This window comes from Nocardia concava NBRC 100430 (assembly GCF_000308815.1).
In the GTDB taxonomy this organism is placed as follows: Bacteria; Actinomycetota; Actinomycetes; order Mycobacteriales; family Mycobacteriaceae; genus Nocardia; species Nocardia concava.
In genome coordinates this window covers 1-112,747 of the sequence record NZ_BAFX01000139.1, presented here as the reverse complement: position 1 = coordinate 112,747, position 112,747 = coordinate 1, and the positions used below count along the sequence as shown (strand labels likewise).

At 68.1% G+C, this 112,747-nt stretch carries 111 protein-coding genes and 2 pseudogenes (1 of these 113 cut by a window edge); 58 read left to right on the top strand and 55 right to left on the bottom strand.

The window, feature by feature from the left end:
• The 8 genes from ON43_RS32875 to ON43_RS32840 form a co-directional block, all read left to right on the top strand.
• On the top strand, positions 1-859 hold the 3' end of the coding sequence (locus ON43_RS32875) for an ABC transporter permease (protein ID WP_040813725.1). Its footprint begins 977 nt before the window's first position; the window shows 859 of its 1,836 coding nt (coding positions 978-1,836); the start codon falls outside the window, past its left edge; it ends in the stop codon at positions 857-859.
• Positions 840-1,718: an ABC transporter ATP-binding protein gene (locus ON43_RS32870; protein WP_040813724.1), complete on the top strand. Its 879-nt coding sequence runs from the start codon at positions 840-842 to the stop codon at positions 1,716-1,718. The genes ON43_RS32875 and ON43_RS32870 overlap by 20 nt, the downstream gene beginning before the upstream one ends.
• Positions 1,711-2,466, top strand: a complete 756-nt coding sequence (locus tag ON43_RS32865; RefSeq protein WP_040813794.1) for an ABC transporter ATP-binding protein — start codon at positions 1,711-1,713, stop codon at positions 2,464-2,466. The genes ON43_RS32870 and ON43_RS32865 overlap by 8 nt, the downstream gene beginning before the upstream one ends.
• Positions 2,463-3,479 (top strand): putative FMN-dependent luciferase-like monooxygenase, encoded by a 1,017-nt coding sequence (locus ON43_RS32860; RefSeq protein ID WP_040813723.1) that lies wholly within the window; start codon positions 2,463-2,465, stop codon positions 3,477-3,479. The genes ON43_RS32865 and ON43_RS32860 overlap by 4 nt, the downstream gene beginning before the upstream one ends.
• Positions 3,476-3,943, top strand: coding sequence for a hypothetical protein (locus ON43_RS45140; RefSeq protein ID WP_051179552.1), 468 nt, complete (start codon positions 3,476-3,478; stop codon positions 3,941-3,943). Before ON43_RS32860 ends, ON43_RS45140 begins: the two co-directional genes overlap by 4 nt.
• Positions 3,936-4,544 carry a peroxidase-related enzyme gene (locus ON43_RS32850; RefSeq protein ID WP_051179551.1) on the top strand — a complete coding sequence of 203 codons (609 nt, stop codon included), beginning with the start codon at positions 3,936-3,938 and terminating at the stop codon, positions 4,542-4,544. Before ON43_RS45140 ends, ON43_RS32850 begins: the two co-directional genes overlap by 8 nt.
• A gap of 663 nt (positions 4,545-5,207) precedes the next feature.
• A complete protein-coding gene (locus tag ON43_RS32845) occupies positions 5,208-5,840 on the top strand; it encodes a TetR/AcrR family transcriptional regulator (protein WP_235949243.1) in 633 nt (210 codons plus the stop codon).
• Between the two features lie 94 nt (positions 5,841-5,934).
• Positions 5,935-6,783: an alpha/beta hydrolase family protein gene (locus tag ON43_RS32840; RefSeq protein ID WP_040813720.1), complete on the top strand. Its 849-nt coding sequence runs from the start codon at positions 5,935-5,937 to the stop codon at positions 6,781-6,783.
• Between the two features lie 6 nt (positions 6,784-6,789).
• On the opposite strand, the gene aspA is transcribed toward ON43_RS32840, so the two are convergent.
• Complete coding sequence (gene aspA, locus ON43_RS32835) at positions 6,790-8,217, bottom strand: aspartate ammonia-lyase (RefSeq protein WP_040813790.1); 1,428 nt, start codon at positions 8,215-8,217, stop codon at positions 6,790-6,792.
• 99 nt (positions 8,218-8,316) lie between these two features.
• Positions 8,317-8,592: pseudogene (locus ON43_RS46920) on the bottom strand (cyclic nucleotide-binding domain-containing protein); the annotation flags it as partial.
• Positions 8,593-8,810: 218 nt separating this feature from the next.
• Between ON43_RS46920 and ON43_RS32830 the strand changes: the two are divergent.
• On the top strand, positions 8,811-10,139 hold the full coding sequence (locus ON43_RS32830) for an anaerobic C4-dicarboxylate transporter family protein (RefSeq protein WP_040813719.1): 1,329 nt from the start codon (positions 8,811-8,813) through the stop codon (positions 10,137-10,139).
• A gap of 12 nt (positions 10,140-10,151) precedes the next feature.
• On the opposite strand, the gene ON43_RS32825 is transcribed toward ON43_RS32830, so the two are convergent.
• The 3 genes from ON43_RS32825 to ON43_RS32815 form a co-directional block, all read right to left on the bottom strand.
• Positions 10,152-12,203 carry a prolyl oligopeptidase family serine peptidase gene (locus ON43_RS32825; RefSeq protein WP_051179550.1) on the bottom strand — a complete coding sequence of 684 codons (2,052 nt, stop codon included), beginning with the start codon at positions 12,201-12,203 and terminating at the stop codon, positions 10,152-10,154.
• A gap of 72 nt (positions 12,204-12,275) precedes the next feature.
• On the bottom strand, positions 12,276-13,289 hold the full coding sequence (locus ON43_RS32820; protein ID WP_040813717.1) for an NADP-dependent oxidoreductase: 1,014 nt from the start codon (positions 13,287-13,289) through the stop codon (positions 12,276-12,278).
• Positions 13,290-13,345: 56 nt separating this feature from the next.
• A complete protein-coding gene (locus tag ON43_RS32815) occupies positions 13,346-14,401 on the bottom strand; it encodes an AraC family transcriptional regulator ligand-binding domain-containing protein (protein WP_063712675.1) in 1,056 nt (351 codons plus the stop codon).
• 78 nt (positions 14,402-14,479) lie between these two features.
• Between ON43_RS32815 and ON43_RS32810 the strand changes: the two genes are divergently transcribed.
• Together ON43_RS32810 and lpdA are read left to right on the top strand one after the other, a co-directional pair.
• Complete coding sequence (locus tag ON43_RS32810; protein WP_174416512.1) at positions 14,480-15,502, top strand: dipeptidase; 1,023 nt, start codon at positions 14,480-14,482, stop codon at positions 15,500-15,502.
• A gap of 70 nt (positions 15,503-15,572) precedes the next feature.
• Positions 15,573-16,976 carry a dihydrolipoyl dehydrogenase gene (gene lpdA / locus ON43_RS32805; RefSeq protein WP_040813716.1) on the top strand — a complete coding sequence of 468 codons (1,404 nt, stop codon included), beginning with the start codon at positions 15,573-15,575 and terminating at the stop codon, positions 16,974-16,976.
• Positions 16,977-17,106: 130 nt separating this feature from the next.
• Here the strand turns inward: lpdA and ON43_RS32800 are convergent, their stop codons facing one another.
• Positions 17,107-17,586, bottom strand: a complete 480-nt coding sequence (locus tag ON43_RS32800; protein WP_040813715.1) for a nucleoside deaminase — start codon at positions 17,584-17,586, stop codon at positions 17,107-17,109.
• Positions 17,587-17,607: 21 nt separating this feature from the next.
• On the bottom strand, positions 17,608-18,006 hold the full coding sequence (locus ON43_RS32795) for a winged helix-turn-helix transcriptional regulator (RefSeq protein ID WP_040813714.1): 399 nt from the start codon (positions 18,004-18,006) through the stop codon (positions 17,608-17,610).
• A 110-nt stretch (positions 18,007-18,116) separates the two neighbouring features.
• Here ON43_RS32795 and ON43_RS32790 point away from each other — a divergent pair, with 110 nt between their 5' ends.
• The gene (locus tag ON43_RS32790) at positions 18,117-18,968 is read left to right on the top strand and encodes an SDR family oxidoreductase (RefSeq protein ID WP_040813784.1); all 852 of its coding nucleotides are present in this window, start codon (positions 18,117-18,119) and stop codon (positions 18,966-18,968) included.
• 141 nt (positions 18,969-19,109) lie between these two features.
• On the opposite strand, the gene ON43_RS32785 is transcribed toward ON43_RS32790, so the two are convergent.
• The 5 genes from ON43_RS32785 to ON43_RS32765 all read right to left on the bottom strand — a co-directional run bounded on the left by ON43_RS32785 (position 19,110) and on the right by ON43_RS32765 (position 22,687).
• Complete coding sequence (locus tag ON43_RS32785; protein WP_245568846.1) at positions 19,110-19,613, bottom strand: aggregation-promoting factor C-terminal-like domain-containing protein; 504 nt, start codon at positions 19,611-19,613, stop codon at positions 19,110-19,112.
• Positions 19,614-19,787: 174 nt separating this feature from the next.
• Positions 19,788-21,050 carry an RNA polymerase sigma factor gene (locus tag ON43_RS32780; protein WP_040813780.1) on the bottom strand — a complete coding sequence of 421 codons (1,263 nt, stop codon included), beginning with the start codon at positions 21,048-21,050 and terminating at the stop codon, positions 19,788-19,790.
• A 205-nt stretch (positions 21,051-21,255) separates the two neighbouring features.
• On the bottom strand, positions 21,256-21,609 hold the full coding sequence (locus tag ON43_RS32775; protein ID WP_040813713.1) for a YciI family protein: 354 nt from the start codon (positions 21,607-21,609) through the stop codon (positions 21,256-21,258).
• Positions 21,610-21,624: 15 nt separating this feature from the next.
• A complete protein-coding gene (locus tag ON43_RS32770; RefSeq protein ID WP_040813712.1) occupies positions 21,625-22,200 on the bottom strand; it encodes a dihydrofolate reductase family protein in 576 nt (191 codons plus the stop codon).
• A gap of 109 nt (positions 22,201-22,309) precedes the next feature.
• Positions 22,310-22,687: a VOC family protein gene (locus ON43_RS32765; protein WP_040813711.1), complete on the bottom strand. Its 378-nt coding sequence runs from the start codon at positions 22,685-22,687 to the stop codon at positions 22,310-22,312.
• A gap of 123 nt (positions 22,688-22,810) precedes the next feature.
• Between ON43_RS32765 and ON43_RS32760 the strand changes: the two genes are divergently transcribed.
• On the top strand, positions 22,811-23,590 hold the full coding sequence (locus ON43_RS32760) for a TetR/AcrR family transcriptional regulator (protein ID WP_040813710.1): 780 nt from the start codon (positions 22,811-22,813) through the stop codon (positions 23,588-23,590).
• A 102-nt stretch (positions 23,591-23,692) separates the two neighbouring features.
• Positions 23,693-24,358, top strand: a complete 666-nt coding sequence (locus tag ON43_RS32755; protein ID WP_063712674.1) for a GNAT family N-acetyltransferase — start codon at positions 23,693-23,695, stop codon at positions 24,356-24,358.
• Between the two features lie 75 nt (positions 24,359-24,433).
• Here the strand turns inward: ON43_RS32755 and ON43_RS32750 are convergent, their stop codons facing one another.
• The 8 genes from ON43_RS32750 to ON43_RS32715 form a co-directional block, all read right to left on the bottom strand.
• Positions 24,434-24,964: a carboxymuconolactone decarboxylase family protein gene (locus tag ON43_RS32750; RefSeq protein ID WP_040813776.1), complete on the bottom strand. Its 531-nt coding sequence runs from the start codon at positions 24,962-24,964 to the stop codon at positions 24,434-24,436.
• A gap of 64 nt (positions 24,965-25,028) precedes the next feature.
• Positions 25,029-25,850, bottom strand: coding sequence for a GntR family transcriptional regulator (locus tag ON43_RS32745; RefSeq protein ID WP_040813709.1), 822 nt, complete (start codon positions 25,848-25,850; stop codon positions 25,029-25,031).
• A gap of 10 nt (positions 25,851-25,860) precedes the next feature.
• Complete coding sequence (gene urtE, locus ON43_RS32740) at positions 25,861-26,553, bottom strand: urea ABC transporter ATP-binding subunit UrtE (protein ID WP_040813708.1); 693 nt, start codon at positions 26,551-26,553, stop codon at positions 25,861-25,863.
• Complete coding sequence (gene urtD / locus ON43_RS32735) at positions 26,537-27,328, bottom strand: urea ABC transporter ATP-binding protein UrtD (protein ID WP_157514268.1); 792 nt, start codon at positions 27,326-27,328, stop codon at positions 26,537-26,539. The genes urtE and urtD overlap by 17 nt, the downstream gene beginning before the upstream one ends.
• Positions 27,328-28,500: an urea ABC transporter permease subunit UrtC gene (gene urtC / locus ON43_RS32730; RefSeq protein ID WP_051179549.1), complete on the bottom strand. Its 1,173-nt coding sequence runs from the start codon at positions 28,498-28,500 to the stop codon at positions 27,328-27,330. The genes urtD and urtC overlap by 1 nt, the downstream gene beginning before the upstream one ends.
• A complete protein-coding gene (urtB, locus tag ON43_RS32725) occupies positions 28,497-29,381 on the bottom strand; it encodes an urea ABC transporter permease subunit UrtB (RefSeq protein ID WP_040813707.1) in 885 nt (294 codons plus the stop codon). The genes urtC and urtB overlap by 4 nt, the downstream gene beginning before the upstream one ends.
• Before the next feature lie 112 nt (positions 29,382-29,493).
• Positions 29,494-30,729 carry an urea ABC transporter substrate-binding protein gene (urtA, locus tag ON43_RS32720; RefSeq protein ID WP_040813706.1) on the bottom strand — a complete coding sequence of 412 codons (1,236 nt, stop codon included), beginning with the start codon at positions 30,727-30,729 and terminating at the stop codon, positions 29,494-29,496.
• 331 nt (positions 30,730-31,060) lie between these two features.
• A complete protein-coding gene (locus ON43_RS32715) occupies positions 31,061-31,684 on the bottom strand; it encodes a DUF8020 domain-containing protein (RefSeq protein WP_040813705.1) in 624 nt (207 codons plus the stop codon).
• A 147-nt stretch (positions 31,685-31,831) separates the two neighbouring features.
• Between ON43_RS32715 and ON43_RS42915 the strand changes: the two genes are divergently transcribed.
• Positions 31,832-33,373 (top strand): serine/threonine-protein kinase, encoded by a 1,542-nt coding sequence (locus ON43_RS42915; protein WP_245568845.1) that lies wholly within the window; start codon positions 31,832-31,834, stop codon positions 33,371-33,373.
• Positions 33,374-33,383: 10 nt separating this feature from the next.
• Here the strand turns inward: ON43_RS42915 and ramB are convergent, their stop codons facing one another.
• Positions 33,384-34,793, bottom strand: a complete 1,410-nt coding sequence (ramB, locus tag ON43_RS32705) for an acetate metabolism transcriptional regulator RamB (RefSeq protein ID WP_040813704.1) — start codon at positions 34,791-34,793, stop codon at positions 33,384-33,386.
• A gap of 105 nt (positions 34,794-34,898) precedes the next feature.
• On the opposite strand from ramB, the gene ON43_RS32700 reads away from it, so the two are divergent.
• Positions 34,899-36,416, top strand: a complete 1,518-nt coding sequence (locus tag ON43_RS32700; protein ID WP_040813702.1) for an ATP-dependent DNA ligase — start codon at positions 34,899-34,901, stop codon at positions 36,414-36,416.
• Positions 36,417-36,692: 276 nt separating this feature from the next.
• On the opposite strand, the gene ON43_RS32695 is transcribed toward ON43_RS32700, so the two are convergent.
• A complete protein-coding gene (locus ON43_RS32695) occupies positions 36,693-37,133 on the bottom strand; it encodes a DUF4254 domain-containing protein (RefSeq protein WP_083913887.1) in 441 nt (146 codons plus the stop codon).
• Between the two features lie 117 nt (positions 37,134-37,250).
• Here ON43_RS32695 and ON43_RS32690 point away from each other — a divergent pair, with 117 nt between their 5' ends.
• The 6 genes from ON43_RS32690 to ON43_RS32665 all read left to right on the top strand — a co-directional run bounded on the left by ON43_RS32690 (position 37,251) and on the right by ON43_RS32665 (position 42,409).
• Positions 37,251-38,195, top strand: a complete 945-nt coding sequence (locus tag ON43_RS32690; protein ID WP_040813700.1) for a hexose kinase — start codon at positions 37,251-37,253, stop codon at positions 38,193-38,195.
• Positions 38,196-38,333: 138 nt separating this feature from the next.
• Positions 38,334-38,744, top strand: a complete 411-nt coding sequence (locus ON43_RS32685) for a hypothetical protein (protein ID WP_157514267.1) — start codon at positions 38,334-38,336, stop codon at positions 38,742-38,744.
• A 99-nt stretch (positions 38,745-38,843) separates the two neighbouring features.
• Complete coding sequence (locus ON43_RS32680; protein WP_040813698.1) at positions 38,844-39,647, top strand: ABC transporter ATP-binding protein; 804 nt, start codon at positions 38,844-38,846, stop codon at positions 39,645-39,647.
• On the top strand, positions 39,644-40,405 hold the full coding sequence (locus tag ON43_RS32675; RefSeq protein ID WP_040813697.1) for an ABC transporter permease: 762 nt from the start codon (positions 39,644-39,646) through the stop codon (positions 40,403-40,405). Before ON43_RS32680 ends, ON43_RS32675 begins: the two co-directional genes overlap by 4 nt.
• Positions 40,406-40,422: 17 nt before the next feature.
• Positions 40,423-41,229, top strand: coding sequence for an ABC transporter permease (locus ON43_RS32670; RefSeq protein ID WP_245568844.1), 807 nt, complete (start codon positions 40,423-40,425; stop codon positions 41,227-41,229).
• A 79-nt stretch (positions 41,230-41,308) separates the two neighbouring features.
• Positions 41,309-42,409, top strand: coding sequence for an ABC transporter substrate-binding protein (locus ON43_RS32665; RefSeq protein ID WP_040813695.1), 1,101 nt, complete (start codon positions 41,309-41,311; stop codon positions 42,407-42,409).
• Here ON43_RS32665 and ON43_RS32660 read toward each other — a convergent pair.
• Positions 42,406-43,431, bottom strand: coding sequence for an XdhC family protein (locus tag ON43_RS32660; protein WP_040813769.1), 1,026 nt, complete (start codon positions 43,429-43,431; stop codon positions 42,406-42,408). The genes ON43_RS32665 and ON43_RS32660 overlap by 4 nt on opposite strands.
• Before the next feature lie 342 nt (positions 43,432-43,773).
• Positions 43,774-46,467 (bottom strand): tetratricopeptide repeat protein, encoded by a 2,694-nt coding sequence (locus ON43_RS32655; protein ID WP_040813694.1) that lies wholly within the window; start codon positions 46,465-46,467, stop codon positions 43,774-43,776.
• Between the two features lie 186 nt (positions 46,468-46,653).
• Between ON43_RS32655 and ON43_RS32650 the strand changes: the two genes are divergently transcribed.
• Positions 46,654-47,016: a hypothetical protein gene (locus ON43_RS32650; protein WP_040813693.1), complete on the top strand. Its 363-nt coding sequence runs from the start codon at positions 46,654-46,656 to the stop codon at positions 47,014-47,016.
• A 16-nt stretch (positions 47,017-47,032) separates the two neighbouring features.
• On the opposite strand, the gene ON43_RS32645 is transcribed toward ON43_RS32650, so the two are convergent.
• Positions 47,033-49,909, bottom strand: a complete 2,877-nt coding sequence (locus ON43_RS32645; RefSeq protein ID WP_157514266.1) for a tetratricopeptide repeat protein — start codon at positions 49,907-49,909, stop codon at positions 47,033-47,035.
• A gap of 180 nt (positions 49,910-50,089) precedes the next feature.
• On the opposite strand from ON43_RS32645, the gene ON43_RS32640 reads away from it, so the two are divergent.
• Positions 50,090-50,317 carry a hypothetical protein gene (locus ON43_RS32640; RefSeq protein WP_040813691.1) on the top strand — a complete coding sequence of 76 codons (228 nt, stop codon included), beginning with the start codon at positions 50,090-50,092 and terminating at the stop codon, positions 50,315-50,317.
• Positions 50,318-50,451: 134 nt separating this feature from the next.
• Here the strand turns inward: ON43_RS32640 and ON43_RS32635 are convergent, their stop codons facing one another.
• Complete coding sequence (locus ON43_RS32635) at positions 50,452-50,931, bottom strand: hypothetical protein (protein WP_040813690.1); 480 nt, start codon at positions 50,929-50,931, stop codon at positions 50,452-50,454.
• 515 nt (positions 50,932-51,446) lie between these two features.
• Here ON43_RS32635 and aceA point away from each other — a divergent pair.
• The 3 genes from aceA (at position 51,447) to metE (ending at position 56,422) form a co-directional block, all read left to right on the top strand.
• On the top strand, positions 51,447-52,736 hold the full coding sequence (gene aceA / locus ON43_RS32630; protein ID WP_040813689.1) for an isocitrate lyase: 1,290 nt from the start codon (positions 51,447-51,449) through the stop codon (positions 52,734-52,736).
• Between the two features lie 300 nt (positions 52,737-53,036).
• Positions 53,037-53,909: a 3-hydroxybutyryl-CoA dehydrogenase gene (locus tag ON43_RS32625; RefSeq protein ID WP_040813688.1), complete on the top strand. Its 873-nt coding sequence runs from the start codon at positions 53,037-53,039 to the stop codon at positions 53,907-53,909.
• 197 nt (positions 53,910-54,106) lie between these two features.
• Positions 54,107-56,422, top strand: coding sequence for a 5-methyltetrahydropteroyltriglutamate--homocysteine S-methyltransferase (metE, locus tag ON43_RS32620; RefSeq protein ID WP_040813687.1), 2,316 nt, complete (start codon positions 54,107-54,109; stop codon positions 56,420-56,422).
• Here the strand turns inward: metE and ON43_RS32615 are convergent, their stop codons facing one another.
• Positions 56,423-57,154: an NIPSNAP family protein gene (locus ON43_RS32615; protein WP_040813686.1), complete on the bottom strand. Its 732-nt coding sequence runs from the start codon at positions 57,152-57,154 to the stop codon at positions 56,423-56,425.
• Between the two features lie 136 nt (positions 57,155-57,290).
• On the opposite strand from ON43_RS32615, the gene ON43_RS46915 reads away from it, so the two are divergent.
• From ON43_RS46915 to ON43_RS32600, 4 genes are all read left to right on the top strand, one after another.
• Positions 57,291-57,413 (top strand): hypothetical protein, encoded by a 123-nt coding sequence (locus ON43_RS46915; protein WP_281033382.1) that lies wholly within the window; start codon positions 57,291-57,293, stop codon positions 57,411-57,413.
• A gap of 69 nt (positions 57,414-57,482) precedes the next feature.
• A complete protein-coding gene (locus ON43_RS32610) occupies positions 57,483-58,187 on the top strand; it encodes a helix-turn-helix transcriptional regulator (protein ID WP_040813685.1) in 705 nt (234 codons plus the stop codon).
• Positions 58,188-58,297: 110 nt separating this feature from the next.
• Positions 58,298-58,681, top strand: a complete 384-nt coding sequence (locus ON43_RS32605) for a VOC family protein (protein ID WP_040813684.1) — start codon at positions 58,298-58,300, stop codon at positions 58,679-58,681.
• Between the two features lie 51 nt (positions 58,682-58,732).
• Complete coding sequence (locus ON43_RS32600; RefSeq protein WP_083913882.1) at positions 58,733-58,945, top strand: antitoxin; 213 nt, start codon at positions 58,733-58,735, stop codon at positions 58,943-58,945.
• A 102-nt stretch (positions 58,946-59,047) separates the two neighbouring features.
• On the opposite strand, the gene ON43_RS32595 is transcribed toward ON43_RS32600, so the two are convergent.
• The gene (locus ON43_RS32595; RefSeq protein WP_040813683.1) at positions 59,048-59,296 is read right to left on the bottom strand and encodes a hypothetical protein; all 249 of its coding nucleotides are present in this window, start codon (positions 59,294-59,296) and stop codon (positions 59,048-59,050) included.
• 167 nt (positions 59,297-59,463) lie between these two features.
• Positions 59,464-60,516 (bottom strand): NAD(P)-dependent alcohol dehydrogenase, encoded by a 1,053-nt coding sequence (locus ON43_RS32590; RefSeq protein WP_040813682.1) that lies wholly within the window; start codon positions 60,514-60,516, stop codon positions 59,464-59,466.
• Positions 60,517-60,623: 107 nt separating this feature from the next.
• On the opposite strand from ON43_RS32590, the gene ON43_RS32585 reads away from it, so the two are divergent.
• Together ON43_RS32585 and ON43_RS46910 are read left to right on the top strand one after the other, a co-directional pair.
• The gene (locus tag ON43_RS32585; protein ID WP_040813681.1) at positions 60,624-61,361 is read left to right on the top strand and encodes a ZIP family metal transporter; all 738 of its coding nucleotides are present in this window, start codon (positions 60,624-60,626) and stop codon (positions 61,359-61,361) included.
• Between the two features lie 25 nt (positions 61,362-61,386).
• Complete coding sequence (locus tag ON43_RS46910; protein ID WP_040813680.1) at positions 61,387-62,481, top strand: S1C family serine protease; 1,095 nt, start codon at positions 61,387-61,389, stop codon at positions 62,479-62,481.
• Between the two features lie 16 nt (positions 62,482-62,497).
• On the opposite strand, the gene ON43_RS32575 is transcribed toward ON43_RS46910, so the two are convergent.
• The 5 genes from ON43_RS32575 to ON43_RS32555 all read right to left on the bottom strand — a co-directional run bounded on the left by ON43_RS32575 (position 62,498) and on the right by ON43_RS32555 (position 66,435).
• Positions 62,498-63,064, bottom strand: a complete 567-nt coding sequence (locus ON43_RS32575) for a vitamin K epoxide reductase family protein (RefSeq protein ID WP_040813679.1) — start codon at positions 63,062-63,064, stop codon at positions 62,498-62,500.
• Positions 63,064-63,867 carry a DsbA family protein gene (locus ON43_RS32570; RefSeq protein WP_245568843.1) on the bottom strand — a complete coding sequence of 268 codons (804 nt, stop codon included), beginning with the start codon at positions 63,865-63,867 and terminating at the stop codon, positions 63,064-63,066. Before ON43_RS32570 ends, ON43_RS32575 begins: the two co-directional genes overlap by 1 nt.
• Before the next feature lie 149 nt (positions 63,868-64,016).
• Entirely contained in the window at positions 64,017-64,868 is an 852-nt protein-coding gene (locus tag ON43_RS32565) for a polyphosphate kinase 2 family protein (RefSeq protein WP_040813678.1), read from the bottom strand.
• 49 nt (positions 64,869-64,917) lie between these two features.
• Positions 64,918-65,646, bottom strand: coding sequence for an ESX secretion-associated protein EspG (locus tag ON43_RS32560; RefSeq protein WP_040813677.1), 729 nt, complete (start codon positions 65,644-65,646; stop codon positions 64,918-64,920).
• 153 nt (positions 65,647-65,799) lie between these two features.
• A complete protein-coding gene (locus tag ON43_RS32555; protein ID WP_040813676.1) occupies positions 65,800-66,435 on the bottom strand; it encodes a TetR family transcriptional regulator in 636 nt (211 codons plus the stop codon).
• A 104-nt stretch (positions 66,436-66,539) separates the two neighbouring features.
• Between ON43_RS32555 and ON43_RS32550 the strand changes: the two genes are divergently transcribed.
• Positions 66,540-67,496, top strand: coding sequence for a hypothetical protein (locus ON43_RS32550; RefSeq protein ID WP_040813675.1), 957 nt, complete (start codon positions 66,540-66,542; stop codon positions 67,494-67,496).
• A 3-nt stretch (positions 67,497-67,499) separates the two neighbouring features.
• On the opposite strand, the gene ON43_RS32545 is transcribed toward ON43_RS32550, so the two are convergent.
• From ON43_RS32545 to ON43_RS32535, 3 genes are all read right to left on the bottom strand, one after another.
• On the bottom strand, positions 67,500-68,741 hold the full coding sequence (locus ON43_RS32545; RefSeq protein ID WP_040813674.1) for a saccharopine dehydrogenase family protein: 1,242 nt from the start codon (positions 68,739-68,741) through the stop codon (positions 67,500-67,502).
• A 22-nt stretch (positions 68,742-68,763) separates the two neighbouring features.
• Positions 68,764-70,197, bottom strand: coding sequence for an ABC1 kinase family protein (locus tag ON43_RS32540; protein ID WP_051179546.1), 1,434 nt, complete (start codon positions 70,195-70,197; stop codon positions 68,764-68,766).
• 110 nt (positions 70,198-70,307) lie between these two features.
• The gene (locus ON43_RS32535) at positions 70,308-71,009 is read right to left on the bottom strand and encodes a TetR/AcrR family transcriptional regulator (protein WP_040813762.1); all 702 of its coding nucleotides are present in this window, start codon (positions 71,007-71,009) and stop codon (positions 70,308-70,310) included.
• Positions 71,010-71,171: 162 nt separating this feature from the next.
• On the opposite strand from ON43_RS32535, the gene ON43_RS32530 reads away from it, so the two are divergent.
• From ON43_RS32530 to ON43_RS32505, 6 genes are all read left to right on the top strand, one after another.
• Entirely contained in the window at positions 71,172-72,521 is a 1,350-nt protein-coding gene (locus ON43_RS32530) for a DUF445 domain-containing protein (RefSeq protein WP_083913886.1), read from the top strand.
• Positions 72,522-72,644: 123 nt separating this feature from the next.
• Positions 72,645-73,178 carry a helix-turn-helix domain-containing protein gene (locus ON43_RS32525; protein ID WP_051179545.1) on the top strand — a complete coding sequence of 178 codons (534 nt, stop codon included), beginning with the start codon at positions 72,645-72,647 and terminating at the stop codon, positions 73,176-73,178.
• Positions 73,175-73,879, top strand: a complete 705-nt coding sequence (locus tag ON43_RS32520) for a hypothetical protein (RefSeq protein ID WP_040813673.1) — start codon at positions 73,175-73,177, stop codon at positions 73,877-73,879. The genes ON43_RS32525 and ON43_RS32520 overlap by 4 nt, the downstream gene beginning before the upstream one ends.
• A gap of 140 nt (positions 73,880-74,019) precedes the next feature.
• Complete coding sequence (locus tag ON43_RS32515) at positions 74,020-74,316, top strand: DUF2516 family protein (protein WP_040813756.1); 297 nt, start codon at positions 74,020-74,022, stop codon at positions 74,314-74,316.
• Positions 74,317-74,506: 190 nt separating this feature from the next.
• Positions 74,507-75,529 (top strand): alpha/beta fold hydrolase, encoded by a 1,023-nt coding sequence (locus ON43_RS32510; protein WP_040813672.1) that lies wholly within the window; start codon positions 74,507-74,509, stop codon positions 75,527-75,529.
• Between the two features lie 147 nt (positions 75,530-75,676).
• Positions 75,677-76,675, top strand: coding sequence for an alpha/beta fold hydrolase (locus ON43_RS32505; RefSeq protein ID WP_040813754.1), 999 nt, complete (start codon positions 75,677-75,679; stop codon positions 76,673-76,675).
• Positions 76,676-76,677: 2 nt separating this feature from the next.
• On the opposite strand, the gene purU is transcribed toward ON43_RS32505, so the two are convergent.
• Together purU and ON43_RS32495 are read right to left on the bottom strand one after the other, a co-directional pair.
• Positions 76,678-77,553: a formyltetrahydrofolate deformylase gene (gene purU, locus ON43_RS32500; RefSeq protein ID WP_040813671.1), complete on the bottom strand. Its 876-nt coding sequence runs from the start codon at positions 77,551-77,553 to the stop codon at positions 76,678-76,680.
• Positions 77,554-77,613: 60 nt separating this feature from the next.
• Positions 77,614-78,162, bottom strand: a complete 549-nt coding sequence (locus ON43_RS32495; RefSeq protein WP_040813670.1) for a GNAT family N-acetyltransferase — start codon at positions 78,160-78,162, stop codon at positions 77,614-77,616.
• Positions 78,163-78,234: 72 nt separating this feature from the next.
• Between ON43_RS32495 and deoC the strand changes: the two genes are divergently transcribed.
• The gene (gene deoC, locus ON43_RS32490; protein WP_373283513.1) at positions 78,235-78,894 is read left to right on the top strand and encodes a deoxyribose-phosphate aldolase; all 660 of its coding nucleotides are present in this window, start codon (positions 78,235-78,237) and stop codon (positions 78,892-78,894) included.
• On the opposite strand, the gene ON43_RS47080 is transcribed toward deoC, so the two are convergent.
• Positions 78,891-79,979, bottom strand: a complete 1,089-nt coding sequence (locus ON43_RS47080; protein WP_086008075.1) for an LmeA family phospholipid-binding protein — start codon at positions 79,977-79,979, stop codon at positions 78,891-78,893. The genes deoC and ON43_RS47080 overlap by 4 nt on opposite strands.
• A gap of 112 nt (positions 79,980-80,091) precedes the next feature.
• On the opposite strand from ON43_RS47080, the gene ON43_RS32480 reads away from it, so the two are divergent.
• On the top strand, positions 80,092-80,709 hold the full coding sequence (locus ON43_RS32480) for a hypothetical protein (protein WP_040813669.1): 618 nt from the start codon (positions 80,092-80,094) through the stop codon (positions 80,707-80,709).
• 61 nt (positions 80,710-80,770) lie between these two features.
• On the top strand, positions 80,771-82,285 hold the full coding sequence (locus tag ON43_RS32475; protein ID WP_051179544.1) for a hypothetical protein: 1,515 nt from the start codon (positions 80,771-80,773) through the stop codon (positions 82,283-82,285).
• Positions 82,286-82,448: 163 nt separating this feature from the next.
• Here the strand turns inward: ON43_RS32475 and ON43_RS32470 are convergent, their stop codons facing one another.
• The 3 genes from ON43_RS32470 to ON43_RS32460 all read right to left on the bottom strand — a co-directional run bounded on the left by ON43_RS32470 (position 82,449) and on the right by ON43_RS32460 (position 84,251).
• The gene (locus ON43_RS32470) at positions 82,449-83,147 is read right to left on the bottom strand and encodes a hypothetical protein (RefSeq protein ID WP_040813668.1); all 699 of its coding nucleotides are present in this window, start codon (positions 83,145-83,147) and stop codon (positions 82,449-82,451) included.
• Between the two features lie 71 nt (positions 83,148-83,218).
• Positions 83,219-83,734: a DUF2505 domain-containing protein gene (locus tag ON43_RS32465; protein WP_040813667.1), complete on the bottom strand. Its 516-nt coding sequence runs from the start codon at positions 83,732-83,734 to the stop codon at positions 83,219-83,221.
• Positions 83,735-83,765: 31 nt separating this feature from the next.
• Positions 83,766-84,251 carry a DUF2505 domain-containing protein gene (locus tag ON43_RS32460; RefSeq protein WP_040813666.1) on the bottom strand — a complete coding sequence of 162 codons (486 nt, stop codon included), beginning with the start codon at positions 84,249-84,251 and terminating at the stop codon, positions 83,766-83,768.
• 44 nt (positions 84,252-84,295) lie between these two features.
• Between ON43_RS32460 and ON43_RS32455 the strand changes: the two genes are divergently transcribed.
• From ON43_RS32455 to ON43_RS32445, 3 genes are all read left to right on the top strand, one after another.
• Complete coding sequence (locus ON43_RS32455; protein ID WP_051179556.1) at positions 84,296-85,387, top strand: UDP-N-acetylmuramate dehydrogenase; 1,092 nt, start codon at positions 84,296-84,298, stop codon at positions 85,385-85,387.
• Between the two features lie 97 nt (positions 85,388-85,484).
• On the top strand, positions 85,485-86,693 hold the full coding sequence (locus ON43_RS32450; protein ID WP_040813665.1) for a L,D-transpeptidase: 1,209 nt from the start codon (positions 85,485-85,487) through the stop codon (positions 86,691-86,693).
• A 549-nt stretch (positions 86,694-87,242) separates the two neighbouring features.
• Positions 87,243-88,844, top strand: coding sequence for a TROVE domain-containing protein (locus ON43_RS32445; RefSeq protein WP_040813664.1), 1,602 nt, complete (start codon positions 87,243-87,245; stop codon positions 88,842-88,844).
• A 7-nt stretch (positions 88,845-88,851) separates the two neighbouring features.
• Here the strand turns inward: ON43_RS32445 and thrS are convergent, their stop codons facing one another.
• On the bottom strand, positions 88,852-90,090 hold the full coding sequence (thrS, locus tag ON43_RS32440) for a threonine--tRNA ligase (RefSeq protein WP_040813663.1): 1,239 nt from the start codon (positions 90,088-90,090) through the stop codon (positions 88,852-88,854).
• Positions 90,091-90,292: 202 nt separating this feature from the next.
• Here thrS and ON43_RS32435 point away from each other — a divergent pair, with 202 nt between their 5' ends.
• On the top strand, positions 90,293-91,639 hold the full coding sequence (locus ON43_RS32435; RefSeq protein WP_157514265.1) for a phthiocerol/phthiodiolone dimycocerosyl transferase family protein: 1,347 nt from the start codon (positions 90,293-90,295) through the stop codon (positions 91,637-91,639).
• On the opposite strand, the gene ON43_RS32430 is transcribed toward ON43_RS32435, so the two are convergent.
• The 5 genes from ON43_RS32430 to ON43_RS32410 form a co-directional block, all read right to left on the bottom strand.
• Positions 91,607-93,178, bottom strand: coding sequence for a class I adenylate-forming enzyme family protein (locus ON43_RS32430; protein WP_245568842.1), 1,572 nt, complete (start codon positions 93,176-93,178; stop codon positions 91,607-91,609). The genes ON43_RS32435 and ON43_RS32430 overlap by 33 nt on opposite strands.
• Entirely contained in the window at positions 93,175-93,927 is a 753-nt protein-coding gene (locus ON43_RS32425) for a glycosyltransferase family A protein (RefSeq protein WP_040813661.1), read from the bottom strand. Before ON43_RS32425 ends, ON43_RS32430 begins: the two co-directional genes overlap by 4 nt.
• Positions 93,928-93,956: 29 nt before the next feature.
• Positions 93,957-94,838, bottom strand: a complete 882-nt coding sequence (locus tag ON43_RS32420) for a hypothetical protein (RefSeq protein ID WP_051179543.1) — start codon at positions 94,836-94,838, stop codon at positions 93,957-93,959.
• 6 nt (positions 94,839-94,844) lie between these two features.
• Entirely contained in the window at positions 94,845-95,879 is a 1,035-nt protein-coding gene (locus ON43_RS32415) for a 3-oxoacyl-ACP synthase III family protein (RefSeq protein ID WP_040813660.1), read from the bottom strand.
• A 132-nt stretch (positions 95,880-96,011) separates the two neighbouring features.
• Positions 96,012-96,746 carry an SDR family NAD(P)-dependent oxidoreductase gene (locus ON43_RS32410; RefSeq protein WP_040813659.1) on the bottom strand — a complete coding sequence of 245 codons (735 nt, stop codon included), beginning with the start codon at positions 96,744-96,746 and terminating at the stop codon, positions 96,012-96,014.
• A gap of 58 nt (positions 96,747-96,804) precedes the next feature.
• On the opposite strand from ON43_RS32410, the gene ON43_RS32405 reads away from it, so the two are divergent.
• From ON43_RS32405 to ON43_RS32380, 6 genes are all read left to right on the top strand, one after another.
• On the top strand, positions 96,805-97,629 hold the full coding sequence (locus tag ON43_RS32405; protein ID WP_040813658.1) for an alpha/beta fold hydrolase: 825 nt from the start codon (positions 96,805-96,807) through the stop codon (positions 97,627-97,629).
• A 101-nt stretch (positions 97,630-97,730) separates the two neighbouring features.
• The gene (gene mshA / locus ON43_RS32400) at positions 97,731-99,098 is read left to right on the top strand and encodes a D-inositol-3-phosphate glycosyltransferase (RefSeq protein WP_040813740.1); all 1,368 of its coding nucleotides are present in this window, start codon (positions 97,731-97,733) and stop codon (positions 99,096-99,098) included.
• Positions 99,095-99,664: a type III secretion system chaperone family protein gene (locus ON43_RS32395; RefSeq protein WP_083913878.1), complete on the top strand. Its 570-nt coding sequence runs from the start codon at positions 99,095-99,097 to the stop codon at positions 99,662-99,664. Before mshA ends, ON43_RS32395 begins: the two co-directional genes overlap by 4 nt.
• Before the next feature lie 52 nt (positions 99,665-99,716).
• On the top strand, positions 99,717-100,604 hold the full coding sequence (locus tag ON43_RS32390; protein ID WP_040813657.1) for an ROK family protein: 888 nt from the start codon (positions 99,717-99,719) through the stop codon (positions 100,602-100,604).
• A 54-nt stretch (positions 100,605-100,658) separates the two neighbouring features.
• Entirely contained in the window at positions 100,659-101,396 is a 738-nt protein-coding gene (locus ON43_RS32385; protein WP_040813656.1) for a phosphoglyceromutase, read from the top strand.
• A 230-nt stretch (positions 101,397-101,626) separates the two neighbouring features.
• Positions 101,627-103,675: a CocE/NonD family hydrolase gene (locus ON43_RS32380; protein ID WP_040813655.1), complete on the top strand. Its 2,049-nt coding sequence runs from the start codon at positions 101,627-101,629 to the stop codon at positions 103,673-103,675.
• A 91-nt stretch (positions 103,676-103,766) separates the two neighbouring features.
• On the opposite strand, the gene ON43_RS32375 is transcribed toward ON43_RS32380, so the two are convergent.
• Together ON43_RS32375 and ON43_RS32370 are read right to left on the bottom strand one after the other, a co-directional pair.
• A complete protein-coding gene (locus ON43_RS32375; protein WP_040813654.1) occupies positions 103,767-104,333 on the bottom strand; it encodes a TetR/AcrR family transcriptional regulator in 567 nt (188 codons plus the stop codon).
• A gap of 44 nt (positions 104,334-104,377) precedes the next feature.
• A complete protein-coding gene (locus tag ON43_RS32370) occupies positions 104,378-105,025 on the bottom strand; it encodes an NADPH-dependent F420 reductase (RefSeq protein ID WP_040813653.1) in 648 nt (215 codons plus the stop codon).
• Positions 105,026-105,114: 89 nt separating this feature from the next.
• On the opposite strand from ON43_RS32370, the gene ON43_RS32365 reads away from it, so the two are divergent.
• The 3 genes from ON43_RS32365 to ON43_RS32355 all read left to right on the top strand — a co-directional run bounded on the left by ON43_RS32365 (position 105,115) and on the right by ON43_RS32355 (position 107,603).
• Positions 105,115-105,501 carry a winged helix-turn-helix transcriptional regulator gene (locus ON43_RS32365; protein ID WP_051179542.1) on the top strand — a complete coding sequence of 129 codons (387 nt, stop codon included), beginning with the start codon at positions 105,115-105,117 and terminating at the stop codon, positions 105,499-105,501.
• 165 nt (positions 105,502-105,666) lie between these two features.
• Positions 105,667-106,917, top strand: a complete 1,251-nt coding sequence (locus ON43_RS32360; protein ID WP_040813652.1) for a sensor histidine kinase — start codon at positions 105,667-105,669, stop codon at positions 106,915-106,917.
• Positions 106,914-107,603, top strand: a complete 690-nt coding sequence (locus tag ON43_RS32355) for a winged helix-turn-helix domain-containing protein (RefSeq protein WP_040813651.1) — start codon at positions 106,914-106,916, stop codon at positions 107,601-107,603. Before ON43_RS32360 ends, ON43_RS32355 begins: the two co-directional genes overlap by 4 nt.
• A gap of 107 nt (positions 107,604-107,710) precedes the next feature.
• Here the strand turns inward: ON43_RS32355 and ON43_RS32350 are convergent, their stop codons facing one another.
• From ON43_RS32350 to ON43_RS32335, 4 genes are all read right to left on the bottom strand, one after another.
• A complete protein-coding gene (locus ON43_RS32350) occupies positions 107,711-108,061 on the bottom strand; it encodes a hypothetical protein (RefSeq protein ID WP_040813650.1) in 351 nt (116 codons plus the stop codon).
• Positions 108,062-108,237: 176 nt separating this feature from the next.
• Positions 108,238-108,822 (bottom strand): hypothetical protein, encoded by a 585-nt coding sequence (locus tag ON43_RS32345; protein ID WP_040813649.1) that lies wholly within the window; start codon positions 108,820-108,822, stop codon positions 108,238-108,240.
• 51 nt (positions 108,823-108,873) lie between these two features.
• Complete coding sequence (locus tag ON43_RS46905) at positions 108,874-109,548, bottom strand: hypothetical protein (RefSeq protein ID WP_040813648.1); 675 nt, start codon at positions 109,546-109,548, stop codon at positions 108,874-108,876.
• A gap of 106 nt (positions 109,549-109,654) precedes the next feature.
• Positions 109,655-110,566, bottom strand: coding sequence for a DUF3109 family protein (locus ON43_RS32335; protein WP_051179541.1), 912 nt, complete (start codon positions 110,564-110,566; stop codon positions 109,655-109,657).
• A gap of 65 nt (positions 110,567-110,631) precedes the next feature.
• Between ON43_RS32335 and ON43_RS32330 the strand changes: the two genes are divergently transcribed.
• Positions 110,632-111,624: a Ppx/GppA family phosphatase gene (locus tag ON43_RS32330; RefSeq protein WP_051179540.1), complete on the top strand. Its 993-nt coding sequence runs from the start codon at positions 110,632-110,634 to the stop codon at positions 111,622-111,624.
• Positions 111,621-112,747: pseudogene (locus ON43_RS32325) on the top strand (hypothetical protein); the annotation flags it as partial. The gene ON43_RS32330 and the pseudogene ON43_RS32325, both read left to right, overlap by 4 nt.

Below are 112,747 nucleotides of genomic sequence, written 5' to 3'. Positions count from 1 at the left end.
TGATTACAGCCTCTCGGTCGGCACCCAGATCCTGGCCTACGCGATCATCGCGGTGTCCATGACGCTGGTGGCCGGTTCGGCGGGGCAGCTGGCGATCGGGCAGGCGGGGCCGATCGCGACCGGCGCGTACACCTCCGCGGTGCTGACGGTGTCGCACGGCTGGGCGTTCTTGTCCGCCATCGTGGTCGCGGGTCTCGTCGCGGCCGTCGTTTCCTCGGTGCTGGCCGCGCCGCTGTGGCGGCTGGGCGGGCACTACGTGGCCATCGCGACACTGGGCATCGGCATCGTGACGGTGGCGATCATTCGCAACTGGGAACCGGTGACCCGGGGCAGCTACGGCATCTTCGGCATTCCCGCACCCAAGCTCTTCGGCTACGAATTCACCACGCACGCACAGATATTCCGGCTGGAGCTGGCGGTGCTGGCGATTGTGCTGGCGGTGATCGTCGGGGTGCAGCAGTCCCGGCTCGGGACGGCCATCCGCGCCATCGGCGCCGACGAGGTGGCCGCGCGTTCGGCCGGTGTGCCGGTGCGTGACTACAAGGCGCTGGCCTTCGCGCTGGCCGCCTTCTTCTCCGGCATCGGCGGCGCGCTGCTGGCGCATCAGTACTCCTACATCGATCCGACCGTGTTCAACCTGCCCATGTCGCTGCTGGTGGTGACGATCCTGGTGCTGGGCGGCACCGCCTCGCCCTACGGCGCGGTGCTGGGCGCGGTGGTGCTGATCGGGGTGCCGGAGGCGCTGCGACTCGCGCCCTCGTGGCGAATCGTGTTGTACGGCTTGGTCTTGCTGGCCGTGGTGCGGTTCCGGCCGCAGGGAATCTTGGTGAGGAGAGAGCGTGTCTCGGTCGACGCCTGATGCGGAAGCGGTACTGACGGTGACCGGACTGCGGCGCGCCTTCGGCGGTGTCAAGGCCGTCGACGGGGTCGAATTCTCGATCGCGCCGGGCGAATTCGTCTCGATCATCGGTCCCAACGGGTCGGGGAAATCGACGACGGTCAATCTGATCTCCGGGGTATTGAAGCCCGATGCCGGATCGGTACTGGTGCACGGCAAGCGAATTCGGCCCGGCAGTCCGGAGTCGGCCGCCGCGGCGGGCATCGCACGGACCTTCCAGAACGGACGGGTCTTCGGCAATATGACCGTCCGCGAGAACGTGGATGTCGGTCTGCAGACGACGCTGCGCGCCACCCGGCCGCTGCGGGCGCTGGCGAATATCCCGGTGCTGCGCTGGGTTTCGCTGCTCGCCGAGCTCGCGGTCGCACTGGTGCCGACACCTGCCGCGCGGGCCGAGCGCCGGGATTCCGCGGCCCGGATCGATGCGCAGGTGGCCCGTTTCTCCGAACGCCTCGGTCCGCGCGTCGACCACCCGGCCTACACGCTGTCCTACGCCAACCGCCGCCGCACCGAGATCGCGCGGGCCCTGGCCCTCGAACCCGATCTGCTGCTGCTCGACGAGCCCGCCGCGGGCATGAACCAGACCGAGACCGCCGAAATCGGCAGGCAGCTGGCCGAATTGAAGGCGCAGGGCCAGACCGTGCTGCTGGTCGAACACAAGATGGACCTGGTCCACGACCTCTCGGACCGGGTGCTCGTCCTCGACGAGGGCCGCATCATCGCCGAGGGCACGCCCGACGAGGTGCTCGCCGACCCGCGCGTGATCGAGGCCTACCTGGGTACCAGCCGCGTGCACGGAAAGGTTGCCGTGGATGTCTGACGGCTTCGACGAGAACGCCACGCCCATCCTCGAATTCGAGGATGTGGTGGTGCACTACGGCCCGTCCCGGGCCTTGGACGAGGTGTCGCTGCAGGTGCGCCCCGGCGAGATCGTCTCCCTGCTCGGCGGCAATGCCTCCGGCAAGTCGACCACCATGAAAACCGCACTGGGCCTGCTGAAACCGACCTCGGGCACGGTCCGGATCGACGGCGTCGACGTGAGCGCCACCCCGCCCGCGACCCGCATTCGGGCCGGCCTGGCCTCGGTGCCCGAGGCCCGCCGCGTCTTCCCGGCCATGACCGTGGAGGAGAACCTCTTCGTCGGCGGCTATATCCGCCGGGAGCGCCGCGCGGTATTGGCCGCCCGCGCCGCCGAACTCTTTGAGCACTTCCCGCGCCTGGCCGAGCGCCGCACCCAGCGGGCGGGCACGCTGTCCGGCGGCGAGCAGCAGATGCTGGCCTTCGCCCGCGCGCTCATGAGCAAACCTCGCCTGATCTGCATGGACGAGCCCACCATGGGATTGTCGCCGCTGTTCGTGGATCGGGTGCTGGACGAGATCGCCCGGCTCAATCGGGAGCTGGGCCTGGCCATCCTGATCGTGGAACAGCAGGCGGAGCTGGCACTGAGCATCGCGCACACCGCCAATGTGCTGCGCACCGGGCGCATCGTGCTGCACGGCCCGGCCGCGGAGCTCATCGGCGACCCGGCCGTGCGCGACGCCTACCTCGGAAAGGTGACCACCGTATGACCCCGCAGCGTCTCGGCTTCTTCACCCGCCTGGTCCGCACCGATCCCGCCGAGACCGCGGCCACGGTGTACCGCGAGGCGCTCGAACAGATCGACCTGGCCGAACGTCTCGGCTACCAGACCGCCTGGGTGGCACAGCATCACCTGGATCCGGCCGAGGGCGGACTGCCGTCGCCGTTCGTGTTCCTCGCCCACGCGGCCGCCCGGTTTTCGCGGATTCGCTTCGGGACCGCCATCGTGACACTGGCGCTGGAGGATCCGATCCGGGTCGCCGAGGACGCGGCCGTGCTGGACGAGCTGTCGGGCGGGCGGCTGGAACTGGGCTTCGGCGCGGGCGGATCACGGCACGCCTTCGAGCTTTTCGAACTGGGCGACGCCGACCGGCAGCGGGTCTACGCCGACAAACTCGCGAAAGTCACCGGGGCACTGGGCGGGGAGCCGCTGGTCGGTGACCGGAGCCTGAACCCGCCCGCCCCTGGACTACGGGATCGGTTGTGGCAGGCCACGTTCTCCGCCGGGGGAGCGGAGCGGGCCGGGCGAGCCGGGGACGGACTGCTGCTGTCCAAGGCTCAGCCGCGCGATCCGGCCGCGCCCGGGGCCACCCTGTGGGAGATCCAGCAGCCGCTGGTGGACGCGTACCTCGACGCGCTGCCCTCCGGTACGGCACCCCGAATCGGCGCTTCTCGAGGCGTTTTCGTGGCCGACGACCACGACGAGGCCGTCGAGCTGGCCGAGCGCGGAGCGGCGCGGTTCCTGGATCAGCTGGGCCGCAACGGCGGTCCCGAAGGGACGAACACCGTCGCCGAGGTGCTGCGCGACCTCTACTTCGGCACGCCGGACGAGGTGGCCGAGCAGCTGGCCGCCGACTCGGCGCTGCGGCACGCCACCGACTTCATCGTGCAGGCGCATCCGGTCGATCCGGGGCACGCCGCCGTATCGCGTTCCATCGAACTCATCGCCACCAAGGTTGCGCCGCAACTGGGTTGGCGATCCGACGAAAGGAATCAGCTGTGACAACGGACGTCATCGACGCCGTGCTCGGGGAGCGCGCGGAATCGGTGCGCGCACTGCGGGCGGCGCGCCCGGCGGTGATCGAGCACACGCAGGGGGTGTACTCGGCGCTGCTGGACGGTGACGCGAGCGCGAACATCGGCCGGGAACGCCTCGTCGCGGCGGCCGTGGCGGTGGCCGAGCTGGCGGGCGCGCCCGAGCTGGCGGCGCACTACGCATCGCTGGGAACCGTTCCGGCCGAGGGTGATCCGGTGCTGGCCGCGATCCTGCGGCATGCCGCGCGGGTGACCACCTCACCCGCCGCCGTGACCCGGGCGGATATCGACGCGCTGGCCGCGGCCGGTCTGGACGAGCGCGACATCGTGACGGTGGCGCAGCTCATCGGATTCGTGCACTTCCAGGTCCGGCTACTGGCCGGGCTCGAATTGATCGGAACCGACCTCGAGGGGAGTGCGGAGCATGAGTGAAGTGCGCAGCGTCGAAACGTCGCGACGGCCAAAGGGATTCACCCAGGAGCAGCTGGACTGGGTGCCGTGGGTGGAGCCCATCGCGCTGGCCGACGCCGACGACGAGCAGCGGCCCCTGCTGGAGGGCGATCGGGGAATCGGCCCGTATTTCCGGCTACTCGCGCGCAACGCCGCGGTGCTGGCCCACCGCAGCGCCAATGACAAAGAGATCTTCTATGGCCGGGAGGGTCTGGCCCGGGCCGAGCGCGAACTCGCGGCGACCGTTACCTCCCGGCACAACGGCTGCGAATACTGCGCCTCCGTTCATTCTCGTTTCACTTCGGCGCTGTCCAAGCGGCCCGCGGATGTCCAGCGGTTGCTGGACGAGGGCAATGACGTCCGGATCGACGAAACCTGGGACGCGGTCATCGATTTCGTGGACGCACTGGCCGCGAATCCGCCCCGCGCGCACGCCGGTCATCTGAAGCGCCTGCGGGAGCTGGGATTCGGCGATAACGAGCTGCACGATCTGGTGTTGTCCACCGCCTCGTTCTCGTGGGCCAACCGCCTCATGCTCACCCTCGGTGAACCGGAGGTTCCGGTGGTCATCAGCGAGATCTAGGGCTCTCTGGAAAAAATTCTAGAAAGTTCATAGGAAATCTTCCCAGGGTGGGGACCGGCTCGGTATCGTCCCGATGGCAAACAGTCAGTGACGGCACTGGCAATCTGTCGGATCGGAGCACCACCATGACGAACTTCCTTTCGGATGTTCTTGTCCAGACCATCCTGAAGCTGCTGCAGACCGGTTCGTCGAGTCTTTCTGCCAAGTAGCGCGACGAGCGCCATCTTTCGGCTACTGCGCGGAAGCCGAATCGATGACGAAGGGCCTGATCTTTGACGAGGGGATCGGGCCCTTTTTCGCGCCCGCGGTCGGTCGCTGCTCCCGGTTGTCGGGACTCGTGCTTGCCACCCGCCGGAGCGACACGCCAAATTTATACTAAAAATCTCCTCGAAAAGTATTCCGTCCAGTTCCACTGCTCTGTATCGTGTTGAACGGCAAACGATCAGTGACTTTCGGGTCAATGCGACATCGGGCCGCGAGTCTCCCCCCGGACGCGCGTCCCGAACCCGGGACGGTTCCCCTGCCTATACCCACCGTCCCGGGTGCGCCGCACTGCCCGAAGTCACTGAGCCAACTTTCGGCTAACGCGCGGTAAGTCGAAGGTGCAAACGAAGGGCCCGATCCATGACGAGGGGATCGGGCCCTTCGGTATTGTCTGGCGCAATGTCACAGGAAACGAACGCGGGAAGAATGTACGCCGGGCAGCCCGTAGAAGACCGGCAGCGGCAGCGTCGTGCGCGTTTTCTGGAGTCCGGGCTCACGGTGTTCGCGCGCGACGGATATGCCAATAGTTCCGTCGGGGCCATCTGTAAGGACGCCGGCCTCTCCTCTAGGCAGTTCTACGAGGAGTTCACCGGACGCGAATCGCTGTTGCTCGAGCTCTACGAGCAGATCGATCGCGAATCCCGGGAAGCCGTGGCGGCCACCATCGCCGAGCACTCCGACGCCAGCGCCATCGACATCATCGACGCCGCGGTCCGCGCCTACATCGAGTCCATCGGGCGCGATCCGCGCAAGGCCAGAGTCGCGCTCGTCGAAGTCGTCGGCGCGGGACCCAAGGTGGAGAAGTTCCGCCTGGAGCTGCGGCGCGCCTGGGGCGCGCTGCTGGCCAGTGCCGCCGAGGATGCCGCGCTGCACGGTGAAATCCCGCCCGGCGACTACGAAATGCGCGTGCTCGCCATCATCGGCGCGGTGAACTACGTGGTGGACGCCTGGAGCGGTTCGGAACCGCGCCAGCCGCTCGACGACGTCATCCGCGTCCTGCGGCGCGTCATCATGGGCGCGGTCAGCGCCTGACGCCGCAACCCGGTTCGAACCTCCCCCATCCGACTCCCTTTCGCGCCCGTCCGCCTCGCGGACGGGCGCGAATTTTGCGGGTAGCGTGCCGATCATGGAGACGGTTCCGATTCAGATGCCCGACGGGACCACGGTGCCGGTGCGGATGATTCCGGCGAAAGGTCCACACCGGCATCCGATTACGGCTGACACGCCGAGACCGGTGATCGTTATCGTTCCGGGACTGGGAGTTCCGGGGGAGTTCTATTCACTGTTCGGGAAGCCGTTGGCGGACCGGGGTTTCGACGTGGCGCTGCTGGAGATCCGCGGAAACGGGGACAGTAAGCCCAAACCCGGTGCGGCGAGCCAATTCGGCTACCACGAACTGGTGGCCGTGGACTTCCCTGCCATGTTCGAGGCGGTCCGCGAACGCTTTCCGGACAGCACGCCGTATCTGCTGGGGCACAGCATGGGTGGGCAGCTCGGGGTCATGTACGCCGCCCGGATCCGCGGACGGCTGGGCGGGCTCATCCTGGTCGCGTCCGGGACGCCCCATCATCGCGGATATTCGGGCCTGGCCGCGCTCGGCAGCGCGGCGCTCTCGCTGACCGCTCCGCTGGCCGGGTTCTGGCCCGGCGACACGGTCACCGCGGGCGGGTTCGGGCGGCAGTCGAAGGTGCTCATCGCCGACTGGGCGCGACTGGCCCGCACCGGCAGATTCCAGCCCGCCGGAGCCGATATCGACTACGAGGAGCGCATCGCGCGGCTGAAACTGCCGGTGCTGTCGATCACCCTGCGGGGCGATGAGCTGACCCCGCAGCGCTCGGCGCGGCAATTGCTCGCCAAGCTGCCGAATGCCGACATCACCACCTGGCACAACCCGGACTCGCTCGGGCACAACGGCTGGATCAGCGATCCCGAATCCACCCTCGACTATCTCGAAAAGTGGCTCCGGGACCGCTGATTCGGGTCAGATCAGCCGGGAGCGGGGTGCGGTCATCTTCTCCGGGCTCAGCAGTTCGTCGAGCTCGTCCTTGGTCATGGCGCCACGTTCCAGCACCAGGTCGTAGACGCTGCCGCCGGTCTTCAACGCCTCCTTGGCGATCGAGGCCGACTGTTCGTAACCCAGCTTCGGCACCAGCGCGGTGACCAGGCCGATGCTGTGGTTGACCAGTTCCCGGCAGTGCTCCCGGTTGGCGGTGATGCCGACGACGCAGCGGCTGGTCAGGGTGATGGCCGCATTGCGCAGCATCATGGTGCCCATGAGCAGGTCGTAGGCCATGATCGGCTCGGCCATGTTGAGCTCGAGCTGGCTGGCCTCGGCGGCCATGGTGACCGTCATGTCGTAGCCGATGAGCTGGAAACAGACCTGCGACACCACTTCCGGGATGACCGGGTTCACCTTGCCCGGCATGATCGACGAACCCGGTTGCATGGGCGGCAGATTGATCTCGCCCAGACCCGCGCGCGGGCCCGAGGACAGCAGCCGCAGATCGTTGCAGATCTTCGACAGCTGCACCGCGGCGCGCTTGAGCGTGGCGGAGATGGCGACGAAATCGCCGGAGTCCTGGGTGGCCTCGACCAGGTTCTCCGCCTGGACGATCGGCAGCCCGGTGACCTGCGCCAGCTTGGCGGTGACCAGTTCGGCGTAGCCGGGCGGGCTGGTGATGCCGGTGCCGATGGCGGTCGCGCCCATGTTCATCGCCAGCAGATCCTGCGAGATGCGCAGCAGGTGCGCGATGGCCTCACCGATCATGACCGCGTACGCGCCGAACTCCTGGCCCAGCGTCATCGGCACCGCGTCCTGCAGCTGGGTGCGGCCCATCTTGATGACGTCGCTGAACTCGGCGGCCTTGGCCTGCAACGCGGTTCGCAGTTCGCCCAGTGCCGCGACGGCGTTCTGCAACGAGAGGTAGACGCCCAGCTTCACCGAGGTGGGGTAGACGTCGTTGGTGGACTGCGAACAGTTCACGTCGTCGTTGGGGTGCAGATACTGGTATTCGCCCTTGTGGTGGCCCATGAGCTCGAGGCCGCGGTTGGCGATGACCTCGTTGGCGTTCATATTGGTCGAGGTGCCCGCGCCGCCCTGCACCATGTCGACGATGAAGTCCTCGCGCAGCTTGCCGTCCAGGATCTCGTCGCAGGCCGCGACGATGGCGTCGCGCTTGGCGTCGGTGATCGATCCGAGCTCGGCATTGGCAAGCGCGGCAGCCTTTTTCACGTAGGCCAGGGCGTGCACCAGATCGCCGAACTTGCGCAGTTTGATGCCCGAGATCGGGAAGTTCTCGACCGCGCGGAGGGTCTGCACGCCGTAGTAGGCCTCCGACGGGAGCTCGCGCTCGCCGAGCGAGTCGTGCTCGGTACGGATGCCGCCCAGCGGGCGGGAGGCGGCCTGCATGGCCGACAGCTGCTCGGACACGCTGCGCAGGCGCTGGCTGATGAGCTGGGCCACCCGGCCCACCATGCGGTAGTAGCGCTCGGGGTCCTCGGCGGCGATCCGGCGCATGGTGTCGCGGGAGACGGTGAGCACCACCGCGCCCGGCTTGGTGCGAGCGGTGGCCGCGTGCGGGCCGTCGTCGAGCAGTCCGACCTCGCCCAGCAGGCTGCCGGGGCCGTAGTGGCCCAGCACGGTTTCGTGTCCGGTCAGTCCGACGAAGACCTCGACCTCGCCCTCGATGACGATGCCCAGCCAGTCGCGCGGCGTGGCCTCGTGGAAGAGCACCGCGCCGGGCGGGAATTCGCGGCGTTCCGCCTGTTTGGCGAGGGCGCGCACATCGTCCGGGTCGAGGCCGGTGGCGGTGGCGGTGGTCTTGATCAGCTCGTCCAGTTGACCCACATCGACTCCTCGTCCGGAAGGGAGGTGCTCGTGTCACGACATCAACACTGGCAAACAAACCGCAATCTTTCCGCGTCGTGCGGATATCTTTCAAGAGCGACTCGGTAACAGCATGCCCAGGCACCACCACCTACTAGCCGAACAGGCGGTCGACGATGGTCAAGATGCTGCTCGAACTGGCGGTCATGTTGGGCATCATCATGATCGGATCCCGGGTCGGAGGCATCGGACTCGGTGTGTGGGGTGGTATCGGCGTCTTCGCGCTGGCGACCATCTTCGGGGTCGAGCCGACCGTGCCGCCGGTGGACGTGCTGCTCATCATCCTGTCCGTGGTGGTGGCCGCGGCGACCATGGAGGCGGCGGGCGGCGTCGATTACATGGTCCGAATCGCCGAGCGGATAATTCGCAGCAACCCCAAGCGGATCACCTTCGTGGCACCCCTGGTGACCTACGCGTTCACCGTCGGAGCCGGCACCGGGCACCTGCTGTACCCGCTGCTGCCGGTCATCCACGAGGTGGCGCGCGAGGGCGGAATCCGGCCGGAGCGGCCCATTTCCATCGCCACCATCGCCAATCAGATCGCCATCGTGGCCAGCCCGGTCTCGGCCTCGACCGCCGCGTCGGTGGTCATCTTCGGGCCCGACGGGTGGTCCATCGTGAAGATCCTGGCCATCACCGTGCCGTCCACCCTCATCGGGTCCATGGTCGGTGCGCTGTCGGTGCTCCGGCTCGGCAAGGACCTCGACGACGATCCGGAATATCAGCGCCGGCTGGCGGCGGGGGAGATCCCGCCCATCGATCCGAGCCACGCCGACCGGCCGCCGTTGCCGCCGCGCGCCTCCTGGTCGGCGGGCATCTTCCTGCTCGGCGTGATCGCCATCGTCATCTCCGGCGCGTTCCCGAGCCTGCGGCCCAGCGTGCACGGCGCGGACGGCAAGGTCGACGCGCTGGCCATGCCGTACGCCATCGAGGTGCTCATGCTCGCCACGGCGGCGGTGATCATGGTGCTGTGCAAGGTCGACGCCGCCCGGGTGCCCGGCATGCCGGTCGCCAAGGCCGGTCTGGTGGCGCTGGTCGGCGTATTCGGATTGGCCTGGCTCGGTGACTCTTTCGTCGAGGCCAACAAGACCCTCATCGTCGACAAGCTCGGCGGCATCGCCAAGGACCACACCTGGACCTTCGCGATCATCGTGACCGTGGTCGCGGCGCTCATCCTGAGTCAGGCCGCGACCACCAAAACCATGATGCCGCTGGGTATGGCGCTCGGTATCCCGTCGGCCCAGCTGGTGGCCATGCTGCCCGCGGTCGCGGCGCTGTTCATCCTGCCGGTCTACCCGACCAGCATCGCGGCGGTGAACTTCGACCTGAGCGGGACGACCCACTTCGGCAAGTACGTGCTCAACCACTCGTTCATGCGTCCCGGTCTGGTCACCCTGGTCGCCTCCATCGCCATCGGCTACGGCCTGGCGGCGATCATCGGCTGAGCGGTCGAGGCGTCACTCCTTCATGAGTTGCCGGGCGAAGAACTCGTAGACCAGCGCGGACTGGAAGGCCGACTGCTTGTTGTCGGCCGCACCGCCGTGGCCGCCCTCGATGTTCTCGTAGTACCAGACGTCGTGGCCCTCGGATTCCAAGCGCGCGGCCATCTTTCGCGCATGGCCCGGGTGCACGCGGTCGTCGCGGGTCGAGGTGGTGAGCAGGATCGGCGGGTATTGCCGGTCGGCGCTGGTGTTCTGGTACGGCGAGTACTTGGAGATGTACTCCCACTCCTCCGGCTTGTCCGGGTCGCCGTACTCGGCGATCCAGGACGCGCCCGCCAGCAGCAGGTGATAGCGCTTCATGTCCAGCAGCGGCACCTGGCACACGATGGCCCCGAACAATTCCGGATACCGGGTCAGCATGACGCCCATGAGCAGGCCGCCATTGCTGCCGCCGACCGCGCCGAGCTGCTCGTGGGTGGTGATGCCGCGGGCCACCAGGTCGCGGGCCACGGCCGCGAAATCCTCATAGGCCTTGTGCCGGTTGGCCTTCAGCACCTGGGTGTGCCATTCCGGGCCGTACTCGCCGCCGCCGCGGATATTGGTCATGACGTAGGTGCCGCCGCGCTCCAGCCAGCCCATGCCCACCCCGCCGAAATAGCCCGGCGTGCGCGAGACCTCGAAGCCGCCGTAGCCGGACATGACGGTCGGGCCGGGGGAGCCCTTGCGATCACGGTGGCGGATCACGAAATACGGGATTCGCGTGCCGTCGTCGGAGGTGGCGAAGAACTGTTCGGTCTCGATGCCGTCGGCGTCGAAGAACTCCTGCTCCTGCTTGAGCACCTCCACGCTGCCGCCCACCGAACCCCACATGAGTGTGGTCGGACGGGTGAAACCACTGGTGGAGAGCATGAACTCGTCCCCGCCCTCGAGGCGGTCCAGGTTCGTGACGCTGGTGGTGGCCATGCGCGGGGCGTCGGCCAGCGGTTCGCGGGTCCAGCCGTCCGGACCGGGGGTGAGGACGTAGAGCTTGGTCTGCACGTCCTCGAGCGTGATGAGCATCAGGTGGTTCTCGGTCCAGCCGTAGCCGTGCAGCGCCGTATGCGCGTCAGGGGTGAACAGCACCTCGAAATCGCGTGCGCCGGAGAGGAATTCCTCGAAGTTCGCGGCCAGCAGCGAACCCGCCGGATAGGTCGTGCCGTTCACCTCCCACGGCGACTTGAGACGCACCAGCAGCAGATCCTTGTACCAGGATTCGGTGGCGTCGCTGGGCACGTCGATGAAGCGCAGGGTGCCGTCGGGCTCCAGCAGGTAGACCTCCTCGTTGAAGAAGTCGGTGGCCCGGCCCAGGAAGTGGCGTTCGTAGCCGGGCGTGCGGTCGTAGCCCGCCGAGACGGCCACATCGGTGACCTCGCCCTCGTAGACGAATTCCGCTGCCTCCAGCGGGGTTCCGCGATGCCAGCGCTTCACCACGCGCGGGTAGCCGGAATCGGTGAGCGAGCCCGGGCCGAAATCGGTGCCGACGTAGAGCGTGTCGTCATCGATCCACGCGAAATCCGACTTGGCCTCAGGTAGATAGAAGCCGCCGTTCTCGGGGGCGATGAAAGCCTTTGTCTCGATATCGAATTCGCGCACCACCTTGGCGTCCGCGCCGCCGCGCGAGAGGCTGATCAGCGCCCGCTGCTGCGCCGGCCGCAGCACCGCCGCGCTGCCCCACACCCAGTTCTCGTGCTCGGTCGCGGCCAGCGCGTCCAGGTCGATGAGGATCTCCCAGTCCGGATCCTGCTTGGCGTACTCGGCGAAAGTGGTGCGCCGCCACAGCCCCTTCGGATGCTCGCGATCGCGCCAGTAGTTGTAGAGCCACGGGCCGCGCCGGCCCGGATACGCGATGCGGGTGTCGGTGTCGAGCATGGCGAGTACGCGCGCCTCGAGTTCGGCGAAGCGCTCGGACGCGGCGAATCTCTCCTTCACCACGGCATTACGCGCTTGTGCCCACTCCAGGGCGCGCTCGCCCTCGACCTCTTCGAGCCACAGGTACGGATCTGTCACGCTCTCTCCAACACCGGTCATGCCCTCATTGTTGCCGAGGCCCGCGTTCGCCGGTCGCGAACGTGTTGCCCGGGAGCGGTGCCGGCGGGCGCGTCAGCCCAGACGCACCAGCATCTTTCCGGTGTTCGCGCCGGACAGCACGCCCAGGAACGCGGCGGGCGCCTGCTCGAGGCCCTCGTAGACGGTCTCCCGGGCGCGCAGGCTGCCGTCGGCGAGCCAACCGGCGGCCCGCCCGATGTACTCGCCGAAGCTCGCGAGGTGACTGGTGACCAGCATGCCGCGCAGCGTGATCTCCCTGGTGGCGGCCAGGTACAGGTCCGGCGTGAACTCCGGTGCCGCGCCGTTGTATCCGCTGATCGCGCCGACCAGGGCGATGCGGCCGCCCGGGTGCATGGCCTCGATGGCGACCTTCAGGTGCTCGGCTCCGACGCTGTCGAGGTAGACGTCGATGCCCCCGGGCGCGGCGGCGGCCAGCTGCCCGCGCAGGTCGCCCGCTCGGTAGTCGATGGCCGCGTCGAAGCCGAATTCATCGGTCAGCAGACGGGTTTTCGCGGGCCCGCCCGCCGAGCCGACCACCCGGCTCGCACCGAGTTTGCGAGCGATCTGCCCGGCCACGCTGCCCACCGCGCCCGCCGCCGCCGAGACGAACACGACATCGCCGTCCCGGACCGGGGCGATCGCGGTCAGCGCCGCGTAGGCGGTCAGGCCGGTGGTGCCCAGCACGCCGAGATAGTGGCGTGGGTCGGCCAGGCCGGTGTCGAGCACGGTGGCCGTCTCGGCGTCCACCACCGCGAACTCGCGCCAGCCCAGGAAGTGGGTCACGGTGGCGCCCACCGGAATCGCCGCCGAACGGGACTCGATCACCTCGCCCACCGCCGAGCCCTCCAGCGCCTCGCCGAGGGCGAAGGGCGGGATATAGGACGGCTTGTCGTCCATACGGCCGCGCATGTACGGATCCACCGACATCCAGGTGTTGCGGACCAGGATCTGGCCCTCGGCCAGCTCGGGCAGCGGGCGCTCCACGAGGGTGAAGTTCGCGGCCGTCGGCGCGCCCGCGGGGCGGGCGGCGAGCTGGATCTCCCGGCCGGTACGAAGCTGAGTTGTCATGGCACACAGTCCTTTTCGTTGCGGATGGCCGTTATAGCGGCCCGTTGCCGACAACGTTATGAACCGATCGCGCCCGCCCCCAGGTCCCGCGATGCCACCGCCCGGTCCGTTTGCGCCAGGCCGGTCGGCGAGGTGCCGCGCCAGCGCTGGAACGCCTTGCGCAGGGCGCGATCGTCGGTGAAGCCGAGCCGGGCGGCCACCGCGGCCGTCGAACGGCCCTCGGCCAGTAGGGTTTCGGCCCGTTCGTAGCGCAGCAGATCGACCTCGTACCGCCAGGTGGTGCCGTGGTCGGCGAGCCGGCGCTGCAGGGATCGGCGGCCCAGCAGGAGCCGCCGGGCCACGGCGTCCAGGGTGAGATCGCCGTCGGCCAGGGCCGCGGCGAGGGCGGCGCGGAACGCCTCCAGCGGACCGGGCACGGCGCGCGAGCTCGCCAGCACCAGATCGGCATGGCTGCGGAGCAGATCGCCGAGTATCGGATCGGCGCGGTGCAGGGACGCGGCGGCGTCGTCGGCGTGGAAGGTGATGCTGTCGGCGGGCGCGCCGAATTCGATATCGGTGGTGCCGAACGCCTCGGCCAGGATCGAATGCCCGTGCGGTGCAGGGTGTCCGAAGGTCACGCGCTTGGCGCGCACAGGGCGACCGGTGGCCTCGCGGGCGCGGCGCAGGTAGTAGGCGAGGAGGTATTCGTTGACCACGGCCGACACCGCCGGATCGCCCGCGGTGGTGCGGTAGCCGACGGTGAGATCGCCCTCTCCGTCGAGCTCGAAGCTCTCGCCCGCCGCGGTGACCACGCGGTGGTACGGCTGTGCGGCACGCAGTGATTCGGCCAGGGTGGATCCGGTGGTCACCAGATAGTCCCAGGTGGTGAGGGTTCCCAGCGGTGCGGCGGCGGCCACCGCGACACCCGCGCCCGGTCCGGGTCGCAGATGGGCGATCAACTCCCACAGGCGAATCAGGGAATCGAGCGGGATCCGATTCAGCTCGACGGCGAGGGTCTGCTCGTCCAGGCCGTGAATTCCGGCCAGCTGTCCCGGTTCGGCCCCGGCCTGCCGGGCGGCGTCGCGCACCAGGCGGATGAGCTGGGTCGAAACCGTGCGGTCGAGCGGATCCACCCGCCCCACAGTAGTGATCGCACTCGTCCCACCGGTCGGTAGGATTGCGGCTTCGAAGCCCATCCGCGAGGAGGTTCGGTGTCGCCGCAACAACGTTCGCAGACCGGCCGGCCTCGGCTGTGGGAACAGCACTGCTGCCTGCCGCTGCTGCCGACCGCGGATCTCACCGAGCTGACCCGATACCCGTCGGGGTCGTATCTATCGGTGAATATCGGATATTCGCCGCAATCCACCCGGGAGTCGCTGGAGCTGGTCACCCAGTTCCGGCGGGATGCCTTGACCGACGGGCGGTTCCGGCTGGTGCACAGCATCGAGGACGCCTGGCCGGAGGTGCCCACCGTGGAGACCGAATCCACGCTGGCGCTGGCCTTCGATCTGGAGGACTCCGCACCGCTCGAGGGTGACCTCGACAATGTCGAGCTGTTCTACGAATTGGGGCTGCGCTCGCTGCTGCCCAGCTACAACTACGCCAATGCGGCCGGGTGCGGCTGCCTGGACGCCAATGACACCGGGCTCACCGGGTACGGGCGGGACCTGATCCGCAAGCTCAACGAGGTCGGGGTGTTCGCCGACGGATCGCACTGCTCGGCGCGGACCGGACTCGACATCGCCGAGACCACGACCGTGCCGATGATCTACAGTCACTCGAATTTCGCGGCGCTGTGGGCGCATCCGCGCAATATCACCGACGAGCAGGCCAAGGCGTGCGCGGCCACCGGCGGCGTGATCGGCATCAACGGCGTCGGAATCTTCCTGGGCCACAACGAGCCGGCGTCCCGGGCCGAACGGGTCGCCGCCATGGCCGACCACATCGTCTACGGCGTGGAACTGCTCGGGATCGAGCACATCGGCATCTCGTCCGACTTCTCCTTCGACGGCGACGAATTCAACGAGGTCATGTTCGCCAGCCCGGAGACGTTCTCCGAGGACTACACCCGCTACGGTCCGCTGCAGTGGACGCCGCCGGAGGATCTGCTCGGCGAGTCGGATGTGCCGGGTCTGGACGAGGTGCTGGCGGCGCGCGGCTTCATCGAATCAGACCGGTCAGCCGTGTTCGGCGGCAATTTCGCCCGCGCGGCCCGCCAGGTGTGGCGCGATTAACGTGTTCCGCGTCTCACCCGAGCGGGGGATGGCTGAGTGAGCAACCGGTAACAGGTCTAGTCTCGAAGCCGTGACTTCCCACTACGATGTCGTCGTTCTCGGCGCTGGTCCCGGCGGTTACGTCGCCGCGATTCGTGCCGCTCAACTCGGCCTGCGAACAGCGATCGTCGAGCAGAAATACTGGGGTGGCGTGTGCCTGAACGTGGGCTGCATTCCGTCCAAGGCGCTGCTTCGGAACGCGGAGCTGGCCCATATCTTCACCAAGGAAGCGAAGACCTTCGGTATCTCGGGTAACGCGACCTTCGACTTCGGCGCGGCGTTCGATCGCAGCCGCAAGGTCGCGGACGGCCGGGTCAAGGGCGTCCACTTCCTGATGAAGAAGAACAAGATCGACGAGTTCGACGGGAAGGGCACGTTCACCGGTCCGAAGTCGCTGTCGGTCGCGCTCACCAAGGGCGGCACCGAGGACATCACGTTCGACAACGTGATCATCGCGGCCGGCACCGAGACCAAGCTGCTGCCGGGCACCTCGCTGTCCGCCAACGTGGTCACCTACGAGGAGCAGATCCTCACCCGCGACCTGCCGGGCTCCATCCTCATCGTGGGTGCGGGCGCCATCGGCATGGAGTTCGGCTACGTCCTCAAGAACTACGGCGTGGACGTGCGCATCGTCGAATTCCTCGACCGCGCACTGCCGAACGAGGACGCCGACGTCTCCAAGGAGATCACCAAGGCGTACAAGAAGCTCGGCATCACCATCACCACCGGTGCGGCCGTGCAGTCCATCGACGACGACGGCTCCAAGGTCACCGTCGCCATCAAGGACAACAAGTCCGGTGCGATCGAGACCGTCACCGTCGACAAGGTGCTGCAGGCCGTCGGCTTCGCGCCGCGCGTGCAGGGCTACGGCCTCGAGGCCACCGGCGTGCAGCTCACCGACCGCGGCGCCATCGCGATCGACGACTACATGCGTACCAACGTCCCCGGTATCTACGCCATCGGTGACGTCACCGCCAAGCTGCAGCTCGCGCACGTCGCCGAGGCGCAGGGCGTCGTCGCCGCCGAGACCATCGCCGGCGCCGAGACCCAGGCTCTCGGCGACTACCGCATGATGCCGCGCGCCACCTTCTGCCAGCCGCAGGTCGCCTCCTTCGGCCTCACCGAGCAGCAGGCCCGCGACGAGGGCTACGACGTCAAGGTCGCCACCTTCCCGTTCACCGCCAACGGCAAGGCCCACGGCCTCGGCGACGCCCAGGGCTTCGTCAAGCTGATCTCCGACGCCAAGTACGGAGAACTGCTGGGCGGCCACATGATCGGCCCGGACGTCTCCGAGCTGCTGCCGGAGCTGACCCTCGCCCAGAAGTGGGACCTGACGGTCAACGAGGTCGCGCGCAACGTCCACACCCACCCGACCCTGTCGGAAGCCATCCAGGAAGCGATCCACGGCCTCGCCGGTCACATGATCAATTTCTAACTCGCAGAGGCTCTCAGGGGCTTCGTCCCCGAACCCCCTCGAGATTTCGGGGGCAGGCCCCCGGACCCCCGAAACGGCCCGGTGCCAGCGGAAGACGCTGGCACCGGGCCGTTTTCATTGCTTCGAGCGGTCAGTCTCCCAGGTGCAGGCGGCGGTGGAGGGCGTAGACGCGGTCGGTCAGTTCCGGGAAAGGGCCGGAGACCGGGATGCTCGGGGCCACTTCCCGGATGGAGAGGGGGCGGACCGGGCCCGTCGGGACGCCGAACTCGTTGAGCCACTCCAGGAGTTGGGTGGTGGAGGCGGCGTAGACGATGCGGCCGAGGCCGTTCCAGGCGTGGGCCGCCGAGCACATGGGGCAGTGTTCGCCGGAGGTGTAGACGGTGGCGGTGGCGCGCTCTTCGGGGGTCAGGTTTTCGCCTGCCCAGCGGGCCAGGTCGAATTCGGGGTGGCGGGTCTGGTCGCCGCCGGAGACTCGGTTGCGGTCTTCCGCCAGTACTTTCCCGTTCGCGTCGACCAGTAGCGATCCGAACGGCTCGTCGCCCGCGTTCAGCGCCTCCTCGGCCAGTTCCACGCAGCGCTCCAGGTAGTGCAGATCGTCGTCGGCGGACATGCGGCTCCTTGCGCTCGCGGCTTATTGGCGGTGGTAGGCCGTCTGGGCGGCGGTGATGGCGGAGATATTGGATTCGAGAATGTCGATGAGGCCGACGAGTTGGTCGGCGACCTTCGCGCCGAGGTCGGTGAGGGTGTACTCGACGACCGGCGGGATGGATTGCTGGACTTCGCGATTGACCATGCCGTCGCGTTCCAGGGTCTGCAGGGTCTGGGAGAGCATGCGCTCGGAGATGCCGTCCACGCGGCGGCGCAGGGCGGAGAAGCGGTAGGGGCCCTCGCGCAGGGCGGCCAGGGCGAGGACGCCCCAGCGGCTGGCCACGTCCTGGAGGACGGGGCGCGAGGCGCAATTGCGGGCGAAGACGTCGGCCTCCAGCGTGGGGTCGACCGCATATGCCTGGTCGGGGGGCTGGGAGGTCATGAGATTCAGGTTACCTGTCATTCGGGTAGCGGTTTGGGAATGGGATGTGCTTACTATTAGTTAGTACATGTCGAGAGTTCAGTTCATTCCCTGAAACCGTGGAGGAAGTCATGACCGTCGCAGTCACCGGAGCAAGTGGTCAGCTGGGTCGTCTCGTCGTCGAGGCGCTGTTGAAGGACGGATCGCAGCCGGTGGTGGCCGTGGTCCGCGATCCCGCCAAGGTGGCCGACCTGGCCGAGCGTGGGGTCGAGGTGCGGGTCGCGGGCTTCGACGATCCGGCCGCGCTGGAGCAGGCGTTCCAGGGTGTCGACCGGGTGCTGCTGGTCTCCGGCAACGAGTTCGGCAAGCGGGTCGCCCAGCACACCAACGTGCTGCGCGCGGCCGAGGCGGCGGGCGTGAAACTGCTGGCCTACACCAGCATTCCGAAGGCCGACGCGAACCCGCTGATCCTGGCCCAGGAGCATATCGGCACCGAGGCGGTGCTGGCCGAGGCGAAGATCCCGACCGTGCTGCTGCGCAACAGCTGGTACTGGGAGAACTACAACGGCGGCCTGGCGCACGCGGTCGAGTCCGGCACGCTCTACGGCGCGGCCCGCGACGGCAAGGTATCCGGTGCGGCGCGGGCCGATTACGCCGAGGCCGCGGCCCGCGTGCTCACCACCGACGGCCACGAGGGCAAGGTCTACGAACTCGGCGGCGACGAGACCCTCACCTATGCCGAACTGGCGCAGGTGCTTTCGGAGGTCTCCGGCAAGCCGGTGCGCTACCAGGATCTGCCGCAGGCCGATTACGCCGCCGCGCTCGAGGGTGCGGGCCTGGACGCGGGCTACGCCGCGGTGCTGGCCGACGCCGACGCCGGTATCGCCGAGGGCATCCTGACCGTCGACTCCGGCGACCTGCAGCGCCTGCTGGGCCGCCCGTCGACCCCCGTGGCCGAGGTGTTCCGGGCGGCCCTGGCCTGAGCGCCGTCCACCTCGTCACCGTCTACCTCGTCATTCCAGCGTGCTTTTGGCTGGAATCCACCCTCTTGACGTGGATCCCGGCTAAAAACGTGCCGGGATGACGGGGCCGGCACCAGCGGGATGACGGGCGGGGCTGGGCGCTCAGTACCAGTTGTGGGCCTGCCAGAAATCCCAGGCGGCGTTCGGACTGCCGTAGCGGGCGACCATGTAGCGGTAGGCCCAGCGCAATTGGGTGAGCGGGTTGAACATCCAGTCGGGGCCCTCGCTGAACATCTTGTGCGCGGGCAGCGCCTGGGCCAGGCCGTAGGCGCCCGAGGTCGGGTTGATGGCGAAGACCTGCCAGTTGCTCTCGTGGGTGATGATCTGGTCGAACGAGGCCCACTGGTCGTCGGGGACGATGAAGCGGGACACGGTCTGCAGCGCCGGTTTCGAATACCGCTGAGCGGTGCCGACCAGTTGCAGCAGGCCGGCGGGATCCACCGGCAATGCGGCGGGGATCTCGAGTGCGTCGGCGATCGGGTTCGCGACCTCGGTGCGCGCATCGGCGCTTCCGGTCGCGACGGTCAGCGGGGTGAGGGCGGCCACGAGCAGTCCCAGGAGCGCGGCTCGTAGCGGTGGCTTCTTGGAGTCTCGAAAAGCGGGCAACGCCTGGTCCTTCCGTGTGGTCCCCCGTAACACCAGCGGTCACAGCAAGCACGAAAAATCAGGCCAATCTGTTTTCAGACGAACTGACGCTACGCCCTTTCAGTTCGCGATCAGGGGCGACACGCTGGATGGCGACACGCTGGAAAAATGCCTGATAGGACCGAATTGCCGGGATCAGCGCGCCCGGCCGAGCAGCAATTCGCGCTCGGTCTCATTGGCCGTCAGCTCGGCCGCCCGCTCGAAGGCCGTGCGCGCCTCGGCCGCTCGGCCCAGCCGAGCCAGCAGGTCCCCGCGCACCGCGTGCAGCAGGTGGTAGTCCGCCAGCGCGCCCGCCGCGGCGATGGCGTCGACCAGTTCCAGCCCGGCCGCCGGACCGTGGACCATGGCGACCGCGACCGCTCGGTTCAACTCCACCACCGGCGACGGAAACCGTTGTGCCAGAATCGCATACAGTCCGGCGATGCGGCGCCAGTCGGTCTCCTCGGCGGTCGGGGCCATGGCGTGCACCGCCGCGATTGCGGCCTGCAGCGCGTAGCGCCCGGGCTCGCGATCGCGGGTCCGGTTCAGCGTGTGCGCCCGGGCCAGTGCCGCGAAACCGCGATTGATGTAGAGACGATTCCAGCGGGAGCGATCCTGATCGGGCAACAGCACCAGCCCGCTGCCGGAGGCGCTGCGGGCGATGGTGCGCGACGCCTGGAGTTCGAGCAGGGCGGCGAGTCCGTGCGCCTCAGGCTCTCGGGGCAGCAGTGCTGCCAGGATGCGGGCCAATCGCAAGGCGTCCTCGCATAATTCGGCGCGGACCCAGCGCTCACCGGAGGTGGCCGTGTATCCCTCGTTGAAGATCAGGTAGATGACCTCCAGCACCGAATCCAGGCGCGCGGTCAACTCCGAACCCTCGGGCACCTCGTAGGGGACCCGCTTCGCCGCGATAGTGCGCTTGGCCCGCACGATGCGTTGCGCGACGGTCGATTCCGGAACCAGATAGGCCCGCGCGATCTCGGTCGTGGTCAGCCCGCCCACCATGCGCAACGTGAGTGCGGCGCGGGCCGGTGGCGTGAGCACGGGGTGGCAGGCGGTGAAGATCATGCGCAGCAGATCGTCCGTGATGGCGGGTTCCGGCTCACCGGCGATAACCAGCGCCGGATCGTCGTCGGAGCGCTCGGCCGTGAGCACCTCCCTGCCGAGCAACTCCAGCTTGCGCGCGAAGTTCGCATCCCGCCGAATCCGGTCAACGGCACGGTGTTTCGCGGTCAGCATGAGCCACCCGCCGGGATTGGGCGGAACGCCTTCCCGCGGCCACTGCTCCAACGCCGCGACAAGCGCGTCCTGCGCCAACTCCTCAGCGGTCGCGATATCCCCCACCAGCCTGGTCAACCCGGCGACCAACTTCGGCCACTCGATCCGCCACGCCGCCTCCACCGCCCGCCGCGCCCGCACCTGCCCCCGCTCGGCCGATTCCTGCACGTCCGGCCGGGCCAATTCGGATCCGCTCGACGCGGCCGATTCGGGTGTGGGGGCGGTGTTTTCGCGCGTGGGGCGGTCGGCCGACGAGCCCGTGGGCGTCGGATTCTCGGGGGAGGCGTGGCCGGAGTTCACGCGCGGGCTGCCCCGAACGCGTGAACTCCTTGGCCGCGTGGCGGATTCAGTTCTGTCCGCCCTCGACCTTCCGCACCTCGACCTCGATGTCCCACTCCGGGCCGTGGACGCGCAGGAATCGGCTCGCCCATTCCACCGCCTCCTCCGTCGACCGGGTCTGGAGTAGACAGTAGCCGCCGATGATCTCCTTGGACTCGGTGAACGGGCCGTCGAGAACGGTTTGCGCACCGCCGGTCTGCCGGATGCGCACGGTCTCGTCGATGCCGAGGCCCGCGGTGTCGAGCAGCACGCCCGCCTTGGTCATCTCCTCGATGAGGGCGTTCATGTTCTCGAGCAGCTCCTCGCTCGGACCATCCGGGGCCTGGTTGGGGTCCAGGCGAATCAGCACCATGTGTCGCATTTTTCGATCCTCTCTCTAGGCGACCGCGTAGCGGACGTAAACAGCGCCGGAGTCGAAGGATTTCGTCTCCAGCAGGGTCAGCTTGGTCTCGAACTTGGCCGGGAACAGCGGGGTGCCCGCGCCGATCGTGATCGGGTGGATGACCAGGCGGTACTCGTCGATGAGCCCGGCGTCGGCGAACCAGTGCACCAGGGTGGGGCTGCCGTAGATGACCAGCGCGCCGCCGTCTTCCGCCTTCAATTCCGCGATCCGGGCCGCCGCGTCCTTGCCGATGACGCGGGTGTTGTTCCAGCCCGGCTCCTCGAGCGTGGTCGAGAAGACGAGCTTGTCGACCTGGGTGACCCAGGCGGCGTGTTCGAGATCGTGGGCGGTGGCCTCCGGATTGTCCGGGATCGTCGACCAGTGGTCGCGCATGCCCTCGAAGGTCTTGCGGCCGTACACCGTGCTGCCCACATCGGCGCGAATGTGCCGGTCATGGAATTCGGCGAGGTCCGGGCTGTAGCCGTGGGCCGTCCATTCCAAGCCCATCCCGGTGTCGGAGGCCGCGAAACCGTCGAGCGACATGTGTGCGAAAGCGACTACCTTGCGCATCGGATTTCCTTCCGTCGAGTCGTGGACCCTGGGTGGTCCTCACCTACTCCTCGAACGGGGTTGCCGGAAATCGACACACTCGGCGAAAACTTTTTTCAGCGGTTGCCGATCAGACCCACTGGACCAGTTGGACGACGATGCCGTTGGGGTCGAGGGTCTGGAAATAGCGCTCGCCCCACGGCTCGGTCTCGATGGGCGTCACGATCTGGACGCCCTCCTTCCGAACCCGGTCGTATTCGCCATCGATGTCGTCGACGACGAAGACGACCAGCACACCCTCGCCGGCGCTGCCCGCGATGCGCTCCGGCTTGAAGCTGCCGAGGCCGGTGCGCAGGTAGATGACGTCGAATCCGGCGTCCGCGCGGGTGACGTTCACGAAGCCGTCGGCCGACATCTTCTCGGCGAAGCCGAAGTGGTCGATGAGGAACTTCGCGGAGGCGGCCGGGTCGGACACGTTCAGGGAGATGGCGGAAGCGGTGATGTTCAAGGGTCCTCCTGGGTAGTGCCGAATAACTCTGTACTAAGTACGCTATACTTTGTACGTAAATTCCCGACGGGACGCAAAGTGAGGACCGTCACATCGATACGATCGGCGGCGGAGGTGAGCCGAATGGCCGGAAAAGGCGGGGAACGCAGCAGCGCGGGCGACCCGGTGCGCACGCTGGAACTGCTGTGGCGGGTGCCGGGATCCGGAGCGCCGACGCGCGGACCCAAACAGCGCACCACGCTGGACGCCGTCATCGCGGCCGCGCTGGAGATCGCCGACGCCGAGGGGCTGGGCGCGCTCACCATGCGGTCGGTGGCGGCCAAGCTGGGCATCACGCCCATGGCCACCTACACCTATGTGCCCGGCAAATCCGAACTGCTGGACCTCATGCTCGACACCGTCTACCAGCGCATGCCGCGCCACGATCTGAGCGGAATGCCCTGGCGGGAAAGGGTTTCCACGATCGCCGCCGAGAATCGCGAACTACTGGCCGCGCATCCGTGGGTCGCGTACCTGCCGACCACGCGACCGCCGCTGGGTCCGGGCGTGGCCGCGAAATACGACCACGAGCTGCGCGCCTTCGACGGTCTGGGCCTCGACGACCTCGAGATGGACGCCGCGCTCACCTACGTGCTGGGCTTCGTGACCTCGACCGCCCAGCTCGCCATCGACACCGCGCGGGCCGCGGCCGAGAGCGGGCAGTCCGATCAGGACTGGTGGGAGCGCGCCGCCCCCTTGCTCGCCCGGGTCTTCGATGCCGACCGCTACCCCCTGGCGGCCCGGGTCGGCGCGGTTGCCGGGCAGGCGCACGACAGTGCATACAGCGCCGACCACGCCTACGAGTTCGGGCTGTCGCGGGTGCTGGACGGTTTGGCGGTTTTGATCGAAAACCGCAGGCCCTGAGCGTTGTTTGACCGCGCGGACAATTCGCGCGGCACAGACCGATCGGGACGATGGTCTCAATTTCGCCGCGCGGATGCCTCGATCGCGGGCAGAATTCCAGCTATGCCGCGAGCAGCCCCGGCAATCGTTGCCGCCGAAACCTTCACGCGGGCAGCGCAGCCGGTGCTCCCCGTGGGCGACGGCCTGGTGCTGCGCCCGTGGCTGCGCCGCGACGGGCCCGAGGTGTATCTCGCCTTCCAGGATCCGGCCATCCGCCGCTGGCATGTGCGCACCGCCGACACCATCGAGGAAGCGGGCGACTGGGTCGACTCCTGGGCGCGCTCCTGGACCGGCGGCAGCGCCGCGAATTGGGCTGTCGCCGACAGCCGTACCGGCCGCCTGATGGGCCGCGCCTCCCTGCACCACATGGAGCTCTGGCACGGCGAGGCCGAAATCGCCTACTGGGTGGTCCCCGCCGCCCGCGGCCGCGGCATCGCGCCCCGCGCGGTGGACGCCCTGGTGACCTGGGCCTTCGAGGTGGCGGGCTTTCACCGCCTGGAACTGCGCCATTCGGTGCACAACGCCCAATCCTGCCGGGTCGCACACAAATCCGGCTTCGTCCTGGAGGGCATCAACCGCAGCGCGGGCCTGCACGCCGACGGCTGGCACGACATGCACCTGCACGCCCGTCTCGCGCATCCCGCCGAACCCGCCTTCTCCCACCACCTCCCCGATTCCGCGCCGATCCCCGAAATCGCCACCCAGCCGGTCCACCGCCTCCCCCGCTGACCTCATCGCCGAGTGGCACACCACTGAGTGGAATTCGGGCAGATCCCCTCGCCGGTGTGCCACTCGGCGGAGCGGTCAGTGGTCGGTTTGGATGCGGAGGGCGGTGATGGTGCTGGCCAGGCCCTCGTATTGGTTGGTGAGCAGCACGATTTCGATGAGGTGGCGTTCGTCGTAGTGGGCGGCCAGAGCCTGCCAGGTGGCGTCGTCGAGATCGCGGGTGGTGACGAGTTCGTCGACGGCGGAGAGCAGGGCGCGCTCCTGAGCGGTCCAGCCCGCGGCGGCCGGACCCTCCTTGATCCGGTCCAGGATCTCGGCGGTGACGCCCGCGCGCCGGCCCAGCCGAATGTGATGGTCCATCTCGTATTCGCATTGCCGCAGGTGCGCGACACGGATGATGACCAGCTCGGACTCGTACCGGCGCAGCTTGCCGCCGGGCATGAGCCGCCCGGAGAAGTGCAGCCAGCCCCGGAACAGCCCACCGGTCCGGCCCAGCGTGCTGAACAGATGCGCGTCATCCGTGCCCGCCGCGCGCGAGAGCGCTTGCCAGACAACCCAGTTCACCGGCCCCAGCTCGCGCAGGCGACCCGGGGCAATGCGTGGCTTCATCGACACCATGGGACCAGTCAACACCCTGTCCCAGTCACCCGCCAGGCCAGCGCGCGGGAGCGGTTCATTCCCGCACGGCCTGTGCGAGTTTGGTGAGCTCGAGCGCGCGGCGGGCGCGGGTCAGCACGTGGGCGCGCGAGCTGGTCAGGTGGGCCAGCAGGGTGCGCAGGGCGGTGTCGAGATCGCCGGCCAGCAGGAATTCGGCGATGGCGATGTGGTCCTCGGCCATGGCGGCAATGCGTTCGGGCGTGGGCATGTCGAGGGCGCGGACCGGGCGGACGCGGGCCTGCACCGCGGAAAGGGCATCTGCCAGCGCGGAATTCCCGGCCGCCAGCAGCAGGGTCGCGTGGAATTGCTCATCGGCCGTGATCAATGCGGCGCCGGGTTCCGGCGGATGCTCGCGAATCCGCCGCCAGGTCTCGAGTTCGCGCTTGACCGCGGTCATATCGTGCAGCGTGGCCGTGGGCAGCGCCGAGGCCAGCGACGCCGTCGTGGAATCCGCGGACTCGGAGTGGGGAGAATCGGGTCGGGGGCCGGGTGAAACCGGTCTGGCTGCCAGGGTCAGCGGCTCGGGCGGGCTGGACGGGGTGGCCTGTAGCCGCTGAATTCCCCTGGCCTCCAGCACGATTCGGAGTTCGTAGAGGTCGCCGAGCTCATCGACCCGGGGGCGGTACGGGTAGAGCCCGTCGGAATGGCGTTCCAGCAGTCCGTCGGCGTAGAGCCGGGCCAGCGCCTCGCGGACGGGGGTGCGGGAGACGCCGTAGGACTCGGCGAGGCGTTCCTCGCCGAGGCGTTCGGTCGGCACCAGCACCCCGGCCGCGAGATCGCGCTGGAGGGATCGGTAGACCCGCTCGGACAACGGAATACGCCCCCTGCGCGCGTTCACGTGTGTCCGATCAGATCGCCATGGCCAGGCGCACCGCGGATTCCGCGCCCGCGCCGCCCGCCCCCGAGGAGGTGATGCGGCCCGAGCGCAGCACGTAGAACTGCTGCGCGGCCTGCAGGGCGAAACCGATGTGCTGCTCCACCAGCAGCACGCTCAATCCGCCGCGTTCGGTGAGCTCGATGATGGTGCGCTCGATCTCGGCGACCACCGACGGCTGGATGCCCTCGGTCGGCTCGTCGAGGATCAGCAGCTTCGGCTCGGTGATGAGGGCGCGGGCGATGGCCAGCTGCTGGCGCTGGCCGCCGGAGAGCAGTCCGGCCTTGCGGGACAACAGCTCTCGCAGCGCGGGGAACAGGTCCAGCGATTCGGCGATGAGTTCCTTGCCGCGGGCCCGGCCGTCGGCGACCACCTGCAGGTTCTCCATTGTGGACAGCTGTGGAAAACTCTGCTGCCCCTGCGGGACGTAGGCGATGCCGCGCTTGACTCGCCGTGACGGGGACAGCTTGGTGATGTCGTCGCCGTCGAATCGGATCTTTCCGGATTTGGCGGGCAGCAGCCCCACCGCCGCGCGCAGCAGCGAGGTCTTGCCGGCCCCGTTGTGGCCCATGATGGCCGCGACGCCGTTCTCCGGAACCGTCAGGGACACACCGTGAATCACCTCGGTCCGGCCGTAGCCGGTGTGTAGGTCACTGAGCTCCAGCATGCGCGGCCTCCTCTTGTTGGTCGGTGCTCGGCGGTAGTTCGCCCGCCGCGGCAGTGCCGAGGTAGACCTCCTGCACCTTGGGATCGGCCTGCACGGCCTCGACGCTGCCCTCGCTGAGGACCTTGCCGCCGGCCAGCACCGTCACCGAGTTCGCGAACGCGCGCATGAAGTCCATATCGTGCTCGACGACGATGACCACGCGCTCGGACCCGATGCGGCGCAACAGGTTTCCGGTCTCCTCGCGCTCCTCGGCGCTCATGCCCGCGACCGGCTCGTCCAGCAGCAGCACCGAGGCGTTCTGCACCAGCAGCATGCCGATCTCGAGCCACTGCTTCTGCCCGTGCGCGAGCACCCCGGCGGGCTTGTCGCGCAGCGCGGTGAGGCCGGTGATCTCCAGCGCCTCCTCGATGGCGGGCAGCACCGACTTGCGGCTGCGCAGCAGCGTGAAGGCGGAACGCCCCGCGCCGGCGGCGATATCGAGGTTCTGCAACACCGTGAGCTGCTCGAACACGCTCGCGGTCTGGAAGGTGCGGCCCACGCCCAGCCGAGCGATCTGGTGCACCTTGCGGCCGATGAGTTCGGTGCCGCTCTTGCGGGCCGAACCGGTGGCCGGGGTGAGGCCGGTGATGGCGTCGATCAGGGTGGTCTTGCCCGCGCCATTGGGTCCGATGAGGAACCGCAGATCGCCGGACAGGACGGTGAGATCGACGTCGGTGACGGCCTTGAAACCGTCGAAACTGACCGACAGCTTGCTGATTTCGAGATACTCGGCCATCAGGCTTCCACCTTCTCCTCGACCTCGGCGGACTGCTCCTCGACTACCTCGGTGGTCTCGGCCGATTCGACCGGTGCCGCCGGGGCTTCGACGGGAGCCCCCTTGCCGGGCCGCACCCGCTCCAGCAATTGCCTTGCCATGGGCCCGAATCCGGCCAGCCCGGCCGGAATGAACCCGACCACGACGATGAACAGCGCACCCTGGAAATACGTCCACGCCGACGGGAAGTTCTCCGAGAACGTGGTCTGCGCCCAGGCCACGCCGACCGCGCCCAGCACCGGCCCGAGCAGGGTGGTGCGGCCGCCGATGGCGACGCCGATCAGGAACGCGATGGACGGCACCACACCGATATCGGCGGGGGAGATGATGCCGACGATCGGGGTGAACAGCGCCCCCGCGATGCCCGCGAAGAACGCGGCCACCACATAGGCGACGATCTTGATATTGGCCGGGTCGTAGCCCAGGAAGCGCACCCGCTCCTCCTGATCACGCACGGCGACAAGGAGTTCGCCGTACCGGCTGCGCATGAGCTGGCGCGCCACGGCCACCACGATCAGCAGCGTCGCGGCCGCGATGAAGAACAGCATGCGCCGGTTCACCGGATCGTCCAGGCGGAAGCCGAAGAACGATCGGAAGTCGCTCAATCCGGTGAAGCCACCGATGGTCTGCTGCCCGGTGAGCAGGATCGCCAGCGCCGCGGCCAGCGCCTGGCTCAGGATGGCGAAGTACGCGCCCTTGACCCGGCGCTTGAAGACGCCGAAGCCGAGCACGGCCGCGATGGCCGCGGGCAGCACCAGAATGCCCAGGATCGCGACCGGCGCGGAGGCGAAAGGCTGCCAGTAGGAAGGCAATTCGGGGACGCCCGCGATCACCATGAACTCCGGCACATCCTCGTGCGCCTTGGCGGCGTCGGCCATCTGCATGTGCATGGCCATGATGTACGCGCCGATGCCGAAGAACACGCCCTGGCCGAGGGTGAGCATGCCGCCCCGGCCCCAGGCCAGGCCGATGCCGACGGCCACGATGGCGAAGCAGAGGAACTTGGCCAGCAGGCTCAGCCGGAAATCGCTGAGCACGGCCGGCGCGAGGACGAACAGGACGACGGCGGCAATCGCGAAGCCGCCCAAGGCTTTCAGGGAAGAGTTGCCGCTGAGGCGCTGAATGACGGTCATGCCAGACTCCTCGTCCGGACGGTGAACAGACCCTGCGGGCGCGCCTGCAGGAAGATCACGACCACGATGAAGACGATCACCTTGGCGACCGTCGCGGTGGTCGAGTACTCGACGAACGAATTCAGCAGGCCCATGGCGAAGGCCGCGATGACGGTGCCCTTGATCTGCCCGAGGCCGCCGATGACGACCACCAGGAAGGCGTCCACCAGATACGACTGCCCGATGGTGGGGCTGGTGGAGCCGATCAGCGTGAGCGCCACCCCGGCCACGGCCGCCAGGCCGGAGCCGATGAAGAAGGTGCTGATATCGGTGAGACGTGAAGAGACGCCGGAGGTTTCGGCCAGGCTGCGGTTCTGCACCACGGCCCGGATGCGACGGCCCAGCGGCGTTGTCTTGAGCGCGGTGGCCAGCGCGATCACCGCCACCACGGCCAGCACCATGATGAAGATGCGGGTCTTGGGCACCACGGTGCCCGCGATGGTGAGGCCGCCGGTCAGCCAGTCCGGGGCGACCACGTTCTTGGCGGGCGCGCCGAAGATGTCGCGTACCGCCTGCTGCAGCACCAGGCCGACACCGAAGGTGACCAGCAGGGTGTCCAGCGGCCGGTCGTACATCCAGCGGATGAGCCCCATCTCCAGGGCCGCGCCCAGCAGGCCGCCGACCAGGAAGCCGACGAACAGCGACACGATCAGCGCCACGCCCGTCGCCGAGATCAGCTGCTCCACAACATAAGTCGTGTAACAACCGGCCATGATGAATTCGCCGTGCGCCATATTGATGACGCCCATCTGACCGAAGGTGAGCGACAGCCCCAACGCGGCGAGCAGCAGGATCGAGCCCAGACTCAAACCCGTGAACAGCTGTCCGACAGCGACGTCCATGTTCTGTACCTCTTGAGTTCTATTGGTGGAGAACGCCGTACGGCTGGTGCGGCCGCGTCGTGAGAGATCGCGCGGTACCGCACCAGCCGCCCCTCATCGGCGGCCGCCGAGGTTACTTGAGGCCCTTGGCCCAGTCGTAGTTCTTCAGGTACGGGTCCGGAGCGACCGCCTTGCCGGAGTCCCACACGGTGTAGATCAGGCCGTCGGGGTGGATCTCACCGATGCGCGCCGTCTTGGTGATGTGGTGGTTGGAGCCGTCGATGGTGACGGTGCCCTCCGGCGCGTCGAAGCTGACGCCGTCGGCGGACTTCTGAATGTCGGCCACCGCGAACGACTTCGCCTTCTCGACGGTGTTCTTCCACAGGAAGACCGAGGTGTAGGCGGCCTCCATCGGGTCGGAGGTGGGCTTGCCCGCGCCGTAGGCGGCCTTGTAGGCGGAGACGAACGCCTTGTTCTGCGGGGTGTCGACGGTCTGGTAGTAGTTCCAGGCGGTCAGCTGGCCCGCGACGTTCTGCACGCCGACGCCGCCGACCTCTTCCTCGGCGATGGACACCGAGACCACCGGCATGTCAGCGGCTTTCAGGCCCGCGTTGGCGTACTCGCGGAAGAAGGCCACATTGGAGTCGCCGTTGAGGGTGTTGAAGACCGCGCCCGCCTTGGAGCTGCGCACCTTGTTGACGATCGTGGAGAAGTCCGTCGAGCCCAGCGGCGCGTAGTCCTCGCCCTTGATCTCGATGCCGTTGGCCTTGGCGTAGGCCTTGATCTCACGGTTGGCGGTCTGCGGGAAGACGTAGTCCGAGCCCACCAGGTAGAGGGAGGTGATGCCCTTCTGCTTCAGGTAGTCCAGCGCCGGGATGATCTGCTGGTTGGTGGTCGCGCCGGTGTAGAAGATGTTCTTGGAATCTTCCAGGCCCTCGTACTGGACGGGGTAGTACAGCAGCGAGTTCAGCGATTCGAACTTGGGCTTCATGGCCTTGCGCGATGCCGAGGTCCAGCCGCCGAAGACCGCGGCCACGCAGTCCGAGCTGATCAGCTTCTCGGCCTTCTCCGCGAAGGTCTTCGGGTCGGAGGCGCCGTCCTCGAGCACGATCTCGAGCTTCTTGCCCATGACGCCGCCGGCGGCATTGATCTGGTCGACCGCCAGCTTGGTGGCATTGGCCACGGTGACCTCGCTGATGGCCATGGTGCCGGTCAGCGAATGTAGCGAGCCGATCTTGATGGTGTCCTTGGAGGTGTCCACGCAGGACTTGGCATTGGAACCGGACGCGGAATCGCTGTCACGCGAACCACAACCGGCGACCATGACGGCGGACAGCGCCAGTGCGGTGGGGATGGTGATCGCCTTCATCAGGCGGGAAGCCCTGTCCCGGCGGGAAGAGTCGTGCATGGGGGCGGATCCTTCACTTCACGATGTTCGGCGACGCCACATGCGCCGCTTGCGAATACCGCCGCGTATACAACGGTTGTATTCGTGAGACGGAACGGTAAACGGGAAGTGTTGCGCGGGAATGTCTCTCGATGAATGCCCGATTTCTCAGGTTTCCGGGGTGTGAATTTTCGCTCACGGCAACGGGATACGACCGGCGGGTTCTCGGATCGTCGCAGATCAGGGCATGAAAAGCGGCTCGGGCCGGTGCCAGCGGAGGCTGACACCGGCCCGAGCCGCGAGGTGAGATCGGTTAAGGACCGGTGCACTCCCAGGCGTCCTGCGCATCCGAATTCGGCACGGCCGCACCCGCCGCCGCACCGATGGCGCCGCCGATCACCGCGCCGATGATCGCGGTGAACGGGACCACGATGAGGCCCAGGCCCATGGTCGCGATCGCGATGCCGAAGCCGAGGATGCCGCCGGCCAGCGCGCCGAGGGCGCCGACCAGACCCAGGCCGGTCTGGATGCTCCGCGACCGCGGCGAGCTGGGCGAGCAGGAGAAGTACACCGGCTCGAAGACCGGCTGGGCCACCAGCTTGGCGCCGCCGTCCAGGATCGACGGGTTCAGCGCGATCATGTTCACGCCGTCGGTGATGGTCAGCGGCACGGTGGAGGTGACCGCACCGCTCGCGTCCAGCACCTGCACACCCGCGTCGGTGAGCGCGAAGGTGCCGCCGGACAGTGTGGTGGTGACGGTCTTGTTCGCGTCGGAACGGACCGTGTCGTAATGGATTCCGCTCTCGTCCCCGGACAGCTGGGTGATCGAGAGCGCGTCGGGCGCGGTGGGCTCCGGCGCGGCGTGGGAAACGCCCCCCGTGATCGTCATGGCGGCAATGGTGAGTCCGGCCGTGGCGACCAGCTTTCTGATTTTCACATGATCATGTTCGTCCGGGATTACGCCGCCGTTTGCCCATCGAATAGGCCACCGAATCCGTCACCCGATGCGCGGCCGGATGCGGCGCGGCGACGCTGCGCTCCGTAGGGTGAATCCGAATTGTCGGTAGGTGTGAGAGGTTCGACTGTGGATGGGGCGGGGCTCGTTTCGGGGACGGTGTTCGCGGGGTATCGGATCGAACGGCTGCTCGGCCGCGGCGGAATGGGCACCGTCTATCTGGCGGGGCACCCGCGCCTGCCCCGATCGGTCGCGCTGAAACTGCTGAACCGCGACCTCTACGCCGATGACGAGGTGCGCCGGCGTTTCGAACGCGAGGCCGATGTGGCCGCCCGCCTGGACCATCCGAATATCGTCGCCGTGCTGGATCGCGGGGTCGAGGCGGGGCAGCTGTGGATTTCCATGCAGTATGTCGACGGCCCCGACGCGTCGGGTTTCGCGGGTGAGCCGCTGGACCCGCGGCGGGCGGTGCGGATCATCGAACAGACCGCGGACGCACTCGATTACGCGCACGGGCGCGGCGTCCTGCACCGGGATGTGAAGCCCGCCAATATCCTGCTGACCCGCGGTCGCGACGGCGACCGAGTCCTGCTCGGCGACTTCGGCATCGCCCGGCTCCGTGACGATCAGCAGCAGCTGACCCGGACCGGGGAACTGCTGGCCACGCTGGCCTATGCCGCGCCGGAACAGCTTTCGGATCGGCCGGTGGATCATCGCGCCGATCAGTACGCGCTCGGCTGCACGCTGTACGCGCTGCTCACCGGGCACGCGCCGTTCGCGGCGACCAATCCGGGAGCCATGGTGGCGGCGCATCTGACGCAGGCCGTGCCGTCGGCGAGCGCCGCGGTTCCGCGGCTGGGACCGGCGATCGACACGGTGATCGCCCGGGCCATGGCCAAGCGGCCGGAGGACCGGTTCGGCACCTGTTCCGAACTCGCCGCTGCCGCGCACCTCGCCCTCACGGGCGAGCACCACGCCTTCACGGGTGAATCACCGAACGTCCCGGCGGCCACCGTCGTTCGCATTCCGCAGCCCCCGGTCGCGCCGCCCCCGCCGCCGACGCTCTGGAATCCTGCCCTCACTCCGCCCGCGAATCCTGTTCCGGCGCAGGTGTCTTCGCGCTGGCGGACGGCATCGGTGTTACTGCTGGCGCTGGCATTGGTGGCCGTCGCCGGAATCGGTGCGGCCGGGGTCTATTGGAAGTTCCTGCGCCCGGCCGGGCCGCGCGCCATGCCCTGGGGCTACCGCCACTCGCTCGCCGTCGAGTACCCGCGCCTCATACCCGCCGACCCGGCCGGGACCGGCTGGCGCGGCGCCCGCTGCTCGGCGGTCGGCACGGTGGTGGCGATGGCCGGCGATCCGATACCCACCGGGCAGATCATCTGCACCCAGCCGGACGGCGTCACCATCTGGTACACGCGATACGACCGCAGCCAGGACGTGGACAGCTACCTCGACGCGCACACGGTGCGGGTCGACGGCGAGCGGGACATCGCGAACAACTTCGGCTCGATGGTGCTACAGCGGCCGAAGGATCCGGCCGCCCCGTTCACGCTGGCGACCTACGGCTGGACCACGCCGGGGATGCGGGAGTCGCTGGTCGAGATCTCCTGGCCCGGGCACACCTTCGAGGAGGTCCGCGATCAGTGGTGGCAGGACGCCCCGTTCTGACCGCGGTGAATCACTGAATCACATACGGCGAGATGGAACTTCGGTGCTCGCTGATATCGAGGGATTTGCCCAGCGGGGGGAAGGCACGCTGCGGGCAGTTCGAGCGCTCGCAGACGCGGCAGCCCGCGCCGATCGGAGTCGCCTTGGGCTCGTTCAGGTCCAGGCCGTCGGCGTAGACCGTGCGGCCCGCGTGGCGCAGTTCGCAGCCCAGGCCGATGGCGAAGGTCTTGCTGGGCTCGCCGTAGCGGGTGGCGCGGCGTTCGACGGTGCGGGCCACCCACAGGTATTTGCGGCCGTCGGGCATCTGGGCGATCTGGGTCATGATCTTCGCCGGATAGGCGAAGGTCTCGTAGACATTCCACAGCGGGCAGGTGCCGCCGCTGGAGGAGAAGTGGAAACCGGTGGCGGACTGGCGTTTCGACATATTGCCCGCGCGGTCCACGCGCACGAAGGAGAACGGGACGCCGCGCAGTTTCGGGCGCTGCAGCGTCGAGAGCCGGTGGCAGATGGTCTCGTAACTCTGGGTGAAGAACGCCGACAGCCGCTCGATGTCGTAGCGGAAATCCTCGGCCACCTCGTGGAAATGGGCGTACGGCAACACGGTGGCGGCCGCGAAATAGTTGGCCAGGCCCAGTTTCGCCAGGACGATCGATTCGTGACCGGTGAAATTGCCCTCGGCCACCAGCTTTTCGATCAGATCGCCGCATTCCAGATAGGCGAGCTCGGCCGCCAGCTTGAATACCCGCTGACCGCCGGAGAGATGCGGGGCGATTTCCAGGCGGCGCTGTTCGGGATCGAAACGGTGCAGCACGCCGTCGCCCAGGTCGATGCGCTCCACGATCTGCACGCCGTGCGCGTCGGCCAGGCGGCGCGGGATCTCGCGTTTCAGGTCACCGCCGTGGAATCGCATGCGGTGGGTGAGTTCCTCGGCGGCGGTATCCAATTCGTGAATGTAGTTCTGCCGCTGATAGAAGTAGTCGCGCACTTCCTCGTGCGGTTTGGAGATGGCCGCCGAACCGCTGCCGTCGGCGAAACGGTCCTCGGTGGCGGCGGCCAGTTGCGCGGTCGTATTCCGGTAGCGGCGGTGCATGTTCACCATGGCGCGCGCCAGACCCGGATGCGCGGAGACCATTTCGGCGATCTCCTGGGCGTCGGCCTCCACCCCGAGCTCCTGGTCCATCACGACCTCCTGGAGTTCGGCGATGAGCCGGGTGTCGTCCTGGGAGGAGAAGAAGCCGGCGTCGACGCCGAAGACTTCACTGATGCGCAGCAGGACCGGTACGGTGAGCGGGCGCACGTCGTGTTCGATCTGATTCAGATAGCTCGCGGAGATCTCGAGCTTCTTGGCCAGGGAGACCTGGCTCAGCCCGCGTTCGGTTCGCAGCTGGCGGAGCCGCGCGCCGACGAAAGTCTTGGCCATGCGACCGAGTTTATTGCCGTATTAGCATGCTTGCCAACGCCGGAATTAGCATCGCTGCTGAGCTTTGGGTCACATCCTGTCGGTGGGCGGGGTTACCGTTCTGAAGTGCTCTTGTCCGAAGTGGTTGAGGCGTCGCAGGGTGTCCGGGCGACATCGTCCCGGAAGAACAAGATCAATATTTTCGCCGAGCTCCTGAAGCGGGCCGCGCCGGAGGAATTGGCGCAGGTCGTCGCGTGGTTGTCCGGTGACCTTCTGCAGGGCCGGATCGGGACCGGCTGGCGGACGCTGACCGCGCTCGCGGTCGAGTCAGCGGCCACGCCGACCCTGTCCGTGGACGATGTGGACAAATCCTTCGATCAGCTCGGCGAGGTCGCGGGCAGCGGGTCGGCCGCGCGGCGGCAGGAATTGCTGGCGACCCTGTTCGGCGCCGCGACGAAGGACGAACACGACTTCCTGTTGCGGCTGCTGACCGGGGAGATGCGGCAGGGCGCGCTGACCGCGATCGTCGCCGAGGCGGTGGCGGTCGCCTTCGCGGTGCCGATCGCGGCGGTGCGGCGGGCGCACATGCTGTCCGGGCGACTGCCGGTCACGGCCGTCGCGGCGCGGACCGGCGGGGTGGCGGCGCTGGAGGCCTTCCGGCTCGAGGTCGGGCGGCCGATCCAGCCCATGCTGGCCTCGCCCGGCGCGACGCTCGACGAGGCCATGGCCGAATTCGGTGGCGAGGTCAGCGTCGAGCACAAGATGGACGGTGCGCGCATCCAGGTGCACCGGGACGGTGATCGGGTGTGGGTCTTCACCCGGACGCTGCGCGAAATCACCTCGAGCGTGCCCGAATTGGTGGATCTGGTGCGGAAATTGGACTGCACCAGCGTGGTCCTCGACGGAGAAACCCTGGCGCTGAACGACTCCGGACGTCCCCGCCCATTCCAGGAGACCATGAGCCGTTTCGGTGCGGCCGGCGCCCAGGAACTGCTGTTGCACCCGTACTTCTTCGACTGCCTGCACCGCGACGGCGTCGACCTGCTCGACGCACCCCTGCGCGAGCGCCGCGCGGCCCTCACCGAAGTGGCCGGTGGCCTGAGCATTCCCGCCCTCATCACCCCCGACCCCGAGGCGGCCGCCGAATACTTCGACGGCGCTCTGGCCGCGGGCCACGAGGGCATCATGATCAAATCCCTCGACGCCCCCTACGCCGCGGGCCGCCGCGGCCGCGCCTGGCAGAAGATCAAACCCACCCACACCCTCGACCTCATCGTCCTGGGCGCGGAATGGGGCTACGGCCGCCGCACCGGCTACCTGTCCAACCTCCACCTCGGCGCCCGCGACCCGGAGGGCGGCGACCCGATCATGGTCGGCAAAACCTTCAAGGGCCTCACCGACGCCCTATTGCAGTGGCAGACCGCCGAATTCCCGCGTCACGAACGCGAACGCGACGCCAACACCGTCTACCTCTTCCCCGAACTGGTAGTCGAGATCGCCCTCGACGGCGTCCAGACCAGCCCCCGCTATTCCGGCGGCGTAGCCCTCCGCTTCGCCCGCGTGGTCCGCTACCGCCCCGACAAGGAACCCGCCGACGCCGACACCATCGACACCATCCGCGCCCTACTACCCGGCACGAAATAGATCCCCGAAGTCGATCGCTCTCACAGCGGATTCACAGCTGGAATAAGGGACGCTCCGAGCTTTTCGCCCCATGATTCAAAGGTCGATGGCCGATCGGACGGTTGTCAGGTGACGAGAGCTCGGGAACTGCCACCGCATCTCCCACGCGGATCCCCCGGGTGATCGTGCCGTCCGGTCGCAATCGACGGTGGATTGCGCATGGTCCACCAGTGTGGCCGGTGGTGCCCCGCCCCCTCGCCGGGCACCGCCGGCCGCGGTCAATTCCGGGCCGGGCGGTCAGGATTCGTAGTCGTGGGTGCCCGTCAGATTGGGCAGTCTGCGCCGCCCCGCGGCCAGCTCACCCGCCAGATCCTCGTAGGCGATGGCCAATTCGGTGAGCCGCTGGGCGGCATCCTGCATGGCGTCGTCGGGCGACATGGCCAGGGTCAGATAGGCCAGGGCGGAGAACTGGGCCAGCCGATCCACCACGGTCCCGACGGTCTCGGTGTGCAGGTGCGCGTCGCGGGCCGCCTTGGGCAGCTCGGCCGCCACCCAACTGTCGATATCGTGCACCAGCCGCGCCCGGTCGTGGTCGATCCGGTCGATGCCGCCCACTCTGGTGAGTCGTCGTTCGTGCAGGTCCGCGAGTAACCCGGCGCAGCGCAGCACCGGATGATCGTCGGGAGGCAGGCCGCGGCAGGCCTGCAGCAGCAGGTGTTTCGGAGGGAGCGGATGCACGGCCGACATACTGCCCCTCGAATATCTCCGAATGGCAACGACATTCGCGGACGACATTCGGTGCCACATTGGCTTCCAGGGGTTGCATCCGGTGCCGTGACGTGCCGAGATGGTGGAGTGATCCTCACCGTTACCCTGAATCCCGCCTACGACATGACGTACCGGGTCGAGCATTTCGAGCGGGGTCGGGCCCAGCGGGTGCGCTCGGTGGATCAACGGCTCGGCGGGCGCGGCATCAATGTCACCCGGGTGCTGAACCAGCTCGGCAAGTACGCCCGCGCCACCGGATTCGCCGACCACTCCTTCGCGGCCGCCGCCGAACTCGAGATGCCGGTGGACTTCGTGCACGCGCTGCCCTGGGTGCGGCGCACGGTGGTGGTCAGCGAATCCGACGATGGCACCGCCACAGCGCTGTGGGAACCCGGGCCCCGGGTCACCGAACCGCATGCCGTGGACCAGCTGCGGGTCCGGGTCGGGGGACTGCTGTCGGACGTGAGCGGCCTGGTCATCGCCGGTTCGCTGCCCGGCGGGGTGAGCCAGGGCCTGCCGGCCGAACTGGCGCGCACCGCCATCGCCGCGGGCGTGCCCACCATCTGCGATTTCGACGGTCAGGCGCTGGAATTGGCGGCCCGCGTGCCGGGCGTGGTGCTCACCCCCAATACCGATGAGCTGGAACGGCTCACCGGCCGCCCGGCGGGCACGATTCCGGAGATCCTGGCCGCGGTCGAACCGCTGCTCGCCGACGGCCTCGGCGCGGTGGTGGTGACCCGCGGCGGTGCGGGGATGGTCGCGGTCACCCCGTCCCGCGCCTGGACGGCCGCCCTGCCGAAACCGCTGGCGGGCAATCCCACCGGTGCGGGGGACGCCGCCGTGGCGGCCCTGATCGCCGGATTCGCCACCGAGCCCACGCCGGACTGGCCCACGCTGTTGGCCGACGCCGTCGCCACTTCCGCTGCGGCCGTGGTCATTCCGGTCGCCGGGGAGATCGATCGGGTGCTGCGGGACCGGCTGCTGCCCACGGTGCAGGTCAGTGAGCTGGAGTCGGTGGCCGTCCGGCCTTAGGTCCTCGTCATCCCGGCATGTTTTTGGCCGGGATCCACCCCAGGCCGCTGTGGATTCCGGCCAAAAGCACGCCGGAATGACGGGGAACGGCGGCGTGGTGGGCGGGGTTAGGGGGTCGTACGGGGTTAAGTTGGGGGAGTGTCCGACCTAGATACCCAGTCCGATCGCGGGCCGGGTGTGGACGACAGGTACCGGATGCCGCGGGTGGTGCGCGCGGCACAGCTGCTCGCGCTCGGCATGGCCGGACTCGGAATCATCTGCGTGGCTTCGCAGGGCTGGTTGTTCGGGGCGTCGGCCGCGATACCGACCGCGGTGCCCTTCATCCCGGCCTTCCTGCTCGGACTGGTCGCGCTGACCTTCAACTCCGAGGGCCAGGCGGTGCGGATCGGCGCGATCCTGGTGGCAGCGATGAACATGTTCTGGACGGTCCCGTCGATTACCGAGGGCCGACCGCCCGGCCCCCTGGGACCACTCGTGTCGCTCGCGCTGATCGTGCTGTTGTTCCGCAAGGAGTCCCGTGATTGGTTCGAACCCCCGGCCTGGTGGTGAGCGTCCGGTAATCGATTCGGGCCATCGGAAGTAACAACGACGAAATCTCGTCTGCCCATTTGCAATCTGCGTGCAATTCCCGGCCCTTACGGTTGCCCTATGAGTTCGGAAGTCGCCGCGGGAACGGGCATTCATATCAGCGGGTTGAGCAAGACCTTCCGCTCCGGGCGGCGTGAAGTGAAGGCACTCGAGGACGTCGATCTGCATACCGAGCAGGGCGCGTTCCTGTCCTTGCTCGGCCCCTCCGGCTGCGGGAAGTCCACGATCCTGCGCATACTCGCGGATCTGGAGCAGCCGACCGCGGGCACCGCGAAGATCAATGGCGAGACCCCCGCCGAGCTGCGCCGCCGCCACGAGTTCGGGATCGCCTTCCAGGATTCGGCGCTGCTGCCGTGGCGCAGTGTGGAATCCAATATCAAGCTGCCGCTGCAGGTGGCGGGCCTGCCCGCGGACAAGGAGCTGATCGCGGATCTGATCCGGCTGGTCGGCCTGGACGGTTTCGAGAAGGCCAAGCCCGCACAGCTCTCCGGCGGTATGCGGCAACGGGTTTCGATCGCCCGCGCGCTGGTGGTCAAGCCGACGGTGTTGCTGCTGGACGAACCCTTCGGCGCACTCGACGATATGACCCGGCAGCGGCTGAATCTGGAGCTGCTGCGCATCTGGACCGAGAAGCCCGCCACCACCCTGATGGTCACCCACGGCATCGCCGAGGCCGTCTTCCTCTCCGATGTGGTGGCCGTGATGAGCCCGCGCCCCGGCCGGGTGGTGGAGGTCGTGGACATCGACCTGCCGCGGCCGCGCACGCCCGAGATGATGCGCTCGCCGGAATTCCACAAGCTGCACGACTATCTGTCGGAGCTGTTGTTCGGGCGCACCGGCAAGGGCGGGGTGGCATCGGAATGAGAGAACGACTACGGCTCACCCGGCTCGGCGGGCTGGCGGGCATCGCCGTCCTGCTGGCGGTGTGGACGCTGCTGGCCGAGCTGCACGTCGCGGGCGGCACGGTGCCGAGCCCGTGGAATGTGCTGCACACCATGTACACCGACGGCTGGGCGCTGTACGGCCCCAACTTCCGGGTCACCGCCTGGGGCGCGCTGCAGGGCTTCGCGTGGGGCAACGGCATGGCCATCACGCTCGCCGTGCTGGTGGTGCTGATCCCGCCGATCGAAATGCTGGTCACCCAGCTGGCCATCCTGAGCTACTGCACGCCGCTGCTGGCGCTGGGGCCGATCATCCTGGTGGTGTTCGGCGGGCGCACGCCCACGGTGTTCCTGGCCGCCATGTACTGCTTCTTCACCACCATGGTCGGGACGGTGTCGGGGCTGCGGTCGGCGGATCGCACCAGCATGGATCTGGTGCGCGCCTACGGCGGCGGACGCTGGCAGCGACTGCGGCGGGTGCAGTTGATCGCGGCGCTGCCGAATACCTTGGCCGCCTTGAAGATCGCCGCGCCGTCCGCGGTGCTGGGCGCGATCATCGGCGAGTACCTGGGCGGCGTGGACAGCGGCATCGGCGTCGCGCTGACCGCCGCGCAGACCGCCTACAACGTGCCGCGCACCTGGGGCATGGCGCTGGCCGCGGCCGCGCTGGCCGGGCTCGGCTACGCGGTCGTGGCGGTGGTGGCGCGGGTGGCCGTGCCGTGGACGCGGGCGGAGGCGTGAGAGGGATGGGCGCGAGCGTGACGAGAACCTTGAGCGTGCTGCGGCCGATCGGCAGATTCCTGCTGCCGCTGCTGGTTTCGCTGATTCTGCTGGTGGCGCTGTGGTACGGCTTCCTGAAGCTGTACCCGCAGGTCGGGCTGGTCGGCAAGAGCCCGGGCGACGTCTGGAAGTACCTGGTGACGGGCCCGACCTCGGGCAATGCCCGCAAGGTGATCTTCGAGGAAATGCGAATCACCCTGCGGGACGCGCTCATCGGATTCGGCTCCGGCATGGGCGCGGCGCTGGCGGTGGCCGCGGTGTTCATCGGGGTACCGGCGGTGGCGCAGGCGTTCATGCCGGTGGCCATGCTGCTGCGCTCGGTGCCGCTGGTGGCGATCACCCCGATCATCGTGCTGGTGTTCGGCCGCGGGCTGATGGGCGTCACCGTGATGGCGGCCATCGTGGTGTTCTTCCCGGCCTTGGTGATGATCATGACCGGATTGCGGTCCGCGCCCCGGCAGGCCACCGAACTCGTGGTGGCCTACGGCGGCTCGAACTGGACGGCCATGCGCATGGTGTCGATTCCGGCCGCGCTGCCGTCGGTCTTCGCGGCCGCCCGCGTGTCGGTGCCCGGCGCGCTGATCGGTGCGCTGCTCGGCGAATGGCTGGGCAGCGGAACGGGCTTGGGGGCCGGGCTGATCCGCGCCATCCCCACCTTCCAGTACAACCGGCTGTGGGCCTCGATCGCGCTGGTGACGGTGGTGTCGGTGTTCGCCTACGCGGTGGTCGGCGTGCTGGAGAACCTGGTGCTGGCGCGCTTCGCGCCGCAGCGGGACCGGGATTGAGCGCGCGAGTTAACCTGCCGCACACAAATACCCGCGGAAAAGCAAAATAAATGAAATCGAAACGGCATAGATTCGCCGGATGAGTGGTTTGTTTCGGCCGGGTCCGGCCTCGCAGTTGTCCATGGGTCGGCGCTCCTTCCTCCGTTACGCCGGGCTCGCCGGCGCGGCGGTCGGCGGCGCCGGTGCGCTCGCCGCGTGTGGCAGCAGCTCCTCGGGCGGCGGAAACGGCAGCAGCGCCGACGGTTCCAAGTACGGGACCGTGGCGGTGCAGCTGTCCTGGCTGAAGAACATCGAATTCGCGGGCGAGTACTTCGCCGATTCCAAGGGCTACTACAAGGACGCCGGATTCGGCTCGGTGAACCTGGTCGCGGGCGGCGCGGCCAGCACCTCGGTGGAGGCCGGGCTGGGCACCGGCAAGATCTGGATCGGCATGTCCGCGCCGCAGACCACCGCGCCCGCCGTGCTGGAGGGCCTGTCCGCCAAGATCGTCGGCACCACGTATCAGAAGAACCCCTTCTGCATCGTGAGCAGCGCCAAGAACCCGATCAAGAACCCGCAGGACATGAAGGGCCGCAAGATCGGTGTCCAGGACACCAATCAGCTCATCTTCAACGCCCTGCTCACCGCCAACGGCATGACGCCGAGCGACGTCACCATCGTGCCCGCCCAATACGATCCGACCCCGCTGGCCAACGGCGAGGTCGACGGCTGGGTCAGCTACGCCACCAACGAGCCGATCACCCTGGCCTCCAAGGGCTTCCAGAACGTGAACTTCCTCTTCGCCGACTACGGGCTGCCGCTGGTGGCGGAGACGCTCACGGTCAGCCAGAAGACCATCGACTCCGAGCGCGACAAGCTCAAGGCGTTCCTCATGGCCGAGGTCAAGGGCTGGAAGGATGCCGTCGCCAGTCCGGAGGAATCCGCGCGGCTGGCGGTCGAGGTGTACGGCAAGGATCAGCGTCTGGAACTGAAGGAACAGACGATGGAGGCGGCAGCGCAGAACGGGCTGGTCGTCTCGGCCGCGACCAAGACCAACGGGCTGTTCACCATGACCGAGGACCTGATCGCACAGAACATCGCCGCGCTCGGTAAGGCCAAGATCGACATCAAGGCGAACCAGCTCTTCGATCTCTCGGTGCTCAACGAGATGTTCGCCGAGCACCCGGAATTGAAGGGCTAGCGCACCAGTTGCACGTGCCGCCGGCCCTTGCCTGGGGTGACGGACAGCGGCTCGGCCGAGGTCCCGTTGCGCACCGCCAGCAGCTCGGCGGCGATGGCGACGGCGGTCTCGGCCGGGGTGCGCGCGCCCACGTCCAGACCGGCGGGGGAGTGCAGGCGGGCCAGGGTGTCGTCGGTGAAGCCGCCCGCCTGCAGCGCTTCCTGGCGATGTGCGTGCAAGGCCGGGGTACCCAGGGCTGCCAGGTACCCCAGCTCGGGTAGTCGGAGCGCGACGGTCAGCAAGGGGATGTCGAACTTCGGGTCGTGCGAGAGCACCACCATCGCGGTGTTGGAATCGATCTCGCCCGCCGACGCCAGGGTGTTGAGGTAGCGGTGCGGCCAGTCGACCACCACCTCGCAGCCCGGATAGGCCGCGGCGGTGGCGAAGGTGGGCCGCGCGTCGACGATGGTGATCCGGTAGCCGAGCAGCTTGGCCTGGGTGGCCAGCGCGCCCGCGAAGATGTTGGCGCCCACCAGGATCAGATGCGGCGGCCGCGCGAACGAGGACACGAACACATCCGAATCCGGCAGCGACACCAGTTCGGTGCCGTGCTTGCGGTCGGTGATCAGATGCTGCCCGATCACATCCGGGTCCGAATGCCACACCACCGTGAACACGGTGACCTGTTTCTGCGCCGCGATATCGGCTGCCACATCCGGGAATTCGGGAAAATGCCGCCGCGAGAACGGTTCGGTGAACACGTCCAGGGTGCCGATGCAGTCCATCTGCGCGTCCAGCCCGCTGCCCGGCCCGAACCGCTGCAGCCCGCGCCGCCCCGTCCGCGCCGAATCCAGCGCCGCCTCATAGGCGGCCGCCTCCGCGCAACCCGCCGAGATCGACCCGAAGGCCCGCCCGTCGGCATCCACCACCATGGCCGACCCGATCGGAACCGGCGAAGCCCCTTGGGTCCGAACGAGAGTGGCCAACCCTCCGGTCCGACCGCTGTGCCACACCCGGAGAAGGTCTTCGACGATTTCCCGCATCACATGCTCCCGATCACAGTGCGCCACCCGCCGGATGATCCCGATCGATCCCCGTAGCGAGGGCATCGCACGTGACGCACACCATATCCGCTCGTTCCCGTAAATAAGTGCCCGCCCCTGATTTTCGCCCCGAGCTCCCGCGCGCCCACCGGCCCGACACCGCCGAGCCGAAATTCTCCCCGGCAGAACTCCCCGATACAGCATTCCGCAGCGCACCATTCCGCAGCGTGAAAGTCCGCATTGCAAGATTCGGAAACGTACGTTCGGGGATCACGCGAGCAGGGTAATCCGGTCCGACCAGGTTTGCTGGCCAAGCGACCATCAGGTTGCTCGACCACCCGGTCAGCAGTCGAAGCCGAGGCGGCGCAGGTCTTCCTGGACTCGATCGGGGAGGGGCACGGATTCGCGTCGGCAGCGGGCCAGGGCCTGGGCGAGTTCCTCGCGGACCTGGTGGGCGAGTTTGATGCCCATGCTCTCGTAGAGGAGCAGGGATTTGCAGAGCAGGTCGCACGGGCGCCAGTGGGCGCCGCCGGAGCGCAGGGCGATGTAGGCCAGGGCGCGCAGGACGTCGGCCTCGCCGTGCGGGTCGCGGGTGCGGCGGGTCAGGTCGAGGGATTCGGCGTAGTACTCCTGGGCGGCGTCGAGGTCGCCGACATCGCGGGCGAGGTGGCCGAGGCCGCGCAGGGCGTCGGCGCGCAGCAGGTGGTCGCCGATCTCGGCGCCGATCTCGAAGGCGTCGTTCAATTGGCTTCGGGCGGTGGCGTATTGGGCCGATTCGCGGGAGACGCTGCCCAGGCCCCACAGCGACCAGCCCAGGCTGTAGCGGTCGCCGATGTCGCCGGCGATGCGCAGCGCGTCCAGGTAGTAGCGGTGGGCGGTGGCGCGGTCGCCGTTCATGCGCTCCATGTGGCCGAGGCCGCGCAGGGCATCGCCCTCGAACTTCGCGTTCTCCAATTGCCGTGCCATGCCCAGCACATCGGAGTACGCGATGCGGGCGCGGTCGTAATCGCCGATGTGCCTGGTGACATCGGCCAGACCCCACAGCGAGGCGGCGGTGCGCTGGGCGTCGCCGAGGGCGGTGGCGATGTCGTGCGCCTCCTGGAAGCAGGCGGCGGCGGTCTCGTAGGAGCAGGCGCGGCGGTGCAGGGTGCCGAGCTCGAAGAGGATGTCGCAGGCCGTGGTGCGATCGTCGCCGCCGCGGGCGATGGTCAAGGCGCGGAACAGGAGTCCGCGCGCGTCGGTGAGGTGGCCGAGCTCCGACAGGTGCGCACCCAGCAGCCGGGCCAGCTCGCCGGTATCGGGGTCCGAACCCGTGACGCGCACACAGCCCAGCAGCAATTCGCGTTCGCGATCGAGCCAATCCTGCGCGCGCCGGGTGGCCCCCGTCGGATCGGGCACGGGCGGCGCGGAGAAACTGCCCGCCGCCTCGTAGGGCTGCTGCACCCCGGCCTGCCGCGCCACCCCGAGGCAATACCGCACCAGCCGACCCACCGCGGCGGTGTGCTCGCTCGGCAGATCCTCGGCATCGGCCTTCACCCGTGCGAAAAGCCTTGTCACATCGTGGATTCGGAAGCGCTGACCGCGCGGTCCCGCCTCGGCCGGATCGAGCAGGCCCACCTCGAAGATCTGGCGGATCAGCCCGTACGCCTGGGCCTGCGGGACGCCCGCCATCGGGGCGAGGGTTTCGGCGGTGATCTCGGTGCCGGGGAACCAGCCGAGCAGGCGGACCGAGCGTTGCAGGACCGGGTCCGGGAGGCGCTGGTAGGAGAGTTCGAAGGCGGCGCGCAGGGTTTCGCCTTCGGCGGAGAAGAGGTCGAGGGCTCGTTCCACGAGGGAGTCCTCGGTGCCGTCGCCGGGGCCCTGACGCATGCGCTCGGCCAGTTTGGTGAATTCGGCGGCGGCCGCGCCGAGCAGGTCCGGGCCCTGGTAGGCGATCTGGCCGGCGATCAGGCGGATCGCGAGCGGCAGGCCACCCGCGGCGCCCAGGACCAGGCGGGCCGCTTCCACGTCGTAACCCGGTGGCAGATGCGCGAATTCGACGAGCAGCTCCTCCGCCTCGGAGGGGCCCATGGCATCGAGTTGCAGCGGGACGGCACCGGTGAGGCCGGTCAGTTTGTGGCGGCTGGTGATGAGCACGAAGCAGTCGCGCGCCTCGGGGAGCAGGGCGCGGACCTGTTTGGAATCGAGGGCGTTGTCGAACACGATGAGCGAGCGGCGATCCCGCATCTCGTGACGCCAGCGGGCGGACCGCGGACCGATATCGGTCTTGATGGTCTCCGGCGGCACCCCGATCTTCAGCAGCACCTGCTCGAGCACCCCGGCGGGGGTGCGCGGCGGGCGGCCGTCGGTGTGGCCGTGCAGGTTTTCCCAGATGACACCGTCCGGATAGCGGCCCTCGAAGGTCTCCACCATCCACCGCGCCAGCGCCGTCTTTCCCACGCCCGCAAGGCCATTGACCACATGCACACTCGGCCCGCCCGAGTTCAGATGCGCCTCGATCCGGTCCCGCAGCTGCCGCTGCTGTTCGGTACGGCCCACGAAGGGCACCAGCTCGCTGGGGAATCCATTGTCGGAGGCGGCGGGCAGCGCCGTCGTCCGGCGCGAAATCAACGCCCGGTAAGCGGCCACCTCCGCGCTCGGCATCTGCGCCAGATCCGCGGTGTCCACCAGCTGATCCCAGCTGGTCCGGTAGATCGCGGCCAGGTTCTTCAGCACCTCCAGCGTCGGCCGCGGATGGATCCGCCCCGCCCCGCGCGGCCCCGGCCACGACTCGTACTCAGAGATCCGCGCCGCCTTCATCGGCGCGCTCGGCTTCCCGGTCAGCCGGTTGAACTCGTCGGCCACCTGCTGCTGGGTGAACTCGTTCGCCAGCCGCCAGGCCTTGCGCGGGCGGCACCCCCGATGCCGCAATTCCGCGACCAGCGGCTCCAGCAGTTCGTTCTCCCGCAACCCGATCCCGAGCAGAATGCCGCGCAATTCCTTGCGCGCATCCGACCCCACCACATCGGATTCCCCGTTCTTCTGCGCGGCGGCCATGGAAACCTCCCCCCGCCATTGTGAATATTTCCTTGGTACCGCTCATGTTTGGGCAGGTCAAGGACTCGTGACGTGCCAAGAAATCGCGAATCGCCGTGGGATCGAACAATGCCCGCGCGGTCGCGACCATTGATTGGACAGGACGGGCACGGGGGACGGGTCCGCGGTCGAGAAAGGATCGAATCAATGGTTACCGATTCGAATTGGATGATCACCTCCGACGTGGCGCACGAGGTCGCCTTCCGCATCGATGTTCCGGAGGAGCACCGCGGTCGCTGGGTCCTCTCCTACCTCCCCACCTACCGCCGCCTGTCGCGCGATCAGGCGATGGCGGGAGTCGTCCTCGCGGAGATGATCCTCCTCGGATTGCTCCGCCCCAGTGGCGAATTCGACGAGGAGGTGGCGGCCCTGCACGCCGAGATGATCGGCCTCACCATCACCGACGCCATGTGCCTGCTGGCGCTGCGCGAGGCCGGGCGGGAACGGGAGGCGCGCGGCGACGAGGAAGGGGAGCCCGTGCGAACGCCGCGGCGCGAGGCGCTGCGATGACGGCTCCTAGGTGCGTTCAGCGGTGCATTGCCGCGTGCTCGGCCCGGACCAGGTCGAGCACCGGCAACTCGATCTGCTCGTAGAGCGCCAGCGCCTGCTCGAGCCGAGCCCGGCCGGATTCCGGATCTCCCGCGCGCGCCGCGAGTTTCCCGAGTGCGCGCAGGGCGTCGGCCTGGCCGTGAATGTCCCCGAGCCGCTGGGCGATCCGCAGCGAATCGGCGTAGAAGCGCTGGGCCAGCCGGTATTCATTGCGTTCGGCACTGTCCACGTAATGCCGGTGGACGTGCCCGAGGCCGCGCAGCGTATCGATCTGCCCCAGCGGCTCCGCGATGATCTGCGCGATGGCCGAGGCCTCGGTGAAACAGTCCCGGGCGTCGTCGTAGTCGCCGCGCGAGCGCGCCAAGTGGCCCAGACCCCACAGCGACCAGAGCTCGCCGTACTGATCGCCGATCCGGCGGGCGATGCCCAGCGCGGCGTCGAATCGATTGCGCGCCACCTCGATACTCCCGGTCATGCGCTCCACATGCCCCAGGCCGCGCAGCGCGTCACCCTCGAGCTTGCGCTGTTCGATGCTGCGCGCGATGCGCTGCACATTGAGATACAGCGGCCGGGCCGTGTCATAGCGGCCCCACAGGCGCTCGACCTCGGCATAACTCCACTGCACGGCCGCCAGCCGTTCCAGGTCGGCCAGATCCGAGGCGATGACCAGCGCTTCCCGTGACCGGTTCTCCGCCGCCCGGTACCGGGAGGACATGCGCTCGGTGTGGCTGAGTCCTTCCAGCGCATCGCATTCCGTCTGCTTGTGCCCGATCTCCCGGGAAATCCGCAGGGCCTCACGGAAATTCGACCTGGCCAGGTCGTATTCACCGGTCACCCATTCGGATTGCCCGAGCTCGCACAGTGATTCGACCTGGATGCGCCGGTCGGTCAGCTCCAGCCCGAGGCGCCCGGCGGCCGCGTAGGTGGTTCTGGCGCTCTCGTGATTGCCGCGCAGGCGGTGAATCCGGCCGCGGCCCAGCAGCGCCCAGGCCCGCGCCGTCGCGTCACCCAGATGGTCCGCGATCGACAGCGCCTGCGCGTAGAGCCGGTCCGCATCCGACCAATGCCCGAGACTGCACAGGTGACACGCCAGCAGGCGCGCCAATTCGGCGGTGTCCGAGGTCATTTCGGCCAGCGGCAGGCAGCCGAGCAGCAGTTCGCGCTCCCGGCTCAGCCAGCCCCGCGCGTGCGCGGCCGCGTCCAGCGAACTGGTCGCGGTGGCCCGGCTGCCCGCGGAATCGAAGGGCCGCAGGGTCGCGGCCTGCCGTGCCACCGCCAGGCTGTGCGCGACGATCCGCGCGATCGCCACCCGCCGATCCTCCGGCCGATTCTCCAACTCGGCCTCCACCTGGGCGCAGAGCCGGTTCAGATCGTGCATGCGATACCGCGACACCTGATTCGGACCGGCGACCGCGTCCAGCAGCCCCGCCTCGGACAGCCGGTTGATCAGGTTCTTCGCCTCGTCCACCGAGATGTCGGCCATGGCGCCCAGGATCTCGGCGGTGATCTCGGAGCCGGGGAAGGCGCCCAGCAGCCGGACCAGGCGCTGCAGCTCCGGATCGCGCAGGCGGCGATAGGACATCTCGAAGGCGGTGCGGACCGACTCGTTCTCGGCGCGGAACTTCTCGAGAATATGCCGGGCCGGCGAGTCGCCCGCCTGACCCGGGGCGCGCTTCCCGCGCTCGGTCAGCTCGGCGAAGTCGGCGGCGAAGGAGGACAGCATGGATTCGCCGTGATATGCGATATGGCCCGCGATCAGCTTGACCGCCAGCGGCAGATTGCCCGCGGTGCGGACGATCTGGGTCGCGGCCTCGCGGTCGTAGCCCGGGGGCAGACCGGCCATGCGGACGAGCAGCTGTTCGGCCTCCACGCTGTTCATCGCCCCCAAGGGCAGCGGGTCGGCGCCCGCCAGCGCGGTGAGACGGGTCCGGCTGGTGACCACCACGAGCGTGCCGGGTGACAGCGGCAGCAGATCGCGGACGTGATCGCTGTCGGGCGTGCTGTCGAAGGTGAGGTACATCTGCTTGTCGCGCATGGCGTTTCGCCATTTGTCCGAGCGACGGGCCAGATCCGGCGGGATGGTCTCGCGCGGCACCCCGATCTCGAGCAACAGCTGTTCGAGCACGTCGGCGGGTTCGCGCGGGTCCCGGCCCGGCGTGTAGCCGTGCAGGTCGACCCAGATGCGGCCGTCCGGATAGCGGGCGGAGAACAGCGCCTCCGCGAAGCGGGCCAGTGCGGTCTTCCCGACGCCGGGATGGCCGTGGATCACGTGCACGGACGGCGCGTTGCGGGCGCGCCGATGCGCCACGATCCGCTGGTTCAGCTCCTGCACCACCTGCTTTCGGCCGATGAAATTCGGTTCGCGCGGCGGCAGATCCGCGATCGGCGCCCCGGCCGGGAGGCTGCTGCGCCGGGCCACCGCATCGCGAAAGCGCTCCACGACCCCGGGCTCCAGCTGCGCCAGGTCCTCGGCGTCGACCAGTTCGTCCCAGGTGGTGCCGTAGATTCGGGCCAGCAACTCCAGCACCTCGACGGTCAGGCGCGGACCGGTGCGGACGTCAGGCCAGCGCTCGAAGTACGAGATCTGGTTGCCCTGAACGGTTCTGCGGCGATCGTCGCGGTGGTCGTTGAACTGTTCGGCCACATCCTCGAGGGTGAGCTCGACGATCTCGCGGCGGCCGTTGGTGCGGGCCAGTCCCGCCGCGTAGCGCCACGCCACCCGCGGCCGCAACCCCTTCTGGCGCAGCTCGTTCACCAGCAGCGGCAGCAGTTGCACATCCGATAAGCCGGTGGCGGCCAGCGCATCTCGGAGCCGCCGCCGGTCCGCCCGCGTGGTGGGATGACGAGCACTCACGATTTCTTCCCCCGGTTATTGCCGATTCCTTTGGTAGCAGTGGGTGTTTCACCAGGTCAAGCACCGTGTCTCAATTGCGAAAGTTCTCGCCTTCCACTTCGTGAAGCGATGAACCGGATTCCGCATCCTGAAGTCGGGTCGACCGGCGGCACGGTCGACCGGGGCGGAAGGAGTTCTGGCATGGGTGTCATCTATCTGGTCCCGCTGCCGAGGCGGTTCAACCTGCGCTGGATGGTGATCGGCGGCTGCGCGGTCCTGGCCTTCGCGGTGCTGGTCATGCTCATCGTCGCCGTCGGCTGCGGCAGTCACCCCGCCACCGATCCCGGGCCCGCGACGCCGGCGCGATCCGTGGTGGCGGGAGTGTGCGAACCGTTCTGTCCGATCTCGGCCGTCCCGCCGGTGGGCTAGCTCGCAGGCTCCGCCGGTGGGCCGGGAGGGGAGCACACCGGCGGTGGCCCGGCGGTCGTTCGACCCGCCGGGAAACACGAGGCCCCGCACCGAATTCGGTGCGGGGCCTTCGCGTGTGCGCGGGCATCTTCGGGTCAGAAGAGGGCCAGGGCGGTGAGGAGACCCGCGAGGGCGACGGTCTGCAGGGCCACCCGGAGGTTGAGGATGCTGTCCCATTTGGTCTGCAGGGCACGGGCATTGGCGGGGATGACACCGGTCTGGGCGGCCGCGGTCTGGGCGGTGTTGACCGGCTTGGCGATGAGGACGTAGCAGGCCAGCCAGGTGAGCAGGGCGGCGAGCGCGATTCCGGCGGCCGCGGCCGCGCCGAACTGACCCGCCGCGATCGCGATTCCGAGGGCGAGCACGGCGGTGATGACGCCGCCCGCGCCGAAGATCGGCATGCGCTTGTCGCCGTAGTAGTGGCCCCACCCGGCGCTGATCGTCATGGTGGCGTCGTCGAGGTGGTCGCGGTAGACCGAGCGGGTAATGAGGGCCACCGACCAGTCGGTTCCGTACACGACGGCATTGGCGAGGATGGCGAGGGCGGCGAGGATTTGGCCGGTCAGAACAAGCATCGGAGTCTCTTTTCGAGTCGAATCTAGCGGCGCTAGGAACTGAAGCAACGATAACAAGACCGAGCTAGCTTGTCTAGCGGTGCTAGATTTCGAAGAGTCGAGGCGACCGAAAGGTCTGAAATGTGCACCCCGGTGGCATGCCTCACAAGGACCAAGATCAGAATGATCTGTGAAGGTGCTCACATCTGGACGGCCGTCGGCGCGTCATGCACCGGTGGCCCCCGTCACGCAAACAGTACGGGCGTTATGCAAAACCGCATGTCAGGCCTACTGGCAAGTAGATTCCGCCGCTGCTATTCACAAGCAAATTTCGCAGCATTAGCAAAATGCTGGTGAAAGCTAGCGTGGATTCACACTTGCAACAGGTAGACGGGACTTTTGTCCTGTGCCATCGTGTGGAAGTACACCTCGCGGGCCTAGCAAGTCTGCAAATTGCCGCTCCAGCAGTGGTCGAACATCCCTCCGGGATTCGACCGGCGGGGCTACCGAGACCGAACGAAGAAGTGGAGTCAGAGATGTCGAACGTCGGCACCCCGAAGACCGCTGCGGAGCTCCAGCAGGATTGGGACACCAACCCCCGCTGGAAGGGCGTCACCCGCAACTACACGGCCGATCAGGTCGTCAAGCTGCAGGGCACCGTCGTCGAGGAGCACACCCTCGCCCGCCGTGGTGCCGAGATCCTCTGGGATCTCGTGAACAACGAGGACTACATCAACTCCCTGGGCGCCCTCACCGGCAACCAGGCCGTGCAGCAGGTCCGTGCCGGCCTGAAGGCCATCTACCTGTCCGGTTGGCAGGTCGCCGGTGACGCGAACCTGTCCGGCCACACCTACCCGGACCAGTCGCTGTACCCGGCCAACTCGGTTCCGGCCGTGGTCCGCCGCATCAACAACGCGCTGCTGCGCGCCGACGAGATCGCCAAGGTCGAGGGTGACACCTCGGTCGCCAACTGGCTGGCCCCGATCGTCGCCGACGCCGAGGCCGGCTTCGGTGGCGCCCTGAACGCCTACGAGCTGCAGAAGGCCATGATCGCCTCCGGCGCGGCCGGCGTGCACTGGGAGGACCAGCTGGCCTCCGAGAAGAAGTGCGGCCACCTGGGCGGCAAGGTGCTGATCCCCACTCAGCAGCACATCCGCACCCTGACCTCCGCGCGTCTGGCCGCCGACGTCGCCGACGTGCCGTCGGTGATCATCGCCCGCACCGACGCCGAGGCCGCCACCCTCATCACCTCCGATGTGGACGAGCGCGACCGCGAGTTCCTGGACGGCACCCGCACCGCCGAGGGCTTCTTCGGCACCAAGAACGGCATCGAGCCCTGCATCGCGCGTGCCAAGGCCTACGCCCCCTACGCCGACCTGATCTGGATGGAGACCGGCGTGCCGGACCTCGAGGTCGCGCGCAAGTTCGCCGAGGCCGTCCGCGGCGAGTTCCCGGACCAGCTGCTGGCCTACAACTGCTCGCCGTCCTTCAACTGGAAGGCGCACCTGGACGACGCGACCATCGCGAAGTTCCAGCGCGAGCTGGGCGCCATGGGCTTCAAGTTCCAGTTCATCACCCTGGCCGGCTTCCACTCGCTGAACTACGGCATGTTCGACCTGGCCTACGGCTACGCCCGCGAGGGCATGACCGCCTTCGTCGACCTGCAGGAGCGCGAGTTCAAGGCCGCCGCCGAGCGTGGCTTCACCGCCGTCAAGCACCAGCGTGAGGTCGGCGCCGGCTACTTCGACACCATCGCCACCACCGTCGACCCCAACACCAGCACCGCTGCGCTGAAGGGCTCGACCGAAGAGGGCCAGTTCCACTGAGCTACCCGAGGCGGCTCGGCGTAAACAGCTGAGCCACTTCAGGTTCCGAGGACAACCCCGAGGCGGCAGTCGCATCACACCTTCCGCCGCCGCGGGACCTCAGGACTCGCCGAGAGGGATGGCAAGCCCCTCTCGGCGAGTCCACCCCGCCCTTCCCGTCGACAGCCCCGGCGGGGAGGGCATTTCCTTAATAACGTTTTTCGTAAGACCGTTTTTCAAGACCTTAAGAAGGCGCAGGGTCGTTCAGTTATACGACGCCTTCATCCACAGCCACGACGGCCAAAGAGCAGGAGCGGGACCGTGAGCACAGAGAAGATTCAGCGCGTCGGCATTATCGGTGCGGGACAGATGGGCGCCGGCATCGCCGAGGTTTGCGCCCGGGCACACGTCGATGTCCTCGTCTTCGAGCAGACCCGTGAGCTCGCCGCCGCCGGGCGGGCCCGCATCCTGCGGTCGCTGGACCGCGGGGTGTCCAGCGGCAAGATCACCGAGCGCGAGCGCGAGCAGGCCGCCTGGCGGCTGCGCTTCACCAGCGACCTCGGCGATTTCGCCGACCGCCAGCTGGTGGTCGAGGCCGTCGTGGAGAACGAGGAAGTGAAGACCGCGATCTTCGCCGAACTCGACAAGGTCGTCACCGATCCGAACGCGGTGCTGGCCTCCAACACCTCCTCCATTCCGATCATGAAGATCGCCGTGGCCACCAACAACCCGGAGCGGGTCGTGGGCATGCACTTCTTCAACCCGGTGCCGGTGCTGCCGCTGGTCGAGCTGGTCACCACCCTCAAGACCACCGACACCGTCACCAAGCGCGCCGAGCAGTTCGCCGCCGACGTGCTGGGCAAGCAGGTCGTGCGCTCCGCCGACCGTTCCGGTTTCGTGGTCAACGCGCTGCTGGTGCCGTACCTGCTCTCGGCCATCCGCATGGTCGAATCCGGTTTCGCCACCAAGGAAGACGTCGACAAGGCCATGGTGCTGGGCTGTGCCCACCCGATGGGCCCGCTGGCCCTGACCGACCTGGTCGGCCTCGACACCGTGAAGTCCATCGCCGACTCCATGTACGAGGAGTTCAAGGAGCCGCTGTACTCCGCGCCGCCGCTGCTGAGCCGCATGGTCGAGGCCGGGCTGCTGGGTAAGAAGGCCGGAGCGGGCTTCTACCAGTACAACCGCGCGTGATCTGAGCCTTTCCATGGCGTATCGATGCGCTCACGCGGGTGGTCGCGTGAGCGCATCGTGTTTTTCTTCCTACAGAGCAGAGCGTCTTTTTCTCCAAGGTGCGCGCCGCAGGGCATGTGGCGGCGTCCACCGCAACCGGGCATAAGCTGCAATCAGGTCGTTCGGGACCGGCAGCTCGGAAGGAGTGTCCGTTCAAGATGGTCAACGTCACCGACGGGTTCGGATCCAGCATCCTGGGTTACCCGCGCATCGGCGAGCACCGGCAACTCAAGCGTGCACTGGAGTCGTACTGGCACGGCACGCTGTCTCGCGACGAGCTGCTCGCCGTCGGTCGCGATATTCAGGAGAGTCAGTTCCGGGAGCTGGCCGCCACCGGGTTGACGCAGGTCCCCGGCAACACCTTCTCCTTCTACGACCACATCCTCGACAACGCGCTGCTGTTCGGCGCGGTCCCCAAGCGGTTCGAGCCCTATCGAGAAGGCTTGGACCCCTTGGACTTCTACTTCCTGATGGCTCGCGGCCGCCCCGACCTGCCGCCGCTCGAGCTGGTCAAGCTGCTGAACACGCCGTACCACTACCGGCAGCCCGAACTCGATACCGACACCGAGTTCTCGCTGCATCCCGAGGCCCTGCTCGACGAATTCGACCGCGCCAAGGCCGCCGGCATCGAATTGCGCCCGGTGATCCTGGGCCCGCTGTCGTTGCTGCTGCTGTCCAAGACCGGACACGTCCCCGGCCAGACCGAGTTCGACAAGCTGGTGCTGCTGGACAAGCTGCTGCCGGTGTACGAGGAACTGTTCGAGATCCTCGCCAAGCGCGGCGCCACCTGTGTGCAGCTGGACGAGCCGTGCTTCACCAGTGACCGCTCGCCCTCGACCATGGAGCTGTTCGAGAAGACCTACCAGCGGCTGTCCAAGGCCCCGCTGCGTCCGCGCATGCTGGTCACCGGCTCCTACGGTGATTTCGGCGAGGCCACCGAAATCCTGTGCCGCACCGCGGTGGAGGCCATCGGCCTGGACCTCGCGAGCCACCGCGTGGTGCCCGAGGAGCTGGCCAAGATTCCGGGCATCAAGCGCAAGCGCCTCTACGCCGGCGTGATCAGCGGCACCAATGTGTGGCGCGCCGACCGGTACGTGACCCTGGAATACCTCAACAAGCTGGCCCAGGTCTGTCCCGACATGGTGGTGTCGACCGGCGCCACGCTGCTGCACGTGCCCTACGACGTGCTCGTCGAATACGAGCTCGAGGGTCCCGTCGCCGACCGTCTCGCCTTCGCCAAACAGAAGGTGCTGGAAGTGGTCTCGCTGGCCAAGGCGCTCACCGAGGGCCCCTCGGAGAAGTGGCGCAAGAAGCCGACCTCGGTGCACTTCAAGCAGAAGCACGCGGTGCGCCAGCGCGTCTACGCGGTGACCCCGCAGATGCGGGTGCGCGAACCCTACGAGACGCGAAAGATCGCACAGCAGGCCAAGCTTCGGCTCCCGCTGGTGCCTGCCACCACACTGGGCTCGTTCCCGCAGACCGAGGCGGCCCGCCAGGCGCGCCACGATCTGGGCCAGGGCAAGCTCTCCTACGACGACTACCGCAAGCGCATCGAGGCCGAGATCGAGTCGACCATCCGCCTGCAGGAGGACATCGGCCTCGACGTGTTCGTGCACGGCGAGCACGAGCGCAACGACATGATCCAGTACTTCGCGGAGCTGCTGGACGGCTTCGCCACCACCCACTACGGCTGGGTGCAGGTGTACGGATCCCGTTGCGTGCGACCGCCGATCGTGTACGGCGACGTGTCGCGCCCGGAGCCCATGTCGGTGTCGTGGACCGCGTACGCGCAGTCGCTCACCGACAAGCCGGTCAAGGGCATGGTCACCGGCCCGGTCACCATGCTGGCCCGCTCCTTCGTGCGCCAGGACCAGCCGCTCTACGAGACCGCCGACCAGGTGGCGCTGGCCATTCGCGACGAGGTCGTGGACCTGGAGAAGGCGGGCATCGCCATCATCCAGGTGGACGAGCCCTCCATTCGCGAGCTGCTGCCGCTGCGCAAGAAGGGGCAGGCCGAATACCTGCGCTGGGCGGTCGGCGCGTTCAAGCTGGCCACCTCCGGCGTCAAGCCGGAGACCCAGATCCACACGCACATCGGCTATTCCAGCCGCGGCGACGTGGTGGCGGCCATCGAGGAGCTCGATGCCGACGTCACCGCCATCGTGGCCACCCGCTCCATCGAATGGGTGCTCGAGGCGCTGAAGGAGGACTGCGCCGAGGGTCGCGGCCTGACCCACGGTGTCGGCCCGGGCGTGTACGAGTCGCGTTCGGCTCGCATCCCGGACATCGACGAGCTGGACGAATTGCTCACCGCCGCAGCCGAAGCCGTCACCCCGGAACGCCTGTGGGCCAATCCGGACGGCGGCCTCAAGACCCGCCACCACTGGCAGCTGGACCCGTCGCTGCGCAATATGGTCGCGGCGGCCCGCCGCGTCCGGCGGCGCGCGGAGGCCGCCGCGGGCGAAAGCGCCTGATCAGCGCAGCAGTGACCGGGCGGTTGGAGCCAGGCGCAGGACGTGTTCCGGCCCCTCCAGCCGCTTGGCCAGCTCGGGTGCGACATCGTCCCGCCAGCGCGGCGACCGGATCAGCATGGCGAGCTGCGCGGCACGCCGATCGGCGTCGGCGAAGGTCGCGAACCAGCTGAAGACTGATTCGCCCTCGCGAACGGGCAAGGGCGCGAAGGTATTCGGCGCGGGCTCGGTCTCGTAGACGCCGACGGGGTGGATGCCCGCCGCGGCGAGCGCGGGCCGGACCCGGTCGTCGAAGAAGCCGGCGAATTCGTCGAGGTCGACGGACGGGTGGTAGACGGTCGCCATGACCCGCGCGGGCGGCGCAGCGGTGGCATCGCGGGCGGGGCGGTCACTCGGCGCTGTGAAGCCGCTGCCCGGCGGGGACGGGCGCAATAGCAGCACGTCGGTGGTGTCGATCATGGTGGCGCGGGCGGCCGGTGCGTGCGTGTGCCAGGTCTCGCTGTCCAGGTAGAACGCGGTCAGCGCGGCATGGCGGGCCCGCATATCGGGGAAGGCGCGCAGCCAGACGAAGCGGTCCGGATCGTCCTCGTCGCGGAACTGCCCGATGATGCGGGCGCCGAGGGTTTCCTGCGGGTCGAGCAGCTCACGGTCGAAGAGGTCGATGAGGGTGTCGCGCGTGCCCGGCCGCAGTGTGTACTGCCGCAATTCGAGGACCGGCCAGAGGATTTCGGTCATGTCTTCACGGTCGCACCGCTGGGACGGTCGTTCCAGTGGCCTGAATGCCGCTTTCCGTCAAGATCTGGCCAGTCACGAAGCGGTCATGAACCGCGGATTAGCTTGTGAACCATCGGTTTTCGAGATGGAGGCGAACATGGATCCGACGGGTAAGGGCAATCAGCCGGACGAGCCGGAGGGCGACAAGCAGTACTACGACTCCTACAACCAGAAGGGTGACCAGGTGGCGCAGGAGCCGCCGTGGAAGTCCGGACGCTGACGGCAACGGCCTGAGATTCCGACGGCGACGGCCCGGAGTTTGTCGGTGGGGGTCGCTACGGTGTGGGGCGTGAACCGCACCGATCGGCTCTACGCGATTGTCGAGGAGTTGCGGGCGATTTCGCCGCGCCTCCGCACGGCACGGGAATTGGCGGCGCGGCACGGGGTCAGCGTGCGCACGGTCGAGCGGGATATCAGCGCGCTGCAGCAGTCCGGGGTGCCCATCTACGCCGATGTCGGTCGGCGCGGCGGGTACGCGCTGGAGAAGAGCATGTCGTTGCCGCCGTTGAATTTCACGGCGGCGGAGGCGGTGGCGCTGGCCGTCGCGGTGGCGCGGGCAGACGACGGGCCGTTCGCGGCGGCGGGGCGCAGCGCGCTGCGCAAGATCCTGGCCGCCATGTCGCAGCAGAATGCCGACGCGGCACGGCAATTGGCGCTGCGGGTGCGGTTGTTCGACTCGCCCGAGGCGGTCGCGCCCATGCCGATCCCGCCCGAGGTGGAGCAGGCCGTGGTGGCGCGGCGCGTGCTGCGCATCGAATATCTGGACCGCTCGGGCGTACTCAGTGAACGCGAGGTGGAGCCGGTGGCGCTGCTGCACGGGAGCAACGGCTGGTATCTGCTGGCGTGGTGCCTGCTGCGCGACGAGCCGCGCAATTTCCGGCTGGATCGTATGAAGGGCATCGAGCTGACGGAACGGGTCGGACCGGAGCGTTCCATCGATATGTGCCGCCCCTCGGAGCCGGTACACGAGATCCGGATGATCTCGCTCGGCTAGGTCCGAAAACCCCGACAGAAAAGTCCGGAAACACCGACAGGGGGTTGTCGCCGGGCCGGGAGATCGTGATGGGGCAAGGCAATCCACCCCAGACTCTCCGGGAGACAGAGATGACCACTCCTCCGCCTTTCAACACCGTGGCCTGGTTCCAGGTCGGCAGCAATGAGCCCGATCAGGTGAAGGCCTTCTACCAGGAACTGTTCGGCTGGAACTTCGCTCCGGACCCGAACGAGGACGGCAACTACGACCTGGTCACCTACCCGGGCAGCGATATGCCCGCGGGCGGTATCGCGCACACCGACGACGCCTCCGCCAACCACGCCATCTTCTATGTGCTGGTCCAGGATGTCCCCGAGATCCTGGCCGCGGCCGAGAAGGCGGGCGGCAAGGTGTTCGTGCAGCCCGTCACCGCCAAGAACGGCCTGGTCTTCTCCGAGATCCTCGACACCTCGGGCAACCGTTTCGGCATCTTCAGCCCGCCGCCGGTGAACTGATCACCGATTCCGCACACCGGCGCGGTTAGCCTGTCACCGAAGCTTTTTCGAATGACAGGAGTGTGGATCGTGGGCATGTTCGACCAGTTGAAGGATGCGGCGGGCAAGGCGGCGGAGCTGGCGGGGCAGCACGCCGACAAGCTGGAGCCGCTGATCGACAAGGCGGGCGACGCCATCGACCAGCAGACCGAGGGCAAGTTCGCGGGCGCCGTGGACAAGGTGCAGGACGCCGCCAAGCAGGCGCTGCGCGAGCAGGGGCAGTAGCGGAAGGCTCGGTCATCGAGCGGCCGGCGGCGACACTGCCGCCGGATTCGCTACCGCCGCACCCTGATTCGCGAGGCCGGAACCGCAATTCGGAAGGCCGGATCAGCGGCGCTGCTCGTGCGGACCGTGGTGGTCGCGCTCGTACCAGTTGCGGTAGTGGCTCCAGCAGTAGTCCCAGTTGAAGCCGTGGCTGTCGCGATCGCAGTAGTAGTGGTACCAGTAGTTGTCGTCACGATCGGTGGCGGCGATACCGGTCCCGGCCGGGAGGGCCGACGCGATGCCCGCGCCGACCGGCAGGGCGAACAGGGCGGCGGCGGTGACGGTCACCAGACGTTTGGTGAGGGTCGACATGTGATCTGCTCCTGAGGCTTTCGGTGTTCCGGGAGGTGTTTCCCGTGAAAGCAATGGTGCTGATCCGCGGCCGAATTCTCTGTCCGCCCGGCGACGCCGCGAAGGTGTTCGCGCCGACACAACGGTCGGCGCGAACACCTGCTGTGCTCACCCGGTGGCGGTGTCGTTCACATGGTGGCGGTGTCGATCACGAAGCGGTAGCGCACATCCGAGGCGACCGCGCGGTCGTACGCCTCGTTGATCCGGTCCGCGGAGATGACCTCGATCTCCGCGCCGATGCCGTGCTCGGCGCAGAAGTTCAGCATCTCCTGGGTCTGCGGAATGCCGCCGATCATGGAACCCGACAGCGAGCGCCGCATCCCGGCCAGCGTGGAAGCCCTTACGCTGGCGGGCTTGTCGGGCAGACCCAGCAGCACCAGGCTGCCGTCCAGCTTCAGCAGTTTGATGTAGTCCTCGATCGGCAGATCGGCCGACACGGTATTGATGATCAGGTCGAACGAGCCGCGCAGCTGCTTGAAGGTGGCGCGGTCACCGGTTGCGTAGTAGTGCTGCGCGCCGAACCGCAGGCCGTCCTCCTGCTTGGACAGCGAGTGGCTGAGTACGGTCACCTCCGCGCCCATCGCGGCGGCGATCTTCACACCCACGTGCCCGAGCCCGCCCATCCCGATGATGGCGACCTTCTTGCCGGGCCCGGCGTTCCAATGCCGCAGCGGCGAGAACAAGGTGATGCCCGCGCACAGCAGCGGCGCGGCCACATCCAGCCCGATGCCGTCCGGAATCGACAGCACGAACCCCTCGGTCACCACGACCTGCGTGGAGTAGCCGCCCAGGGTGTACCCGCCCGCCTGCTTCTCGGCGGGCACCGCGCTGTTGTAGGTCCAGACCAGGCCCCCGGTGCAGTACTGCTGTTCCCCGGCCAGGCAGGCCTCGCACTCCCCGCAGGAATCGACCATGCAGCCCACCCCGACCCGATCGCCGACCCGGTGCCGGGTCACCTCGGAGCCGACGGCGGCGACGATGCCCGCGATCTCGTGCCCGGGCACGCACGGGTAGGCGGTGCCGTGCCATTCGTTGCGGGCGGTGTGGATGTCGGAATGGCAGATGCCCGCGTATTTCACGTCGATCAGCACATCGTGGGGTCCGAGCTCGCGGCGTTCGATGGCGATTTTCTCGAAGGCTCCGTCCGGGGCGGATACGGCATATGCGGCAGCAGTGCTCATGCAGTCATGCCTACTCCCGCATTCCGCCGCGCATCAACCGGGGGTCGGATATACCGCGCGCGGCGCGGCGTGGCGACCCCGCGGCAATCGCTCGGCACGATGACACGATGGCGATTCTGCTGTCCCTGTTCTCGATGTGCGCCACCCTGGTCGGCGGCCTGATCGCGTCCCGCATCGGCGACCGCAAGCGCCTGGTCCTCGGCCTGGCCGCCGGGGTCATGCTCGGCGTGGTGGCCTTCGATCTGATGCCGGAATCACTCGAGGCCGACGAGCGGATCGCGCTCGGCGTCCCGGTCCCGCTGCTGGCCGCGGTGGTCGGCTTCTTCACCGTGCACATCATCGAGCGGTCCATGGCCATTCACACCGGCTACGAGGACGAATACGTCGCCCACCAGCACGGCCACGATTTCAGCTCGCTGGGCCTGCTGGCCGCGGGCGGTCTGGTCTTCCACAGCATGCTCGACGGCCTGAGCATCGGATTCGGTTTCCAGGCCAGTACCACGGTCGGCGCGGCGGTGGCCATCGCGGTCATCAGCCACGACTTCGCCGACGGTTTCAACACTTTCACGCTGACCACGCTCTACGGCAATGCCCGCAGGCGGGGTCTGATCATGCTCGGGCTGGACGCGATCGCGCCGGTGATCGGCGCGGTGATCGGTACCCTGGTGAAGGTGCCGAAGGAACTGGTCGGCCTTTACCTGGGTTATTTCGCGGGATTCCTGCTCTACCTCGCGACGGCCGATATCCTGCCCGAGGCACACGCGGGCAAACCCTCCCGGGGACCCCTGCTGTGCACGCTGGCCGGGGTGCTGTTCATGTTGTTCATAGCCGCCCTGAGCCACTGAGATACCGGTACCACCAGGAGGGTCCGTGGACGACGGCAGACGTCGAGGCCGAGGCGGCCGCCTGCTGGCGCTGTTCGTCGCCGCGCTCCTCGGCTTCACCGGATTCCTCTGCTACCGAGGCGAACTGCCCCGCTGGGCCCTGGACGACGACGCCACCTCCGCCAGCCTCGTCGGGCCCTCGCTCCCGCCGCTGGATGTCGAACTGGTCTCCCGGGTGGCCGAACCGGCCCTGGTGAACATCACCGCCGGCATCCGCCCCTACGGTCTGGGCGCGGCCGGATCCGGCATCGTGCTGACCGCCGACGGCGAGATCCTCACCAGCCATCACGTCATCAAAGGCGCTGACACCGTGACGGTTTCGGATATCGGCACCGGCGCGACCTACACGGCCACGGTCGCCGGATACGACTCCGGGGCCGATATCGCGCTGCTGGATCTGACCGGCGCCGGCGGGCTCCCGGTCGCCCGTATCGGCAGTTCCGCCCCGCTGCATCTCGGCGATGACGTGCTGGCCATCGGCAATGCGGGCGGCACCGGTTCCCCGACCGCGGTCGGCGGCCCCATCACCAATCTGGATTCGGCCATCGTGGCCCGCAATGCCGCCGACCTGTCGCGAAAGTCGCTGCACGGCATGATCGAAGTGGCCGCCGCGGTGGCCGCCGGGCAGTCCGGCGGCGCGCTGGTGGACCGCTACGGCGCGGTGGTCGGCGTCGTCACCGCGGCCTCGGGCGATCTGCAGAAGGCATTGGGCAAGGGCCCCAACGGTTATGCCGTCCCCATCGACACCGCCATGAACGTGGTCCGCCAGATCCGTTCCGGCACACCGACCGACACCGTCCACATCGGCCCCACCGCCACCCTCGGCATCCTCACCTCCGACGCGCAGCCCACCGGCGCGCGCATCGATGTGGCCATCTACGGACTGCCCGCCTACGCGGCCGGACTCGCCGACGGCGAGATCATCACCGCCCTCGACGACCGCCCCATCGCGACCTCGCAAATGCTGAAAGCCGCACTCAACGCCCATAAACCGGACGATGTGGTGCGGCTCGAGATCAGCGATCCCACGGGCGGGCGCCGCACGGTGAGCGTCACACTCACCGTGGGCCCGCCCAACTAGAATTCCGCCCCGCTGACTAGAACTTGGCGTTCCAGTAGTCCTGGAACTTGAGGTACACGGTCAGGATGATGATCGCGTAGTAGATCGCGATCAGCGTCCACCGCCATTCCACGAGAATCTGCAGCAGCCCGCGCGAGCGGCCGAACAGCAGCCCGGTCACGATCGCGAACATGGCCGGGGTCACCGCCCACACCACCATGCACCACGGGCACAGCGCGTGGATCTCGAAGGTGGCGTCCCAGACCAGCCAGCCGATGGCCGCGATGCCGACCAGCAGGCCCAGCCACATGCCGGCGAAGAACCAGCGCGGCAACGAGATTCCGACCACCAGCAGGATGCCGATGGTGACGAAGACCGAGAACCCGACCACGCCGATGATCGGATTGGGGAATCCGAACAGGGACGCGGACTTCGACGCCATGACCGTGGTGCACGAGAGCGTGGCGTCGATGGTGCACATCGGCTTGTAGCCGACCTCGGTGAGCGACTTGTACTTCTCGACCAGCAGCGTCACCGACGCCGCCCAGCCGATCAACGCACCCAGCAGCAGCGGCCAGGCCGAGCGGGGACCCGCCGCGATCATCACTTGGCCGCGTTCTCGATCACCGCGGTCATGCCGCCGTTGCTCATCAGCGCCTGCGGGTCCTGCACCTGGGTGCCGTTGACGTAGACCGTCGGGGTGGACTTCACGCCGGTGGCGAAGACCTTGTCGGTCTGGGTCTTCACCCAGCTCGTGTACTTGCCGTCCTTGATCGCCTGGGCGACAGCGGGATCGGTGTAGCCGGAATCCTTGGCGATCTGGATGAGCTGGTCGTCGCTCATGCCGCTGCCGCCCTCCTTGGGCTGCTTGGCGTACATATTGGCCAGCCAGCCCTGGAACTTCGACGGATCGGCCTCGTACATCACGTAGGCCGCCGCGGCGCCGCGGGTGGAGAACTGATTGCCGCTGGAGGCGCGGTCCAGGAAGGTGATGATGTTGTAGTCCACGATCGCCTGGCCGCTCTGCACGGCCTTCTTCAGCGCGTCGGCATTGGCGTTCTCGAACATGGCGCACGCCGGGCACTGCACGTCGGCGACCACGCGGACGTTCACCTTCTGCTTGCCCTCGGGCGCGGGGGCGGCGGTGTTGTCGATGCGGATGGCGCCCTCGGGGGTGAGGTTCGCCGGGACCAGGGCCGCCTGCGCGGCATCCCAGTGGAAGGAGTTGGCGGCCTCGGACTTGTCGTCGTTGTGCTTGCGCATGGCCAGGGTGATGCCGATGCCCGCGATCAGGCCGAGCAGCACGACGGCCACGCCCACCTGGATGAGGATCTTCCGATTGCGGTCGGCTTTCGCCGCGTTCGCCAGCGGATTCTTACCGGTTGTCTTGCTCACCTGCGCGCTCACCACGCCTTCCGTAGTCACGACTCTGCGGGCCCATCTTCACCCGCGAACCTGAGAGATGCCTGTATCCGGGCAGGCCGAGTCGCGCCCGGTGTCCGGCCACGAGCGATTGTCCGTGAACAACGGCGGGCTTTCGCCCTGGGGGATGTCAATCACGCCTGGGCGAGGCGTTTTTTCTGCTCGGCGATATCGAAGTCGGCGGACGGCCAATCCAGCTTCAGGCCCTGCAGCGCGTCGATGAGCAGTTCGGTGACGGCCAGGCGCGAGTACCACTTGTGGTCGCAGGGCAGCACGTACCAGGGGGCGTAGTCGGTATTGGTGCGGTCCAGAACCGCCTGGTAGGCCTCTTGGTACTGCGGCCAGTAGGCGCGCTCGTCGATGTCGTTCGGGTTGAACTTCCAGTACTTGTCGGGCCGGTCCAGCCGCTGCGCGAGCCGCTTCTTCTGCTCGTCGAGGGAGACGAACATGGCCACCTTCACCACGGTGGTGCCGTCGTCGACGAGTTTGCGTTCGAACTTGTTGATCTCGTCGTAGCGCTTCTCCCAGACCTCCGGGGCCACCAGGTCGTGCACCCGCACCACCAGCACGTCCTCGTAGTGGGAGCGGTCGAACACGCCGATCTGGCCGCCGCGCGGCAGCTTCTTGCGAATCCGCCAGAGGTAGTGGTGCTTACGTTCCTCGGGCGTCGGCACCCCGAAGGCCGCGTGATCCACGCCCTGCGGGTCCACCGAGCCGATCACGTGCCGGACGATGCCGCCCTTGCCGGCGGTGTCCATGCCCTGCAACACCAGCAACACACTGCGGGTGTCGCCGGAACGGCCATTGGCGTAGAGCTTTTCCTGCAGATCCGACAACACCTCGGCGCGTTCGGCGAGCAGCTGCTCCCCGGCCTTCTTGTCGCCCTTGAATCCGGGGGTGGCCGATGTGCTCAGGTCGCTCACCTTCACGCCATCGGCGCGCAGCGCCTTGGTGACCGGTTTCGACCAGGATGTCGCCTTCGCCATTCGTCATGGTTAGCACGCGTCGCGGTTTCGCGCAGGCAACCGCGCCGAATCAGACCCGGGCCAGACGCACCAGCTGGGCGGCCAATTCCTCGTCGGTGATCGGGGTCAGCGTCAGGTCCGCGGCGGTGGTGAGCAGGTAGCGGCCGTCGCCGGAGAAGTCGAGCCAGGTGCGGTGCCGGGTCGGCGGGGACAGCGGATTCGCGGGTTCGACCGTGACGGTGATGAATCCGCGTCCGTCCACCGGTTCGCGCAGCTTGCGGCGGAAGCGGTCGGCCTCCGCGCCGGTGCCGGTGGCGTCGGGATAGAGCACCGCCTGCTGCGGTTCGCGCAGCGGCTCCAGCTGCCCGGGCGGCGCGGAACCGATGACCTCGACCAGCTCACGGCCCAATTGCTCTGCGGGGCACAGCGATACGGTCACCGAATCCGGCAGCGAGACCAGAATGCCCACCCGCTGCTGGGCCACCGCGGCGAACGCGAGAATGCGGCGCGCCTGCGGCCCGGCGGTGTGCTCGCCGTAGAGGGTGACCGTCGTGGTGTCGGTGCGGGCGCACAGCGCCAGCGCCGCGGCCAGCTCCGGATCGGTGCGGCGCAGGAAGCGCTGCGGTGCGCCGCCCAGACCGGTGGCCGCGAATCGCGGTGCGGCCCCGGCACTCTGCTCCCGGGCCTCCGAGCCTCCGGGCACGGGCGGGGTCGTGTCGAGCGGGTAGGGACGCCGGGCCAGATCGGTTTCGCGGGTCCAGATCATCGCGAACTCGTCCGGGGTCAGAATCCATTTCAAGTGGCCGACCCCCCTTTCTTCGGTACCACCTCCGTCCCGTCGCGACCCTACCGGAGAGATTCTGCGGGTGCTGGGTGTCGCCGGAGAGCGCAATCTGTGACCTGCCGCACTATCGGCAGGGGTTGGCTATGGCCGCGGCGCGGTGAAGCGCACTCAATCGTGGTGCGGCGCGGGGTAATCGGCGAGCCCCGCGATGGCGGTGTCGAAGCCGCGGGTGGCGGTTTCGATGATCCCCGCGCGCACCGCCTCCGGGTCCGCGCCCGCGAGAATGCCGCGCCGGATCTCGGCGTGGAGGGCGCGATCCAGGCCTGCCAGCGCCGCGGCGACCAGCCTCGGCGTCGGATCGTTCGGCTCGGTGCCCGCCGCATCGGAAAGTGCCTGTGCCAGTGCGGTTTCGGACCGCTCGCCGAGCTGGCGCAACCGTGCCTGCAGGGCGGGGCTGTCGTCGATCAGCCGCCAGAACGCGGTGGCTGCGCGGGACAGGCCGAGGGTGGGATCGTCGCGGTGGACGCGGTCGAGAAACGCGCGACGGATGGCCGCGGCCGCCGATTCGCCGGGCTCGCGGTCCCGGACCGCCGCGGCCATTCGATCGGCCACCTCGTCCTGGCGGTCGAAGAACAGGTCCTCCTTGGTCGGGAAGTAGTTGAAGGCGGTATTGACCGAGACGTTCGCGGCCCGCGCGACGTCGGCGACGGTCACCTTGTCGAAGCCCTTCTCGGTGAACAGCGCCATGGCCGCGTCGGCGAGCGCGGTCCGGGTGGCGAGCTTCTTCTCCTCGCGTAGTGCCAACTACGTCTCCTCACTCGATGTCGACGGTCCGGCTCCGCCGGAGAGCAGTATAGGTGTGACACTAAAATTGGTGTCACACCAAAATTCGCGCTACGGTCGGACACATGACCCTCAGATTCGGCATCTACGCGGGCGGACTCGGCGGCGACCAATACGGCAATGTCACCCCCGGCCCGCCCGAGCGGGCCGACCGCATCACCGAGGCCCTGGACGCGCTGCACGGCGATCACCCGTTCGTGGTGCGCGGGTACGTCCTCTACGACGACGCGCGAGGCGGATTCCAGGAAGCACCGCCGCGGCCGTGGCAGTACGCGGCACCGAACCGCAAGCTCGATCTGGTGGTGTGCTTCCACGAACCCGGCGACGATCTCACCGGCTGGCTCGATTTCGTCCGTCGGCAGTTGCGCGAGCACGGGCCGGTGCTCGCCTCACTGCAGATCGCGGAGGAACCCAACCACGCCGGTCCCGGCGGCAATGCCGACTATCCGAACGTCCGGCAGGCCGTCGTCGAGGGCGTGCTCGCCGCCCGCGCGGAGGCGGACCGGCTCGGGCTCGACGTCCGTATCGGCTGCAACTCCACGGTGATCCTCGATCCGGCCCAGGAGTACTGGACCGACCTGGGGCGCAGGGGTGGAAGCGAATTCATCACGGCGCTCGACTATGTCGGCCTGGATTTCTTCCCCGACGTCTTCCGCCCGATCCCCGCCGACGGCCTGGAGGCCGCGGTCACCGCGGTCGTCACCGGCTTCCGCCGCGAAAGCCTCGCCGCCGCGGGCATTCCCGAGACCACACCCCTGCACATCACCGAATCCGGTTGGGCCACCGGCCCGAACCGCTCCTACCCGCGGCAGGCCGAGGTGCTCGAGACCGTGGTGCGCCTCGTCGACGGCCTCGCCGACGAGCTCAATATCACCGCCTACGAACACTTCGGTCTGCGCGACTCCTACAGCGATCAGGGCGATATGAATCTCGAATTCGGGCTGCTGCGTTCGGATTACACGCCCAAGCCCGCCTTCGAGACCTACCGCGACCTCATCGCGAAGTACAGCACCCCGGAATAGCCGTCAGGCGGGCTCGACCTTGATGGTCATGCCCGCCTTGCGCAGCCGCTCGGTCAGTGCGTCACCCATGGCCGAGGCCGGGGTGAGAATGCCCGCCAGCTCCGGCAGGTCGTCGAAGGCCAGGCACAGCCCGGACTGACCGAGCATGACCGAGGTGGCCTGATAGCCCGGATCGCCCTTGCCCGCGAACGTGCACAGGTACTTCGCGCCCGAGGTGGTGTGCGCGAAGGTGCGCATGGTGAACCAGCCGCTCTTGCGGGCCCTTTCGCTGGGCCCGGTGCCCGGCTTGGGCACGATGCGGTCGATCAGCTTGCGGCCCACCGACACTCGCGACAGCACCGCGCCCGCCGCCATGGTGGCCACGATGCCGCCCGCGATACCCGCCGCGACCAGCGGCGCGGCCGTCGACGAACCCGCGCTCATGACCTCGCGGTAGCGGAAGTTCTTGCCGTACGGCCAGCCCAGCAGGCCGTTGGAGCGGCGCACGATCTTGGTGTTGTGCGCGCCCATGATGAAGGTCGCCACCCAGCCGTCCAGGCTCGGATCGATTGCCGAGGCCCGCGACAGCGCCTGATCGCTCTGGCGGCCGACATCGGGCTCCATGGCCTTGTCGGGGCTCAGCGAATACGGGTGCGACATGATCGAGCCCTTGCGCGGATCCTCCGCGATGGCCTCCATCATGGCGCGCCCGGAGTCGATGGTGCCGCCGCTGGCCCCGCCCTTGAGGGTGGCGACCAGGGTGACATCGGTGAGCTCGCCGGTATTGTCCGCGACGGTGCGCTTGTACAGCTGGTACACGCTCAGATCCGACGGAATCGAGTCGTAGCCACAGGAATTCACGATCTTCGCGCCGGTCTCGGCGGCCTTCTCGCCGAACCGGTCGATACAGTCGCGGATGAACAGCGGCTCACCGGTGAGATCGGCGTAGTGCGTGCCGTTCTCGGCGCACGCCTGCACCAGCGGGAACCCGTAGCGCAGGTACGGGCCGACGGTGGTGACGACCACCTTGGTCCGCGCCGCCAGCGCGTCCAGGCTGGCCTGATCGGTCGAATCCGCCTGCACCAGCGGCCATTCCGCGGCGCCCGCCCCCAGTTCGGCACGTACTGCGGCCAGCTTCTCCGCCGACCGCCCCGCCAACGCGATGCGGGCGTCCGCGGGTGCGGCCTCCAGCAGGTACTGCGCGGTGAGCTTTCCGACGAAACCGGTCGCTCCGAATAGGACGATGTCGAATTCCCTGTTGGCCATTGCTTTTCCCATCGGGTCGGGTTTACGCCTTCGCGGCGCGCTTGCGAGTCTTCCTGGCGGGCCCCCCGGTGGTCGGCGTCGGAGCCGGGCGGCTCGCCAGCCATTCATGGTGTGCGCGACCGAGTTCGGTGACGGGTTCGTCCCCGTACAGCCACTCGCGTGCGATGCGATGCCAGTTGCCCGTCGCTTCCAGCTGCCCGAGCATGCCGAAGGTCAGGAAGTCCGCCCGCCGCGAGAACAGATGCTCCGGCGGCAGATTCTGCTGCTTCATCCCCTCGAAGTCAGTGGCCCGCGGATCCACCGCCAGCACGAAGGCCCCGGACGCCAATTCGGGTGTGATGGTGAGTTCCTCGTCCACCAGCGCCCACTCGCACGCCGCCAGCACGTACTCCAGGCATTCCTCGGGCGTGATCTCCTCCGGCGATTCGATGACGCCGCGCTGGATCATCAAGTCCCGCAGGTCCTCCGCGCGCTCCTCGGCCGCCGCGCGAATGCAGATGGCCTCGAACTGCACGTGCTCGGGGTCCATCCGGTTGTAGAGCCCGAAATCCAGGAACGCCACCCGCCCGTCCGCGCCCAGCAGCAGATTGCCCGGATGCGGATCGCCGCAGAACTCGTTGAAGGTGAACAGCGAGCCCACATAGAAGCGGTAGATGATCTCGCCGATCCGATTCCGCTCCGCCGCCGGCAGTTCCCGGATCTCCTCGAACCCGCGGCCCGGGAAGTACTCGCTCACCAGCACGCGGGTGGTGGACAGCTCCGGATAGGTGGTCGGCACCACGATGAACGGATGCCCGCTGAAAAGCTCCGAAATCTGCTTCTGGGTATTGGCTTCGGCGACGTAGTCGAGTTCGCTCTCCAGATTCAGCCGCAGCTCGTCGAGCACGGCCGGGGTCACCCACGGCATGGCCGACTGCAGGATGCGTCGGAACATGGCCAGGTTCTTCAGATCCGCGCGCACGGCCGCGTCGATGCCCGGGTACTGCACCTTCACCGCGACCTCGCGGCCGTCGTGCAGGGTGCCCTTGTAGACCTGCCCGATCGAGGCGGCGGCAACGGGTTCCGGATCGAATTCGGCGAAGACGGCTTCCAGCGGCTTACCGAAGTCCTCCTCGATGACCGCCTTCATGACCTCGAACGACACCGAGGGCGCGCTGTCGCGCAGCACCGCGAGCCGCCGCTGGAATCGCTCCCGATGCTGCGGCGGAACCAGATCCAGGTCCAGCACGGACAGCATCTGGCCGAGCTTCATGGCCACACCCTTCATGGTGCCCAGCACCATGACCATCTGCTCGGTGGCCCGGATCATGGACTCCTCGGCCATGCGCGCCCGCACGGCCTCGGAGCGGCCGCGCATCGATCGTCGAGTCTTCTGAGCTCGCAAGGCATTACCGGCAACGGCAATCCCCAGCTTCGTCCCCCGCGCGAGCCTGGATGTGGGCAGCTCTTTCGCCATCAGTGACCCTCCATGGGAGCCAACACCCCCGTTGGTGCCGACACGGCGAAACCGCATGACTGGTCCGCCACGAGTCAGCCTAACCACACTGAGAACTCGAGTGCTAGCTGTCAGCTAGCAGTATTTTCGGGATCCGGTAGCACGTGCGGCTTGGAGTTGAAGTAGTGCCGATCGCCGCCCGCCCGGACCATGCCCTCGATGGCGCTCCACGCCATCATCGTCAGGTAGTCGAGCATTTCCTCGCTGGACATGGTGCGGTTGGAGATCCACCAGTCCGTCGCCAGCTGCACGCCGCCGACCAGCACGTAGGACCACAGCATGGACCCCTCGGTCTGCACGTTGCGGTCGAAGGACTTGTCCACGATGACCGCCGAGACGACCTGCGCGAAGAGCTTCTCGAAGTCGGCGAGGGTGGAGGTGTCGGTGGCCGAGCCGTTGCCCATGATGAATCGGTAGACGTCGGTATCGGAATCGACCGTGTGGACGTACGCCGCCAGCGTGTTGCGGACCAGTTGGTATTCATCGAGGTCGTCACTGATCGCCTCGTAGATGCGCGGCATCAGCGTGGTCTCGATGAACCGCTCCATGGTGGCGCGGGTCAGATCCTGCTTATCCGAGAAGTACCGGTACAGCACGGTTTTGGAGACGCCGATCTCGGCGGCGATCTCATCCATCCCGGCATCCCCGCCGCGCTTGCGGATGGCGGCGAGGGTGCCGTCCACCAGCTCCTCGCGCCGATCGATCTTGTGCTGCTGCCAGCGGCGTTTGCGGCCGTCGACGCGACCACCGCGTGGGCCGGTGGCCGCCTCCATGGCGGCACTCACGGTGCCTTTGGTGGTCACGCTGCGTTGGCTCCTTGTTCGCGTCCTGGGCCTGGGCCTATTCAGCTTAAGCCTCCCATGCTGTGGAACGGCGTCGATCGGGACGGGCCGGGCGGCGGGGAGTTCGTCACACCACGAGCCAGAATGGAAGATATGGAGCAACCTGTGGGCAGTGCCGGGGTCCTCGACACCATCGAGCCCGGGCCCAGGAAGACCACACCGTCGGGCGGCGGTGCCTTCGCCGAATTCCTGGACGAGGACGGCAAGAAGCGCGAACTCTGGCGGATGAAGGCCATCGCCACCGGCTTTCTGCTGGCCGCCACCATCATCTACATCCTCTGCGCCTGGACCGATTCGCGCGGTGCGGGCGGGGCGTGGGTCGGCTATGTGAAGGCCGCCTCGGAGGCCGGCATGGTCGGCGCGCTGGCGGACTGGTTCGCGGTCACCGCGCTCTTCCGTCATCCGCTGGGCCTGCCGATTCCGCACACCGCCATCATTCGCAAGAAGAAGGATCAGGTCGGCGCGGGCCTGGGCGAATTCGTGCGCGAGAACTTCCTCTCGCCCGATGCCGTGGCCGACAAGGTGAATTCCGCGCAGATCAGCCTGCGCCTGGGCCGGTGGATGGCCGAACCCGGCCACGCCGAACGCATTTCCGACGAGAGCGCGACGATTCTGCGCGCGGTCATCGGCGTGCTGCGCGACGAGGACGTCGAGCAGATCATCGATCAGACCATCGTCAAGCGCATCGCCGAGCCGCTGTGGGGCCCGCCCATCGGCCGGGTGCTCAACGAGCTGATCGCCGACAACCGGCAGGCCCCGCTGCTGGATCTGCTGGCCGAGCGCGCACACCAGTGGGCGCTGGACTCGCAGGAGACGCTGGATCGCATCGTGAACCGCGACGCGCCCTCCTGGGCCCCGAAATTCGTGAATTCGCTCCTGGCCGAGCGCATTTATCGGGAGCTCGTGGAATTCACCTGGAAGGTGCGCACCCAGCCCGACCACGAGGTGCGGCTGGCGGCGAATCGTTTCCTCGAGGATTTCGCGAACGATCTGCAATTCGACGACGCCATGATCGAGAAGGCGGAAAAGATCAAGACCGAGCTGATGACCCGCCGCGAGGTCAACGGCATGGCGCAGGCCACCTGGCGCGCGGCCAAGCGCATGATCCTGGAATCGGCCGACGATCCGAATTCCACGCTGCGGCGCAAGGTCTCCGACAATGTCCAGCAGCTGGGCGAGCGGCTTTCGGCGGATCCGGCCGTGCGTGACAAGGTGGACGGGTGGCTCGAGCGGGGCGTCCGATATCTGGTCGCCAATTACGGCGCCGAGTTCGCGACCCTGGTCAGCGATACGGTTGCCCGCTGGGACGCGGACGAGGCCAGTCGCAAGATCGAATTGGCCGCGGGCAAGGATCTGCAATTCATTCGCATCAATGGCACGGTGGTCGGTTCCCTGGCGGGCCTGGTCATCTACGCGGTATCGCATTTGCTGTTCAATGCCTGAACAATTGTCCAAAATGCGTCGCGGGCGCGGCGCCGGGTGTTTGCCCGAATGGTGCTAGCAGAGCGCTTGCAAGAGCTAGCACCCCGTCCTAGAATTGACCGCACAACCGCCGGAAGGTGAGTGATGAAGCACGATCCCGAGGTTCCCGAACCGATCGAGGGCGACGCAGCGGAGACGTCCGCCGCCGGAGACCGGTCGGGCCGCGTAGCCAACGCGGCTCACGACATCGGGGGCTTCATCCGGTCGCAACGCGAGGCCGCCCAGGTCTCCCTGCGACAGCTCGCACAGCTGGCGGGGGTGAGCAATCCGTACTTGAGTCAGATCGAGCGGGGGTTGCGCAATCCGTCCGCCGAGGTGCTCGCCCAGATCGCGAAGGGTCTGCGGGTCTCCTCGGAGGTCTTGTACATGCGGGCCGGGTACCTCGAACAGAGGCCGCACGGCCCCGTCCGGGATGCCCTACTGGCCGACGATCATCTGACCGAACGCCAGAAGCAGGTCCTCCTGGACATTTACGAATCGTTCCGACGGGAGAACCAGACGGACGAGGACAGAGGGGACGCAACGAACCTATTGGGGGGCGTTCCCGGGGGAAACAGGGACAACGAGGTTCCGCACCGCACAACCGAAGTTCCGCCACGCCAGGAGAACGAACCATGACCGAGCCCAAGCTCACCGCCACCGTGACCAAGCCGCTCTACGCCACCGTCGGTGCGGGCGACGCCCTCTACGCCACCGTGCTGGACGTCGTCACGCAGATCCGCGAGCGCGCCAACTCCGCCGACGTGCAGGGCCGCATCGAGGAAGCCCGCGAGCGCTTCGCCAACCTGCCGGCCGACGTGCAGGGCCAGGTCGAGACCCTGCGCCAGCGCGTGCAGGCGCTGCCGTCCGAGCTGCCCGAGGACCTGGCCGAGCTGCGCGAGAAGGCCACCCCCGAGGAGCTGCGCAAGCTGGTCGACCAGTACTACCACCAGCTGCTCGACCTGTACGCCGACCTGGCCGCCCGCGGCGAGGAGACCGTCGAGAAGGTGCGCCACAGCGAGTACGTCGAGTCGCTCATCAGCCGCGGCGACGCCTTCCTGAACCAGGACGCGGTGGCCGCGACCCAGGAGGCCTTCGACAAGGCGCGGGCGCAGGCCGAGGCGGCCTTCGAGAAGGCCTACGAGCAGGTCGGCCCGTACATCGGCCGGACCGCCAAGGAAGAGGCCCCGGCCGAGGAGGCCGTGGACGCCGAGGTCGTCGACGTGACCACCGAGACCGCGCCCGTCGAGGACGCCCCGGTCAAGAAGGTCGCGCCCGCCAAGAAGGCCCCGGCGAAGAAGGCTCCGGCCAAGAAGGCCGCGCCCGCCGCGAAGAAGTAATTCGCGCACAGTCACCACTCCGAAAAAGCTCGAGGCCCTCGCACAATGGCGTGCGGGGGCCTCGAGCCGTTTGTAAGCATTGTGTTCGGATGCTCGTGTCGCGATGAGAAGCCCTGGTGGCCAAGGCCTTGCTCCGTATGATGTGTGGGGTGATGGGAATTACCGGATTGATTCTGTGGGTGCTGCAGCTGTGCGCGCTCGGTATGACGGTGTTCGCCCTCGTGCATGCGATTCGCCAGCGTCCGGATGCCTTCACGGCCGTGGACAAGCTGACCAAGCCGGTGTGGATCGCCATTCTGGCGGCCTCGTTGGGTGCGCTGCTGCTGGCCCAGACCCCGGTGGGGATCCTCGGCATCGCGGCGGTCATCGCGACCGGTGTCTACCTCGCCGATGTACGACCCAAGGTCGATGAGATCCAGCGCGGGCCGCGCTGGTAACTCCATTTCAACGCGCCACCGAACCCTTCGGCCGCCGCCCGGATCACCGGGTGGCGGCCGATTTTTTCACACCAACCCCCTGGCCAGGGGTGAGGTCGGTTCCGACTCGGAAACTTTTCGGGTGCTTGCACTAGCAAGCACCGGGTGACGCGGGTTACTGTATCGAGCAGTAACACAAAGGAGTGTCCTTATGAAGGCAACGCTGCCTCATCCTGCGGACCTCGGCCGGAAGGTCCGCGACCTGCTGCGCGAGCATCGCGCGGACCTGCGCACCCGGACCTACGGCAACGCGGATCTGAATCCGCCGACCGGTCCCCGCGAGGTCGTCCCGGTCACCGCCTCCGATGGCGCCCGGCTCCGCGTGCACGCCTACGGCCCCGCCGACGGCAATGTCCTGGTGCTGGTGCACGGCTGGACCTGCTGCCTCGAATACTGGAACCCCCAGATCAACGCCTTCGCCGGTGAGTACCGCGTCATCGCCTACGACGTGCGCGGCCACGGCGAGAGCGAGGCGGGCACCGCACCGCTCACCACCGATCAGCTCGCCGACGACCTCGCCGATGTGCTGGACGCGGTCCTGAAGCCCGGCCAGCGGGCCGTGCTGGTGGGACACAGCCTGGGCGGCATGACGATTCAGGCCTGGGCGGGCCGGTACCCGCAGCGGGTGCGGCGACAGCTGCTCGCGGTGCTGATGACCAATACCGCGGCCGGTGATCTGATCGCCGAGACCACGGTGGTCCCGTTCTTCAATCGCGGCCTGGTCAAGCTGCCGTTCGTGGTCGGTCTGCTCGGCTTGAGCGCCACCATCGGCTTCCCGTCGATCGCGCCCGTGAAGTGGATCTTCCGGCGGCAGATCATGAGCCTGGCAACGGTCGGCGATGTCGCCGACTTCGCCCAGAACATCGTGCGTTCGTGCCCGGCGCGGGTGCGCGGCCGGTTCGGAACCCTGTTGTCCTACTTGGATGTCGGGCGCGGCGCGGCGAATCTGACGGTGCCGACCACCGTCATCGCGGGCTCGGCCGATGACATGACCCCGCCCGTGCACGCCGAGCGGATCGTCGAAATGCTCACCGCGGCAGGCAGTTTGGCGGGTTTCAAAATCCTGCCGACCGGGCATCTCGGAAATGTGGAGGCGTACCGGGAGTTCAACGACGAACTCGCCCTGGTCGCCGAGTCCGCGTTCGGCACCGCGGCGCGGGTGGTGGGTGCCTGAGGGTTGGTTCCGGCCACCCCTTGGGGACCTTATCGGGGACGTCCACCGACCCGAACATTGTTGTATAGCAAGAAGATATATACGTGCTTGCCCTAGCAAGCACCCCGGTTAGCGCGCTACTGTGGTCTGGAACACAAAGGAGTGCTCATGTTGGTGAAACTGCCGGAGGCGGGCGTGGATGCGCTGACCGCCCCCTTTCGCCCCGGACTGCGGTCCCGTCGCTACAAGACGGCTTCCTTCAACACCCCGCGTCCCGCCGAAATCATTCCCGTAACCACCCGTGACGGCGCGAAACTGCGTGTGCACGCCTACGGTCCCGCCGACGGCGAGGTCATCGTGCTGGCCCACGGCTGGTCCTGCGCCATCGAATACTGGAATCCGCAGATCAACGCCTTCTCCGGCGAGTACCGGGTGATCGCCTTCGATCAGCGCGGGCACGGCGAAAGCGACAGCGGCAAACGGCCTTTCAGCGCCGACCAGCTGGCCGACGACTTCTCCGACCTGCTCGACGCCGTGCTGGGGCCGGACCAGCGAGCGGTGCTGGTCGGACACAGCATGGGCGGTATGACGATTCAGGCCTGGGCGCAGAAGTATCCGGAGCAGGTCCAGCGCCGGGCCTCCGCGGTGCTGCTGGCCACCACGGCCGCCCGGCAGATTCCCACCCGCGCCACCGTGATTCCGCTGCTCAACGATGTCATCCCCGGTCCCGAGTGGCTGGCCGTGGCGCTGTTCGGCACCCCGGTCCCGTTGCCCGGCGGCGCGGCGATCAACCTGGTCGCCAAGAGCCGGCTGGCCAATCCGGCCGCCACCCGCGACGAGGTCGCGTTCGGTGTCTCCATCGTGCGGTCCTGCCGCCCGTCGGTGCGCGCGGCCGTGGCCCGGGGCCTGGTCAAGCTGGATCTGCACGGCGCGGCCGCGAACCTGACCGTGCCGACCACGGTCATCGCGGGCTCCTACGATCGGCTGCTGCCCGAGGTGCACTCGCGCGAGATCGCCGACACGCTGGAAGCCGCGGGCTACCTTGACCGCTACGCCGTGCTGCCGACCGGGCATCTGGTGAACATCGAGGCACAGCACGCCTTCAATATCGAACTGCACCGGGTCATCCGGACGGCCCGCCGCGGGAGCGTCGCCGCCGCGAGCTGACGCTATTCGAAGACGACCGTGCGGCGGCCGTGCACCAGCACGCGGCCCTCGAGGTGCCAGCGCAGGCCGCGGGCCAGCACCACGCGTTCGATATCGCGGCCCTGACGGACCATGTCGCGCACGGTGTCCGAGTGGTCGATGCGGGTCACGTCCTGTTCCAGGATCGGGCCCGCGTCCAGCTCGGCGGTGACGTAGTGGCAGGTCGCGCCGATCAGCTTCACGCCGCGCGCGAAGGCCTGGTGGTACGGGCGCGCGCCGACGAACGACGGCAGGAAGCTGTGGTGGATATTGATGGCCTTGCCCGCCCAGTGCTCGCACAGTTCGGCGGGCAGCACCTGCATGAAGCGGGCCAGCACCACGGCGTGCGGGTCGTGGGCGTCGACCAGTTCGCGGACCTGTTCGAAGGCCGGGCCGCGTTCGGCCGGGTCCTTGGGGAACGGCACATAGTGGAACTTGATGCCGTGCGCCTCGGTCATGCCGGCCAGGTCCGGGTGATTGCCGATGACGGCCTCGATGGTGGCGGGTAGCTCACCGCTGGTGGCGCGGCCGAGCAGGTCGTGCAGGCAGTGGCCGTCCTTGGAGACGAGCAGCACCGCGCGGCGGCGTTCGCCGGAGTCGAGCAGCTGCCAGTCGGCGCCGAGGTCGGCGGCGATGGCGCTGAAGCGGTCGCGCAGCTCGTTCAGATCGAACGGCACGGTGGCGGCCTCGATGGCCTGCCGGGTGAAGAACCAGCCGGTCTCCAGATCGGAGTGGTAACCTGCCTCCACGATCGAGCCGCCGAAATCGGCGATGAACGAGGTGATGCGGGCGATGATGCCGGGACGGTCCGGGCAGCCCAGGGTGAGCACGTAGCGACGGTCGTCCGGGGTAGAACTCATTCGGACATCTTCCCAGCAACCATTCGGCGCGGGATCAAAGGGGTGAATCCGTGCTTCCGGTCACAACTCATAAAAGGCGTCGGCGTAGCGGAATTCGCCCTTGATCTCGAGTTCGTAGGCGGTCAGGGGGCGGACCTGGAAGTGGGAGGTCCAGTCGGCCACATCGGGGACGATGCCCAGGCGGGTGCCGGGGACGAAGCCGAAGCGGGGGTAGTACTCGAGGCTGCCGAGCAGGCCGACGAGGGGTTCGTCGAGGGCGTCGGCGGCGCCCAGGGCGGCGTGCATGAGGGCCGAGCCGATGCCTTTGCCCTGTTGGTCGGCGTGCACCCCGATCGGGCCCAGGGCCAGCACCGGGAACGGGCCGATGCCGGCTCGGGTGAGGCAGACGTGGCCGACGATCCGGTCCTGGAATTCCGCCACCAGCGACAGGGTCGGGATCCAGGCCGAGCCGTCGTCGCGCAACTGGTGCACGAGACCGACTTCGACGGGATCGCCGACCTGGGGAGAGACGGGGATATCGCCTTCGGGAGCCGCGGAGCGATCGAAGGCGCTGCGGTGCACCGCGTCGATCGCTACGGCATCGCCGGTACGTTCACGACGGATCAGCACACCTACAAGCATGCGCGACGGCGACGGCGGCCCGCAACGAAATTCGCCGGGCATATGCCAAACTCGGTGCTCATGGCACAGATTTCCCGTCGTGACGTGGCGGCGATGATCGATCACACCCTGCTGGCCCCCGAGGCGACCCCCGCCGATGTCGCCGCTCTCGTCGACGAGGCGCGCGAGCTGGGGGTGTTCGCGATCTGCGTATCGCCGTCCATGCTGCCGGTGCGCGCGCCCGGGCTGGTGGTGGCCACGGTCGCGGGTTTCCCGTCCGGCAAACATCATTCGCTGGTGAAGGGCGCCGAGGCGCGGCTGGCCGTGGACCAGGGCGCGGCCGAGGTGGACATGGTCATCGACGTCGGGGCGGCCCGGGCGGGGGACTACAACGCGGTGCTGAGCGACATCGTCACGGTCCGTGAGGCCGTCGGTGACCGGGCGCTGCTCAAGGTCATCCTGGAGTCCGCGGCGCTGAGCGACGAGGCGATCGTCGAGTCGTGCCGGGCGGCCGAGAAGGCGGGCGCGGACTTCGTGAAGACCTCCACCGGTTTCCATCCAGCGGGCGGGGCGAGCGCACACGCCGTGCGGCTCATGGCCGACACCGTCGGCGGGCGGCTGGGCGTGAAGGCCAGCGGCGGCATCCGCACTTCGGCGCAGGCGGCGGAGATGATCGCCGCCGGCGCCACGCGGCTGGGACTGTCGCGTTCTCGTGAAGTGCTGGAAGGGTTTCCGGGCTAGCAGTTGACCGGTTGCTGCTGCTGGCTCTGATCGGCGGCCTGCAGTTCGGCCGGGCCGCCCTGCAGCGCCACATGCAGGCCGTCCTTGGTGACCTCGACCTTGGTGGGCTTCAGGCCCATCGGGTAGCTCTGCAGGCTCTCCGACATCAGTTCCACGATGCCCGAGACCAGATCGGTGGGCAGGCCGAACCCGAGCAGCGACGCCTGCAGGGTCTCGACCTGGATCTTGTCGCCCACGATCTTGGGTTTCACCTGCAGCTGGGCCAGCCCGCCCAGCACCGCGAAGCTCAGCGTGCCCGAGTTCGGGTCGGAGGTGGTGCCGGTGACCAGGCCGCCCATGGTCTTGGTGATGCCGTCATTGCTCCAGGTGACGTCGGCGCTGGAACTGCCGATGGTGCCGCCCTGCTTGCCGTCGTCCTTCAGCGCGACGTCATTGAAGGTGGCGTGCACGACCATGCCCTGGGCGGGGCCGAACTTGGTGTCGTCGCTGTCCACCGTCACCGAGGAGACCTTGTTGTCGAACATGGTGAGCAGCAGCGGTTTCCAGCCGAAGGACACATCGATCTTGGAACCCATCTGGGCCTCGAACTGCGAGCTGATGCAGGACTCCACCTTGTGCCGGGCGTAGGCCTCGCCACCGGCCAGGCCGCCCACCAGCAGCAGCGCCACCACCAGGCCGACGATCAGCAAGGCCTTCTTGCGATTTCGCGGCTTGCCCGGCGAGCCGCCCTGTCCGCCACCGACATTCACCGGCGGCGGCGGGGTGCCGGGCGGTATCGGACCGGCCGCGTAGGCGGCGTCGCCGGGGTGGATCGCCTGGGTCGGGTGCGCATCGAGGACTTCGGTGCGATGGTGGCCGAGGACCTCGGTCGGGTGCTGATCGAGGACCTCCGTGGGTTGCTCGACGTGCTGCGCGTGCGGGTCGGTCCACCACTCGGTCGGTTGTGAGTCGGGCTGCGTACCTAGGACTTCGGTGGGCGTGCTGTCCGGTTTGCCGAGGTCGAGCGGCTGCGCGGCGGGATCCGCCGGCTGCGCGGGATTGGCGTCACGGGTGGTCGCGTCGTCCGAGGTCGGGTTCGAACTCATGGAGCCGATTCTTCCCGAGGTTTCTGAGTGAGCTCTGTGCTTCCCGTGAGGTGTCGGCTTACCGGGGTGGATTGTGACGTAACGCACATGAGTGCGGCTTATTCTGAATGTCATGGCTGGGAACGCGGCACCGGAGCCCGATCCGGAACACGGATGGCTGGCGTTGCGGGACCAGGCCGCCCTGCACGCCGGATATTTCACCACCCGCCAGGTGCTGCGCACCGGCTGCGAGAACCTGATTCGGGACGGGTTGCGTGACGGCAGCATTCTGCGTTCGGGCGTGGGGCTGCTGCGGCTGGCCGACTGGCCCGACGGGCCGCTCGACGAATACGCCATGTGGGCGGCGTGGTTCGACGGTGCGGCCGCGGTCTCGCATCACAGTGCCGCCGAACTGCACGGTCTCGGACGGCTGCGGCCCCGGTTCGTGCACCTGTCGGCGCGGGTCGGGCGGTTTCCGCTCTCGCCGCGACTGGTGGTGCTGCGGCGCAGTTTCGCGCGCAATGACGTGGAATCGGCGGGGGCCTTTCTGGTGACCACGCCGCTGCGCACGGTGCTGGATCTGGCCGAGGCGGGCATCGGGCAGGCCGCGCTGGACGAGGTGGTGGCCGACGCGGTCGCCATCCACCGCTGTGCCCGCGCCGAAATCCGTTCCGCCAGTGCCGCTCTGGATCCGGCGACGGCGGCGCGGCTGCATCGCTCGTTGAGCCGCACCCAGCAGGACCCGCGATAGGGATTTCACGGCGCGGGGTTCGAGTTTTCCGGCGCGAGATTTCGTGGCAGGGTGACTGTTCATGGGCAAGGTCAGCGCGGGCGTGTGGGATCTGGTGTTTCCGCCGGGACCGCCCGATCTGATCGCGGACATGTTCTCGGCGGCCGTGGTCGCCGACGCGATTCGGCCCTATGACGCCGATCTGGCGCAATCGGTGGAGACCTGCCGGGACTGGCGGCGCGGGTATCACCGGGTCTTCCGGGGGATGACGGCGCTGGCCATCGGCGCGCCCGAGGTCTCGCTCGGCATGGCCGCGGCGGGCCTGAAATCGGTGCGGCACATGCTGCGCTTCGCGGTCGGGCGCACCGTCGCCGCGCTGGACACCGTCGACGTGGACGCCGAGGCCGCGGCGGCCGGGCTGGAGACCGGCGAGGTGGCGGGCGAGGGCACGGCGGTGAAGCGGCTCGAGGTGCCGTGGCGCGGGCAGGTGCTGGCCGAGGAATCGCTGCGGCTGCGCCTGGCCGAATGGCAGACCCACGGGATTCTGGAACCCGACTTCGTGGCCGCCGTCGAGCGGGTCATCGACCATCCGGAATGGTTGCGGCTGCCTGGTTTCCGGGTCACCGTGACCGGCGCGGGCGCGGAGCTCGGGCCGTTGCGGCCGCTGCTGGCCTGGGGTGCGGATGTGCTCGCGGTGGATCGGCCGGGGCGGGCGCGCTGGGACAGGCTGCGGTCGATCGCCGCGGCCGGGGCCGGGATCATGCGATTCCCCGTCTCGGACAACGAACCCGGCGTCGACATCTCCAGAAGCTTTCCCGCACTGGCCGGTTGGATCTCCGCGCACAGCGACGCCCGCCCGGTGCTCGGCCTCTACGCCGAACTCCCCGGCGCCGCCGGGGTGCGCCTGGCCGCCGCCTCCGACGTCCTCGCCGAAACCCTGCTGCGCCACCACCCCGACGCGGCCCTGGCCCTGCTCGGTTCCCCCACCGACACCTACGCCGTGCCCGCCTCCGTGGTGGCCGCCGCCCGAGATCAACTGGCGCAGCGCGGTTTCCGCGGCAGCGCCCAGGACCTGATCCACCGCGTCGCACCCCACTCGCTGTACCGCCTCAACTACACCCGCCCGATCTTCGACACCGACGGCGGCGCCTGGGGTCTGTTCGACAACCTCCCCGCCCTCGCGGGCCCGGATTACGCCCTGGCCCAACGCCTTCCCCGCTGGCGAGCCGTCCTCGCCCAACAGTCGGGCCACCCCGTCTCCTTCACCGTCGCCCCACCCGCCTGGACCCGCACCCTCACCCGCGAACCCGCCTGGCGCACCGCCGCCTACCGCGCCTCCGCCCGCTTCGGCATCGAGGTCTTCGACCCCGCCACCGCCCGCACCCTCCTCGCCGCCAAACTGGTCGCCGACCTGAATCCGCCGGAGGAGTCTCCGGTGTCCGAGGCGGATGGGGCCCGAATGTCCAACCCGGAGGCACTTTTCGCGACCGGTGCGGCCCACGGCGGCCTGTGGCGGCAGCCGTTCGCCCCGCGCTCGCTGCTCGCCCCCGCCGCGATCTCCGGCACGGTCCGGGAGCTGCTCCACAAGCTCCAATGATCCGCGGCATTTCTCCGTCATCCCGGCATGCTTTCTCCGTCATCCCGGCATGCTTTCTCCGTCATCCCGGCATGCTTTTGGCCGGGATCCATACCCCGAGTGGCCCAGCGAGTTCAGTAGATTCCGGCCAAAAGCACGCCGGAATGACGAGGTGGCGGACCGCTCAGGGCAGGGGTGCGACGGCGGACCAGGGGACGGTCAAGATGTTGTCGCGCAGGCGGCGTCGGTAGGGGCGGAGCGGAAATCCTTGCAGGCGGAGGAGATCCGCGGCGTGGCGCCAGCGGACTCGCGGGCCGTAGGGGGCCAGGGGAGCGGCGACGGCCCAGGCGCGGTCGGCGGCGGTCAGCAAGGTGTGGATGGGTTCGCCGGGGATGTTGCGGTGGATGAGTGCCTTGGGGAGGCGTTCTGCGATGTCGGAGGGGGTTTCGACGGTGAAGGGGTCCCAGGCGAGGGTGAGGGAGAGGGGACGGGCGCGGTCGAGGAGGATCCAGGCGCAGCGGCGGCCTAGTTCGTCGCAGGTGCCGTCGAGGAGGAGGCCGTCGGGGGCCAGGCCGGACTGGATGGTCGACCAGGCTTCGGGGACAGCGGATTCCGGGTATTGGCGCAGCACGTTGAAGGCGCGGACCAGGGTGGGGCGCAGGCCCGCGAGTTCGAAGCCGCCGCGCGCGAAGACCACGCCGTCCCGGGCGGGAACGACGCGGTCCGGATCGATTTCCAGGCCTACCACGCGCAGATCGGGCCGGACGGTGCGCAGACGGGCCGCCATTTCCAGGGTCGTGAAAGGCGCGGCGCCGTAACCGAGATCGACGACGAGCGGGTCGGAGGCGTCCAGCAACCTCCGGGCGACCAAGGGGTCGTGCATGAGCCACCGGTCGCTGCGGCGCAGTCTGTTGATACCGGTGGTGCCGCGGGTGATCGTCCCGATCGGTTTGGTCAGCCGACGGGGTAGTGCTGATCCAGCCAGTTCTTCGTCACCTCGGCCTCGGCGCGGAACAGGTCCACCAGGTTCACCAGCATCAGCTGTTCGAGCTTGCGCCCGAAGAACGGCACATTCACCTGCGCGTGCGAGGAGATGCGTAGCGTGCAGCCGGTTTCGGTGGGGAACAGGCGCATGGTGCCGCCGAGAGTGCCTGGGCTGCCGGGGATTTCGGCGACGTATTCGCCGGTCACCTCCGGTCCGAAGGGCCCGTAGGTCTCGCGCCGGGTGATCACCATGTCCTTGTGCACGACCATCTGCGCCATATCGGGCAGCTGGTCGCGCGGGAGTACGTGCCGCAGTTCGACCGTGATGCCGTCCTCGCCGGAGTCGAGGCCGAGGATGTCGTTCGGGGAGTGCTTGCGCAGTTCCTCGATGCGGGCATCCCAGTGCTCACGGTTCATCATCGCCGCGTACACCTCTTGGGTGGTGTGCAGCGGATACCGCGCGGAGTAGTCGAGTCGGCGGGCCACGATCGCTCAGGTTACTGCCGGGCGACCCCCGTCAGTGCGAACTCAGCCAATTGTCGGTGAACTCGGCCTCGCGCTCCAGCAGCGCCAGCAGGTGCTCCTGGATGGCGGCCTCGATCTTCTTGCCGAACAACGGGATCTTCACCTCGATGGACGCGTCGACCACGAAGGTGGAGCCGGAGCCGTCATCGGTGACCGTGAGCGTGCCGTTCACGTTCGCGGGCGCGCCGTCCACGTGCGCCTCGACGGTGCCGCCGCTGCCGTGCCAGGTCTCGGTGCGCGGAATGACCAGACCGTCCGGCTTGATCGCGGTGATCTGGCTGGGCAGTTCCTCGGCGGGAATCGTCTGCACCATGTCGACGCGCACGTTGTCGCCCTCGATGACGAGGTTCTCGATGCGCGCGTTCGGGCCGCCCACCGCCTCGATGCGGTCCTTCCAGTACTGCTGGTCGGCGAACGCCGCGCGCACGGCGGCCATGGGATGGGTCGAGTGCGCGGTGAAGGCCAGAGGTGTCGCCATGGTCGGACAGGCTACCGTCTGTGCCTGTGCGTACTTCTCGGGTGGTGTCCTTCGACGACCTGCGGGACCTGTTGGCGGGGACCGGCGCGCGGCCGCGGGCCGACGTGCCGCTGGCGGAGCTGACGACCCTGCGGGTCGGCGGCCCGGCCACCGTCGCCGACTGCGACAGCACCGACGCGCTGGTGGCGACCGTGCGCGCGCTGGACGCGGCCGGGATTCCGGTGCTGCTCATCGCGGGTGGTTCCAATCTGCTCATCGCCGATGCGGGCTTCGACGGCGTCGTGGTGCGGATCGCGACCGAGGGCGTGGAGTTCACTGCGGACTCGGTGATCGCCGAGGCGGGCGCGAACTGGGACACCGTGGTGGCCGCGACGGTCGAGGCCGGATTCGGCGGCCTCGAATGCCTGTCCGGCATCCCGGGTTCCGCGGGCGCGACGCCGGTGCAGAACGTCGGCGCGTACGGCGTCGAGGTGGCGGGTTTGCTGCGCCGGGTGCGGTTGCTGGACCGCGCGACCGGCGAGATCCGCTGGGTCGAGCCGGCCGAGCTCGGATTCGGTTACCGCACTTCGGTTCTCAAGCACAGCGACGCGGCGGTGGTGCTGGCGGTCGAATTCGGGCTGCGCGCCGACGGTTCCAGCGCCCCGCTCGGCTACCGCGAGCTGGCGAACGCGCTGGGCGCGGCCGAGGGCGAGTCGCGTCCGGCGGCGCTGGTGCGCGCGGCGGTGCTGCGGTTGCGGGCGGGCAAGGGCATGGTGCTGGATCCGGACGATCACGACACCTGGAGTGCGGGCTCGTTTTTCACCAATCCGGTTATTCCGGACGCGGAGGTGGCGGGGGTGCGCGCGGCGATCGCGTCACATGTGGGCCCGGACGTGGCCGTGCCCACGTATCCGGCCGAGGGCGGGGTAAAGTTCTCCGCGGGCTGGCTCATCGAGCGCGCCGGCTTCGCCAAGGGCTTTCCGGGCGACGGGGCTCCAGCGCGTTTGTCGACCAAACACACGCTGGCGCTGACCAATCGGGGTGCGGCCACCGCGACCGATCTGGTCACCCTCGCCCGCACGGTTTGCGACGGGGTTGCTGAGCGCTTCGGCATTCGCCTGGAGCCCGAACCCGTGACCGTGGGTGTGAGCCTGTAGCGAGTGGCTTGCGCCACCATTTCAGCGTCCGGGATACACGGTTTGCGGGGGTAGGGTCGAGAAAGTGAGCAATCGAGGACTGTCCCGTCGCGGGGCCATGCGGGCCGCGCTGGTGGCGTCGATGGCAGCGATCGCGGCGGCGTGTTCGTCGTCGAACAAGGGTGGTGGCGGCTCCGGGAAGCCCGCCGAACCGGTCGCGACCGTCAAGCTGGAACCGGGCAACGGCAGCGAGAACGTCAACCCGACGACCCCGGTGACCGCGACGGTCACCAACGGCCGCATCGACCAGTTGACCCTGACCAATGCCAACGGCAAGCAGGTAACCGGCACCTTCGATGCGGCTCGCAGCAAGTTCACGGTGAACGAGCCGCTCGGCTACGGCGTCACCTACACCTGGGCGGGCACCGCCACCGGCACCGACAACAAGCCGGTGCCGATCGACGGGAAGTTCACCACCGTCAGCCCCAAGGCGACCGCGCCGGCCACCATCAATATCGGTGACGGCCAGGAAGTCGGCATCGCCGCGCCGATCATGCTGCAGTTCAAGGGGCATATCGAGAACAAGGCGGCCGTCGAGAAGGCGCTGACCGTCACCGCGACCCCGGCCACCGAGGGCTCCTGGGCCTGGCTGCAGGACGACAACGGCGGCTCCCGGGTGCACTGGCGTCCGCGCGAGTACTGGCAGCCCGGCACCACCGTGCACGTCGGCGTCAAGCTCTACGGCCTGGACATGGGCGGCGGCCTGTTCGGCGACTCCGACCTCACCTCCGACTTCAAGATCGGCCGTTCGCAGATCGTGCGCGGCAGCGCGCCCACGCATCGCGTCCAGGTGATCCGCGACGGCCAGACCGTCTTCGACTTCCCGTGCAGCTACGGCGAGGGCAACGAGAACCGCAATGTCACGCGCTCCGGCATCCACGTGGTGACCGAGAAGTACGAGGACTTCGTGATGTCCAACCCGCCGTACTACACCAACGCCCGCGAGCGCTGGGCCGTCCGCATCTCCAACAACGGCGAATTCATCCACGCCAACCCGGAATCCGCGGGCGCCCAGGGCAATTCCAACGTCACCAACGGCTGCATCAACCTCAGCACTGCCGACGCCCAGGCCTATTTTCCCACCGCCCTCTACGGCGACCCGGTAGAAATCACCGGCACTCGCATCCCCCTCTCCGCCGCCGACGGCGACATCTACGACTGGACCATCGACTGGGAAACCTGGAAGGGCCTCTCCGCCCTCCAGGGCGAACCCAAGAACCAAATCTCCGCCACCCCGCTACCCCCGCAGCCGGTCGGCGGCCGCTGACACGACAACCGACGCCCGGTCGCCGCGAAATTCGGTGGCCGGGCGCGGCCATACCTGCGTACAGTCCTCCTGGTACAGCGAACGACGATGTGGGCGGGCCGGATTCGGTCGGTTATCGGATCATGATGTCGCGGGTTCGAATCCCGCCGAGGACTGCAGTCCTCGTAGCTCAGCTTGGTAGAGCGCATGGCTAAACCCCGGTCGATACACCACGACCGCTCACCCGTCGTTCGCCATGACGAGAAGGACGGGCCGAAGCCGATCGGTTATCTGGCATCTGAGGTTCGAATCCTTGCCGGTCCCCGGAGCGATCCGAGGGCCGGTTCCGGTGGGCATCCCACGCCCGTCCGCTCTTGTCGCACACGTCGGAAGACGGGCCGGAGTTGATCGGTTAACGCCTGAAACGCGGGAGACGCAGGTTCGAATCCTGCCGATGGGCGAAGGCCCGTCGTGGTCGAGTGGCCCAAGACGCCTCAACGCCGGTCGGCACAACACGCCCGTCTTCCCCACGCCTCAATTCGATTGGGGCCGAACGAGGAAGAGGTGAGCATGGACGTCTACCGTGACATCAACCTCCGCGCCACCCCGCAGTCCGAGCGGGCCGATGCGCGGCAGGTCCGTAACAGCGCCGGGGGATACACCTTCGAGGTGACCCCCGAGGTGCGGCTGCGCCGATTCCTCACGCTCGGCAGCGACGCCCCGACGTACTACACCAGCGCGCGCGACCTGACCAAGGAAAACGCCGCTGTCGTACTGGATTTCGCGGAGCACCGCACCGCGGACCTGGTCACGGAGATCGTCGCCGTGTCCACGGCGGGCCGTGCCCCGAAGCAGAATCCGGCCCTGTTCGCGCTCGCCGCGGCGGCTTCGCTCGGCGATGCCGACGGTCGCCGGACCGCTCTGGACGCCCTGCCGTTGGTGGCGCGCACCGGAACTCACCTGTTCCTGTTCGCGCGCTACATCGAGCAGTTCCGCGGCTGGGGTCGTGGCCTGCGCCGCGCCGTCGCCAACTGGTACGTGGAAAAGTCCGTCGACGACCTCGCCCACCAGACCGTCAAGTACCGCTCGCGCGAAGGCTGGACCCACCGGGACCTGCTGCGCCTGTCGCACCCGGAAACCGATCAGGCCGACCGTCGCCGCCTGTTCGACTGGATCTGCCGCCGCGAGGCTTCGCTGGATGGTCTGCGTCTGGTCGAGGGCTACCAGCGGGCTCAGACCGCGCCGGTACGCGAGATCCCGGGGCTGGTGCGCGAGTACCGGCTGTCGTGGGAGATGCTGACGGATGAGGCAATGGGCGACCCCGCCGTGTGGGAGGCGTTGCTGGACAACGGAATGCCGCAGACCGCGCTGATGCGCCAGCTGCCGCGCCTGACCCGGCTCGGCCTGCTGTCCCCGCTCAGCGCGTGGACGAAGGCCGTCGCAGACCAGCTGTCCGACCGCGACCGCCTGCGCAAGGCGCGCGTGCACCCGGTGAACGTGCTTGTCGCGCAGCGCACCTACGCGGCCGGCCGGTCCGTGCGCGGTGAAAGCACCTGGGAGCCTTCGCGTCCGATCGTCGATGCTCTCGACGCGGCGTTCTACGCCGCATTCGAGGCGGTCGAGCCGACCGGCAAGGGGCACCTGCTGGCCCTGGACGTGTCCGCCTCGATGACGTCGTCCATCTCCGGCCTGCCGCTGTCCGCCCGCGAGGCATCCGCGGCGCTGGCGTTGGTCACCGCGTCGATCGAATCCGACTACGACATCATGGGATTCACGTCGGCGGGCGGCGCTTACCGGGACAGCGGCCTCACACCGCTGTCGATCAGCCCGCGCCAGCGGCTGGACGACGCGATCCGCGCGATCAGCGGCCTGCCGTTCGGTGGGACCGATTGCTCGCTGCCGATGCTGCACGCGCTGAAGCACGAGCTGCACGTCGACGTGTTCACCATCATTACCGACAATGAGACGTGGGCGGGTCGAGTGCAGCCGCATCAGGCTCTCGCGCAGTACCGCCGCAAGGTGAACCCGGCCGCGAAGCTGGTGGTGATCGGCATGACCGCCACCAACTTCAGTATCGCCGACCCCGCCGACGCCGGAACCCTCGATATCGTCGGCTTCGATTCGGCGGTACCGACCCTGCTGGCCGACTTCGCGCGCGGTGTGACCGCCTGACGAGCGGTCAGTCGGTCCACAGGCGGGTCTCGTGGGCTTCGATCAGGCCGCGGACGTGGTTCACCGCGTCCGCGGCCGATTGCGGTGGGATGCGGCGGCCGTCGCGTAGGCGTACGGCTACCTCGTTGTTCGCGGTCTCGGCGGGGCCGAGGATGAACTGGTAAGGCACCAAACGGTTTTCCCGGATGCGGGCGCCCAGGCTGCCTGCCTCCGCTGCCGCGACCTCGGCGCGAAGTCCGGCGTCCAGGCACTGGGCGACCAGCTCGGCGGCCGCCGATTCTTCGGCCTCCGAGACCGGGAGCACCACCACCTGGACCGGGGACAGCCAGGCGGGGAAGGCGCCGCCGTGTTGTTCGATGAGGTGGGCTACGGCGCGTTCCACGCTGCCGATGATGCTGCGGTGCACCATGACCGGGCGGTGTTTGGCGGCGTCGGGGCCGATGTAGTGGAGGTCGAATTGTTCGGGTTGGTGGAAGTCGATCTGGACGGTGGAGAGGGTGGATTCGCGGCCGGCGTGGTCGGCGACCTGGACGTCGATTTTCGGGCCGTAGAAGGCGGCTTCGCCTTCGGCCGATTCGTAGGGGAGGCCGGAGCGGTCGAGGACCTCGGTCAGGAGTTTGGTGGCGCGCTGCCACATCTCCGGGGCCGCGACGTATTTGCCGCCGGGGCCGGGGAGGGACAGGCGGTAGCGGGCGGCGGTGATGCCCATGGCGCGGTAGGCGGCGGTGATGAGGTCCAAGGCGGCCGCGGCCTCGTCGGCGACCTGGTCGAGGGTGCAGAAGATGTGGGCGTCGTTCAGCTGGATACAGCGGACGCGGGTCAAACCGCCCAGGACGCCGGACAATTCGGAGCGGTACATGCCGCCGAGCTCGGCCAGGCGGAGCGGGAGTTCGCGGTAGCTGTGGGAGCGGGAGCGGTAGATGAGGGCGTGGTGGGGGCACAGGCTGGGGCGTAGGACGACTTGTTCGCCGCCGAGATCCATCGGCGGGTACATGTCATCGCTGTAATGCGCCCAGTGGCCGGATATTTCGTAGAGTTCGCGCTTGCCGAGCACGGGGGAGTAGACGTGCCGGTAGCCCGCCCGGCGTTCGGCGGTGCGGATGTACTCCTCGAGGCTGTGCCGGACGATCGCGCCGTCGGGCAGCCAGTAGGGCAGGCCCGCGCCGATCAGCGGGTCGGTGTCGAACAGGCCGAGTTCGCGGCCCAGTTTTCGATGGTCGTGCCCGGGTTGTTGGTGGTCATGCATGGTGATCTCCTCGGATGAGGGCGAATGACCACGCGAAAAAGCCCTGGGCATTCGCCCGGGGCTTCGATCTGAACAGGGGTCAGCGCGCCGGGACGGTGTCCGGCGTCGTAGTCGACTGGAAGCGCTGCATGGGCGGGAACGCTACACCCGGCCGACGGCAGCGGCAACCGCAAAACCCGCGCGGCGCGGTTAGGGTGGCCGGATGACTACGGCGGCAACGCGATTCGGGCGCCGGTTGAGTCCTTCGGAGCGATGGTTCTGGATCATCGACCGGTTGTCGCCCGCCAATTGCGTCGCACGGGTGCGCATCCACGGGCACGTCGGGGCGGATCGATTGGCCGCGGCCGCCGCCGCGCTGCTCGCGGAGTATCCACTGCTGCGGATGACGGTTGTGGACAACTGTGGACAAGATCCGTGGCTCATGCCGCTGGACGCGCCCCGGATTCCGGTGCGGCGGGTCGCGGGGGACGGCGAGACCTGGATCGCGGAAATGGACGCCGAATTGGCGTCGCCCTTCGACACACGGGCGAGCCTGGCTCGGATGGTTCATATCGTGGCGGGGGAGGGGACCGCCGACGAATTTCATGATGTGGTGCTGACGATTTCGCACATCATCATGGATGGGCGGTCGTTACTGGCGCTGTTGCGGAAGGTCGTTCTACACGCCGGTGACAGCGCGAATGGTCCGGTGGTCGAAAGGGATTCGGTGCCTGCCGCCGATGATCTGATTCCCGCCGCCGCACGCGGATTCTGGCGATACGCCTACATCAATATCGTCGATCAGATGGCTGCGCTCGCATCACGTCCCCATCGATTTGGTGGCGCGCCCGTGGCCATGTCCGCGCGGCGCACCAGAATTGTGCACCGAACCGTGGACCGAGAAACATTGGCGGACTTGCTTTCCGACTGCCGCCGCGCGGGCGTGACGGTGCACGCGGCCGTGACCGCCGCGGTGGCGGACGCGATCGGCCGGGCCTCGATTCCGGGGTTGGCCGGGGTGGCGGGCATCGCTTCGCCGGTGGATTTCCGGCATCTGCTCGATCCGCGCCCCGACCGCGATGAACTGGGGATATACGCACCCGTCCTGATCGGCTTCGTGCCCTTCGGACCGTCGGTGCCGCTATGGGCCGCGGCCCGGGCGGCGAAACGGCAACTCGATCGGGGCGTGCGGCAGCGCAGACATTTGTCGACGGTTGCGGGCATGCGATTCGGGACGCCGAAGGCGATGGCGGCCGGGTGGCGGTTGGCGAACCTGGTGGACCGGCGTGCGCCCTGGAATGTGTCGGTTACCAATGTCGGACGCGTCGAATTCCCGGATCACGTTGGGGAGTGGCGGCTTTCGGGACTCACGCTGGCGGCCGGGAATTCGTGTGTGAGCGTCATGACGGTGGCGATCGTGACCGCGCACGACGAAATGCGTATCGGATTCTGCTATGTCGACGCGATAGTGCCCCAACGGCAGGCAGAGGTATTCGCGGAAGCCGTGCTGACGGCTTTGCGCCACCGACCGGATCCGTCAGCCGATCCGGTCCTCCAGCAGCGTGCGTAGCGCGGCCCGATCCGGTTTCCTGGTGCGCCCGCCGACGGGTATTTCATCGACGACCACAATCTCGTCCGGCAATGCGGAAACATCGATCAGCGCGGGCAATTCACGACGCAACCGGCCCTCGATATCGGCCGCGTCCGGGTCGGCGACCACCGCCAGCACGATCCGCTCGTCCCCGATCTCATCGGGAATGCCGACCATGATGGCCTGCCGCACCCCCTCGACGCCCGCGATGGCCGGTTCGTACAGTCCCGGATAGATATTGGTCTTGCCGCGGATCATCATGTCCTTCTTGCGGCCCATGAGCACCAGGGTGTCGCCCTCGAACCGGGCGAGATCGCCGGTGGCGATCTCCTTCAACGGCGGTTCGCCGAGATACCCGCGGCACAGGTTGGGGCCGGAGAGGATGAGCTCGCCGTCGTCGGCCAGGCGCGCGTCGACGCCCTCGACCGGCGGCCCGAGCGGATCGCCGGGACCCTCGAAGGCGAGTTTGTCGCTACCGGAAGTGATTGCCACCGGCAGGATTTCGGTCATGCCGTAGATGGCCAGGAATTCGGTGTCCGGCAGCGCGGCGCGGGCACGCCGCAGCAGTGCGGTGGTCACCGGTGCGCCGCCGAGCGAGATCTCCTCGACCGTGGTGGGTGCCGACAACCGACCGGTCTCGATGGCATCCAGCACCACCGCCAGATCCGCCGGTGTGAAGAACGCGTGCGTCGCCCCCTCGAGTGTCCGTGCGAAGGTGACGGGATCGATATGGGTCCCGAACCGCGGATACCGCGGCATCGACCACCGCGCCCCCTCGAGCACCGCGGGCAGACCCATCATCAGCTGCTCGGTATGCAGATGCGAGCCGGGCATGAGCGTGGTGCACCCCGCCATCGCCGCCAGTCCAGCCCCCAGTGAACCCCGGGTGTGCACAACGGCCTTCGGCTCGGCGGTGGTACCCGAGGTGAAGACGATGAGCGCCTCGGCCTCCGGATCCTCCACGGGCGTATCGACCGTCGAGCCGCTGGCGGGTCCCGACCAGCCGGGTTCCGAGCCGATCAGTCTGCGCAACGGCAGCGAGCCGCGCGGCGTTCCCGGCAGTCGCGGCCCGCTGTGAATGTGCCGCACGGGTAGCCGCCCGAATTCGGGTAGTGACAGTCCGAGCCGACGCCCGTACCTCCGTAGCGGCCCGCTCAACAGGTACAACAGCGATTCCGTGGCCGCCCACCGCGGCCGCACCAATTCCATACGCCGCGCGAACAATTCGGGCCCGATGCCCGGATCCACGAAAACGATGGTGCCGCCCGCCGCGACCGTACCCAGCACCAGCACCACCGCGTCGGCGCACGGTCGGATGGAGAACAGCATGCGGTCGCCGGGTTCGAATCCCTTGCTGTGCAGCCGTTTCACCACCAGTCGAATGCGGGCGTCCAGTTCGGCGAAGCTGAGCGCCGGCTCGCCGATCATGCCCAGCGCGGGCGCATCCGGGGTCCGCAGCACCTGCTCGCGCAGCAGCGCGGTGAAATCCTCTCCGGCCGAACCGTCTTCGTACGTCACCGGATGTCCACCAGTTCCGGTTTGTAGCGGTGATCGGCGTACCAGGCCAGGGTCTTGCGCACACCCCAGGCTCGCACGCGCCGATTCGAGCCGTACACCCGCACGTCCCGGCGCAGCCCGTAGTCGGTGGTGAGCATGCGCACGGCGTTCACCAGCGCCCGATCCTCGTGCAGATCCTCGATGGCGGTGCGCGGGAATCCGCCCGCGGCCTCGTACAGTTCGGCCGTGATGGCCATATTGCAGCCGGGCGTCATGACGTACGGCCCCAGATAGCGCGGATCTCGATTTCCGGGCCGGAACTTCCCGAAGAACGACGCCACCTCCAGCGCGACCCGGATGACGGTGCGGTCGAACAGACTTACGCCCTCGTCGCGTCGCGGCACCAATTGCCCACTGATCAATCGCAGTCCGGTGCCGAACCCGGCCCGGATCCGCTCCGTCCAATCGGCGGCGGGCAAGCAGTCGGCGTCGGTCCGGGCCAGCCACACCGCCCCGGCCGCGATGGCGTGCCGCATACCGGTATCCGCCGCCGCGCCCGTGCCTTTCACCGTCTCGGTGATGATCTCGATCCGCATCCCCGGCTGTGCTTCGGCGAATTCGCGCACCACCTTCGCGGTGCCGTCGGTCGAATGGTTGTCTACCACCAGCAGTGTGAAGTCGCGGTCGCGCTGCGCCGCGAGGGCGGTGAGCGTGGCCGTGATGCCGTGTTCCTCGTTGTACGCGGGCACGATCACCCAGAGTCCGTTCATCGTCCCTCCGGTGGATTCCTTGCCCGGGCTTACGGTTTCGGCAAGCGGTAGGCGATGGCGGCGGCCGAGGGACCCGCCCCGGCGGCCACGAACAAGGCTACGTCGGCGCGGTCGAGCATGCCGCAGTCGCGGGCCGCGAGATAGGCGGCGGGCAGAGCGGAGGTGTGGGCGTCGCTCTCGGTGTCGTCGGCGACGACCGCCTCGGGCGCGATGCCGAGCCGCTGCGCCAGCAGCGCCGGGAAGTCCGCGACGGGGCGTCCGCAGATGAGCACGATGCGGTCGAGGGCGACCTCGGCCACTTCGAGGGCCTCCTCGGCGGCCGAAACCGCGTGGTGCAGCAGCGCTTCGATATTGCCGGAGCGCTTGACCACGATCGAGGACCGACCGGTCGTCCCCATCTCCGCGAGCCGCACGAACCCCTCCGCCGCGGGCCGCCCATCGGTGGCGCTGATGTGCAGCGCCCCGAATCCGGCCGGGCCCGGCACCTTCTCCAGCAGCATGGCCGCGCCCACCGGTTTGATCGGGAAACCCGGCTGCGGCTCCGGTGATTTCGACGGATGCGCGTCACCGGACACCAGCAGCACCCGGTGCACGGTCGGCGCCTCCAGCAGCGCCTGACTGACCTGAATCGCGTTGAGAATGCCGCAGGCCCCGTTCATCAGGTCGAACGACAGGCACGGCACATCACCGCTGTGATACTCCAGCCCGATGCCCGCCTGCTGCTGAATCAGCGCGGACATGGCCGGTTCCACCATGTTCGAGTCGCGATAGACGCCGGTATTGATCAACGCGTCGATCTGCTCCGGTGTACTCCCCGCCTCCGCGATGGCGCGGCGCGCGGCGGACGCGGCCTGCTCGATGGAGCTGCCGCCGCCGATTTCGGTGGTTACGGAAGAAATTACGATTCCCATGCTGCATCACACCCGAAGATCGCCGAGCGTCACCGACAGAAACCCGGCCACGACGCCGGAAGCCGCGGGCACCATCAGTACTTTCGCTCCGGACGCTATCCGCTGTTGTTTGAGCGCGTCGTGCAAAACCACGAAATGCGAGGTGGATGCGGTGTTGCCGAAGCGGTCCAGCACCATGAGCGCGGGCGGGACCGGGGCGTCGAATTCGCGTTCGGCGATCTTGGCCACGAATTCCACTGCGGGGGCGCTGAATTGATGGTGGATCACATGGTCGTAGCGTTCGGCCGCGAAACCGCTGCCGCGCTCGGTGAGGAAATCGCGCTGCCGGGTGGTCCACAACAAATAGCGAGACTCGTTGTGCATGGCTCGGTTGTCGGTGTACAGCGCTATACCGGAACTGCGATCGCTGGGCATGCCGAGGCACAGCTGCGCGAATGACGCGCTCGTATTGAGTTCGATGTAGTCGATGCAGTCGTCGTCGGTGCCCTCGCCGTCGAGAATGACCGCGGCCGCACCGTCGCCGACGGTCAGCGAGGCGAACTGCGGATCGTATTTCTGCGACATCTCCCGCACCGCGGTATCGGAGATGGGCGTGATGTACTCCCCGGACACCACCAGCCCGCGTTTCACCAGGCCCGCACGAATCATGCGATCCAGCACCAGAACTCCGCTCATCATGCCCGCGCAGGCATTGGAGACGTCGAAGTGGATGGCCTCGCGCGCACCGAGTTCATTGCGCAGCATGAGGGCGAAGGAGGGTTCGACACAGAATTCGCCATCGCGAATACGGGTGATCGAGCAGGAGATGACGACATCCATATCGGCGGCGTCATAGGACGAATTGTCCAGTGCCGTACGGGCGGCGGCCAAGGCGAGGCTGAACGAATCCTCATCCTCGGCGCATACCCGGCGGTTTCGAACCCCGCTGATCCGCTCCAGATCGAGCGGTGACTCGACGGCCAGCCGGGCCAGTAACTCCGCAGTCGATACCTCGGCGGCGGGCAGATACGACCCGACCGCCTCGATCCGTGATCTCACCATGCGCACTCCCAGCAGCCCTCGGTTGTGAGGGACGCTAGCAGCGCGCGTATTTCAGTTCTGAAAAATCTATAATTCAGATCTGTGAGCTGAACTACATTGCGGCACAACGCATCAGCATCGCGGCACGGAATATCAGCTGCGACGTGCGAAGCGGCCCGACTCCGCCTGATCACGCGGCTTGACGACGATGGTGTCCAGATCGACATGCGGCGGGCGCGAGGCCACGAACCCGATGATCTCCGCGATGTCCTGTGCCACAAGCGGATCGATGCCCTGGTAGACCTTGGCCGCCCGCTCCTCGTCGCCGCCGAAACGCACCAGCGAGAACTCGGTCTCCACCGCGCCCGGCGCGATCTCGGTCAACCGCACCGGCAGCCCGAGCAACTCGCCGCGCAGCGTCCGGTGCAGCACGCCCTGTGCGTGCTTGGCCGAGGTGTAGCCGGAACCATTGTCGTAGACCGAGAACGCCGCCACCGAGGTGACGGTGACGATCAGGCCGTCGCCGGACTCGATCAGCTTGGGCAGCAACGCCTTCGTGAGCCGCAGCGTGCCCAGCACATTGGTCTCCCACATCCAGCGCCAGTCGTCCAGATCGGCCTCCAGCACCGGGGCCAGGCCCTTCGCGCCGCCGGCATTGTTGACCAGCACATCGCAGCGCCCCACCGCCTCGGTGAAGGCGCGCACCGATTCTTCGTCGGTGACATCCAGCTGCAGGGCGGTGCCGCCGATCTCCTCGGCCAGCTTCTCCAGGCGATCGACGCGGCGCGCGCCGACATAGACGTGGTACCCCTGCTTGGCGAGTTCGCGGGCGGTTGCCTCGCCGATACCCGAACTTGCTCCGGTCACCACAGCGGTACGAGTGCTCATGATCAGAGCTTAAGCAGGGCGTGTCGCCGGTGCGTCGCGGGTGGTTAGCCTCACTCCTATGGCGATAAGGGAAGCAGTGAGCGCGGACGGCACGACCATCGTTTACCGGGTGACCGGTCCGGAAGGGGCGCGGCCCCTGGTTCTGCTGCACGGCTGGGCGGGCAACCTGCGCAATTGGGGTCGCGCGGCCGACCTGCTCGCCGAGCATTTCCGGGTGATCGCCCTCGACCTGCGCGGCCACGGCTACTCCGACGCCCCCGAAACCGGCTACGACGACCCCAAGAACTGGGCCGCCGACATCGCGGCCGTCCTCGCCGCCGAGGCCGTCACCTCCGGCGCGATCCTGCTCGGCTGGTCCTACGGCGGCATCGTGCTCTCGGACTACCTCACCGCCTACGGCACCGACGCCGTCGCGGGCGTTGTCTACACCGGTTCACAGGCGAATATCGGCCGCGGCGTCGAGGGCGCGGGCACCGGTCCCGGCATGGGCAAGGCCATCCCCGACGTCTTCGACGAGAACGCGGGCAAGGCCATCCGGGGTTTCGGCGCCTTCGGCAATGCCAATACCGGCCCCGGCCGCGACAAGGGCGTGGACGCCCAGCGTTTGTTCGGCGGCAGCATCGCCACCCTGCCCCGGGTCCGCAAGGCCTTGTTCTATCGCACAACCGACAACACCGAGACCCTGCGCGGCCTGAACGTGCCGGTCCTGGTCCTGCACGGCACCGCCGACCCGGTGGTTCCGATCGAGAACGGCCGCTTCATCGCCGAGACCGTCCCGGACGTCCGGACCTCCTACTGGGAGGGCTCGCAGCACGGTCTGTTCATCGAAGATCCCGAGCGGTTCGTGTCCGAGATCACTTCTTTCGCGAGCCACCTGGGCTGATAGCGGATTTGCATTCACGCTGACGAAAATCCTTGTGAAGCAGGTCACTTGGGAAGGTAACCAGCGCATGGGGCGTTACTACCCCCGTGCACACTGGAGTGGTGAGTCAACGACCGGACGTACGGCCCAATCGGATTGCCGTGCTATCGGTACATACCTCACCACTCGCTCAGCCCGGGACCGGCGATGCGGGCGGCATGAACGTCTACGTGCTGCAGACCGCGATCGAACTGGCCAAGCGCGGTACCGAGGTGGAGATCTTCACCCGCGCCACCTCCTCCAATGACGAACCCGTCGTCGAGGCCGCGCCCGGCGTGCTGGTCCGCAATGTCGTCGCCGGGCCCTTCGAGGGCCTCGACAAGCACGATCTGCCCACCCAGCTGTGTCCGTTCGCCGCCGAGGTGCTGCGCACCGAGGCCCGCTATCCGGTCGGCCACTACGACCTCATCCACTCCCACTACTGGCTGTCGGGTCAGGTGGGCTGGCTGGCCCGGGACCGCTGGCGGCGGCCCATGGTCCATACCGCGCACACGCTGGCCGCGGTGAAGAACGCCTACCTGGCCGACGGCGACTGCCCCGAGCCCGCGGTGCGGGAGATCGGCGAGAAGCAGATCGTGGCCGAGGCCGACCGGTTGGTCGCCAATACCGGTGAGGAAGCCCGCCAGCTCGTCGAGCTCTACGGCGCGGATCCCGACCGCATCGACGTGGTCCTGCCCGGCGCGGATCTGACCCGCTACTTCCCGGGCGACAAACTCGCCGCCCGCCTCGAACTCGGCCTGCCCGTCGACGAGCGGATCGTCGCCTTCGTCGGCCGCATCCAACCGCTGAAGGCCCCCGACGTCCTGGTCCGCGCCGCCGCCGAGATGCTGGCCGCCGAGGCCGCGGATCCCGATCCGGCGCGCCGCCCGCTGCGCGTGGTGATCGTCGGCGGACCCTCCGGCAGCGGCCTCAAGCGCCCCGACTCGCTTATCGAACTGGCTGCCGCACTGGGTATTTCGGACCGCATGACCTTCCTGCCGCCGCAGCCCTCGGACCGCCTGGCGCAGGTGTACCGGGCCGCCGACTTGGTGGCGGTGCCCAGCTACAACGAATCCTTCGGCCTGGTCGCCATCGAGGCGCAGGCCAGCGGCACCCCGGTGCTGGCCGCCGATGTGGGCGGGCTCGGCACGGCCGTGCGCGACGGTGTCTCCGGGCTGCTGGTCCAGGGGCACCGCACCCCCGATTGGGCCTCGGCCCTGCGTTCACTGTTCGACGATCCCGGCCGCCTGAAGCTGATGGGCGAGGCGGCGGTCGAACATGCCGCCAACTTCTCCTGGGCGCACACCGCCGACGGCCTGCTCGACAGCTATTCGGCCGCCCTCGCCCAGGGACGTGTAAGCCGGATTCGCAGCGGTAATCTGCATACCGACAGCAATCAGGCCAGATCGCTGGCGCTGTGGCGGCGTCGGACGGGAGCACTACGCAGATGAGCGAGGTCGAGCGCGCGGACGATTGGACGCCGCGTCCGCACGCCAGCACGGGCGGCCTGAACGACGAAACCGCCCGCGCCACCGCGCAACTCATCGACGAGACGCTGCGCGACCGCGAGATCGAATACACCCGCGACGCCCCCGACCTGTTCGTGGTCGTGCTGCCCGGCGAGCGCAAGCTCAAGACCGTCATCGGCGTCAGCGTCGGCAAGCACGGCGTGCGCATGGAATCGTTCGTGTGCCGCAAGCCCGACGAGAACTTCGAGGGCGTCTACAAATTCCTGCTGCGCCGCAACCGCCGCCTCTACGGCGTGGCCTACACCATCGACCGCGTCGGCGACATCTACCTGGTCGGCCGCATGTCCAACGACCGCGTCACCGCCGACGAACTCGACCGCTGGTTCGGCCAGATCCTCGAGGCCGTCGACGCCGACTTCAACACCCTGCTCGAACTCGGCTTCGCCGAATCCATTCGCAAGGAATGGAAATGGCGGGTCTCGCGCGGCGAATCCCTCAAGAACCTGCGCGCCTTCGAACACCTCGTGGATTCGGCCGACAAACAGTAACCAGCTGGCACAATCGCACCGGATTCCATCGAACGAAGGAGACCGGTCGGCCATGACGGCACTGGCACTGGATATCGGGGCGACGAAATTCGCGGCGGCGATGGTCGATTCGAACGGGGCGGTGGGGGAGCCGCGGCGGATCGCGGTGCCGGAATCCGGAGTATGGGACGCGTGCCGGGCATTGCTTTCGGAGGTTGCCGGGGATACCCGGGTGACCGCGGTGGGGATCGGGTCGGCCGGGCCGGTGGACGTGACCGCCGGGATCTGCGGGCCGCTCAATATTCCGGAATGGGCCGACGGGTTCCCGATCGTGGACTCGGTGCGAAAACTGTTTCCGGAGGCCGAGATTCGCTTCGCCATCGACGGCGTCTGCCTGGTGCTGGCCGAGCAGCGCCTCGGGGCCGCGCGCGGCGTGCCCAATGTCCTCGCCATGACTGTTTCCTCCGGTATCGGCGGCGGCATCATCTCCGATGACCGAGTTGTCATGGGGCGCACCGGGAATGGCGGGCATGTCGGCCACATCGTGGTCCCCGGCCAGGACGAGCCCTGCGCCTGCGGCGGATTCGGCTGCGTCGAAGCCGTCGCCAGCGGCAAATCCTCGGTGCGCTGGGCCCGCCGCCAGGGCTGGGCGGGAACGACCGGGGTGGAGCTCGCGGCCGCCGCACACGCGGGGGAGCCGGTCGCCGTGGCGGCGCTGGAGCGGGCGGGTACCGCGATCGGCACCGCTGTCGCCTCCGCCGCCGCGCTGCTCGATACGGACCTGGTGGTCATCGGCGGCGGCTTCGCCCAATCCGGGGAACTTCTGTGGCGTCCGCTGCGGGCGGCCGCCGCCGCCCACGCCCGCCTGAAATTCCTGCGCGAACTGCGCGTGGTGCCGTCCGAATTGACCGACCAAGCCACCCTGCAGGGCGCGGCGATCCTCGCTCTCGGGGGTGCATAACCGCAGCGTCAGGGCCGGGGATGCAGGGAAATCCCCGCGTGGGAGGATGCATTCATGACGTACACCCTCGTGCTGCTGCGCCACGGCGAGAGCGAATGGAATGCCCTGAACCTGTTCACCGGTTGGGTGGACGTTCGACTGACCGACAAGGGCGTCGCCGAGGGCAAGCGCGCCGGCGAATTGCTGGCCGAGCACGGGATTCTCCCCGATATCGTCTACACCTCGCTGCTGCGCCGTGCCATCAGCACCGCCAACAATGCCCTCGACGCCTGCGATCGGCACTGGATTCCGGTGGTCCGCGACTGGCGTCTGAACGAGCGCCACTACGGCGCCCTGCAGGGCAAGAACAAGGCGGAGATCAAGGAGCAGTACGGCGAGGACCAGTTCATGCTGTGGCGTCGCAGCTACGACACCCCGCCCCCGCCGATCGAGCAGGGCAGCGAGTACTCGCAGGACGGCGACCCGCGCTACGCCGGCGTCGAGGTCCCGGCCACCGAGTGCCTCAAGGACGTCGTGGCCCGCATGGTTCCCTACTGGGAGGACACCATCGCCACCGATGTCCGCGCAGGTAAGACCGTTCTCGTTGCCGCGCACGGCAATTCGCTGCGCGCGCTGGTGAAGCACCTGGAGAATATCTCCGACGAGGACATCGCGGGCCTGAACATCCCCACCGGCATCCCGCTCAAGTACGAGCTCGACGAGAACCTGCGCCCCCTCGGCGCGGGCGTCTACCTCGACCCCGAGGCCGCCGCGGCCGGCGCCGCCGCCGTCGCCAACCAGGGCGGCAAGTAAAAGTCTCGAAATAGTGCCCCGCTCAATTGGATTGGGCGGGGCACTATTATTTTCGAATATCGATGTGATCCGCATCTCACTACGTGACCGTAGGGTATTTCCGTTCTCCCGCAATCAAATTTGCCGAACTGTTGCCAGTTTAATTCGGTACCTGTAACCCGGGTTTGCAACTTACTTTCGAGTAGATATGCTCTGGTCGTTCGACCAATGCGAGAGGTAGATCACGTTCGATGAGGCACGCGCTACGGGCCACGGTGCTAGCCACCGCGGCCACTCTGTTCCTTCCTTTGACCGGCATCACAGCCGATGCCATCACCCCCACCGGACCCGACGGTGGGGCGGCCGGGGCCCAGTGGACCGCGACCGAGGACGGACCGCAGCAGTATCCCAACGTCTTCATCGACTGGGACGTCCCGATCACCATGAGTGACGGCACCGTCCTCAAGGCCAACGTCTACCACCCGGCCGACGCCGCGGGCCGTCCCATCGACGCCCCCACGCCGACCGTCGTGAACATGACGCCCTACACCAAGCTGGTGTCGAACGTCGCCGACAGCGCCTTCTCCATCCCGGGCCTGGGCGATGCCCTGCTCAACGTCTTCCGCGATATCCGCCTGGACGGCACCCCCATCACCGGCTTCGGCGAACTGCTGAACGCGGCGGGCAACGGCGAACTCCGCAACTTCTCCGTCGACCGCCAGCTCATCAAGTCCGGTTACACGCAGGTCGTCGTGGACGTGCGCGGCACCGGCTTCTCGCAGGGCGAATGGGACATGCTGCGCGGCCGCGAGCAGCAGGACACCGTCGAGGTCATCGACTGGGCGTCCAAGCAGCACTTCTCCAACGGCCGCATCGGCATGAACGGCCTGTCCTACAGCGCCATCAACCAGGTGCAAGCCGCCGAGAAGCGGCCGCCCGCGCTGCAGGCCATCTTCCCGATCGTGCCCGGCAGCGACCTCATCGACGATGTGCTCGCGCCCGGCGGCGGCTTCGGCTTCAACTTCATCCCGCTGTGGCTCAGCGCCATCAACGGCCTCAAGTGGGTGCCGGACCTGGCCTCGATCGCCAAGGGCACCTTCGATTTCAAGTGGCTGCAGGACCGCGCCAACGATCCCTTCGGCTACCTCGACGTGCTCATGTCGGCCTACACCAGCACCTCGCTGGACACCATCGACCCGCGCGTCAAGGACATGCTCAACGGCCTCACCCAGGAACGCCAGGAATGGCTGGGCGACCCGAGCCGCATCCAGGTGCCGACCTTCGTGACCGGTGGCTGGCACGACCTGTTCACCTACTCGGAATCCAAGATCTACAACGAGATTCCGCTGCCGCCCGGCCAGAAGCAGCTGCTCATGGGCAACACCTACCACGTCACCTCCGGAGCGGACGTGAACCGCGTCGGCGCCCCGCCCCGCCTGGACGTGCTGCAGCGCGCCTGGTTCGACAAGTGGCTCAAGGGCATCGACAACGGCATCGACTCCTACGGCCCGGTGACCCTCAAGACGCAGGGCGGCGGCTGGAACACCCAGGGCGGATTCGGGCCCACCGCACCGGCTTCCGAGGCCGCCGACTACCGGCGCATGTACTTCTCCTCGCAGCGCTCCGGCACCGCGAACAGCGTCTACGACGGCTCGCTCACCGCGGCCGCCAACGGCGACACCGAACGCCTCACCGTCGCACCGGGTCTCACCACCATCTGCTCCAATGACGCGGCCCAGGCCACGGCGGGCGTGTTCAACCTGATCGACGGCTGCTCCAAGGACTCCCGCGTCGCCGAGACCAACGCGCTCACCTTCACCAGCGCGCCGGTCGCCGAGGCCACCGTCGTCTCGGGCCCGATCGCGGTGCACCTCAACACCGTTCAGGACGCCGCCGACGGCTACTGGACCGTCACCGTCAACGATGTCGCCCCCGACGGCACCTCCACCGTGCTGACCTCCGGCTCGCTCATGGCCTCGCTGCGTCAGGTCGACGAGGCCAACAGCACCCGCTCGGCCAATGGCGACTACACCGACCCGCGCGCCTTCACCTCGCTGGACAAGCGCGAGGAGACCGTGCCGGGCGAGGCCACCACCCTGGATATCGCCCTCGGCGGCACCCAGGCCGTGCTGCAGCCGGGACACCGCCTGCGCGTGGACGTCTTCGCCGGCAACTTCCCCAAGGGTCTGCCGATCCTGCCCATGCTCATCGACACCGGCCTGAAGCCCGAGCACATCCAACTCGATCCGGATCGCCCGAGCTTCGTGAACATCCCGGTCCGCGGCAACACCGGTTGGTGAAACCGCTGCTCCGGGAGTGAAATCCCGGGCGTGCACAACGGCGTGCACGTCCGGGATTTTGCTTTTCGGGCTCGCTTTCCGGGAGCGGGGATCAGTCGAAGTGGCGGATTCCGGCGGTCAGCGTTGCGGCCCAAGGGCCTTCGTCGGCGTGCAGGCCGAGCGTGGTGATCAGATGGCACAGCTGGCCGTAGGCCATGAAGTGCTGCACCTGCTCACCCGTTGCGCCGGACCGGGTTTGCGCGTAATCGGTCACGCGCTGCAGACCACGCCGCAGACCCGCCGCGATATCGGGCACATCGGCCGCCGACAGGGCGTGCACCTGCAACATGAGCAGGCTCTTGTCCACGATCAATTCCGCGTAGGCCCCGCCCATTTCGTGCAGCACCCGCTCCGGATTGCCGCCCGCCGCCCGGGCGGCCCCGGTGGCCAGCGCCCCCTCGACCCGCTCGAAACACCGGTCCAGCGCGGCGACGAACAACTCCACCTTGCTGGGGAACAGCTTGAACACATAGGCGGTGGAGATCCCGGCCGATGCCGCGACGGTGGTGGTCGGCGTCCCGTGGAATCCGGTCTTGGCGAACTCGACGATGGCCGCGTCCAGTACGGCTTCCCGCCGGACATCCGAGGTCGAAAGGGTGACTCCGCGCCTGCTGCTCATGAGAGTGACTGTACACTCACTCTCCGGAGCCGCGGCCGACCCGCCTAGTCGGCCACCGCGAAGGCCGACTCCAGCGGCGGGAACATGGCCCGCGCGTCATGACCCGCGAACCACAGGCCGACCACGAAGGCCGACGTGGCTTCGAGGTATCGGGCCTGGGCGAGGCCGCCCGCGGGCACCGGGCGCAGCTTCAGATCCTCGGCCAGCTTCGCGACCGTCGCGACCGCCTCCGCATCGTCCCCGCACAGGGGCACGGTCAGGGGACGGCCCTCGAAGACCCGATCCGGGCCCGACCACACCTCGGCCGCCAGCAGATTGAACGCCTTCACCACCCGCGCGCCAGGCACCGTGGCCGCGATCCGTTCGGACACAGCCGATTCGGACAGCACGAAGCCGCCCGCATCGGGAGCGAAGGCATTGGTGCAGTCGATGAGGGTTCGGCCCGTGAGGGTTTCGCGGTGCTCGGTCAGTATTTCCTCGAGTGCCGAGACCGGCAGGGCGAGCACTGTCGCCTCGCCGAAGCCCGCGGCCTCCGCGACGGTGGTCGCCCGCGCGCCATGGCCGATGGCGGCGGCCGCCGCCTCGGCGCGGGCGGAAGTGCGTGCCCCGACGGCGATCTCGTGCCCGGCCGCGGCCCAGCCGCCGCCGAGGGCCTGGGCCATCTGCCCCGCGCCGATGATTCCGATTCGCATGTGAACTCCTAGTTCTGGATTGCGAACTCGAACGGTAGGAATTCCGATGCGCACTCGCGGGTGCCCATCGCCGCTGGCAGGCTGTATTCATGACGGCCGAGATCACGGAACCGGTGCGATTCGCCGAGTACGGCGGCTACGAATCCGACTGCCCGGCACGGCTGGCGGTGGACATCTTCGGCAATTCCTGGCTGACTGTGATCGTTTACACACTGCGGGACGGTCCGATGCGTCCGGTGGAATTGCGGCGGGCCATCGGCGGCATCAGTCAGAAGATGCTCACCCAGACCCTGCGGCGCATGGAGCGGATGGGGTTGCTGGAGCGTCGCCGATACGCGGAAGCGCCTCCGCGCGTGGAGTATTCGCTGACTCCGGCCGGTGTCGATCTGCTGCGGCCCATCTTCGCGCTGGGCGACTGGGCGGACCGCCACGGGGATTCCGTCCGCACCAATCTCTACGGCGATCCGGAGGATTGAACCGTCGGCTCGAAAGTGGTTGCCGCAAGGGCGCTCACCTGCCACGACACGCAGACCGAACAAAGTGTGAACGCCGGGCTAACGAACATGGAAGTGCCCATGACCTGCGTGAAACTTCCAGCACCCGGGGTTTGACGCTGCTTAGGCGACCGTACGATTCAAGGTGTGAGCGTTCCACAGGCCGTGCTTTTGGCAGTCCTGGCGGCCGTAGTCGGACTGGCCGTCGGTGGACTGCTCATTCCGTATGTGAACGCCCGCCAGGAACGCCTGCGCGCCGCCACCGATACCGGGCTGACCATGTCGCAGGTCCTGGACCTGATCGTGCTCGCCTCCGAGTCCGGCATCGCCGTGGTCGACCAGTACCGGGATGTGGTGCTGGTGAACCCGCGCGCCGAGGAGCTGGGCGTGGTCCACGACCGCCTGCTCGACGAGCGCGCCTGGGCCGCGGTCGAACAGGTGCTGCACGGCGGCCAGGACGTCGAATTCGAGCTCACCGCCAAGATCCCCATGCCCGGCCGCGCCCGCCTCGCTGTCCGAGGGGTTGCTCGCCCGCTCTCCCAGGAGAACCCGAACTTCGTGGTCCTGTTCGCGGACGACGATTCCGAGCAGGCCCGCATGGAGGCCACCCGCCGCGACTTCGTCGCCAATGTGAGCCACGAGCTCAAGACCCCGGTCGGCGCCATGAGCCTGTTGGCCGAGGCGTTGCTGGAGTCCGCCGACGATCCGGATTCGGTGCGGCACTTCGGCGAACGCCTGCACGGCGAGGCCCGCCGCATGGGCAAGATGGTCACCGAGCTGATCGCGCTCTCGCGCCTGCAAGGCGCCGAACGGCTGCCGGAACTCGAGGCCGTCGACGTCGACACCGTCGTCACCCAGGCCATCGAGCGCTCCCGCAATGTGGCCGAGGCCGCGGGCATCACCGTGTCCACCGACGCCAACAGCGGTCTCGAGGTGCTCGGCGATCAGACCCTGCTGGTGACGGCCCTGTCCAACCTGGTCGAGAACGCCATCGCCTACTCCCCGCGCGGCTCGCACGTGTCGGTGAGCCGGGCGCTGCGCGGCGGCTACGTCAATATCGCGGTCACCGATCGCGGTATCGGCATCTCCAAGGAGGATCAGGAGCGCGTTTTCGAGCGTTTCTTCCGGGCCGACAAGGCGCGCTCGCGTGCCACCGGCGGTACCGGCCTCGGGCTGGCTATCGTCAAGCATGTGGCCGCCAACCACAACGGTGAGATCACCCTGTGGAGCAAACTGGGCACCGGATCGACGTTCACCCTGCGCATCCCGGCCCATCCTGCCGATTCCAACGGGCAGGTCGACAAGAGACTTGCCACCGGGGTTCCGGTGGCCAAGAAGGAAAACGGCCCCAGTCCCCTCGGGCGGGCCAGAACCAACGGTGTGGAGGCAACCCGATGACGAGTGTGCTGATCGTCGAGGACGAGGAGTCGCTGGCCGATCCGCTCGCGTTCCTGCTGCGCAAGGAGGGGTTCGAGGTCACCGTCGTGGGTGACGGTCCCTCCGCGCTGACCGAGTTCGATCGTGCCGGCGCGGACATCGTCCTGCTCGATCTCATGCTCCCCGGCATGAGCGGCACCGACGTATGCAAGCAACTGCGCGCTCGCGGCAGTGTGCCGGTCATCATGGTGACCGCGCGCGACAGCGAGATCGACAAGGTGGTCGGCCTGGAACTGGGCGCCGACGACTACGTCACCAAGCCCTACTCCTCGCGCGAGCTGATCGCCCGCATCCGGGCCGTGCTGCGCCGCGGCGCCGGCGAGGAGCCCGACAACGGCAGCGAGACCAGCGTGCTCGAGGCCGGCCCGGTGCGCATGGACGTGGACCGCCACACCGTGCAGGTGAACGGCAAGGCGGTGACCCTGCCGCTCAAGGAGTTCGACCTGCTCGAGTACCTGCTGCGCAACTCCGGTCGCGTGCTGACCCGCGGGCAGCTCATCGACCGCGTCTGGGGCGCCGACTACGTCGGCGACACCAAGACCCTCGACGTGCACGTCAAGCGCCTGCGCTCCAAGATCGAGTCGGACCCGGCCAAGCCGGAGCACCTGGTCACCGTGCGCGGCCTGGGCTACAAGCTCGAGGCATAGGCCCTTCAGCCGAAAAGAACCCGCCCGCTTCGCATTTCGCGAAGCGGGCGGGTTCTGTGCTTTCTCCCGACCAAGATTAGGGCAGCCCCCCGGCCGTTACCGGCGAATCAGGCGTTCGGGTCGTTCTTCATCGTGTAGACCCACGCCGGGCCGAGACCCGGGAGGTCCTGCTTGTCGAGGATGAGCCAGCCCAGGCCCGGGTTGTCCTGCTGCATGCAGTCGAACACGTCCGCGCCGGTGCCCTTGCAGGCGATGGTGTGGCTGGTGCCGTAGGGGCTGACGATGATCAGCTTGCCGGCGTCCTTCGCGCCCAGCACGGCCGGATCGTTGTACACCACGAAATCGGCGGTGCGGTCGGAGTAGGCGTTGGGATCGGCGTTATCGGCGAAAGCCTGCGGAGCAATGGAGATAACGGCACCGGCGGCCAGGGCCGCGACGGCGAGGGTTTTCTTGATCATGGGCACGATGTCTAACACGTTTCGGTGAATTGGCAATAGCCGATCGATGTCTTGCATACTTCCGGCTATTCACAGCCCGAGGTCACCGGGCTGCGCGGAAATCGAAATAGACTTCCACGCAGCCTGATTCGATGGTCGCCGATGAGCACCGAGTGTTCACCTGCCGGACACCCGCGCTAGCTGCTGCCGAACAGTCCGCGCAGCAGTCCGCCCACCAGGGTGCCCGCGCTCCCGGTGGCCGAACCCGTGCCGCTGCCCGAGTCGCCGCTGCCGGTGCCGCCACTCGGCTTGGTGGTGGTGGTCGGCGTCGTGGTCGGGGCGGCCGGTGTGGTGGTGGGCGCCGTCGGCAGGGTGGTCGTGATGGTCGGCGGGGTGGCACCGGTGCCGGTGCCGGGGATCACGGTGATGATCAGGGTTTGGGTGCTGGTGCCCTGGGTGGCCGTGATGATGTGCTGGCCCGGGGTGGTCGGCGTCCAGGTGATGCTCGTGTGCCCGGCCGGGAAGGGCAGGATGCCGACGCCACCGGTGATGCTGACCCCGTTGTCGTTCCAGGTGACCGGCAGGGCGCTGGAGACGCCGGTCAGGTCGGCGCCGAGGGTGTAGGTGCCGCCGACCGCGGGCACCGGGTCGGAGGGGCTGATCACCTCGACGGTGGCGCCCGCCGTCGGCGATACCGCCACCGCGATGGCGGCGGCGGCTCCGGCTACGCCGAATGCGGCCAGTCCGGCCCCGAACACACGGCCTGAGGAATTGCTGCGCATGGGTACTCCTGTGATGTGTCCCGGGCTGCGGCCCGAGTTACTGGGAATCGGTCAGAAACCGAACGGCAGGCCGTTGGCGCTGCCGGAACCGCCACCGCTGGGCTGAGTCGTGGTGGTCGGCGGAGTCGTTGTCGTCGGCGGAACCGTCGTCGTGGTCGGCGGCTCGGTGGTGGTCGTGGGCGGAGCCGTCGTGGTCGTGGGCGGGACCGTGGTGGTCGTCGGCTCGGTCGTGGTGGTGGGCGGGACCGTGGTGGTCGTGGGTGGAACCGTCGTGGTGGTCGGGGGCACGGTGGTCGTCGTGGTCGGCGGGACCGTCGTGGTGGTGGTCGGCGGGACCGTGGTCGTGGTGACGGTGCCGACGATCACGTCCAGGCTCTTGGACGAACCGCCCTGCTTGAGGGTGATGGTGTGCTTGCCCGGGGTGCTCGGTGTCCAGGTGGCGCTGGAATGGTTCGGCGGCCACGGCACCTTCGAAGGCGGATCGGTGATGGCGACGCCGTCGACCGTCCAGTAGCAGAGCAGGCCGAATTCCCAACCGCTGACGGTGGCACTGACGGTGTAGGTGCCGCCGACAACCGGATTCGGGTCGGAGATGGTGACCGTGTCGACGGTCGCGTGGGCCTCGGGCGCCTCGTGCGTGGCGAGGACCGACACGGCGCCGGTCGCGATGGCCAGGGCGGCCAGCCCGGCGCCGAGGTGGCGGGCGCCCGCGGGGATTTTGCTCACTGTGTGTTCTCCTGTGCTGCGACCCCGTAGAGAGGGGTCGGAGGCACAGTAAGTGAGCGACTATCTGAAATTGGCCGTTTTCAGAAAAATAACGGCAAGTACCTCGCTACTTCTTCGCCGCTCGGGCCTTCTTGGCGGGCTTCGCGCTGCTCGCGGCAGCGGCCTCGGCGGCCTTCTCCTCGGCGATCGCCGTCGCCGGATGCACCGCCACGATGCCCAGCCCCTGACGGCGCTTGCAGTGTGCCGCCAGCTCGTCATACGCGGGCTTGCCGATCAGCTCGATCAGCTCGGGGGCGTAAGCCTCCCACACCGGACGGGTGCCGACGTGGGCATCCGGCGAACCGGTGCAGTACCAGTTCAGGTCGAGCCCGCCCGGGCCCCAGCCGCGGCGGTCGTATTCGGTGATCACGGTCCGCAGGATCTCCACCCCGTCGGGCCGGTCCACCCAGTCCTGGGTGCGGCGAATCGGGAGCTGCCAGCACACTTCCGGCTTCACGGTGAGCGGTTCCAGGCCCTTGCGCAGCGCCATGGTGTGCAGCGCGCAGCCGATGCCCTCGGAGAATCCCGGCCGGTTGAGGAAGATGCAGGCGCCGTCGAAGCGACGGGTGCGCAACGCCGGTTCGTCGTCGAGGTCGTCCTCTTCCAGGTACAGCTTCTTGCGGACCCGGCCCTTGTCGTCGGTGGCCTCGGGCATCAGCTGCCAGTCCTCGGGTGTGAGCATTTTCACAGCCGCGTGCAGCTTCTTGCCGTCCTCCTCGTCGGAGAGGAAGGCGCCGTGCGAGCAGCAGCCGTCGTTCTCGCGGCCGTCGATGATGCCCTGACATGCCGGAGTCCCGAAAACGCAGGTCCAGCGCGAGAGTAACCAGGTCAGATCGGCCGCGATCAAATGCTCGTCATTAGCTGGATCGACGAATTCGATCCACTCCCGGGGGAAGTCGAGTTCCACCTCGGGCGCCGGGTCGATCTTCGCCGCTGGTCGAAGCCCGGTCGGCCCGCTCGCCGATGCACCTGCCGTCACAACGCGGAACGCTAACAGCTCAGTCGCCTGGCCTGAAGTCGTGACGCACCCAGTACCGTGTTCTTGTGCGGCTCGGTGTACTCGATGTGGGAAGCAATACCGTCCACCTGCTCGTGGTGGACGCGCATCGTGGTGGACACCCGATGCCTATGAGCTCGACGAAATCGGCCCTGCGGCTGTCGGAGAGCATGGACGACCACGGTCGGATCACGCCCGCGGGGGCGTCGAAGTTGACCGCCACGGTAGCCGAATTCGCAAGCATCGCAAAGACTTCCGGCTGCGTGGAGCTGATGGCGTTCGCCACCTCCGCGGTACGCGAGGCCACCAACTCCGAAGAGGTGCTGGCCCGGGTGCGCCGCGAGACCGGCGTCAATCTGAAGGTGCTCTCCGGTGTCGATGAGGCTCGACACACTTTCCTCGCGGTGCGCCGCTGGTACGGCTGGAGCGCCGGGCGGATTCTCAATCTGGACATCGGCGGCGGCTCGCTCGAGATGAGCAACGGCGCGGATGAGGATCCCGAACTCGCGCTCTCGCTGCAGCTGGGTGCGGGCCGGCTGACCCGGGACTGGCTGCGCCACGACCCGCCCGGCAAACGCCGCGTCGCGGTGCTGCGCGACTGGCTCGACGCCGAGCTCGTGCTGCCATCCAAGCAGCTGCTCGAGGTGGGCCGCCCGGATCTGGCGGTGGGCACCTCCAAGACCTTCCGCTCGCTCGCCAGGCTGACCGGTGCCGCCCCCTCTGTTGCGGGGCCCCGGGTTCGGCGTACTCTCACCAGTTCCGGCCTGCGGCAGCTGATTGCGTTCATTTCGAGAATGACGGCCGCCGACCGGGCAGAATTGGAAGGCGTGAGTTCTGATCGGTCACAACAACTCGTGGCCGGTGCGCTGGTCGCGGAGGCGAGTATGCGGGCACTGTCCCTGGACACGCTCGAAATCTGTCCCTGGGCACTGCGAGAGGGATTGATCTTGCGCAAGCTGGATACCGACCTGGATAGCGAACCGATAGCAGGCGGCCCCGAGGGCGGCCTGGCGGGCCCGATCGAAACGGTGTCTCGATGACCGAGGATGCAAGTCAGCTGTCCGTCGCCGAACTATTGGCACGGAACGGGCAGCAGAGTGGGGCCCCCGCGAGCGGTGGGGGACGCAGACGTCGAAGCGGCCGTGGCATTTCCGTCGCGGATCTGACCGGAGACATTCCGGTGGTGCGGGCGGGTTCGTCCTCGCACGCCGCGCCGGAAGGGGACGTGGCTCCGTCCGCACCCGAGCCTGCGCCGAATGAATCGGACTATTCAAACTATTCGAACTTCTCGAATTATTCTGATTACTCGAACTTTTCGGATTACTCGGACTTCTCCGCTTCCGCTCCTTCTCCGGTTTCCCAGCCGCAGCCGGATTATTCTTCCTATTCGGTACCCGAACCGGAGCCCGCGTATTCACCGCTGTCCGGCCCGATTTCGTACTACGACCCGCTGGCCCCCACCCCGCAGCCGCCGTCCCTACCCGAGCCGTCCGGCCAGGATTGGTCCGCGGGCCTGAACTGGCCGCCGACCGAGAACCCGCTACAGCCGGACGGTCGCTCCACCGGCGGCCGTCGCCGCAAGCCGGATCCCCTGGATTCGGAGGTGTCGCTGGATCACCTGCAGGGCCTGGATCGGTCCGTGGGCGCCGAACCTCCGGCCCCGCCCGCTCCGGCGCGCGAGGGCGGCCGTCGCCGCCGCTACGACCCGGAGGACGACACCACCGACGAGGTGCGCCCGTTCCGCCCGTCCTTCGAGGACCCGGCCTTCGGCCAGTTCAACGAGCCCACTTTCGGCCAGTTCAACGCGCCCGCCCCGGCGGCTCCCGCACTCCCGGCTTGGTCGCCGACGCCGGGACCCGAACCGCTGCCGCGCAATCCGCGCTCCGATCGCCCCTTCGAGCCGCCGCAGGCCGCCGCGGCCCCGCCTGCCCCCGCGGCCCCGCCGATGTCGCGCTCGGCCCGCCGCCATGCCGAGACCCAGGCCGTGCCGCAGGCGCCCGCCGAACGGCGCGGCGGCATCGATCACGGCGCCGCCAACGGCCTGCCCGCATGGTCCGCGCGTGGCCGGCGGCCCGGAGCCGAGGCCGGGCCCGGCCCGGCGAATCCACCCGAGCGCGGAGATCAGGCGATGGTGCCGACCGCCGCGTGGTCCTCGTCCCTGGC

Bases quoted from the DNA above. Each gene is read 5' to 3' on its own strand.
- ON43_RS32540 (WP_051179546.1), bottom strand. From the start codon at position 70,197: ATGGCGAAAGAGCTGCCCACATCCAGGCTCGCGCGGGGGACGAAGCTG.
- ON43_RS32545 (WP_040813674.1), bottom strand. From the start codon at position 68,741: ATGGCCAACAGGGAATTCGACATCGTCCTATTCGGAGCGACCGGTTTC.
- ON43_RS32395 (WP_083913878.1), top strand. From the start codon at position 99,095: ATGAGCGAGGTCGAGCGCGCGGACGATTGGACGCCGCGTCCGCACGCC.
- urtC (WP_051179549.1), bottom strand. From the start codon at position 28,500: ATGACCGTCATTCAGCGCCTCAGCGGCAACTCTTCCCTGAAAGCCTTG.
- ON43_RS32565 (WP_040813678.1), bottom strand. From the start codon at position 64,868: ATGGCGAAGGCGACATCCTGGTCGAAACCGGTCACCAAGGCGCTGCGC.
- ON43_RS32790 (WP_040813784.1), top strand. From the start codon at position 18,117: ATGACCGTCGCAGTCACCGGAGCAAGTGGTCAGCTGGGTCGTCTCGTC.
- ON43_RS46915 (WP_281033382.1), top strand. From the start codon at position 57,291: ATGGATCCGACGGGTAAGGGCAATCAGCCGGACGAGCCGGAGGGCGAC.
- deoC (WP_373283513.1), top strand. From the start codon at position 78,235: ATGGCACAGATTTCCCGTCGTGACGTGGCGGCGATGATCGATCACACC.
- ON43_RS32435 (WP_157514265.1), top strand. From the start codon at position 90,293: ATGACTACGGCGGCAACGCGATTCGGGCGCCGGTTGAGTCCTTCGGAG.
- ON43_RS32460 (WP_040813666.1), bottom strand. From the start codon at position 84,251: ATGGCGACACCTCTGGCCTTCACCGCGCACTCGACCCATCCCATGGCC.
- ON43_RS32795 (WP_040813714.1), bottom strand. From the start codon at position 18,006: ATGACCTCCCAGCCCCCCGACCAGGCATATGCGGTCGACCCCACGCTG.
- ON43_RS32665 (WP_040813695.1), top strand. From the start codon at position 41,309: ATGAGTGGTTTGTTTCGGCCGGGTCCGGCCTCGCAGTTGTCCATGGGT.
- ON43_RS32515 (WP_040813756.1), top strand. From the start codon at position 74,020: ATGTGTGGGGTGATGGGAATTACCGGATTGATTCTGTGGGTGCTGCAG.
- ON43_RS32650 (WP_040813693.1), top strand. From the start codon at position 46,654: ATGGTTACCGATTCGAATTGGATGATCACCTCCGACGTGGCGCACGAG.
- ON43_RS32370 (WP_040813653.1), bottom strand. From the start codon at position 105,025: ATGCGAATCGGAATCATCGGCGCGGGGCAGATGGCCCAGGCCCTCGGC.
- ON43_RS32480 (WP_040813669.1), top strand. From the start codon at position 80,092: ATGGCTGGGAACGCGGCACCGGAGCCCGATCCGGAACACGGATGGCTG.
- urtE (WP_040813708.1), bottom strand. From the start codon at position 26,553: ATGCTGGAGCTCAGTGACCTACACACCGGCTACGGCCGGACCGAGGTG.
- ON43_RS32535 (WP_040813762.1), bottom strand. From the start codon at position 71,009: ATGGAGGCGGCCACCGGCCCACGCGGTGGTCGCGTCGACGGCCGCAAA.
- ON43_RS32450 (WP_040813665.1), top strand. From the start codon at position 85,485: ATGCGGGCCGCGCTGGTGGCGTCGATGGCAGCGATCGCGGCGGCGTGT.
- ON43_RS32445 (WP_040813664.1), top strand. From the start codon at position 87,243: ATGGACGTCTACCGTGACATCAACCTCCGCGCCACCCCGCAGTCCGAG.
- ON43_RS32470 (WP_040813668.1), bottom strand. From the start codon at position 83,147: ATGCACGACCCCTTGGTCGCCCGGAGGTTGCTGGACGCCTCCGACCCG.
- ON43_RS32775 (WP_040813713.1), bottom strand. From the start codon at position 21,609: ATGCGACACATGGTGCTGATTCGCCTGGACCCCAACCAGGCCCCGGAT.
- ON43_RS32635 (WP_040813690.1), bottom strand. From the start codon at position 50,931: ATGCTTGTTCTGACCGGCCAAATCCTCGCCGCCCTCGCCATCCTCGCC.
- ON43_RS32760 (WP_040813710.1), top strand. From the start codon at position 22,811: ATGGCCGGAAAAGGCGGGGAACGCAGCAGCGCGGGCGACCCGGTGCGC.
- ON43_RS32770 (WP_040813712.1), bottom strand. From the start codon at position 22,200: ATGCGCAAGGTAGTCGCTTTCGCACACATGTCGCTCGACGGTTTCGCG.
- ON43_RS32755 (WP_063712674.1), top strand. From the start codon at position 23,693: ATGCCGCGAGCAGCCCCGGCAATCGTTGCCGCCGAAACCTTCACGCGG.
- ON43_RS32800 (WP_040813715.1), bottom strand. From the start codon at position 17,586: ATGTCCGCCGACGACGATCTGCACTACCTGGAGCGCTGCGTGGAACTG.
- urtD (WP_157514268.1), bottom strand. From the start codon at position 27,328: ATGGCCGAGTATCTCGAAATCAGCAAGCTGTCGGTCAGTTTCGACGGT.
- ramB (WP_040813704.1), bottom strand. From the start codon at position 34,793: ATGGCCAAGACTTTCGTCGGCGCGCGGCTCCGCCAGCTGCGAACCGAA.
- urtA (WP_040813706.1), bottom strand. From the start codon at position 30,729: ATGAAGGCGATCACCATCCCCACCGCACTGGCGCTGTCCGCCGTCATG.
- ON43_RS32425 (WP_040813661.1), bottom strand. From the start codon at position 93,927: ATGAACGGACTCTGGGTGATCGTGCCCGCGTACAACGAGGAACACGGC.
- ON43_RS32605 (WP_040813684.1), top strand. From the start codon at position 58,298: ATGACCACTCCTCCGCCTTTCAACACCGTGGCCTGGTTCCAGGTCGGC.
- ON43_RS32420 (WP_051179543.1), bottom strand. From the start codon at position 94,838: ATGGGAATCGTAATTTCTTCCGTAACCACCGAAATCGGCGGCGGCAGC.
- ON43_RS32600 (WP_083913882.1), top strand. From the start codon at position 58,733: ATGACAGGAGTGTGGATCGTGGGCATGTTCGACCAGTTGAAGGATGCG.
- ON43_RS32550 (WP_040813675.1), top strand. From the start codon at position 66,540: ATGACCCTCAGATTCGGCATCTACGCGGGCGGACTCGGCGGCGACCAA.
- urtB (WP_040813707.1), bottom strand. From the start codon at position 29,381: ATGGACGTCGCTGTCGGACAGCTGTTCACGGGTTTGAGTCTGGGCTCG.
- ON43_RS32530 (WP_083913886.1), top strand. From the start codon at position 71,172: ATGGAGCAACCTGTGGGCAGTGCCGGGGTCCTCGACACCATCGAGCCC.
- ON43_RS32840 (WP_040813720.1), top strand. From the start codon at position 5,935: ATGGAGACGGTTCCGATTCAGATGCCCGACGGGACCACGGTGCCGGTG.
- ON43_RS32350 (WP_040813650.1), bottom strand. From the start codon at position 108,061: ATGATCAAGAAAACCCTCGCCGTCGCGGCCCTGGCCGCCGGTGCCGTT.
- ON43_RS32375 (WP_040813654.1), bottom strand. From the start codon at position 104,333: ATGAGCAGCAGGCGCGGAGTCACCCTTTCGACCTCGGATGTCCGGCGG.
- purU (WP_040813671.1), bottom strand. From the start codon at position 77,553: ATGAGTTCTACCCCGGACGACCGTCGCTACGTGCTCACCCTGGGCTGC.
- ON43_RS32380 (WP_040813655.1), top strand. From the start codon at position 101,627: ATGAGGCACGCGCTACGGGCCACGGTGCTAGCCACCGCGGCCACTCTG.
- ON43_RS32680 (WP_040813698.1), top strand. From the start codon at position 38,844: ATGAGTTCGGAAGTCGCCGCGGGAACGGGCATTCATATCAGCGGGTTG.
- thrS (WP_040813663.1), bottom strand. From the start codon at position 90,090: ATGCATGACCACCAACAACCCGGGCACGACCATCGAAAACTGGGCCGC.
- aspA (WP_040813790.1), bottom strand. From the start codon at position 8,217: ATGCAGGCCGCCTCCCGCCCGCTGGGCGGCATCCGTACCGAGCACGAC.
- ON43_RS32590 (WP_040813682.1), bottom strand. From the start codon at position 60,516: ATGAGCACTGCTGCCGCATATGCCGTATCCGCCCCGGACGGAGCCTTC.
- ON43_RS32355 (WP_040813651.1), top strand. From the start codon at position 106,914: ATGACGAGTGTGCTGATCGTCGAGGACGAGGAGTCGCTGGCCGATCCG.
- ON43_RS32520 (WP_040813673.1), top strand. From the start codon at position 73,175: ATGACCGAGCCCAAGCTCACCGCCACCGTGACCAAGCCGCTCTACGCC.
- ON43_RS32385 (WP_040813656.1), top strand. From the start codon at position 100,659: ATGACGTACACCCTCGTGCTGCTGCGCCACGGCGAGAGCGAATGGAAT.
- ON43_RS32510 (WP_040813672.1), top strand. From the start codon at position 74,507: ATGAAGGCAACGCTGCCTCATCCTGCGGACCTCGGCCGGAAGGTCCGC.
- ON43_RS32410 (WP_040813659.1), bottom strand. From the start codon at position 96,746: ATGAGCACTCGTACCGCTGTGGTGACCGGAGCAAGTTCGGGTATCGGC.
- ON43_RS32595 (WP_040813683.1), bottom strand. From the start codon at position 59,296: ATGTCGACCCTCACCAAACGTCTGGTGACCGTCACCGCCGCCGCCCTG.
- ON43_RS32830 (WP_040813719.1), top strand. From the start codon at position 8,811: ATGGTCAAGATGCTGCTCGAACTGGCGGTCATGTTGGGCATCATCATG.
- ON43_RS32615 (WP_040813686.1), bottom strand. From the start codon at position 57,154: ATGACCGAAATCCTCTGGCCGGTCCTCGAATTGCGGCAGTACACACTG.
- ON43_RS32860 (WP_040813723.1), top strand. From the start codon at position 2,463: ATGACCCCGCAGCGTCTCGGCTTCTTCACCCGCCTGGTCCGCACCGAT.
- ON43_RS32660 (WP_040813769.1), bottom strand. From the start codon at position 43,431: ATGCGGGAAATCGTCGAAGACCTTCTCCGGGTGTGGCACAGCGGTCGG.
- ON43_RS32640 (WP_040813691.1), top strand. From the start codon at position 50,090: ATGGGTGTCATCTATCTGGTCCCGCTGCCGAGGCGGTTCAACCTGCGC.
- ON43_RS32365 (WP_051179542.1), top strand. From the start codon at position 105,115: ATGACGGCCGAGATCACGGAACCGGTGCGATTCGCCGAGTACGGCGGC.
- ON43_RS32820 (WP_040813717.1), bottom strand. From the start codon at position 13,289: ATGACAACTCAGCTTCGTACCGGCCGGGAGATCCAGCTCGCCGCCCGC.
- ON43_RS32655 (WP_040813694.1), bottom strand. From the start codon at position 46,467: ATGGCCGCCGCGCAGAAGAACGGGGAATCCGATGTGGTGGGGTCGGAT.
- ON43_RS47080 (WP_086008075.1), bottom strand. From the start codon at position 79,979: ATGAGTTCGAACCCGACCTCGGACGACGCGACCACCCGTGACGCCAAT.
- ON43_RS32675 (WP_040813697.1), top strand. From the start codon at position 39,644: ATGAGAGAACGACTACGGCTCACCCGGCTCGGCGGGCTGGCGGGCATC.
- ON43_RS32850 (WP_051179551.1), top strand. From the start codon at position 3,936: ATGAGTGAAGTGCGCAGCGTCGAAACGTCGCGACGGCCAAAGGGATTC.
- ON43_RS32585 (WP_040813681.1), top strand. From the start codon at position 60,624: ATGGCGATTCTGCTGTCCCTGTTCTCGATGTGCGCCACCCTGGTCGGC.
- ON43_RS32825 (WP_051179550.1), bottom strand. From the start codon at position 12,203: ATGACCGGTGTTGGAGAGAGCGTGACAGATCCGTACCTGTGGCTCGAA.
- aceA (WP_040813689.1), top strand. From the start codon at position 51,447: ATGTCGAACGTCGGCACCCCGAAGACCGCTGCGGAGCTCCAGCAGGAT.
- ON43_RS32865 (WP_040813794.1), top strand. From the start codon at position 1,711: ATGTCTGACGGCTTCGACGAGAACGCCACGCCCATCCTCGAATTCGAG.
- ON43_RS32475 (WP_051179544.1), top strand. From the start codon at position 80,771: ATGGGCAAGGTCAGCGCGGGCGTGTGGGATCTGGTGTTTCCGCCGGGA.
- ON43_RS32415 (WP_040813660.1), bottom strand. From the start codon at position 95,879: ATGGTGAGATCACGGATCGAGGCGGTCGGGTCGTATCTGCCCGCCGCC.
- ON43_RS32750 (WP_040813776.1), bottom strand. From the start codon at position 24,964: ATGAAGCCACGCATTGCCCCGGGTCGCCTGCGCGAGCTGGGGCCGGTG.
- ON43_RS32390 (WP_040813657.1), top strand. From the start codon at position 99,717: ATGACGGCACTGGCACTGGATATCGGGGCGACGAAATTCGCGGCGGCG.
- metE (WP_040813687.1), top strand. From the start codon at position 54,107: ATGGTCAACGTCACCGACGGGTTCGGATCCAGCATCCTGGGTTACCCG.
- ON43_RS32575 (WP_040813679.1), bottom strand. From the start codon at position 63,064: ATGATCGCGGCGGGTCCCCGCTCGGCCTGGCCGCTGCTGCTGGGTGCG.
- ON43_RS32345 (WP_040813649.1), bottom strand. From the start codon at position 108,822: ATGCGCAGCAATTCCTCAGGCCGTGTGTTCGGGGCCGGACTGGCCGCA.
- ON43_RS32845 (WP_235949243.1), top strand. From the start codon at position 5,208: ATGTCACAGGAAACGAACGCGGGAAGAATGTACGCCGGGCAGCCCGTA.
- ON43_RS32405 (WP_040813658.1), top strand. From the start codon at position 96,805: ATGGCGATAAGGGAAGCAGTGAGCGCGGACGGCACGACCATCGTTTAC.
- ON43_RS32505 (WP_040813754.1), top strand. From the start codon at position 75,677: ATGTTGGTGAAACTGCCGGAGGCGGGCGTGGATGCGCTGACCGCCCCC.
- ON43_RS32525 (WP_051179545.1), top strand. From the start codon at position 72,645: ATGAAGCACGATCCCGAGGTTCCCGAACCGATCGAGGGCGACGCAGCG.